Here is a 110,717-nt window from a genome sequence, read left to right as displayed (position 1 = left end):
GGCGGGGGAGTTGAAAGATCCAAAGGATGCCCCTAAATCAGGCACGTTGATGCTCATCGTATTAACCGTGGTGTATATGGCGGCTTTTTACTTCGTGGTTACGTTGACGTCGATTGAAAAAATAACGACCGATGAAAGTCCGTTTCTAACCGCTCTTACCGGCTATTCACTCCCCTTGGTACCGCATGTTTTCAACGCTGTCCTTATTATTGCCGGCTTTTCCACGATGGCAGCTTCTCTGTATGCGGTCACTACAATGATCATGGCTTTAAGTGAAGAAGGGGATGCACCTGGTATCTTCATCCAGAAGGAAGAAGGAAAGGTATCTAAACCAGCTTTCGTTCTTACAATTTTTGTTGTCGTCCTGTCCATTATTCTGGCTGTTCTATTACCGGACAGGCTGTTCGAATACGTGACGACAGCAGCGGGTTTGATGCTTTTATATAACTGGGCGTTTATCCTGCTTTCCTACCGTAAACTCATGGGAAAAGGGTTCAGGGATGGTTTGTTCGTGTGGACGGGACTGCTGTTTTTAGGTCTGGCCGTGAGTGGAACACTGATGGATTCTATGACAAGGATCGGTTTTTTTGTAAGCCTTGCTTTTTTAGCCGTCATTGCCCTTGCGACGTGGATCAAATTGAAGAAAGCCCCTGAATCAGGGGCGTAGGCTCCTGGTTTTAGCCAGGAAAGGACATTGGGGTAAAGAAGTATCATCATCACGTAGAAAATACTGTTCCCATTCATGGTTATCTTCCTGACCATACCATTTTAAGGCTGGATGGGCGGGAAGGTCGTCGTAGTCAACGAGTCGCTTCCGGATGACATTTTTAAGGCGTCGTCCGTAAGTGGTCGAATCATTGATATCTTCAAACACCCATCTTGGCTGAAAAGCAAGCAGCAAGGAAGGAAAACACCGGCTGTTTCTTTTTGTATGGGCGGGAGTGGCACAAAAGGCGAAATAAGGCTCTCCGTGAAAACAGAATTCCCAGGAAGGATCTTCGGGATCCTGCGAAATATCCTCGGGCCATTCTTTCTCGTCAAGAGCATGGGTTTGATTGAGCAGGGTCCAGAACACCTTCTCGTAATCCTTGATTTCAAGCTGATCTTTCAACAGCGCCCTTGTGTCACAGAAAACGACAAGGGATGTATAGCTGCCTGTCTGCCGGGAAACTTCGCCGTAGCTTTTCAGGAGTTTCCCCAGTTGCTCAGAAGCGGAAGAACTACGTGGGTCTTCTAGAAAACCAAAACGCAGCATCCCGTTGGTGTACCCCTGGATGCCCGGGACGCAGGGGTAGGCATGGTCCCTGCTTGTCAACATGTCACCAAACGCGGTAAAGGAACGCTCCTGCCAGGTTTCCAGTGCAGTCTTCGGGTTTTCTATCTCTTCTTTTGTGTAAAGCATCAAAATCTCCCTCCTGTAGTTACATCCATATCCTATGGAGGAGGGAGAGAATGGGTGACTGTCTATCCCATCAACATCTGTACAGCCTGAACACCGAAGTAAAGACCGAATCCTATTAAAATGATCCCTGAAAGGATTGAGATGGAAGAAAGAAGGCGGGTGGTCAGCCATTTTCGTGCTCCCGAAGCGGCCGAGGCCATCGTGATATCCCAGATCATGATACCGATAAAGATCCCTCCACTATAAATAAGGAGCTGGGTCTCCTCGTACTTGGAGGATATTTCTGCGAGGATGGAGCCGTAAATGCCAACCCAGAATAAAATGTTCAAGGGATTGGATAAAGCCATGAAAAAGCCTGTCCGGAATGATCTCCCCCGGGAGCCTTTTGAAGGGGCAGACCGTTGGGCAGCCGTATTCTTCGCTCCTGCGATACTTTCTACACCTGTATAAATAAGGACAAAAGCGCCGAACGACCACAAAAAGGTTTTGATGAGCGGAATCTGTACGTAATCAGTGAGACCAAAATAAATGAGCAGCATAAACAATCCGTCTGCAGCCATGGCTCCGACGCCGACGAGCCAGGCATGAAAGAATCCATAGCGGATACCTTTATCCAATTGAGCCGCATTGATAGGACCGACGGGGGCGGATAACGACAGGCCCAGCAGAATATAACTAAAAAACATAAATGCCTCCTTGTATGTAGAACTTGTCTCTATACTACATAAATATGAACATTGTGGAAGGACCTTGACTGAAAATCGATGATGGATAGAAAAACAGGCCGCCGGATCGGCCGCCTGTTTTTCTGTTAATGGGGCATGTTTCCGTCAGGCACCGTTGTGTAGCTTTGCAGCATCAGGTTCATATCCTGCTGCTGAAGCTGAGGTACCTGGTAATAGCCGTGTTTGTTTTGATAAAGGAAAACCTCATAGCTCATCTCAATAAAATTCGGTACACTGTCTGCGATGACGCGCCGGAGAACCGGGTTGGTCATTTCCAGGGCGGTCATAGCCAGAAGTGTGGCAAGTCCCTTTGTCTGTCCAAGCATATAGGCAGACAGACCTTTGTCCGCCAGCTCGCTGACGGACTGGTTCGGTTTTTTCGGCTGACCAGGCTTCACGCCGTAAACCACTTCATTGCTCTGCTGCATTTTATACTGCTGCGTCGCCTGTGCAGGGTCCTGGCCACTACTGAAACTCTGGACAATTGTATTATACATCTGGGTGACAAAAGCGTGCTGACGCTGTTGAATGGATTGGAGTTCCGGGTCCTGAATATGCTGACTGTACATTTGATACTGGTCGAGCAGGTTGATTAAGCCTGCAATGACCTCATGGGCATCAAAAAGTTCATGACCGCCGTGATTCGGGTTCATGTGAGTCGTCGGCATCTGCGCCCCCTGCTGCTGATTCATATTTTGTTGTTTCATCCTTATTCCTCCTCGTAGCTTCGTACATCTTAAGGTTGCCCGGATCTTCTCTCCTCATGTATTTCAAAAGATGGAATGTAACAAGGGATTTCCCCCCCTGACTGCCTTCATTACTATTTCATTACGGGGAGTGTGAGGTCGTGGATTTTGAAGGAAATCGTGATACAATAAAGACAGAATATAAACAAGGGAGACCGACAGAATGAAGCCACTTATGAGAAGGATATTTGTCGTACTTATTTCTGTATTAACACTCGGTCTGTACGTGCCGCCGGCCCATGTGGATACAGAAGCCGCTGAAAAGAAGGAGATCACGGACGCCGGTCACCTGAATGAACATTCCGTGGCGGAGGATGACCAGCAGATTCTGCCGGATGTTCTTACAGAAGACGAAGAAGATCCTTTCCGTTCAATAACGGAAGAGGCCTTTGCCCGGACAGAGGCCAAAATGGGACCGAGGATTATGGGAAAAGTGGACGATGAGTTGTCGGAAGTGATTTTTCCTGAAATGGAAAACGTCATGGTCGACCTCTTATCCAACACGGACGAAGCGCACGTTCCCTATATGAAAATCACAGAAGACCCTGCCCCTGGATATGGGGAGAGAATGTTCAATTTATATAATGGACACACGGATGAAGAAATTGCCCGCTTCCATGTGCGGAGAGATAAACGTCCCGGGGAAGGGTACTGGTTCAATTTCCATTACCATTTAAAAGAAGACGCGTATACGAAACACCATGAAATCGGCGAGATCTACTGGGAGAAGAACACTCCTCCAAAGTGGATGTCCTGAACAGAAGACAGTCATCTAAGACTGTCTTTTTTGTTGTCCGGTTTTACGTAGTTACTAAGAGGTAAGTAGGTTACTGAAAAGTACCTTCTTGTCACAGGAGAATTTACTAATTATCATAAGTGACAAAGACTTGGATAAAAAAGGAGAGGGAAATCATGAAAGCATTGCTTTTACATGAAAAGCGTGATTGGCAGGAAATGCAGGTAGAGGAAATCGAAAAACCAACAGCAGGAAAAGGCGGAATTGTCGTGGAGGTGCATGCGGCAGGATTGAATCCTGTGGATTACAAAACTGCAGGTAATGGGAATCCCAGCTGGGAGTACCCTCATATCCTTGGTCTTGATGTAGCCGGGGGCGTTACAGAAACCGCTTCGGATGTCTCTTCGTTTAAGTTAGGAGATCGTGTCGTTTACCACGGGGACTTAACTAAGAAAGGTGGATTTGCAGAATATGCAGTCATTCCGGCTCATACAGCATCAAAAATCCCTGACGAAGTAAGCTTTACCGAAGCGGCTGCTCTTCCTACGGCAGGATATACAGCTTATCAAGCCATTCACCGTAAGCTTCCACTGGATCAGGTTCAAACGATCCTCATCCACGCTGGTGCCGGCGGGGTAGGCGGATTTGGTATCCAGCTGGCTAAAGCGGCCGGAAAAACGGTCTTAACGACAGCTTCCTCTTCCAACCATGACTATGTATTATCCCTGGGGGCGGATTATGCCATCGACTACAGAAATGAAGATGTGTATGAGAAAGTCATGGAAATTACCGATGGCCGGGGGGTTGATGCTGTTGTCGATGCAGTGAGCAGCGAAAATGCAACAGCCTCTCTCGATTATATTGCGTTTATGGGACATCTTGTTTACATTGCAGGAGCTCCTGACTTTAAAAAGGTCCAACCATTCACAACGGTCGTCTCTTATCATGAAATTGCTCTGGCGGCCGCCCATAAGGCAGATTTCCAATCCCAGAAAGATCTTGCCGTAATCGGTGATGACCTGCTGAAACTGGTGAAAGAGGGGAAAGTTTCTCCACTTGTGGAGGAAACCATTTCGCTTGAAGAAGTACCGGAGGCCCTCGTCCGGCTTTCAGAACGGCATGTGAAAGGCAAGATAGTAGCTGTATTGAAATAAAAGAAAGCCTGCGCGGATACCGCGCAGGCTTTTCGTTATTCTTTATCTTCACCAATAATGCGGACCTCACGCTCGAGGTCTACACCAAACTTCTCTTTGACAGTTTTCTGTACATGCTCGATCAGTGAAATGTAGTCAGTAGTCGAGGCATTATCCTTGTTCACAATAAAGCCGGCGTGTTTGGTGGAAACTTCCGCTCCGCCGATACTCGTTCCCTGCAGGTTGCTGTCCTGAATCAATTTTCCTGCGAAATATCCAGGCGGTCGCTTGAATACACTGCCGCAGGAAGGGTACTCCAGCGGCTGTTTGGATTCTCTTTTGAAGGTCAGGTCATCCATAATTTCTTTAATTTCCTGACGGGTTCCCGGGGTCAGGCGGAAACAAGCCTCCACAACAATATCGCCGCGATCAGGGATATTACTGGTACGGTAATCAAGATCGAGATCGGAAGCCATACGCTTGACGAGTCTGCCTTCTTTGTCGACCACATAAGCGTGGTCAAGAACATCTTTGATTTCTCCGCCATAGGCACCAGCGTTCATATACAACGCGCCCCCTACAGTCCCGGGAATGCCACAGGCGAATTCCAGTCCGGCTAACTGTTTTTCAAGAGCAAAACGGGAAGCATCGATGATTCGTGCTCCACTTTGAGCCGTCACCATTTCCTCGTCTGCATTGATGGAGTTCAAGTGTTTTAAGTTGATGACGATCCCGCGGATTCCCCCGTCCTTAATGATAAGGTTGGATCCATTGCCAAGGAGTGTAAAGGGGATTTCATCCTCGTTGGACAGCTTGACGACATTTTGAATTTCCTTATAAGACGTCGGTGTGATAAAAAAGTCCGCTCGGCCGCCCAGTTTCGTGTAGAGGTGGTCTTTTAATGGTTCATCGACTTTGACGTTTTCCTCTTTGACAAGGTTTAACAGTTTATTATAAATCATGTGTTTTTTTTCCATAAACATCCGTCCTATTTTTTGGTTTCCTCTAAGCAGTTACGTACATCATGTAGATTCAGCCCGGCTTGTTTGTAACAGTTTATGATACGTGCGCCGGTAGAGTGCGTTTTCCATTTTTCACAATCACGTTTATTATTTTATCACAAAACAAAAGGAACATTGAGTAGGAATTTCTTCATGGAGACCATGGATACAGGATAAAGGACCGGCATTTGTAAAACCTAAGTCTATAGGAGGTGTAGGAAATGGCACTTGACGTCCGTTGTGAGGTTAAAAACTGTGTATATAATAAGAATGGCTCGGCTTGTGGTGCTGATGAAATTTTCGTCGTGAGCCATAAGGGAACAAAAGCTTCGAACAGTGAAGAAACCGACTGCAAAACGTTTAAACCGGCAAATGTGTAACTTCCTATAGAACCAGGCCTGTGATCCTGCAGGCCTTTTTTTCTTATTTTTCCCGTTAAGAAAACGCTTAAATTAAACGGAAGGTTCATTATATTCAGAAAAGTCATTGCCAAGAGCCCCTCTTGTTAGTATCATCATGATAAGTTGTTTCCCAACGACAGAATAGATAAAAAGCAATGAGAGGTGTAAGGGATGGACAAGACTAAAAAAGATTTGAGAATCAGAAGTAAAGTCATCAGTGAGGGTGTCAACCGGGTCCCGAACCGTTCGATGTTGAGAGCTGTTGGGTTTAAGGATGAGGATTTTAAAAAGCCGATGATCGGCATCGCCAGCACATGGAGTGAAGTAACCCCATGTAATGTACATATTGATAAACTGGCTGAGCAGGCCAAGGGTGGAGCTTCAGACAATGGCGGAGCCCCTATGATTTTTAATACCATTACAGTAGCTGACGGCATTGCAATGGGGCATGAAGGAATGTTTTATTCCCTTCCAAGCCGTGAAGTCATTGCGGATTCCATCGAAACCGTTACAAATGCGGAGCGTCTTGATGGCATTGTAGCGATCGGAGGCTGTGATAAAACAACACCTGGATGCCTGATCTCACTCGGCCGCCTGAACGTTCCATCGGTCTATGTTTATGGAGGTACCATCCAGCCGGGTAAACTGGATGGAGAAGATATTGACATTGTTTCCTCTTTTGAAGCGGTTGGTCAGTATCATGAAGGCAGTATTGATGAGGAACAGCTGCACAGAGTGGAATGCCACGCCTGTCCAGGCGCCGGTGCGTGTGGAGGAATGTACACAGCCAATACGATGGCATCTGCGGTAGAGGCTCTTGGAATGAGTATCCCTGGATCTTCCTCTACGCCTGCCGTTCATGACTATAAGGAAAACGAATGCCGCCAGGCAGGAGAGCTTGTTGTTGAACTGCTTGAGAAAGAAATCTATCCTCGTGATATCATGACAAAAGAAGCGTTCGAAAATGCGATTACGGTTGTCATGGCCCTTGGAGGTTCGACCAATGCGTTCCTCCACCTTCTGGCTATGGCACATTCAGCAGGTGTCGATCTTGATCTGGATGACTTTGAGCGCATCCGTCAGGAAGTTCCTCACATTGCCGACATGAAGCCGAGCGGGAAATATGTGATGCAGGACCTGTATGAAAGCGGCGGTGTGCCCGCAGTTATGAAGCTGCTATTGGAAGAAGGCCTGCTTCACGGAGACTGCTTGACGGTTACCGGGAAAACAGTAGCGGAAAACCTGGCAGAAGTTCCATCATTGAAAGAAGGCCAGAAAGTTATTGTTCCGTTTGATAAGCCGATCAAGCCGAAAGGTCCTCTTGTCGTTTTGAAAGGGAATTTGGCTCCGGAGGGCGCTGTAGCCAAAATGTCTGGTCAGAAGATCAGCCGTTTTGAAGGTCCTGCTAAAGTGTATAACAGTGAAGAAGAAGCAACGAATGCCATCGTTGGTGATGACGTACAGGAAGGCGATGTCGTTGTCATCCGTAATGTAGGTCCGAAAGGGGGACCTGGTATGCCGGAGATGCTTTCCATAACGGCTATGATTGTAGGGAAAGGCCTGGGAGGAAAAGTGGCCTTGATTACCGACGGTCGTTTCTCAGGGGGCTCCCACGGGTTCGTCATCGGCCACGTCGCTCCAGAAGCCTTTGTCGGTGGACCGATCGGCCTTCTGGAAACCGGAGATACCATCACTATAGATAGTGATACCCAGCAGATCAATTTTGATGTCAGTGATGAAGAATACGAACGACGTAAGCAGGCATGGGTAAAACCTGAACCGAAGCATAAAACAGGTGTCCTGGCTAAATATGCCCGGCTTGTATCTTCCTCTGCCAAAGGGGCTGTTACTGACCTGGATTTAGACAATTAACATCCCATCCCACTCTCTCAGAGAGTGGGATTCTTTGATCCATCAGGATAAGGAACTCGACATGTATAATGAGCAGAGCATCAAAATACATAAAGGTAAGGGGAGTGAAGGATGAAAATAGTATGGATCAGACATGGAAGTACAGCATGGAATAAAGAAAAACGGGCTCAGGGCGGCTCGGATATCCCGTTGGATGACGAAGGGAATGAGCAGGCAGCCCTTCTTTCCGCACGGCTTGGGAAAGAGAACTGGGATGTGTTGTACAGCAGCCCGTTGAAGAGAGCCGTCCAGACAGCCCGGGTCGCTGCACACGAGCTGGATGTTGCTGTTCATCTGGATGAACGTCTGCAGGAAGTCGGAGGCGGACAAATCGAAGGGACGACAGAAGCAGAAAGAATTGAAAAATGGGGGGAGGGGTGGCGTGACCTTGATCTGGGAAGAGAATCGGAAGAAGACGTGCTCAAGCGCTGTCGATCTTTCATCGCTGATCTGAGGGCAGAGCATCAAGGGAAACAGATATTAGTAGTAAGTCACGGCGGCATCATCAGCCAAATGCTGCACATGCTGGATCCGTCCCATGTAAACGAAGAAACAATGAAAAACACGTCCATATCAGAAGTGGTGCTTCGTGACAACCAATGGTCGTGTGAACGTTTCAACTGTACAAGGCACTTGGATATGTAACGAAAAGAGTATGTGTGGACACTCATGGTGAGAAGGGATTGAACCGGCTGACGAGATCGTACTCGTCAGCCGGTTTTTTATTTTTTCGTATAGTTCAAATCCCAAGTAATTCCGTAGTAGTCTCTCACTTTAGCGAACGTGGCCCCCCAGAACGTATCCTGCAGTTCCATGATGACCGTCCCTTTGTCTTTCAATCGGTTGTAAATCATGTCAATCTCTTCCGGACTGTCCATTTCCAAAGCCATCGATATGTTATTTCCCACTTCAACCTGTTGATCGAGAAAAGAGTCAGAGACCATGAAAAGAAGAGGCCCTTTTTTAAAACGGGCATGCATGAGACGGTCATCCATTTCAGGTGGCGTTTCAAAATCGGCCTCTCCAAACGTCTGCTTGTCTGTAATCTCACCTTCGAATATTTCTTTGTAATCATTCAATGCTTCTTCCGCCTGACCATTAAAAGTAAAATACGGGGTAGCCTGATGTTTCATTGTGAACACTCCTTTTCTATTTGAGTCTAGGAACAGTATAACGGTTCCCTTCTGACAAAACAAGAACATTTGTTCTTGTTTTAAACTGTAATAGTACAGGTCATTCAATAAGAAACGGATACCGCTTACAAAGGAAGTATAGCATGCTCCGTATTCCGACGCAGGAAGTAAATATATATTTTACAACCCTTTAAAATCTCGTATAATGGCGGTTTACATAGGCTGAGACACAAATATAAAAAATTTTCAAAAAACGGTTGCAATTTCCTGCCTGCCAAAGTAAACTGTACCATAACAGATAAACAAAATAATTTCTGTTATAACAAAGGAGGAGAAATAATGAATCATCCGAAAACTGTTTCCATCCCATGTCCGCAATGTGGTTCTGAAGTTGAAAATCATCATTACACGTATATGTTGGAATGTGATCACTGTCTATCTAAAAGAGAAGAATAATTTTTGCAGCATCTGTTATATATCAGATTGTTAATTTAGTTTTTATTATGCAACAGAAAGATGGTTGAAAGGGGATGGAGAAATGAACGAACGTGTTGAAAAACTGAAAAAAAGCTGGAAAGAGGATAAGCGGTGGAATGGCATTGAAAGACCTTACGAAGCGGAAGAAGTCATTCGATTAAGAGGTTCGATTGACATCACACATACGTTGGCAGAGAGCGGTGCCCGTAAACTTTGGAACCTTCTTCATGAGGAAGAGTATGTGCATGCGCTGGGAGCTTTAACGGGAAATCAAGCGATGCAGCAGGTGAAAGCCGGGTTGAAGGCTATATACTTAAGTGGATGGCAGGTCGCTGCCGATGCGAACCTTTCGGGGCAGATGTATCCGGATCAGAGCCTGTATCCTGCCAACAGCGTGCCCCAGGTCGTTAAGCGGATCAACCAGGCCCTCCAGAGAGCGGATCAGATTCATTATATGGAAGGCCGGGAGGAGATTGATTGGTTTGCGCCGATCGTTGCGGATGCGGAAGCAGGTTTTGGGGGAAAGCTGAATGTATTTGAGTTAATGAAAGGGATGATTGAGGCTGGAGCGGCCGGTGTCCATTTTGAGGATCAGCTGTCCTCAGAGAAAAAATGCGGGCACCTTGGTGGAAAGGTGCTGCTCCCGACGCAGACGGCTGTCCGTAATTTGATTTCCGCGAGGTTTGCCGCTGATGTGATGGGAGTGCCTGCCTTGATCATAGCCAGAACGGATGCCAACGCTGCTGATCTCATTACCAGTGATATTGATGATCAGGATGCGCCTTTCTTAACAGGGGAGAGGACTGCAGAAGGCTTTTATAAAACAACCGCCGGGCTGGATCAGGCCATTGCCAGAGGGCTTGCGTATGCTCCTTATGCTGATCTGGTCTGGTGTGAAACTTCCGAGCCGGATCTGGAAGAAGCGCGGCGTTTTGCTGAAGCCATTCATGAAAAGTTCCCTGGCAAACTGCTCGCCTACAATTGCTCTCCTTCGTTTAACTGGAAGAAGAAGCTGAACGATGAAACGATTGCCTCGTTCCAGAGGGAGCTCGCGGCTATGGGGTATAAATTCCAATTTGTCACTCTTGCCGGCTTCCATGCCTTGAATCACAGTATGTTTGAGCTGGCCCGCCAATACAAAACTCATGGAATGGCCGCCTATTCACAATTGCAGCAGGCAGAGTTTGCAAGTGAAACACATGGATACTCAGCTACGCGCCACCAGAGGGAAGTCGGGACAGGGTATTTTGATGAAGTGGCTCAAGTCATTACTGGAGGTACCTCCTCCACAACCGCTTTGAAAGGATCGACCGAGACGGAACAGTTTTCCCAGACGATCCGTTCTTAGTTAAGCGCCCGCCAATTTAATTGGCGGGTTTTTATGTGGGACGACGTACAAAATCCGTCCAATATAATAGGGTATGTTATCAAGCCTTTTCAGTGCTCTAAGAAACGGGAGTGATGACATGCCGGTAATTACAGGAAAAGAATACATTAAACGAGTAAATGCCCTGCAGTCCGAAGTATGGCTGCGCGGAAAACGGGTGGAAGGAAACATCTCCGAGCATGAAGCCTTTGAAGGAGTCATTAAAAGCCAGGCCGCCCTTTATGATTTACAGAATTCCCCATCCTTGGAAGAACAGATGGTGTATACGTCAGAAACGACGGGACACAAAATCGGTCTTTCCTATCTCATACCAAAAACACGGGCGGATTTAGAGAAACGAAGAACGATGATCCAGCATTGGGCCCGTTTCTCCGGAGGTGTGATGGGGAGAAGTCCTGATTACATGAATACGGTGCTCGCCTCCTTCGCCGCGTCCGTAGACGTGCTGGATAATGAGCCCGGATGTTTTCCTGACCGGCTGTTGTCTTTTTATGAATATGCGCGTGAGAATGATCTTTCCTTTACCCACACCTTCGTCAACCCCCAGACCAACCGCTCCAGTCTCGCCTTTCTGGAAAAAGATGTGACAAACGCAGCCGTTGTCGATCATACAGATGAGGGAATCATCATTGACGGGGCAAAGCTTCTGGCTACACAAGGAGGCATGACAGATGAACTTCTCGTGTTTTCAGCCCCCGGTGCACAGGACAGCTCACAGGCCTATGGTTTTTCCATTCCTAGTAATACGGCTGGTGTGTCTTTTGTCTGTCGGGAATCCTTTGCCCAAAATGGTTCGCGTTTTGATTATCCGCTGGCCTCTCAATTTGAAGAAATGGACACCATTGTCTTGTTTGACCATGTAGTTGTACCATGGGAGCGTGTCTTCCTCCATGAAAATCTCCGCGCTGCGACCAACCTTTATGTCCATGGTAAGTTTGTTCCTTTTACCCTTCATCAAATTACTTCCAGGCAGATTGTGAAGACAGAGTTCATCCTCGGTCTTGCTCAATCCATCGTAGAGATGATCAATATCAGTGATTATCAGCATGTACAGAGTAAAGTGGTGGAAATCATGAAAGGTCTGGAGACGATGAAGGCACTGGTGCTGAAGGCCGAGTTGGAAGGTGAAGTAGATGAAACGGGGGTTTTTGTTCCAAATAAAGTCCCTCTTTATATAGCGGTCAATCAATTTCAAGAGCTCTATCCGCGTTTCACAGAAATCATTCAGATTCTGGGCGCAAGTGGGATGATGACCATACCTGCAGAAGCAGATTTTCAAGGAGAACGGGGAGGGGATCTTGATCATTATCTCAGGGGAGCCGAAAAAGCAGGGAAGGAACGTGTCGCCTTATTCCGACTGGCGTGGGATATGACAATGAGCAGCTTTGGGGCTCGGCAGACATTGTATGAACGGTTCTTTTTCGGTGATCCTGTCCGCCTTTCCCAGACCATTTACCGGCTGTACGATGATACGGACATGGTAAGCTGGATCGAGCAGTGTATAAAAAAAGCTGACTAACAGTCAGCTTTTTTGGCTGTAGAAAAAGCCTGTGCTAACCAGTTATTGGTGTCCATTTGTCGTGGGAAGGGTCACGTTCCGCTTATCGGTGGATGAATGGGCACTCCCTCCGCTGACTTGGTCAGGAAGGTCGTCTGCCCAAGTGGATCTTCGGCCCGTGCTGTTCCCGCAGGCATCACCACCGAACGCCCCTCGTGCCGAAGTTAGAGTATAGAGGAGAGAGACTGTGCACGAAGCAGGTTCACAAATTTGCGCTATTGCCACATGCGTGGAAAAGAAAAAGGGCTGATGACGGCTTGCTGCCGGGATGTGAAAAAGATGGTCCTCCATCCAGCAAGGGTGAGCAGGGTGAAGGAGAGTCTTTTTCGATATTAAAGAGCTCCCAAGGAGCGGTGCCCCTTCCACTCCTGCTAAAAGCTCGGGCGCTCGTCCGCGGAAAGGGAAGGGGATTTGGCTCCTGGCGTAAGAAAGAAGAAAGCTTGTAAAGAGACCGGGGTTTCTCTACAAGCTGAGCTGACGAACAGCCGGATTTTACCTTTTAGCATTGCTTTTTTTGGCTTTCTGCTCGAGCTGGGAATCCGGCTGCTGATCAGCGGCATCCTCCGTTAACCCCTGCGGGTTGACGGAAGTTTTTCCTCTTCCTTTAAATGCATTGCTTTTTTTACTCATACTCTCCACCTCCTCTTCTGTAGGTTGTGACAGGTGGAGGTATTTCATCCTGAAAGGTTCTGGATGGAATGCTCCGTTCTGGATACGAGCATTCTAAAAGAGAAGGAGGGATGATGAATGAAAGGAAAACGTAAAACACCATCTTATGCTGAGGAGTTTTCTGCTGAGGGGTTAGCGGTAACGAGAGAGCAGGTGTCGGATACCCTTACAGAAGGTACGTACGATGCAAAAATCGATCAGCAGAACGATGAAGGCCATAGGATCACAGACGATGGCATTGAAATCAGGAAGCCGGGAAAAAAGAAGAAGTAGAGACTTGATAAACAGCAGAAAAGGGAAGCGTTTCATACGCTTCCCTTTATTATGCTTTCATAAATCCTGGATGCAGCTGTTTGAATCGGTCCAGAGCGCTTTTGCTCTCATGGAAGGAACCTTCGTCTTTGCTGACCAGGCTTTGATCTATTTTAAACTCGTAATAATTGATGGCCAGGTCCAGGTCCATTTCGGTGAAGAGCAGACCTTGGTCGTAACAGTCATCCATATAAGGGATAGATAGGGAAAAAGGAGCGTCTTCATTTTTTTGAACTTCAACGAACCATCCCATCTGATCGACGTAAAGGGGGAGACCTGTGACATGCAGGATGTCTCCATGGGCAAAGCTCTTCACGTCCGCTTGGGCATCTTCAGAGGTTTCAGGACGATATTCAAAAGGTTCGACAACATAAAAAAATTGTTCCATGATCATGCTCCTTTCAACTGAGTAAACTCAGTATAGTTGATAATGATTATCACAGTCAAATAACAAGAGTTATTTTTACTTTAATTTTTAAAAAATTTGATATAATTATAAAAACAAAGGTTTTCGCAAAGGAGAATCTTTCTATGAATGTCCAAACCCTTGTGAAGGAAGTTGTGTTCCATGACTCCCAGATTATCAACATCCCCCCATCCTTCGAGCTGATTGGAAAGGGAAGGAGTGCTTCTGTTTTCCGCATAAGAGAAACAGGAATCGCTGTGAAAGTGTTTTATCCCGGTTATGAGAAGCTCGCCGAAGTGGAGGCCGGAGTGTATGAGAAGCTGGACAATCATGAATTTTTCCCGGCCTTTTATGGAAAAGGCGACGATTTCATCGTTATGGAATATGTGGAAGGGATCACATTTTATGATTGCCTTGTGAAAGGAATTCCGATTACGGAAGACATGATCAACCGGGTGGATGCGGCTCTTGCTTTCGCCTTTCAAATCGGATTGAATCCTTCAGATACACATTTGAAAAATATTATGCTGACACCAGATGGGCAGGTCAAAGTTATAGATGTCGTAAGGTTCACACAGGATTTTGAATGCCCGCAGTGGCAGGATTTGAAAAAAGCCTACCGTACGCTGTACCGGCGGAAGTTTGTGCCGAAAAAGTATCCGGTTTTCTTCATTGAATTCATTATCCGTCTGTACCGGAGAAAACTGCTGCCGATTTAAGTGGAGGAAAGGGTTTTGTCCACCCAGGTTCTGGGAAACGCTCTATAAATACCAGGAAAGGTGGAATGAATCGTGACAGAATATCGATTAAGTGATGTGGAAGTAGGAAAAAACTACAAGGCGAAAGAACTGGACAGTTTTGTTTCAACAACAGACGTCGTTGTTCTATCCAATAACGAATCCCAGCTTTTCACAGAACCTGAGCGGGAATATAAGGTTGTGGATGCTTTTGAAGGCTTCTTTGAACATTCATCCAATGATGGGGAGAAGTATTTCCGTAATAAGAAAACATACATTGTAGAAAAAGTATAAACGAAAAGACTGTCGATTGATCGACAGTCTTTTTTTTGCGGTCAAGTGGCAGCGGCCATCCAATGTGAACGTGACACGCTGCATGCGGCAGAACTTCTTTAATAGCGGAGTTTCATTAATATGGAAGTAATGGCATCATCTTTTTTTAATGTTTCCTGGTGTTTTTTAGTAATTTCCAAAAGGGCGACATCGTGATAGAAGAATTCAGTGAAAAACTTTACGAGAGGTTTGGAAAACGTATGCACCCCCTGGAATTGATCCCTTTCCATTCCAGCGAACAGCACTTCCCTTCCATCGACGATCAGGAGTTTATGCCGTTCTAGTCCTTGATGTTTTTCATCCGGGACAAGGGTGTGGGGATCCAGTTCTCCGACAGGAATTTCCCCGACAGATAACAATTCCACATGAATACCTTCTGCCTGCTTTCTTTCAAGGAGGTCCACGAACGGAGTCAGTTCATCGTTCCAGCCTGTCAGCAGTATTTCATTGGCAGCCTTCTCCATCAAATTTTCCATAAGGACGTGAATGCTGTGGTTATTCTTCAAGGTCCAGACGCGTTCATCAGCGTCTGGAATCTCTGATTTGTGATTTCGCAGTTGTTCAATGTGATCATCAAATTCAGCCGTCAGTTTTTTTATCGTCATTTCAATAGGAAGGGCTGTGTACATCTTCTTTTTTTCATGAAAAGACGTTAGGATCAATCCTTTTTCTTCGAGCCGCTGCAGGACTTCATACACTTTGGATTTAGGAACATGGGAAAATTTAACGACCGTTGCGGCATCCAGCGCCTGATCACTGGAGGACAGGACTTCATAGACTTGACTTTCATACTGGGTAAAACCGAAATTCTGTAACATGGGCTTCCTCTTTTCTTCTTATTGTCCTCAGGATACACGATGACCCCTTCGCGCGTAAATATTCCCTCTTGTCTTTCTAAGCCTATGTAGTTACCATTGTAGTGGTAACCAAAAGAAGAGAGGGTTCATGAGATGAATAAAAAAGTATACCTGCTGGCGCTCGTCGCTTTTGTCGTCGGAACTGTTGAGTTGATTATTGGTGGGATTCTGGACCTGGTCGCGGAAGATCTGAATGTCTCCCTTGGAAAAGCGGGACTTCTCATTTCTGTTTTTTCCTTAGTCTTCGCTGTATCCTCCCCGGTCCTTTTAACAGTGACGGCCCGCGTAGAACGAAAAAAATTGATGATGACCACCTTAGTGATATTCTTTGTCGGCAATCTGCTTGCCTTTTGGAGTCCTACTTATTCCATCATCATGGCAGCAAGAGTCCTGACTGCAGCAACAGGGTCACTTCTTGTAGTGCTGGCTGTAACAATGGCATCTTCAGTCGTTGACAAGAAGTACAGAGGTCGAGCGATCGGCACCATTTTCATGGGCATCTCCGGGTCGCTCGTGCTCGGTGTCCCCATCGGTCTGACGATAGGAAATGCGTTTGGATGGCGCGCTCCATTTCTACTCATCAGCATCCTGACACTCTTATCCATGGCAGCGGTCATGCTTCTACTTGAGAGCGTAGCCCCTAAACCTGTCTTATCCGTGAGGAGACAGCTTCAGACGTTGAAAAATAAGAAAATATGGAGTGCTCAAATGACCTCCTTTTTATTTTTAACCGGGCATTTGACCCTCTATGCTTATTTAACGCCTTATTTGAAAACGGTCATGGGAATGAACGGTACATGGGTCAGTGTGATTTATTTCGTATTTGGAACGGCAGCGGTGATCGGCGGGGGAATCGGAGGTGTGCTCTCTGATAAATTCGGCTCGGAAAAGAGTATCATCGGAATTATCCTTGTGTTTGCAGCAGCTATTTTTACGATTCCCTTCACGACATCTGTACTGCCGGTCTTCCTTGTTGTCCTCGTCGTTTGGAGTGCGCTCAGCTGGGCTGTAACACCTGCGCAGCAGAATTATTTGATTTCTTCAGCACCAGAATCGGCAGACATACAGCAGAGTTTAAATAATTCAGCTCTTCATTTCGGAATCGCTTTTGGATCATTGATTGGCGGTTTCGTCATAGAACAGGGGACGGTTTCTCTTAACCCGACAGTAGGTGGATTCTTTATTCTTGCAGCACTGCTGACGGCTGGCTTCTCTATCACTCGTAAAACCGAATCGAAGGAAGAAAAAGCAGCCTGACAAAAAAACAGGACATCTGAATGCAGATGTCCTGTTTTTTCGATTCGTTGCTTGTTACTGCTGTCCTTTTTTCATCGTTTGAGCGATTTGAACCGTCCGGGCGGCCTGATGCTTGGCAGCAGCTTCTACATCCTCGACCATGTTCCCTTCCTGATCGACAGAAACACTCGTTCCATATGGGTTCCCACCGGCACCGAAAATTACCGGGTCCGTGTATCCGGGAGCCGCAATGATTGCTCCCCAATGCATCATGGAGGTGTAGAGGGAAAGAAGAGTCGCTTCCTGACCGCCATGAGGGTTCTGGGCAGAAGTCATGCCGCTGACCACTTTATTAATCGTTCTGCCGTTTGCCCAGAGCCCTCCCTGCATATCGATGAACTGCTTCATTTGAGAAGGAAGGTTTCCGAAGCGCGTCGGCATACTGAAGATGATGACATCAGCCCATTCAATATCTTCAGATGTGGCGGTCGGGATATCCTTGATTTTTTCTACGGTCGCTTTCCATCCTTCGTTCGCTTCAATCACGGATTGAGGTGCGAGTTCATCCACCTTCAGCAATTTAACTTCAGCTCCGGCTTCTTCTGCTCCTTTGGCCGCCCATTGAGCCATTGTATAGTTGGTTCCACCCATTGTATAAAAAATCACAGCTGCTTTTACGTTTGACATATGCTCCCTCTCCTTTGGTTGATTATTGAATAACTTTTTCATAAATCCCATTTTGTTCACCTTCCTGCTGAATGACTTGCGCATCTTTTTATCCATACTCTCGAATTCGAGATATATGGGTAAAAATGTGTGGTTATTTATCTTGAATTCGAGATTAATTATATATCGAGTCTTCCGGGGTGTCAACACAAAAAGAAATGATTTTGGAAAAAGGGAAAAATTTTGGCTGGCATCCTTAAGAATAGGTACCTTGGAGCGGCGCATAATAAGATTGTTCCACATGTGAGGAGGCGATTGAGATGGGCAGAGATGAACATCACAAAGGAAAAGGGAAGCAGAAACGAAAGCTTCCGCAGACTCCTAAAAGTCAAAAACATGCGAACATCGATGTTGAGTTTTCTGAAGAACTGGCTGACAGGGAAGATAAGATCGCTCAAGAACGAGCGAAAGCGGCCGACCGCAGAGCTCATAAACGTATGTAAGAAAAACAACAGTCTTCAGGTTTCATCCTGGAGACTGTTTTTGTATATATTTTTTATACAGAATAAATTGTTTGAACTTAATTATGTTTATGGTATAATTCGAAATTGTGAGTGAAACGCATAAGAAATGGATGAATGTTTTAAAGGAGGCGTTCGTATGAAACAGTGGAAAAGATGGCTGCCCGTTTTTCTGATGGCCGGTTTGATCGTATTGACGGCCTGTGGAGAATCCACAGAGGAAAGCAGCACAGACGCAGGCAGTGATGGTGATAAAGGCACGATACATATTGGAATGAACAACTGGGCTGAGAATGTGGCTGTATCGAACATGTGGAAGCTTATTCTTGAAGATCAAGGATATTCGGTGGAGCTGGAACAGGTTGAAAAAGGGTTTCTATATGAAGCACTAGCGAGTGGTGACCTCGATATCGGAACAGAAATCTGGCTTCCGAATACAGACCAGCCTTTTTATGAAAAATATAAAGATGAGATCGATTGGCGCGAGACATGGTATGAGGGAACAGAACTTGGTTTGGCCGTTCCGTCTTATATGGAAGATATCAATACGGTCGAGGACCTGAAAAATACAGATCAGTTTTCCGACAATCAAATTGTAGGGATTTCTGCCGGAGCAAGCATTATGAATTTGACAGAGGAAGCCATTAAAGAATACGACTTGGACTATTCCCTGCTTTCTTCTGGAGAGCCGACAATGATTACAGAACTTAAAAATGCCATGGCTGATGAAGAGCCGATTGTAGCGACACTTTGGAAGCCGCACTGGGTCTTTGCAGAAATGGATGTGAAGATTCTGGAAGATACGAAAAATGTTTATGGGGATTCTGAAAATATTTCCTATGCAGCAAGACTTGGATTGAAAGAGGATCACCCTGAAGTGGTGAAGTGGTGGGACAGCTTCAAGCTTGATGACAATCAGCTTGGGAGTCTCATGGCTTCCATAAATGAAGCGGATTCTGAGGAAGAAGGTGCCCGCCAATGGCTGGATGAGCATCAGGATCTTGTAGATGAATGGACAAAAGAATAACTTTGAAACGATCTGCCCCTGGTGGATCTCCGAGCTGCCGATGATCCTATCGGCAGCTTTTCTTATATCCGGCATGAAGATCGGATTATGCCGGATATAAGAAAAGGACAGTCAGACCGAGGGGAGAAACAGAAATCTTCTCTTTGGCAGGTCCGGTTTTCCGTTAAAAAATTCAGTGCAGTTCCGCCGATTCGAGAAGGAAGCAGAAAAGCTTGGGTTCCCCAGGCATACCTGTGAATCCGCAGGAGCGTGGTTCCGGAGGCTGGAGCTCTCCTATCCTGTCGTTGAGATCTATGAAAAAGCCCGTTACGGAGGAATAAACCTCACCGAGCAGGAGTCAAAACAGTTCGCAGACCAGCTGGATGGATTGAAGAAGCAGCTTGCCTGTAGAAAAGAAGTTTAAGCGATCATCTTTCAGGAAACATAGACAATATAGCTAGTTGAACTATTGAAAGGAGTCGCTGAATTATGGATTTAAACAAAGAATTAGAGAAACTAGAGCATATTCACTTAGAAAAGCCACAAAAAGTATTTACGATGTATTTGAATACAGATCCATCCGACCCTGATCAACAAGGCGGCGAATGGAAAATCCATTTGAAGAATGGGTTGAACAACTTTGAGTCCTACCTTCAGGAAGATGGGGACTCAGATGAGAAAAGAAACTACTGGGCAGTGAAAGAAAAAGTTGAAACTTTCATAGAAGAAAACGAGCAGCATTTTGCAAAAAGTGTCGTATTGTTTGCTACAGGTGATGATACGGTCTGGTTTGCTGAAAGATTCCAGATGCCGGTTAAGACTGAATTCTACTGGGAGGAAGCTCCAGTGTTGGATCAGCTGAAGGAAATGCAGCAGAAATTCCCGAAAACCGGTGTCGTCCTGACTCAGAAAAACCAAATTAAGCTGCTGGATGCTGAACTGGGAACGTTGAAGGATACACAATTGTTTGAGCTTGACTTGAATACAGAGGATTGGCGCATGCACCAGGGTCCAGACAGAGCCCAGGCGTCCATGGGTTCAGGCGGAGCGAAGAATTCGAAGCAGGATCAATTTGAAGAGCGCTTCGAAGCCAACCGTTACCGCTGGTATAAGAGCGTAGCTCCAAAGATTGACCGCGCCGCTAAACAATATGGCTGGGAGCGCTTCTACCTCGTTGGTGACAAGGAAGAATTGAAAGACCTTCAGGACCATATGAATAAGGAAGCGGAAGACATGATTAACAAAAACCTTCTGGACCATGAAGAGATGCATGTGCTCGATGAGGTTGTCCAATAATTTATTAGAAAAGCACCGGGGAACCGGTGCTTTTTCATGTGTCATTTTATACATACCATCCAAACTGGATATGGACCGGCACAGGCCCGTTTAATCTTTCCATTATACAGATTTTCAGAGGCTATGGTAAAATAGTATACAGCGAAAATAAATGAGATTGGGGAAATGGACATGTTTGTTGTAGACTCCACTGTAGTGGTCCCGGAACACAAAGCTGATGATCTCATACAGATTTATCGGAATCGCTCCCGCCTCGTAGATGAAGCAGAGGGATTCTTATCTTTTCAGCTTCTCCAGAACGATCGGAAGCGGGGAGAGTTGACGGTTCACTTGGAGTGGGAATCTAAACAAGCTTATTTGAATTGGGCAAGAAGTGAGCAGTTCAAGAAAATTCATGAGCTTGAAAAACATTACCCTGACGAAGAGTTGAAGGGAATTGTTCCAATAGTGAAGAAGTATGAGGTGGTGGCAACATGAATAACACGGAACAGGCCCACCTTGTCCGGATCGTAACAGAAGAAATCTATGAAGCCTATCCCTATCTTTGGGAGAAATTCGGCCAGAATGGGAGAGACCGGACCGAAGAAGACAATCATCATCATTTGGACCATCTGGCTGCGGCTTACGAGATGAGAAGTGTAGACTTTTTTATGGACTATACGGACTGGCTCAACAACGTATTGACGTCCAGAAACGTGCCGACCGGACTGATTATTGATAATTTTCAGCGGCTCGTCCGCCTGCTGGATGGACAGTCTCTTGTGGATGAGGACGAGAAGCAGATGTTCATCGTCTATTTAGACCAGGCTCTCAAACGACTTCATACTCTGAACGAGAGGTGACTATTTTGGATCTGGATCATGAACAACTTGCTCAAGTTTTTTTGAGTGGAGATGAAGAGAAAGCATTGAACTACACGTATCGTCTCCTGGAGAACCATCCAAGGGCCTACGTGTTTGAAAATCTGATCACCCCGGCAATGTACCATGTGGGAAAGCTGTGGGAGAACAATGAAATATCGGTTGCGGATGAGCATCTGGCTACAGCCATATGTGATTTTGTTCTTTCAAAAATCGAGTCTGACCACCGGGCTCCTAAACGCCGTCAGCAGCAAAGTTATAAAGTCCTTCTCTTCGGAGTGGAAGAGGAGCAGCATTATATCGGGCTGAAAATGGTCGCCGACACTTTCAAAGAGCATGGCTGGCGCGTCCGTTATTTAGGGCCGGATCTTCCAATGGAACATTCCATGTTACAAATTAAAAAATTCCAGCCTGATGTAATAGGAATATCAGCGGCTTTGTCCTATCGTATTCCTGCCATAAAGAAATCCATAGAGGCCTTCACCCAGCTGGATTGGAAGCCGACCATCATGATCGGCGGCCGTCTTGCTTATAAGTTTGACTTGTCGGAGTTTGAATCCGAGAAGGTTATGGTAATTAAAAATATCGGACATCTGACGCATTGGTTCAAAGAAGGAAGGGAAGAATCCATCAATGAAACGAGTTGACCATTCTTTTCCTCTGCCCGTTTTTACAATCAACAAAAACTTCATCCTGCAATCTTATTCCAAGGAAGCAGAAGACAGCTTTGTCATCACGCAGAATTTCCTGGACTTATTTGATGAAGGCAGTCTTTCCAAGCTGAAAAAGTGGATCAATCCGGAAGTGAAAAAGGTAACATTGGAAGTCCAGCTGAAGCCTTTTGGAAACGCAAGGAACCCTGTAACGTGTGATCTGCACGTCAAATGGAGTAATGACCTTCATGCAGAAGTTCTGCTCATATTGAAGGATGACCAGATGGAGCGTGTCACCACGATGATGAATCAACTGCGCGCCCGCCTGAATGATACGAATTTTCAACTTCTTGAGGAAAAAGAAAAACTGGAGGAAGCGTTGGAGTTGAACAACCGTCTTTCGGCTCCTTTTATTACTCTTACAGAGGAAACGGCGTTGATCCCTTTGTTTGGTGATTTATCCCTGGATAAAATGGATGTCGTCGAAGAACCGCTGCTCCAACGTGTCAATCAAGGTGGTATTGAACGGGTGCTGCTGGATTTCACTGCCGTTGGAGATATTCCGAAAGATGGGGCTCAGGCTTTGAAAAGTCTGACCGCTTCTTTATTTTATATGGGAGCCGCTGTGGTCATTACAGGAGTACGGCCTGAACAGGTTCCAAAACTCCAGCATATCCGTTTTCCTATTGAAGTTTCTTATCTTCATTCTCTTCAGCAAGCCATTTACAAATACTGTGTGCAGTAAAGCGCTGCTTTCTGCTGATTTTCGGTTTATTCCCCTCTTCCAATGTGGAATAGGTAAAGTAAACGAGAAAATAGAAAGGGTGTTTTGTAATGGAAATGACGCTTGAAGTGAACGGTATGACATGTGAGCACTGCCAGAAAACGGTTAAAGATACAGTAGAAAAACTTGAAGGTGTGCACGGAGCAGAGGTTCATCTCGACAGTGGTAAGGTCAATGTGGTGTACGACGAAGCCTATGTCGGTAAAAATCTAATTAAAGAATCCATCCATGCCCAAGGGTATGAGGTCGTTGGATAAGGATAAAGGGCCTGGCTTTCCAGGCCTGTTCAGGCTGTCGGGAAGGATCCCGACAGCTTTTTTAATGGGATGCAGAGCAGGATAGGGAACCGGGATGATGGACGCAAGCCACCTTAATCACATACTTAACAATAAGAAAAGCCCGGGGCCCCGGGCTTTTTTTACTGCACTGTATAAGGAAGCTGTGATTGATAACCGGAAAATTTCTGATAGGCCTGGTCAAGCTTTTGGTTCTCTTCCTGCTCCAGAGCATACCATCCGTGTTTGAACATGAGGTTATACAGGTTTCTCTGACAGTCTTGTGTTTCCTTGAAGATGGTTGCCAGATCCTGATAAATCGCTTGGTTACTCGCCTCATTCAATGCTGTACTGTACGACGATGTCATGTACTTCTCCGTAGCCAGTAGATCGTTGACGAAATCCCGCTCATTCATCTGCGGTGTCTGTGGTACAGTCGTTTCAGGATTTTGAATTTTTTGTGGTTGGTTCGGATTCATAACGGCCCTCCTCAATTCGGTTTACTGGCCTGTGTATTCAGGTGCTCCAGTATTCTATTGTAGTGACGCTGGTGCATTTGGCCGGCTTCGTCCAACGCCGCCTGGATTTCAGGGGTTTGACAATTTTGAGCGAAAAAATGAGCTTTTTTACAAGCGTTTAAATTCCAGGAAAGCATGTCCGCAAGATATAGTTGATCTTTTATGGTCACAACATCAGGGGCCTGAGCCATCGGCTGTGCGCCCTGCATGGACCCAGTTGCCGGGTTCTGCTGCATGGAACTCCCTCCTTTATGTTTTCCCTGTTAGTATGGCTGTTTAAGGATGAAGTATAAATGAAAGATGGGTTTTATTTGTCGAATATCAGATGAAAATATTCACCCTTTATTAAGAAAAATGATAAGATAGAATCACAAACGTTTACATTTCTGAAAATTATAAAAAACACACCCACCACCAGTCAGGGGGCTTCATGATGGAAAAGGTGATGCGCAATTTCTTTCTTTTTTTATCGAAAAACCGTTTCTTTACAAAGCTTGCGAAAAAATATGGACTCCGTTTTGGTGCCGGTAAGTTTGTCGCTGGTGTTTCTGTACCTGATGCTGTGAGAACCATCCGGCTTTTGAATGACCAGGGTATGGCAGTCACGATTGACCACCTTGGAGAGTTCATTGACAGTGAGGTAGAAGCCAGAGAAGCAGCGGAAGGATGTATCGCCGCGATTGAAGCCATAGCAGAACATCATCTCGATTCACAACTTTCCCTTAAACTGACGTCCATGGGGCTGGATATTTCCGAATCGCTTGTGATGGAGAACATGAGGAAGATCCTTGATGCGGCAGAAAAAAATGATGTGTTTGTGACCATTGATATGGAAGATTACGAACGCTGCGGCAGAACCCTGGAGATTTTCAAGCAGTTGAGGGAGGAATATGATCATATCGGAACCGTCCTCCAGTCGTATTTGTACCGGACGGTTGAAGATATAGAATCGCTTGATGAGTATTCCCCGAACCTGAGACTTGTGAAAGGAGCCTATAAGGAATCTGCCAAAGTGGCCTTCCCGGATAAGAAAGACGTGGATGACAACTTAAAGAAAATTATCCGGATCCACTTGATGAACGGCCATTATACAGCAGTAGCTACACATGATGATGAAATGATCGAGTATACAAAGAAATTGGTGGAGAGTGAAGGCCTATCAAAAGATCAGTTTGAATTTCAAATGCTGTACGGGATTCGAGTGGAACGTCAGAAAGAATTGGTGGAGGAAGGGTATAAAATGCGTGTGTACGTACCTTATGGGAATGATTGGTATGGATACTTCATGCGTCGTCTCGCAGAACGGCCGGCAAACGTCGCTTTCGTGCTAAAAGGAGTATTTGGAAGATGAGGAAGGGCTGTCCCGCATGGTCTTTCCTTTTTTTAATCAAAACCGGCCGGACGCTCATACACTAACATAACGAAATGGACTTGGAAGAATTTTTAAGATTTATGGAGAAAAGGATTGCGAAATGTCTGAATATATTTTATATTAGACGTAGATACCGGTTTAGCACTATATTTTTTTGACCGTAAAATGAATGAGTATTCATTCAAAGAGATAGGGGGAGAAATGATGAAACAAAAAATTAAACGGGCTGCAGTTTTAGGCTCAGGGGTGATGGGGGCCGGCATTGCTGCCCACCTGGCCAACACAGGAATCCCTGTGCTGATGATGGACATTGCACCCCGGGAATTATCCGAGCAGGAAAAGAGTAAAGGGTTGACGGTTGAACACCCAGCGGTGCGGAATCGTATAGCCGTTGAGAATAAGAAAGCTCTCCTAAAGCAGAAGCCGTCTCCACTGACAAGTAAAAAAAATCTTGATTTGATTGAAACGGGCAACTTTACCGACGATATGAGCCGTCTGGGCGAGGTCGACTGGATTATAGAAGTCGTCGTCGAAAACCTGGATATCAAAAAGAAAGTACTTGCCCAGGTGGATCAATACCGTAAGCCCGGTTCGATCGTTAGCTCCAATACATCCGGCATCTCCATTGAGGCCATGTCCGCCGACTGCAGCGATGATTTTAAGAAGCATTTTCTCGGAACGCATTTCTTCAACCCGCCGCGATACTTGAAGCTTCTGGAAGTGATTCCGACGGCTGCGACAGATCCGGAAGTCCTCTCGTTTATGAAAACATTTGGAGAGGATGTGCTTGGTAAAGGTGTGGTGGAAGCCAAGGATACACCGAACTTTATTGCCAACCGTATCGGTACGTACGGCCTCCTCATCACCGTGCAGAAGATGCTTGAAAAAGGATACTCCGTCGGTGAGGTGGATTCTGTAACCGGCCCGTTGATCGGCCGTCCGAAAAGCGCAACCTTCCGTACGCTTGATGTTGTAGGCCTGGATACCTTTATCCATGTCGCCAACAATGTCTATGAACAGGTGGAAGGAGACGAGAAGAAAGCTTTTGAAGTTCCAGGTTTTATGACGGCGATGCTTGAAAAAGGATGGCTCGGATCGAAAAGCGGTCAAGGGTTCTTCCTGAAAAATAAAACAGCAGAAGGCAGTGAGATTCTTCAGTTGAATCCTGAAACGCTTGATTATGAGCCGCGTGGAAAATTAAAAACAAAAGCAACAGAGGCGGCCAAACAAGAGAAAGGGCTGCACCGCAAGCTCAAAACCCTCGTTCAGGCAGAAGGAGATCGTGCCGGTGACTTGATCTGGTCCATCATCAAACCGGTTCTGCTGTATTCAGGAGAATTGGCAGGAGAAATCGCTGATGATATTTCTGCTATTGACGATGCCATGAAGTGGGGGTTCGGCTGGGAAGCAGGTCCATTCGAGATATGGGACGCTGTTGGTGTTGAATCTTCCGTTGAACGGATGAAGGCCGAAGGGGAAACGGTTCCTTCATGGGTGGAGCAGCTGGTCGATCATAAGAATCCATCCTTTTATAAACACGAAATTGGAAACGTTTACTACTACCACAATGGGGAGTACAAAGAGAAGGTCTTTAATAAAAAACAAATCAATCTGAAGCGTCTGAAAGAGAAAAGAGATGTGATTAAGAAAAATGCAGGTGCGAGCCTCATTGACTTAGGTGATGGAGTGGCTGCTCTCGAATTTCATTCCCGAAGTAATGCGATAGGGCTGGATATTGTACAGATGATGAACTTCGCTGTGGATTATGTAGATGAGAATGACTGGCACGGTCTCGTCGTCGGCAATCAGGCCAAGAACTTCTGTGTGGGTGCCAACCTCGGCATGATGCTGATGGAAGCTCAGGATTACAACTTCTTTGAAATTGAAATGGTCGTAAAGAACTTCCAGGACAGCATGATGAAATTGAAGTATTCCGATAAGCCGGTTGTTGCAGCACCATTCGGAATGACGCTTGGCGGAGGAGCGGAGGTCTGCCTTCCGTCTGCTGCGATTCAAGCTTCTCCAGAGACGTACATGGGTCTTGTCGAAACAGGAGTCGGGCTGATCCCCGGCGGTGGTGGAAACAAGGAGCTGTATATCAAACACCTGCGGAATATCCCTGAGGGTGTGGAGGTTGACCTTCAAAAGGCGGCCGTCAGTGTCTTTGAAAAGATTGCGATGGCGAAAGTATCTACTTCTGGAGAAGAAGCTCTTGAAAACGGATTTTTGGATCAAAGAGATGCAGTAAGTACAAACGGAGATCATCTGCTGCATGATGCCAAGCAGAAGGTTCTTGGTCTGGCCGGTTCCGGATACAAAGCACCAAAGCGGACGAAGGTCCCCGTCACAGGAGAACAAGGGCTGGCTACAATGATTCTTGGAGCGAAGTCTCTCGTTTTAAGCGGATACGCAAGTGAGCATGACATGAAAATTGCTGAAAAGCTGGCCTTTGTACTGGCTGGCGGACGACTGAAACAAGGGACACTCGTCGATGAGCAGTATTTGCTGGACTTGGAGAGAGAGGCATTCCTCAGCCTGATTGGTGAGCCGAAATCGCAGGCTCGTATGCAGCACATGCTTATGAAAGGAAAGCCGCTCCGTAACTAAAAGGAGAGGACATAGAGGAGGGGACATACATTGAAAGAAGCAGTTATTGTAGCGGGAGCAAGAACACCGGTGGGACGCGCTAAAAAAGGCGCACTCGCTCATACAAGACCGGATGATTTGGCCGCTTTAACGATAAAAGAAACTTTAAAAAGAGCCGGAGGTTATGAAGGGAATATTGATGATGTCATTATCGGATGCGCCATGCCTGAAGCTGAGCAGGGAATGAACATGGCCCGTAATATTTCCGGGCTGGCAGGACTGCATCATAAAGTTCCTGCGATTACGATAAACCGATACTGTTCTTCAGGTCTTCAGAGTATTGCCTACGCCGCTGAAAAAATCATGCTTGGACACAGTGACACCGCACTTGCGGGAGGAGCCGAATCAATGAGCCTGATCCCTATGGGTGGACACGTGATCAAGCCGAATATTGAATTGGTGGAGCAGGCCCCTGAGTATTACATGTCCATGGGTCATACAGCTGAAGAGGTTGCCGGGCGCTTCGGGATCTCGCGAGAAGACCAGGATGCTTTTGCTGTTCAGAGTCATGAACGTGCGGCACGTGCGATTCAGGAAGGGAAATTCGAGGACGAAATCGTACCGGTGGAAGTGACAAATCGAGAACTTGGTGCTGATCACAAAGTGAAGGAAACGAAAACGATGTTTACAGTCGATGAAGGAGTGCGTCCCGGCACAAGACAGGAAATACTTGCAAAGCTGAAGCCGGCATTTTCTACCAGAGGTTCCGTGACAGCAGGAAACTCTTCACAGATGAGCGACGGCGCTGCATCCGTTCTGGTGATGGATCATGAGAAAGCGAAGTCAGAGGGGCTCCAGCCACTCGTGAAATTCCGATCTTTTGCTGTCGCAGGTGTAGAACCAGAAATTATGGGGGTCGGCCCCATTGAAGCGGTGCCTAAAGCATTGAAAATAGCAGGGTTGTCCATTCAGGATATTGGTCTATTTGAACTGAATGAAGCGTTTGCTTCTCAGTCGCTGCGCGTCATACGTGAGCTGGGTCTTGATCCTGAGAAAGTCAATGTCAATGGAGGAGCGATTGCCCTTGGCCATCCGCTGGGCTGTACAGGGACGAAATTGACGCTGAGTCTTATCCATGAAATGAAGAGAAGAAACGAGCAATTTGGTGTCGTAACGATGTGTATCGGCGGCGGTATGGGTGCTGCCGGGGTATTTGAATTAATCTAATGGGGAGGCTCAACCAATGAGTGAATTAAAAGAGATGATTAAAGGTGGCGGATTTATTGTCGAGGATGTAACGGCCGATCAGGTCATTACCCCGGAGGACTTTACAGATGAACATTTGATGATTGCCAAGACGGCTGAAGACTTTGTTCTTGGTGAAGTTGTTCCAAAGATTGAGAACCTGGAAAACCATGAATTTGAACATTCTGTCGCTCTTTTGAAGAAAGCGGGCGATCTTGGACTGCTCGGTGCCGATGTACCTGAAGAATATGGCGGTCTCCAGCTGGATAAAATCAGTTCATCCTTAATTACGGAGAAGTTCTCCCGTGCCGGCGGGTTTTCCGTCACTCATGGTGCGCACGTGGGGATCGGGTCTCTTCCTATTGTGTTCTTCGGGAATCATGATCAGAAAAATAAATACCTCCCTGTACTCGCTACAGGTGAAAAGATTGCCGCTTATGCCCTGACAGAGCCGGGATCAGGGTCTGATGCACTTGGAGCTAAAACGACAGCGAAGCTTAATGAAGCGGGCACCCACTACATTTTGAACGGGGAAAAACAGTGGATTACCAACTCCGCCTTTGCTGATGTATTTGTTGTGTATGCCAAGATTGATGGAGAAAAATTCACAGCATTTATTGTAGAGAGAGAGTATCCAGGTGTATCTACAGGTCCGGAAGAGAAGAAAATGGGAATTAAGAGTTCTTCCACCCGTACATTGATTCTTGAAGATGCGGAAGTTCCGGTGGAAAACGTCCTTGGGGACATCGGAAAAGGCCACGTTATTGCCTTTAACATACTGAATGTTGGTCGCTACAAGCTGGCCATCGGTGGTGTTGGCGGAGCGAAACGGGCGATTGAACTGTCTGTAAAATACGCCAAAGAAAGAAAACAGTTTAAAACTCCGATTGCACAGTTCCCATTGATCCAGGAGAAAATTGGTTCGGTTGCCGCAAACACGTATGCCAATGAAAGTTCCGTTTACCGGACCGTCGGGCTGTTTGAACAGAGCATGGGCAAACTTACTGATGAAGAGCTGAAAGACGGGGCAGCTGTTGCGAAGGTTATTGCTGAATATGCGATTGAATGCTCCTTGAATAAAGTGTTCGGTACCGAACTGCTCGACTTTGCTTCCGATGAAGCCGTACAAATCCACGGGGGTTACGGTTTCATGGCGGAGTACGAAGTTGAAAGGATGTACCGCGATTCCCGGATCAACCGTATTTTTGAAGGAACGAATGAAATCAACCGGATGATCGTCCCGGGTACACTGCTTAAGAAAGCGATGAAAGGGGAACTTCCTCTCCTCCAAAAAGCCCAGACACTCCAGGAGGAAATCATGATGATGATGCCGGAAGAACCTGGTTTGGAGCCATTGGAGCAGGAGAAGTATTTAGTTAAAAATGCCAAGAAAATCGGACTTCTTGCCGCCGGCCTTGCCGCTCAGAAGTACGGAGAAAAGCTCGATAAAGAACAGGAAGTGCTCGTCAATATCGCTGATATGGTCGGTGAAATCTATAACATGGAATCAGCCCTGCTTCGTACGGAGAAAGCCATCCATCGTTCTGGTGAAGAAAAGAATAAGCAGAAGCTCCTCTACACGCAGGTGTATGTACAGGAAGCCTTTAACAGAATCGAGGCCCATGCGAAAGAAACGTTGATTGCGTCTCAAACCGGCGACTCCCTGCGTATGATGCTTGGTGCTCTTCGTAAACTGACACGTCATACACCGACGAACGTCATTCCGAAGAAGCGGGAAATTGCCCAGGGATTAATTGAGTCCGAAAGATATTACGTATAAATCAGTGACCAGCCCGCACTTGAAAGTGCGGGCTTTTGGCATGTAGAGAGGAAGGGATCCTCTCCTCACAGGGACATTCAATTTTCCCGGGAAAAAGTGTTTTTGGAGGCATTTGAATAAAGAGAAGGAAGGATGTAAAAGAATGAAAAAGGAATTGGAGGGAAAAGTAATTTTCAATGAAAAGATTGTCTCCATTGTGATAAAATAAGACGTAACAAGTTGGAAGGAGGAGGAGCATATGCCTGTTACCTTCTACTGGTACCCAAACTGCGGTACTTGTAAAAAAGCGAAAAAATGGCTGGATGATGAAGGGGTTCCTTACGAATCTGTACATATTGTTGAACATCCCCCTTCACAGGAAGAGTTGAAGGACCTCACGGCCAGGAGTGAACGACCGGTTAAGAAATTTTTCAACACCAGTGGGAAGAAGTATCGGGAGTTAAACCTGAAGGAAAAGCTGAAAGATGCAGATGAAGAAGAAATGCTGCGCCTGCTCGCTTCAGACGGGATGCTCATCAAACGGCCCATCGTCACTGATGGAACAAATGTCACTGTTGGTTTCAAAGCCGATGAATTTGAAAACGTCTGGGGCCGATGAGCAGAACATTGGAAATAAAAGCAGAAGGCTTTTATGTTTATAACTGTCATTAAACAAAAACAAGAACTGTGGAGGTAATCGAATATGAGCTTACCAAAAGATCTACGTTATTCTCAGGAACACGAATGGGTGAAAGAAGAAGGAGAAAAAGTCAGAGTCGGAATCACGGATTTTGCTCAATCTGAACTTGGCGACATCGTTTTTGTTGAGCTTCCTGAAGTGGGAGAAGAACTAAAAACAGACGAGCCTTTCGGAAGTGTGGAATCTGTAAAAACCGTTTCCGAATTATATGCACCGATCAGCGGTAAAGTTGTAGAAGTGAATGAAGATTTGGAAGACAGCCCTGAGTTTGTGAATGAGTCTCCTTATGATAAAGCCTGGATGGTTGTTGTTGAACCAAGCGATTCTTCAGAAGTTGAGCAGCTGATGTCTTCTGAAGAATATGAAGCGATGATTGATGAAGATTAATCAAAACAAGTAAGCCCGTTGTACAGGCAGGACTGATGATTCCTTGTCTGACATGATCGTGCTTGATCTTAATCATGTTCAGACCATGCCATATGGCATGGTCTGTTTCTATATAGTAGGTGATGAAGATGGATGGAGAACGGATTTTGATTGTTGAAGGGATTACAGATAAGAAGAAATTGAACAAAGTACTGGATGAGAAAATCGAAATCATCTGTACCCATGGGACGCTCGGTATTGAGCGAATGGAAGAAATGATCTTTGAACATAACCTGGATGAACGATCGGTCTATATCCTTGTGGATGAAGATGATTCCGGTTTTAAACTACGGAAGATGCTGACAGAGGAACTTCCGCACGCAGAGCATATTTATATTGATAAAGCCTTTAGAGAAGTGGCGGCTACTCCCGAGCCGGAACTCGCCCGTGCCCTGTTAAGCCGTCATTTCAGCGTGAAGTCGATGTATTTAATTTAGGAGGAAGCTTTGCAGAATTTAATACAAAATGAGGCAGCCTGGGTGCTGTCCTCGGATGAAAAAACGATGACATTTATTCACAGCCCTTTTTGCGGGACGTGCCACCTTGCCCGCAAGATGCTGATAACTTTGGAAGAGATGTATAAAAAAACACTATTCTCGGAAATGAACGCCTCTCTGCATCCTGCATTGATGGAACAATATCGAGTGGAAAGTGTTCCATGCCTCTTGATTACCCATAAAGGAGAAGTTCTTGAAAAGGTCTATGCTTTTCAATCCGTCCCACACATGTATGAAAAGATCATTCCCTATCTATAACCCGCCTTTATTCCCCGGGAAATGACAAGATAAAAACGGTAAAAAACCCGTCCTGCATAGGCAGGGCGGGTTTTATTCATCGGCCGTATGACCAGTGATAAGCGGGTGGTAGGCCTTCCGCTGTTTTGATGATTAAACAATTTCCCCCAGGGACTGGACGATATCGAGAAAGGAAGCTTTATCACCGAACGATTCGTGGACCCTGCCTTCCTGATCTATGATAATAGTGGAAGGGACGCCCTTGCAGCCGAACGTATCGTATAAGCTTCGCCAATCATCAATCAAGGTAGGCTGGTTAAGAAATTTTTCAGCATATTCCTTTCCGGCATCAGGGCTGCGTTCACGACCGGGAACGTTAATCGTAACCAGCTCCACTTTTTCTTTGTCCATCGTTTCAAAGAGCTGCTCTTTTTTAGGTAAGTCTCTCCCGCAGTCAGGACACCAGGATGCCCAGAAAGTCAGGACGATCACCTTTCCGAAATGGTCGCTCAGACGATAGGTGGAGGGCTGATTTATATAAGAAAGCTCAAATTGAGGAGCACGTTCCTTCATGATTTCATCTCCTTACTGTAAAAATATACCTGATTATTATCTTTGACGTCCGTATAGACTCCATGCTAACATAACATATAATTTCACAGCGACATCATAACTTATCCAGAGTGGTGGAGGGACTGGCCCTTTGAAACCCGGCAACCGGCAAAAGCACGGTGCTAAATCCTGCGGAGCGTAAAGCTTTGATAGATGAGATCCACTAAAGTCTCTTCTATTTTAGGAGAGACTTTTTTGCATATCCAGATGTTCTTCTTTTCTGAAAAGTAGCTCATTTATGTTGACACGCTGGTGGCAGAGTGCTAAAATCCACTTTGTAGTTATGAAATGAATTAAAGCAGTAATAATTTAATAAGCTAAAATCTCTTATCCAGAGTGGCGGAGGGACTGGCCCTACGATGCCCGGCAACCAGCAGGTGTAACCGACCTGTCAAGGTGCCAAATCCTGCAGAGCATAACAGCTCTGACAGATGAGAGAACAGAAGATACATTGTTATTGAAACGCCATTCTGTTCTCGAACAGAATGGCGTTTTTTGAATGGGAGGGAACACATCATGATTACAATCAAGGATCTTTCTAAAGTTTTTCAAACGAAGGATCGGGAAGTGAAAGCTGTTGATGGCTTAAGCCTTACAATAAATAAAGGGGAAATCTACGGTGTCATTGGTTATAGTGGAGCGGGTAAAAGTACTTTTATCCGGCTGTTGAACCGACTGGAGGATCCAACAGAGGGCAGCATCCACGTCGGTGATCAGGATTTAACGGGCCTCAGTAAGAATAAACTGCGTATCGCCCGCCAGGATATCGGAATGATTTTTCAGCACTTCAACCTGCTTTGGTCCAGAACGGTTTATGATAACATCGCTTTTCCGTTGGAAATTGCCGGTGTACCAAAGGAAGAACGGAGCAAAAGAGTGAACGAACTGATCGATCTGGTCGGTTTATCCGGCAGAGGAAACTCCTACCCATCCCAGTTGAGTGGTGGACAGAAACAGCGTGTAGGAATTGCCAGGGCGCTGGCCAACAACCCGAAAGTCCTCCTTTGTGATGAAGCGACATCCGCTCTGGATCCGGAAACGACAGACTCCATATTGGATCTTCTTGTAGACATCAATGAAAAACTCGGACTGACCATAGTTTTGATTACTCACGAAATGCATGTCATTCGTAAGATCTGTCATCAGGTGGCAGTCATGGAGCAGGGGAAAATCGTTGAAAAGGGAGATGTTCTGGACGTATTTCTTCATCCAGATCAGCCAGTGACGAAGAAATTCGTCGATCAGGTGATGGGTGATCAGGAAAAAGAGCACTCTCTGAAATTGATCAAAGATAAGTACCAGTCCGGAAAAATTGTCCGGCTGCATTTTGTAGGAGAGAGTACCAACCAAGCGCTGATCAGTGAGGTCTCCAGGAAGTTCGTCCTGGATGTGAATATTCTTCACGGGAAGATCACGCAGACGCAAAAAGGAGCTTACGGAACGATGTTTGTTCAGTTTGAAGGAGACGATGAGGAAGCAGCCCGGGCAATCGAATATATACGCTCGACTTCTGTGGAAGTGGAGGTGAACCCGGATGCTTAATGGATTACTGCCAAACGTACGCATGGAAGACATGATTACAGCAACAAATGAAACGTTGTATATGACTCTGATTTCCGTAGCCGGCACATTTATCCTCGGGATTCTGCTCGGCCTGCTGCTTTATTTATCTGGTCCGGGAGGGCTCTGGCAGAACAAAGTGGTCAATGCAGTGACAGCTTCTGTCGTAAACATTTTCCGTGCCATTCCTTTTATTATATTGATCCTGCTTCTGTTCCCGTTTACAGACTTCTTGATTGGAACGATCCGCGGTCCGAACGCAGCCCTTCCGGCGTTAATTATCGGAGGAGCTCCGTTTTACGCGAGACTTGTTGAGATTGCATTGAAGGAAGTGGAAAAAGGTGTCGTAGAGGCAGCGAAGGCGATGGGGGCTAAATCATCAACGATCATCTTCAAAGTCCTGCTGCCTGAATCCATGCCTGCCCTTATTTCAGGAATTACGGTGACCGCCATTGCACTGATTGGTTATACCGCCGTGGCGGGTGCGATTGGTGCCGGTGGTCTTGGAGACTTTGCTTATTTCTACGGTTTCCAGCGTAGTAATTTTGATGTGGTCTTCATTTGCACGGTGCTTATCATTATTATTGTGTTTATTTTCCAATTCATCGGTGATTATGCTTCCCGTAAATTGGACAAAAGATAAAAAACAAAAGGGAGAGATTATTCATGAAAAAAATCTGGACAACAGCGGTTGCGCTGTTATTCGTTCTTGTTCTTGCCGCCTGCGGTTCTTCTGAGGAAGATTCCTCCAGCGGTGAAGGAAATACGGAAATTACAGTAGGAGCAACAAGTGTTCCTCACGCTGAAGTTCTTGAAGAAGCAAAGCCGCTTCTTGAAGAAGAAGGGATCACGTTAAATATCGAGGAATACCAGGATTACATCCTTCCAAACCAGGATTTGGCCGAAGGACGTATTGATGCAAACTATTTCCAGACGATTCCTTATATGGAACTTCAAGAGCAGGATAATGATGATTACGATTTTGCCAATCTCGGCGGGATTCACATTGAGCCGATCGGTGTGTACTCCCAAAAGTATGACAACCTTGAAGACGTAGAAGAAGGTACCGAGTTCGTCATGAGCCGTTCTGTATCCACCCACGGCCGTGTATTGACACTTCTTGAAAAAGAAGGGTTGATCAAACTGGATGAGAGTGTAGAAAAAGTGGATGCCACGGTCAATGATATTGTCGAGAACCCTAAAAACCTTCAGTTTGATACCGGCGTGGACGCAGCCGGCCTTCCTGAAGTGTACAACAAAGAGGAAGAAGTCCTTGTAGCGATTAACACGAACTACGCGATTGAAGCGGACCTTGTACCAAAAGATGATGCGATCATCCTTGAAGGGACAAACTCCCCTTATGTGAACGTCATCGCTGCTCAAAGCAAAGACGAGGACAACGAGGCACTGAACACGCTAGTGGAAGTCCTTCGTTCTGAAGACATTCAAACTTTTATTGAAGAGGAATACGAAGGAGCAGTTATCCCTGTTTCCGACGATTCTGAATAACGGATAAAATAAGTGACTGCGGTTTATACTAACCGCAGTCACTTATTATTTATGGGAGGTTTTAACATGCAGGATCAGAATATGACGTGGACGCAGACATATTTACATGATTATAAAGAAGGAATGGGTGTCTTTGCGGAACACATGCCTGAAGTCGCCCACCAGTTCAGTCAATTTTCCCAGGAATGTTTTAAAGCCGGAGAGCTTTCACAAAAAGACAAGCAGCTGATGGCTCTCGGAATCAGTATCGTGGCCCAGGATGAATACTGTATGATCTACCACACCAAAGGCTGTGTCGATCAGGGAGCTTCGGAAAGAGAGATCATGGAAGCTTGTGGAGTCGCCGCAGCTTTTGGAGGCGGAGCAGCTCTCAGTCAAGCTGTTACCCTTGTCCAGGACGCCTACAGTGATTTAACGAACAACGTTAACTAATTGAATTATTAGAAAATTAAAGAAAAACAAATGTATTAAATGGAAATGCAATTATTAAACGCTTACATCGGTCCGCGGGTCCGCATATGAATGAAAATGCGGTTTCAGAAGATTTTATACAGGGTAAAGGTTTGTGGTAACCTAAATTGTGTAAATAATCTGAAAGGGTTGATTCGTTATTAATGACCATCTGCAGTTGAATTTCACCGCTGAAATGGAAAAGGCAATGCATCAGGCTCACAATACGAGTTATGCGGAGTACAGCCGTAGACTGGACACTCGGCTGGAAGTAGAACAAAAGCGTCAGCGTGAATTCGAACAAACTCAGAAAATGCATGCCCAGGTGGACCGTCAATTGCATAGATAATGTTTAGGAACGAATCAATCAGGTGGCTTTAGTCACCTGATTTTTTCATGTTATACTAATGTAGGAAAGTGAGAATGAACATGTATCAATGTCCAGGTTTCCCTCTCCTTTTACCAGTGGGAAAAAGTTGATTACAAATAAAAAATGATTTAAGATTATAATGAGAATAAATTGAGAATGAATGTTTGTTTTCAGTCTGACTGGACATTCGATAATAATAGATACTGGAGGTATACATTATGGCAGGATCAACATTAGAAATTAAAGATCTTCACGTAGAGATTGAAGGTCAGGAAATCCTTAAAGGTGTAAACTTAACAATCAACGGCGGTGAATTCCACGCAGTTATGGGACCAAACGGAACAGGTAAGTCCACGTTGTCCTCTGCAATCATGGGTCATCCGAAGTATGAAGTAACCAAAGGTGAAATCATCCTTGATGGTGAAAACGTACTGGAGATGGAAGTAGACGAGCGTGCGAAAGCCGGCTTGTTCCTGGCCATGCAGTACCCGAGTGAAATCAGCGGTGTAACCAACTCCGACTTCCTGCGTTCTTCCATTAACGCTCACCGTGAAGAAGGTGATGAAATCTCTCTTATGAAATTCATTAAAGAGATGGACAACACGATGGATACACTTGAAATGGATAAGAACATGGCTCAGCGTTACTTGAACGAAGGTTTCTCCGGTGGTGAGAAAAAACGTAACGAAATTCTGCAGCTGATGATGATTCAACCGGCGATTGCCATCCTGGATGAGATTGATTCCGGCCTGGATATTGATGCTCTTAAAGTCGTTTCCAAAGGGATCAACGAAATGCGCAACGACTCCTTCGGCTGCCTGATCATCACTCACTACCAGCGTCTATTGAACTACATCACTCCTGATAAAGTACACGTGATGATGCAGGGTCGTATTGTGAAGTCCGGTGGTCCGGAGCTTTCCCAGCGCCTTGAAGAAGAAGGATACGACTGGATCAAGCAGGAGCTTGGCATCGAAGACGAAACGGTCAACGCGTAATAAGATAGGAGGGTAACCATGACAGTAGAAGTCACACTACCATACGACAAAGAGTATGTTACAAACTTTTCCCAGGGTCTTCAGGAACCTGAATGGATGAAGAACCTTCGTCTAAGTGCTCTGGAGAAATCAGAATCTCTTCCATTACCAAAACCAGATAAAACCAATATATCCAAATGGAACTTCACGGAATTCGATCATCACGTAACGAGTGATAAGATTGAAAATCTTGACGATCTTCCAGTTGAAATCAAGGACTTTTTAGATCAGGAAAAAGAACAGCAGAACCTTGTAATTCAGCGTAACCATACCGTTGCCTATGCAGCGATTGAACAGCAGCTGAAGGACAAGGGTGTCATCTTTACAGACATGCTGACAGCTGTCCGTGAGCACAGCGATCTCGTTGAAAAGTATTTCATGAATGATGCGGTGCACGTGGACGAACACCGTTTGACTGCGCTGCATGCGGCTCTAGTGAACGGCGGGATTTTCCTTTATGTTCCAAAGAACGTTCAGATCGAAGAACCGATTCAGGCGATTTTCTGGCAGGAGGATCCTAAAGCCTCTCTCGTTAACCACATTCTTGTTGTGGCAGAGGAAAACAGTTCTGTTACGTATGTGGAGAACTATATTTCCCACAATAAAGAAGAAAAAACTTCTTCCAACATTGTGGCAGAAGTGATCGCTAAAGACGGAGCGAAGGTTTCCTTCGGTGCGGTGGATAACTTCGAAGCCGGAACGACAGTTTATGCGAACCGCCGCGGTGTAGCCTATCGTGATGCAGTGATCGAATGGGCTCTCGGCCAGATGAATGAAGGAGATACCGTCTCTGAAAACATCACGCATTTGATCGGTGACAACTCCCATTCCAATGCGAAAACAGTAGCCATCGGCCGTGGAGCGCAGAAGCAGAACTTTACAGCGAATATCACCCATTTCGGAAAAGGGTCGGATGGATATATCCTTCAGCACGGAGTTATGAAGGACAAAGCCTCTGCAATCTTTAACGGAATCGGAAAAATCGAACACGGCGCCAGTAAATCCAATGCCGAGCAGGAGTCCCGTGTACTGATGCTCAGCAAAGATGCACGTGGTGATGCGAACCCGATCCTTCTTATTGATGAAGATGACGTTACCGCTGGTCACGCTGCTTCTGTCGGCCGTGTGGATCCAATCCAGCTTTATTATCTAATGAGCCGTGGAATCTCTCGCTTTGAAGCGGAGCGTTTGATTATTCACGGATTCCTGGCACCTGTGGTAAATCAATTGCCTGTAGAGGCGGTAAAACGCCAGCTTAGACAGGTAATTGAAAGGAAAGTCTATTAATGGATGTAAAAGCTGTACGCGAACAGTTCCCAATCCTTCAACAGGAAGTGAATGGGCATCCGCTCGTGTACCTGGATTCCTCCGCGACTTCCCAAAAACCCCTTCAGGTGATTGAGAAGCTTGATGAATACTACCGCGGATACAATTCCAACGTTCACAGAGGTGTTCATACACTGGGAACGAAAGCAACAGACGAATATGAAGGTGCCCGCGAAAAAGTCCGCCGCTTCATAAATGCTTCCAGTACACAGGAAGTCATTTTCACACGTGGTACAACGACAGCGATCAATACGGTAGCATCAAGCTACGGCCGTGCGAACCTTTCTGAAGGTGACGAAGTCGTCATTACTCAGATGGAGCACCACAGCAACATCATCCCGTGGCAGCAGGTCGTCAAAGAAACAGGCGCTGTCCTCAAGTATATTCCGATGCAGCCCGATGGAACCGTTCGTTTGGAAGATGCAGAAGCAGCGATTACCGACAAAACGAAAATTGTAGCAATGATGCATGTATCCAACGTACTTGGTACGATCAACCCGGTGAAGGAAGTGGCTGAAATCGCCCACCGTAAAGGTGCAGTCATGCTCGTGGACGGAGCTCAGAGTGTCCCTCATATGAGCATCGACGTCCAGGACCTGGATGCTGACTTTTACGCCTTCAGCGGCCACAAAATGTGCGGTCCGACCGGCATTGGTGTTCTCTACGGTAAGAAAGCCTTGTTGAATGATATGGAGCCGGTTGAATTCGGTGGTGAGATGATCGATTTTGTTAACCTGTATGATTCCACGTGGAAAGAGCTTCCGTGGAAATTTGAAGGGGGTACGCCGATCATTGCAGGCGCTGTTGGTCTTGGCGCAGCGATCGACTTCCTTTCAGACATCGGACTGGATAACATTCGCAGGCATGAAGAAAAACTGGCTGCCTATGCGGTTCAGGAAATGAACAAGATGGACGATATGAAGATTTTCGGTCCTGAACATCGTGCCGGTCTTGTAACGTTCAATCTCGGCGATGTCCACCCTCACGATCTCGCAACCGTGCTTGACGCTGAAGGGGTGGCTGTACGTGCGGGACATCACTGTGCCCAGCCGCTGATGCGCTGGCTGAACGTTTCAGCTACGGCCAGAGCAAGTTTTTATCTCTACAACACAGAAGAAGATATAGACCGACTTGTCGCTGGATTACAAACAACAAAGGAGTATTTTGGCGATGTCTTTTAATAACCTAGATACCCTTTACCGTCAAGTCATTATGGATCATTATAAAAACCCGCGCAATCGTGGCTCCATTGAAGGAAATCCAATGGTCGTAGATATGAACAATCCGACCTGCGGGGACCGGATACAGGTTTACCTGCAAGTGGAGGACGGATTGGTCCAGGAAGCGAAGTTTGACGGAGAAGGCTGTTCCATCAGCCTTTCCTCCGCATCCATGATGACGCAGGCGATTAAAGGCAGACCCGTTGATGAAGCATTAAAAATGTCCGAGCTGTTTTCCGACCTTATGCAGGGGAAAGACATTGATGAAGACGGCCTTGACCTTGGCGACATTGAAGCCCTTCAGGGAGTAGCCAAGTTCCCGGCACGCATCAAATGTGCGACACTGGCATGGAAAGCCATGGAAAAAGGTGTCGGAGAAGAGAAGCAGGACTAAAGCTTTTGCCAATACCAAAAGGAGGTATGTACCATGGCCAAAAAAGCGCCAGAAGTGGGAGAGTACCAATATGGTTTCCACGAAAAAGACGTATCCATTTTCCGTACACAGAAAGGTTTGACGAAGGAAGTCGTTGAACAAATTTCTAATTATAAAGAAGAGCCGAAGTGGATGCTTGATTTCCGCCTGAAGTCTCTTGAGCAGTTTTATAAAATGCCGATGCCACAGTGGGGCGGCGACCTCCAGGAACTGAACTTTGATGATATTACGTATTACGTAAAACCATCCGAACGTTCCGAGCGTTCGTGGGATGAAGTTCCGGAAGAAATCAAGAATACGTTCGACCGTCTTGGAATTCCGGAAGCGGAGCAGAAATACCTTGCCGGTGTATCTGCCCAGTATGAATCCGAAGTGGTTTATCACAACATGGAGAAAGACCTGGAAGATATGGGTGTAATCTTTAAGGATACCGATTCAGCTCTTAAAGAAAACGAGGACCTTTTCAAAGAATATTTCGGTAAAGTCATTCCTCCATCCGACAACAAATTCTCAGCGTTGAACTCTGCGGTCTGGTCCGGTGGTTCCTTCATCTATGTTCCGAAAAATACGAAGGTGGAAACGCCGCTTCAAGCCTATTTCCGTATCAACTCTGAAAACATGGGACAGTTCGAGCGTACGCTGATCATTGCTGACGAAGGTTCTTCTGTCCACTATGTAGAAGGCTGTACAGCTCCAACGTATTCGTCCAGTTCCCTGCACAGTGCGGTCGTTGAAATTTTCGTTAAGGATAATGCGTACTGCCGTTATACAACGATCCAGAACTGGGCCAACAACGTCTACAACCTTGTTACGAAGCGTGCGGTTGCTGAGTCCAATGCAACGATGGAATGGGTCGACGGTAACCTCGGTTCCAAGTTGACGATGAAATATCCAGCTGTCCTTCTTAAAGGAGAAGGAGCCCGCGGTATGACGTTGTCCATCGCTCTTGCTGGTAAAGGCCAGCACCAGGATGCCGGTGCGAAAATGCACCACCTGGCGCCGAATACGTCATCGACCATCGTTTCCAAATCCATCTCCAAGCATGGTGGTAAAGTAACCTACCGCGGAATCGTGCAGTTCGGCCGTAAAGCCGAAGGCGCTCGTTCCAACGTTGAGTGTGATACGCTCATTATGGATAACGAATCTACGTCAGATACGATTCCATACAACGAAATCATGAACGAGAACATCTCTCTTGAGCACGAAGCGAAAGTTTCCAAAGTTTCTGAAGAGCAGCTGTTCTACTTGATGAGCCGTGGTGTTTCTGAAGAGGAAGCAACAGAAATGATCGTGATGGGCTTCATCGAGCCATTCACGAAAGAACTTCCAATGGAATATGCCGTTGAGATGAACCGCCTGATCAAATTTGAAATGGAAGGTTCCATCGGTTAATCGAATACAGAAGCCGCACAGATCCCGATCTGTGCGGCTTTTTTTTGTGGGCAGACACAGAATGGAGAAGCAGAAGCGGGCAGGATGTTTTATGAATAGAAAACATGATACTATAATATTATCTATAATGAGTTGAGGAAGGTCCCTTATGTTTCTTTTAATGTTTTTGATTGGTGTTGTGACGGCTTTAGTGGGGAGCATCGCCGGCCTCGGCGGCGGTGTTATTTTAGTGCCTGTGCTCCTCTTTTTGGCCGATCATCTTCCAGCCTTTGACTGGGTGAGCCCCCAGTCCATCGTTGGAGTTTCACTGGTCGTTATGATTTTCACCGGTATGTCGTCGACGATTTCGTATATCCGGCATAACCGGGTGGATAAAAAAATCGGCTTTATCTTTTTATATGGAAGTATTCCTGGAGGCATCTTCGGTTCCTGGCTGAATCAATTTTTTAAAACAGACGGGTTCTCTTTGTTTTTTGGGATTGTAATGATACTCGTTTCTCTCTTGTTTTTTATTCCGAGGAGACCACCGGGCACACCGTTGTTCACAAGCGGGATTAAAAGAGAGAGAACAATAAATGGACAAACGTACACTTATCAAATGCCTGTATGGCTCGGGCTGTCCTTGTCTTTTGCTGTTGGCATGCTCTCGGGTCTGCTCGGCATCGGCGGCGGTTCTTTGATGGTGCCTGCGATGATTCTGCTGTTGAATATTCCCCCGCATATCGCGACGGCTACATCGATGTTTATGATTTTCTTTGCCAGCATCACGAGTTCAGCCACCCACGTTGCAATGGGGCATGTGGACTGGGGCGTCACGCTCTGGTTTATTCCAGGGGCCTATGCAGGAGGGATGCTTGGAGCTGAAATCAACCGTCACCTGAACGGGAAAGCAGTGGAATGGTTCTTAAGGATTCTGCTGATTATGATAGGGATACGCTTAATCTGGCAAGGGTTAGGAGACTGATGATGAAGGAAAAACTGCACGTATACTATACAAGTGATCTTCATAGTCACTTTGAGAATTGGCCCCAGATTGTCGGCTATTTTCGAAAGAAGAAAAAAATCCATGATCAAAAAGGGGAAGACTACTGGCTGTTGGATAACGGCGATCACGTCGACCGTTTTCATCCTATAACCGAAGGATTGATGGGCAAGGGAAACGTTGACCTATTGAATCAGGCTGGTTATTCCGTAGCGACCCTTGGAAATAACGAAGGGATTACACTTGCCAAAGAGGACCTTCATAAACTCTATGACGAAGCGGACTTTCACGTGGTCTGTGCCAACCTGGAGTGTTTGGAATCTCCTGCACCGGAATGGCTCAAACCGTATCATATCCTCCACTCCAGCCGAGGCACGAAGGTAGCCGTCATTGGTTTGACGGCCCCTTTCCAAGCCTTTTATCAGAAACTTGGCTGGGACGTCCATTCACCATATGACTGGCTGGATAAGCTGCTGCCGGAAGTGAAGGAAAAAGCAGACATCGTCGTTCTATTATCCCACCTCGGGATCAATGAAGATGAAGAGATCGCACGAAGGTACAATGGAATTGATCTCATTATCGGAGGCCACACGCATCACCTTTTTCAAAACGGCGAGCATGTAGACGGTACGCTGTTGACAGCCGCTGGGAAGCACGGCACCCATCTCGGGGAGGTGCTGTTGGAATGGGACTGCGAGGCCGGTGAAATCACCAGGAAAGAAGCTTATGCGGTCCCTACAGAGCAGATGAGAAAAGACGATCAGGTGACCGAATACTTAAGGTGGATCCGCGGGGAGGCTGTACGCCGTCTGGAAACCCCTGTAGCCTATTTGAAAGAGCCGATGCATATTGCCTGGTTCCAGGACAGTCCGCTTATGTCCAGACTTACGGAGCAGCTCCGCACATGGACTTCATCTGATATAGCCATGTTGAATGCTGGCGTTCTTCTTGACCATCTGCCGGCCGGGGATATTACGTATGAGGACGTTCACCGGATCTGTCCGCATCCGATGAATCCATGCAGGGTGGAGTTAAGAGGAGATGAACTTCTTGAAGTCATCCGGGCGGCTCATACGAAGAAGCTGACGGAAATCCGTCTGAAAGGGTTCGGTTTCAGAGGAGAAGTTATAGGCAGAATGGTTTTTGCCGGCGTTGATATTGAACGAAGGCTGGATGAGGACGGAGAAGAGCGTGTCGTTCAAGTGCTGTACAAAGGCAAGCCTGTGGAATACGATCAGACGTACAGCTTTGCTACAGCAGACACATTTACGTTCGGTCGTTTCTTCCCGGAAATTGCTTATGCAGAAACGAAGCAGTATTTTATGCCGGAACTCTTAAGGGATTTACTGAAAAAAGAACTGAAAAAATAAAATGATCCCCCTGCCGGGAAAGAAAGCGGCAGGGGGATTATTTTATTGTCTTCCTGTGCTGTATGAGATGTATAAAGATATCCTGTATTTCTGCGAAAGGGACTATCTTTGGTGATTAGAGAAAGGGCGCTCCTCATATATATAGAGGGGGAGGGTGCCTGTATGCCTAAAAACCGAGTGACTAAACGATCCACCATAGGCAGGCGGATTGTCATCAGCCTGTTGTTTTTCGCCCTTTTCACGGTGCTGAGTCTCTGGTATATCAACAGAGGGGTGACGCCGGCGCTGGTCGAGATTGCTGAAACAAAAGCCCAGCAGCTGGCAAGAGATGCCATTAATGAAGCTGTAAGCAAACAGATTGCAGAAGACCTGCAATTTAATGACTTGGTTAAGATGGAAAAAGATGATCAGGGAAATGTCGTTTATATGGGATGGAACTCTGTGCTTGTCAACCGAGCTCTCCGGGATACAACCATCAGGGTCCAAAATTTCCTGAAGCGGATGGAGCTTGGTGAACTGCCGATGGAAGATACGACACTGGAACCGGACCTCGACCCGGATCGGACTCCGGAAGAGCAGGGGGAACAGCCCGCAACACTCATTGAACTTCCGATTGGGATGGCTACCAACAACAGTCTGCTTGCCAACCTTGGACCCAAGGTGCCTGTACAGCTGCGTGTCATTGGAGATGTTCAGTCTGAAGTAGATATTGAAATGACGGAATACGGAATCAATGCCGCCTTGTTTGAATTGACCATCCACTTTGAGGTAAATGTTCGAATCGTCATCCCTTTTTCCACAGAAACGACGGTCGTCACCAACAATATTCCAATCGACCAGGCTACGATTCTCGGGGAAGTACCGGAATATTTCGGAGGCATGTCCGGAGGTGACGGCGGGAACCCTTCGTTCTCCCTTCCTATGGAGCCCTTGCAATAATGGCCGGTCACTGATACAATACCAAAGAACTGAATATGCGTGACCTTATCAGATCGGTGAGGTAGAGGCGCAGGCATCATGAGTAGCTGATGGGAGTTTGACAAGCCGGGATCATTAGTGAAAGGGAAGGCCTGCCGAAGTGTGGCTGAACACGTCAAGTTTTGACACGCTGGTGTATACCTGAAGAAGGCATACACTGTCATGCATGCTTTTGGGTGCATGGGGCGCTACTGATCGAAATGGAGGATAATCAAGTTGTCTGCAGACAGTGATGGATTATTTTCTGTCATTGTTTTTTTATTTTATTCCTCATTTTATACCCACCAGTAGCCTTCCATTCCCGTAACATCAAGATATACGGAGGGGAAACACATGGAAGGAACCATCTTTTCTTTAGTTCCAGCAATACTTATGCTTATCCTTGTCTTAGTCACAAGGCGCGTCATCTTGTCCCTTGGGATAGGGATTATCGTCGGAGCATTCATGCTCACACAAATGGATATTGGAGCAGGTCTGGGCTTGATCTGGTCTATATTTGCCGGTATTTTCGTCAGCGAAGGGGCGTTAAACACAGGGAATCTGTATCTCTTGTCCTTTTTATTTCTGCTCGGAGTCGCCACAGCCTTTATGACGGCCTCCGGAGGCAGCCGCGCTTTCGGTAAATGGGCTGTTGAAAGGATCCGGACGAGAAAAGGGGCCAAGCTCGTTCCGTCCATTCTAGGTATCATCATTTTTATTGATGACTACTTTAATGCTCTTGCAGTCGGACAGGTCGCACGTCCTGTAACAGACCGCTATAAAGTATCCAGAGCCAAACTGGCCTACTATATAGACTCCACTTCAGCGCCGATTACGGTCATATCACCGATATCCAGCTGGGGAGCTTATATTATCGGAACGATTGGAAGCATTCTTGCAGCCAATGAGATTTCGAACTATCAGGCTTTTGAAGCTTTTGTTCTTATGATCCCGGCAAACTTCTATGTATTTGCAGCACTGCTTCTTGTATTTTTGACGATTTATCTGCGTCTGGATATTGGTCCGATGAAAACGCACGAAAACAGAGCCAAGGATACAGGCGAGCTTCACAACCCGGATAGAGGGGATGTGCCCGGCGACTTGAACAATGAATTCAAGGAGCATGACAACGGGAAGATTTCCCACTTAATCTGGCCGATTGTAACGTTGATCATCGGTACAGTAGGAATGATGGTTTATACAGGAATTCAAAGTTCAGAAGGAACCGCGGATATCCTTTCCATCTTTGCTAACACAAACGTAAACATTTCCTTGTTTGCCGGAGGGATCATTTCCGTAGTCACAGCCCTGCTTTTATATGTCGGGCAGCCGTCACCGAAATCCGGTTTGCTGCACGTATTTCTACAAGGGTTTAAAGCGATGCTGCCGGCGATCTACATTCTGATTGCTGCCTGGATGATCGGCGACATTATCAGCCGCCTGCAGACAGGGGAATATCTCGCCCAGCAGTTCAGTCAGGCGGATGTGAACATCGCCTATCTTCCGCTGATCATCTTCCTGTTATCCGGTTTTATGGCCTTATCTACAGGAACGTCCTGGGGAACTTTCGGAATTATGCTTCCGATCGCTGGAGAAATTGCTGCTGTCACCGATCCAGCATTCCTTCTTCCAGCCCTTTCAGCCGTTCTTGCTGGTTCTGTGTTCGGTGATCACTGTTCACCGATTTCCGATACGACGATCCTTTCGTCCACAGGAGCGGGAGCCAACCACATTGATCACGTATTGACCCAGCTGCCATATGCCATCATTGCAGCTGTGGCTGCCTCGGTCGGTTATGTTGTGCTGGGCCTTACAGGACAGGTGTGGGTGCCGCTGCTGCTGTCCCTTATCATTGTTCTCATCACAGCTCTGGTCATTCACAAACTGAATCCCGAAAAAAGATAGAAAAAATGATGAGTTGAAAAGAGGGGGAACTTCTGTTAAACAGGAGTTCCTCCTCTTTATTTATTATCTCTTTACAAGCTGAAAGGCAGAGAAAGCATGCCTCTGTCTATTTCATTCCTAAGTCCTAAGACTTCCTGATCTGGTATTTTCTGAAAATTTTAAAAATATTTTGACAAGCCTATGCGCTGCCGTTATAATTTAAAACAGAATAATCAGAAAAATAAAAAATGAGGGACATTTATCACCGTTCCTCTCAGGGAGGTCTTTCACATGGAAAATCGCGCACAATGGGGTACACGTGCCGGATTTATCCTGGCAGCCGTAGGTTCTGCCATTGGTTTGGGGAACATTTGGCGTTTTCCAGCTGTTGCTTATGAAAATGGAGGAGGAGCATTTTTTATTCCTTACTTGTTCGCTCTTCTAACCGCAGGTATTCCTCTATTGATCATGGAGTTTACCATCGGTCATAAGTACCGTGGATCTGCACCGTTGTCCTTTTTCCGGATGAGCAGAAAAGCAGAGTGGATCGGCTGGTGGGGTGTGCTGGTCGCGTTTGTTATTTCCACTTATTATGCGGTCATTATCGGCTGGGCCATTTCATACAGTGTGTTTTCGTTCAATTTATCATGGGGTGATGATACCGAAGGCTTTTTGTTCAGTGACTACCTTCAGTTATCTGTGAATCCCGGCGAGACCGGAAGCCTCGTCCCCGGTGTACTGATTCCTCTGCTTATTGTGTGGGCGATTACACTTGGAGTTCTATTCAAGGGAGTTAAAAAGGGAATTGAGACTGCGAACAAAATCTTCATTCCTACACTTGTCGTCCTTTTCATGATCATTGTTATACGAGCCCTTACACTTCCGGGAGCAGCACAGGGGCTGCAGGCTTTCTTCGAGCCGAATTTCTCAGCGATTATGGACAGTTCGGTATGGGTCGCCGCCTATGGACAGATTTTCTTCAGTCTTTCTATTGCTTTTGCTATTATGATTACTTATTCCAGTTACCTTCCGAAAAAATCGGATATTACAAATAACGCGTTTATTGCCGGTTTCAGTAATTCAGGTTTTGAACTGCTTGCTGGTATCGGAGTATTCGCTGCCCTCGGCTTCATGGCTTCCCAGAGTGGAGTGCCTGTAAACGAAGTCGTTAGCGGCGGGGTGGGACTTGCCTTTGTTGTCTTCCCACAGATCATTAATGAATTTCCAGCATTGAATGGATTGTTCGGATTTTTGTTCTTCCTTTCACTCGTGCTGGCCGGATTGTCTTCCTTGATTTCCATTTCGGAGACATACGTAGCCGGGATCAGCGAGAAATTTGGAATTTCCAGAACGAAGGCAGTCGCTTTCGGCGGCGGAACAGCAGCCGTTATCTCTCTGTTGTTTGCTACGCAGGGCGGATTGTTCTTCCTGGATGCTGCTGACTATTTCATCAACCAGTTTGGTGTCGCTTTCGTCGGGCTTGTCGAAGTCGTAGTCATTGCCTGGTTCCTTCGTAAGCTCAATGATTTTCAGTCGCACGCTAATGAAATATCCGATATCCGTCTCGGAACATGGTGGAAAGTGTCCCTTGGACTTATTACACCACTCGTACTTGGATATATGATGTTCGACCTGTTTAAAACGAACCTGGCGAAAGAATTCGACACAGAAACAGGAAACTACGAAGGATACGCAGATGGGTTCATTCTTTTCGGTGGCTGGTTTGTGGCAGCGTTCGCCCTCATTGTCGGAGTGTTGATGATGTTTAAACGCTGGAACGCCAAAGCTTTCGAAGAGGAAAAAAAGGAGGTAAGCTGACATGACAGCAGGTGCAGTAATTACCATGGTTATCGGAATGGTTGTCATCTGGGGAGGTCTGGCAGCGAGCATTACGAACGCTGTGAAAAAAGCTAAATAATCAAAGGCGCCGCATCTGCGGCGCCTTTTAGTTTTTGCCATGATCGAGCGTTTCACTTGCCCTTTCAAGAAGTGTGATCATTCCCTTTCCGCAGATAAAGGTATCCAAGTTTTTTTTCGTTATGCTGCCTGGCTCCCTATTAACTAATGTTTGCGCTTTTCTGATTTTTCTTTTAAAATAATATCGCATTTGATTATAACTTTTGTAGGGGGGTCATATTGAATAAGATTGAGCGAATAATGAAGCCCATTCATATAGGGTTCACAACACTATGTTTAATTTATTTACTTTTAGTATTTATCACTGATATAGTTTTATCTCCACCAATTCTTTTTGCCTTTTTCATTGTCATTCCGTTGGGTAGGGCAAGTTTCCGACAAAGTGAAGGCCATAAAATTGATGCTATTGCCTCTCTTGGTTTGAGTTTGTTTTTCTTGGCAGCACTCGTTATTTATTTAATTTGAAAAGAACGCCCTTCCATTGAATGAAGGACGTTCTTCTTTTCAGCTCATCATTTGATCAGATGAAGTGGAGTGTTCGGTGGTGACGCCTGCGGGAAAAGCACGAGACGAAGATCCACTTGGACAGATGGTTTTCCTGTCCAAGTTAGCTGAGGCTGTGCCCGCGGCAAGCATCCACCGATAAACGGAACATGGTCATCCACAAGATGGGCTTTTTTTATTCTGCCATCCGTTCCCATCGTCTTAAGAACGGATAGGGGTCGAAGGACCATTCATTCTTCCCATTATCCTGGTACATCCCGTAGTGCAGATGCGGTGGAAACTTACCGGACGTGCCCGGCGGCCCGTAACCCGAAGCACCAACGGCTCCGATAACATCGCCAGGCTGAACGACGTCGCCGACTTTAATCTCTTTGGAAAAGTTCTGCAGGTGGGCGTAATAGTGATAAATGTTGTAAATATCACGAATTCCAATGCGCCAGCCTCCATACGTATTCCATCCCTTCATTTCGACGACGCCGTACGTCGTGGATTTGACAGGAACTCCGTAGCCGGCAAAGATATCGGTTCCTTCATGAATCCTCCGTCCACCAAATCCCCGCGCATCTCCCCATGTGCTCCGGTAACTGTAGTTGTACTGTTTAGGAAGAGGGAAATCACGGTTCGTTAAATGCACCGTTTTGAACGTGCGGAATACTTCGGCGGAATGCATAATCGTCTGAACGGTTAAATCCCGCTTGTAGTATTGAAATAATGCAATCTTGATATCATCTTCTGAGGTTCCGAACGATTTTATATACCGGCCGAGCGACCATAGTACGTCCTCATCGTTATGGATGTCTGCTTTTTCATCTCCATTGCCGTCTGACCCCCATCCATCAGGGGAGACGGCAGAAGGGAAAGCGTCAGCGGAGCCTGACCAGAACATGGGATCAAATTCGATAGCTGTAACCCGGCCTTCATCAGGATCATCGTGTACCTGACGTTCATACTGGTCGACAGCCGCGAGATATTCCCACGGGATATCGGTAACGGCTGAAGTTTTTTTATAAAGGGCCATCCGCTCCTGGCTTTCTTTTTCATCTGGTTCTGCATGGACAGCTCCAGTTGAAAAAGAGAGAACGGCCATCAAGATTCCTGTCACGAGTGCTGTACCTTTCATATTCTCACCTACAACAAATTGATACTCTTAGGATGAACAAAGAATCTTCAGGTATGAATGGTAAATTCGGGAGGCTAATTTTCCATCCCGGTCTCTGCTTCTGTATTCGTATTTGGCCCTACATTCGGCTGATTTGGATTGGTTTCATCCACTTTTCCTTGAGGGGACTGCTTCATTTTTTTAATGATACTGCTGATGGTACTGTTATATCCTTCATCATAGACGGTGGAGTTGCTCAGACTTTGGACATCTCCAAAGGAAGCTGGATTATCGGACACATAAACGTGGTAAAAACTCGGGACAAGGGAATAGGCGGTTTTCTGAACCATGTCGGCGGCTGTTTGTCTATCGGTGTCATCCGCACGCTTATAGGCAACAAGCACTTCGTTGTCCGTTACAGCTGTGGCTACGTCATCAAACTGCTCGTATCGTAAAATCATGCGGGAAATCATATCCGCCATTTGTTCTCTGTTCACTTTAATCTGACGGTTTCTTTCCTCGTCCTGGTCCAGCTGGTTTTTCTCGAAGCGTACATAGCCGACCTGGCCGTCTTTCGGTTCGGTATTGTATCCGTCCATAGCATTTCCGCTGAGCGTATCACCGTCCATCAACTGTTGAGCTTCTTCTTCCTTCGTCTCCTGGCATCCGGCTAGAAGACCGCAGAGGAGAAGAGTGGCAGCCATTTGTTTAAGCTTCATCATAGATCCTCCTTGCCATATGGGTGTATTTTTATAGTGGGCACTTTTGTTGGAAACATACCTGTTCATTTTTTCAGGACGTTTCCTTCCTGTTGGAAAAATGTGATACACTAATGGGTAGATAGAGGTGATGGATGTGATTGAAATTTCAGGTAAAACGTTTGATATCCTGGAGAATCACCAGGAGGGCTTTCAGCAGGAAGAAGTGGAAGGCCGCTTCAGCGACATATTGAATAAATATGATTTTATCGTAGGGGACTGGGGATATGGTCAGCTCCGTCTGAAGGGATTTTACGACGATCAGAATTCCAAGGCGACCTTCGATACGAAAATCAGCACTTTGGAAGATTACTTATATGAATACTGCAATTTTGGCTGTGCTTATTTTGTTCTTAAGCGGATCCGACAGTAAAACCGGCGTGTTTACAAAACACACGCCGGTTTTTTTAATGATCTTCCTGGGAGGGTTTAATATCAGCGTTTGATTCATCGTGCAGGGGATGGGCTCCATCCTCCTGACGGGGCAGATCTTCATGCAGGGACTTGTACTCGTAATTAAACGCACTGTAATACCTCTGCTTATTTGTCCATGGGGAACTTTTCTCATTGGAAACAGGCTCATGCTTATTCCGGGGGGATCCATAAGCTCCTTCCGGAAGCTGTTCCGGGACCAGATAGTTCCGCTGGGCTTCCACGTTGGCAAAATCGGAATAATCTTTCTTTTTCTTGTCATTCATCCTATTCGACCTCCTTAGGCTTAGAGTGAGCGTAAGGAACGGATTTATGCTACAGGAGATATGGAAGATAGTTTCTGAGCTCTTCGGCTTCCATCGCACTCAGCTGGAATAAATGCTCCAGGTATCCGTCCCTGTTGATGTTCTCTTCATCCAGAAGTCCCTGCCTGTTTTTAGGCAGGTTGATGACGAGAGATTGGTCTTGGAAATACTCTGCCTTCATAATAGCAAGCTCGAATCGATGACTGCCTGCGGTAAATGAAACGAATCGTGTGCTTGTATCCTGGGTAACATCTTCTAATAGTGGACGTTGGTACATCTTTTACACTCCTTTTGTTCGTGCTCTTCTGCATAGTTATCAGGTAGTATATCCATTACGCTGGAATTTATCGACCGAAAATAGTTGTGGTATGATAACGGTAGCATGGACTTTAACAGTCAGGAGGATTTTACATGTATTTTGTGGATCGGGAGAAAATTGAAAAGATCTTATCTTATATGGAAACGATACAAGCAGAAGTGAGAAAGCAGGGGTTTTCCTCATTCCGGGAGAAGCTTGTACTGGAGCGTTTGACACACCTTACTGTCGAGGCTGTACTAGATGTCGGCAATATGATGATTGATGGTTTTATTATGCGTGATCCGGGCAGTTATGATGATATTATCGACATTTTGCTGGATGAAAAGGTTCTTCCTGCTGAACATGAGGAAGCATTTAAACAGTTCATTCAGTTAAGGAAGATGATCGTCCACGAGTATACAGAGGTGGATCATGAGGCTGTCGAACGTGCGTGGGCGTCGCATCAACATGCACTGGAAGCTTTCCCGGAGCGGATCCGCATGTACCTCGATCACGAACTGGGTCCTGTATCCGCTTTTTCAAAAAACACTACGAAAGGGGAAGCCTGATGAAACATTATCAGGGATACCTGGTGGATTTGGATGGGACGATGTATAAAGGGGAAGCGGCCGTGGACGGGGCTTCGCACTTTATTGACCATCTGATCGGTCTTCAGGTCCCTTTTTTATTTTTGACTAATAATTCCTCCCGTACGCAGGATCAGATTGCAGCGAAATTAAACAAGCTTGGTGTGAAAGCCCGGCCTGATCAAGTGTATACAAGCAGTTTAGCAACGGCTGACTTCATCAAGGAGAAGAAGGAGCAGGCACGAGTGTATGTAATCGGGGAGGAAGGTCTTCATAAGGCTCTTACAGACCGGGGCCATATCCTTGTGGAGGAGGAGGCAGATTTTGTAGTCATCGGCATCGACCGGGAAATTTCCTATTCCAAGCTTGCCAGGGCCTGCCTCGAAGTGAGGAAGGGAGCCGGTTTTGTGAGTACGAACAGCGACACAGCCATTCCGACGGATAAGGGGATGCTGCCTGGAAACGGAGCCATGACAAGTGTTGTTGCTGTTAGTACAGGTGTGGATCCCGTCTTTGTCGGTAAGCCGGAGCCGATCATTATGGAGCGGGCTTTAAAGGAGCTGCAGCTTCAGGCGGATCACGTATTGATGGTGGGCGACAACTATTACACCGATATCCTCGCCGGGATGAAAGCAGGGGTGGACACGTTGATGGTGGAAACCGGACTGAGCTCATTCCATGAGATAGAAGCTCATACCCATCAGCCTACCTATAAAAAGCTGAACTTACACGAGTGGTTAGTTGAACTTAAAGAATAAATAAAAATCACCACCTGCCTCATGGGGCAGGTGGTGATTTTTTATAAGGCTCTGTATATTGCTTGGTGTTGTTATTTAACATGTGAGCTCCTATCACCCCTTTCTCTCATGGGGTTTGTATGAGGCGGCCTTGGGAATGACTCCCTTTCCGTGGGGTACCGTGAGCCTCCTCAGGCTGCGCCTTCCGGGGTCACACGATGTACCTTCATCCCACAGGAGTCTCGCCATTCCCAAGGCCGCCTCTTCAAAGAAGGGTAGTTAGAAAGGACATAACCGAAGTCCGTTACACCACTACGAAAGGGATGGCAGGGAAAACAGGTAGACTCCTGCGGGAAAAGGAACAAGGGGAGACCCCGGAGAACGAAGTTCGAGGAGGCTCATCGTTCCCCGCGGAAAGCGGACGGTTTTCCCTGCCATCCCATGCTCTGAGTAAACAACGGACTGGACCCCTGATTCCAGACGGAAACGATTTAGTAATCGTTTAAAATATCAACAACAGTCTTTAACAGAGCTTTTTATAAAACGTAAGGGCCGAAGAAAATAGTGATCAATGCGACGTGAACACTGATGAAGTAGGTGATCTGAACAGGGATTGACCAATCTCTCTGTTTCGCACCGGTTTTCAGAATTCCAAAGGCGATCAGGGCAAAACCAAGGATGAAAAGGATAGGACTGCCGGGGAAGCTTAAATAATCAGGGGCTCTGGCAAGGAGCTTTTCTGAGAATAAGGGACTGCGCACAAGAATGGCGGCTGCCAGGTAAATGGCGATACCCGTGAGCAGAATCCATGTACGGTCCTGGTCCAGCGCGTCTCTTTTAACAAACATAAGAATGACAAGGAACAAAAGCGGCCATATATACCAGAAGGTCATAATGAGGAGTCCGAAAAAGCTGTAGGAAAGCATCCCCATTGTTTTTCCCAGTGCTCCTAAAAGGACACGGGAGTTCCATGTGTCAGCTTTCTCGATGATTTCAGGGTTCTGGGAAGATAAGAGAAGCTTGTGACTGTCCCCGCCTTTATCGACCCAGACTACACTGTCCTCTTGAATTTGGACCGGGTGGGTGGACAGATCCGGTGTGTTGCTGATCCGTGTGATTTCTTCAACCCCGGAAGTACCGAGCGGGGCTTTATAAATGTTAAACTGGCTGTTTTCACCGAATCTTGTATTGGTGGCCCCGACCGCTTTAAACAGCAGGGAGGTTCCCTCTTTCTGAGGATGCAGACTCATATCCGATATTTCTTTGAGAGGCTTCGAAGAGACGGGATCAATAAAAGAAAGGCTGGTGGTCTTTAAAGGTTCTTGAAAGGAAGTGGTTTCGTAATAATAATGGTTTTCCATCTGACCGGAAGCGGACTGTTTCTGAACGGTCGATATAAGAACAGTGGCTTCCTTGTTCTGTATTGTAAACTGGATGTCCTTAATACTTTCAGAACCAGACGGTAGAAAAGCGGCTTCTCCGATCTTTTTCACCTCATTGTCCACGTGTTCAAAGAAGTGCAGGTGACGGCCTTCCTCGTCTGTGTACTCTTCCATAAGGTAAGTGCCTTCATCCGTCTCTGACGTTTTCACCTTGGAATCACTGGAGGTGAGTGTCATCAGTTGCCTGCTTTCATAATTGGCTGGATCTATGGTGTAAAGGGCGTTCTCCTTTTGGTAAAGCGCAGCCGAGGATGTGGGGATAAAGCCGTCAATATCCGTTAGTTTTTCTTCTGTATCCCCGCGGTATAAGCTGTAGTAATCAGAATAGAGGAGTTTGTCATTTTCTATGTAAAAGCTTGTGAACTTATCCACGGGAATCGTGTACTGCTGCTCATCCATTTCAGTGTAGTTGTCATCATAGGTATGCCGGGTAATACCGCTTTCCGTGAGATAAGAGATTTGTATGCCATCGTCTGTCTTCTGGATATGGGGCTGCTTAACAGCGGTTGTTTCTCCAATCTCCCAATCTCTGCTCCAGTCCTGATCGGCAGGCTCCGTAACTTCCTGATAGTTTTCAAAGAATAAAAGCACAACTCCTGCTGCAATGATGATCAACGGCAGGATCCATACAAGTTTTAAACGCAGCGTCTTCACGTTATCCGCCTCCTTTTCCTATGTATACGTGATGGAGGGCAGAGAAGTTTCATTGGATTAAAAAAACACCAGGCAGCTGCCTGGTGTGGGTACGTTCTATTCGTCATCTTCGTTGTCGCCTACGATGCTGTGGGCCAGCCGGCTGGAAGCAGCTGCTGCAATGGCTCCTACAATATCATCGAGGAATGTATGGCATTCGCCGGAAGATTTATCATTCAGTTTCTGGAGAATTCCAGGTTTCTGCTTATCAATATAGCCGTAGTTGGTAAATCCGATCGATCCGTATACATTGACGATGGAAAAAGCAATGATTTCATCGATTCCATACAGGCTTTCGTCCACTTCGATGGTGGATTGAAGCGGCTCTGTAAGCATTTTCTTTTCAGCCAGGCGGTCCATCTCGATCCCTGTGATCACAGCGTTCTGGACTTCCCGTTTGGTGAGGACTTTGTTTACATTGAACCGGCATTCATCCATCGATAGGTCATCATGGTATTTCGACTGCAGATAATAGACAAGATCGGCGATATCGTCGATGGTGACGCCTCTTTCTGTCAGCCATTCCCGTGCTGTTTTTTCAAGACTGGATACTTTCTTCTCATTTGCCATAGCGAACTACCTCCCTGCTCTCTCTTTGGTCGCGATGTTACTATACCCGCGTTTATTGTTTCACAAACGACTGGTGTTATGTTCATTATATCAAAAGTCCGGGTTCTCCGTGAAAAAACGTGCCCTTTTTCTTATGTGTTACACTGGAAGAAAAAGGAGTGGAGGTGCTGTTATGGGGAAACCGTCAATTTTTATTACCCGCCGTCTGCCGGCAGAAGTTGTTGAACCTTATCAGGAGCAGTTGGATATTGAGATGTGGCCGGAGGAGGATGAAGCTGTCGACAGGGAGACGCTTTTAGCTGAGGCGGGTCGCGTGGACGGGCTCGTAACGATGCTGACCGACCAGGTGGACGAGGAGCTTCTGGGCGCTGGAAATTCTCTTGGGATTGTTGCCAATATGGCGGTTGGCTACGATAATGTGGATGTGAAAGCTGCAGAGAACATGGGGACGGCCATCACGAACACCCCGGATGTTTTGACAGAAACGACGGCCGATCTTACGTTCAGTCTGCTCATGGCCGCTGCCCGACGGATTGTGGAGGCAGGGAACTATATTAAGGAGGACGCTTGGAACCACTGGTCTCCTTTACTGCTTGCCGGAACGGATGTGCATCATAAAACAATCGGAATCGTAGGGATGGGACGTATAGGAGAAGCCGTGGCACGGAGAGCCAGAGGTTTTCAAATGGACATTCTTTATCACAACCGCTCCAGAAAAAAGGATGTGGAAAGTGAAATCGGCGCAAGGTATACATCGTTTGATGAGCTCTTGGAGAATGCGGATTATGTGGTCAGCCTGGCTCCGCTGACGGATGAAACCCGGCATATGTTCAATGCGGAGGCTTTTCAAAAGATGAAGGATACCGCAATCTTTATCAATGCATCCCGGGGGGCACTGATGGATGAAAAAGCACTCGAAAAAGCGCTCAGAGAAGAGCAGATCGCCGGTGCCGGTCTTGATGTGTTTGAACAAGAGCCGATCAGAGCCGATCACCCGCTCGTTTCCATGCCCGGTGTTGTCTGTCTTCCTCATATCGGCTCGGCAACGAAAGAGACCCGTTATAAGATGATGCGTCTCTGTCTGGAGAATGTTGTCCGTTACTTCGAGGAGAAGCCGCTGCTCAGTCCGGTTTCCAGATAAAAGAAGCCCGTACACGACAACGTGTACGGGCTTCTGATTATCTGTTTTAGAAAACCTGCTCCACTTCATAAATGCCAGGGATCTCCTGAGAAAGCGCACGCTCAATACCTGCTTTCAAAGTGATGGTTGAACTTGGGCAGTTCCCGCAGGCACCCATAAGACGCAGACGTACAATACCATCCTCTACATCCACCAGCTCAACGTCTCCACCGTCACGAAGTAAAAATGGGCGAAGTTTGTTCAGTACTTCTTGAACCTGTTCATGCATGTTCAATCTTCCCCTTTCTTATAGTATCATTATAAAACGAAGTGACGAAAAAATCTATGGTCTCTGCTTATGTTCCTTTGGATTGAGAACTATTATCATTTTATCTTTTTCCACTTCTTTTGTAAAATGAAAGTACGTATAAAAAAGGGGAGAGGGCCTCATGAATCAACCGGTTGTTCGCGTTTATGTATACGGGGCGGAAGTGAAATGTGCAAGCTGTGTGAACGCTCCCGGCTCAAAAGAGACCTATGAGTGGCTGGAGGCCGCTTTAACAAGAAAATATGGGGAGAAGAGCCTGCAGTTTCACTATTTTGATATCCATACAGAAAACCAGGAAGGTGTGGATATGGAAATCGTCCAACAGCTGTTGAATGATGACTTGTTTTACCCGCTGGTGCTGGTGGAAGACCGAATCGTGGCGGAAGGAAATCCAAAGTTGAAGACGATTTGCAAATCTCTGGAAGAACATGGTCTTCAACAGGTCAGTAATTCCTAACGCAGAACCACCAGCGTATGATAAAATCGTAAGGCACAGGGTTCTTCCGAAAAAGAGGTGACGTGGATGAATCCATTGATCGAATTTTGTATCAATAATTTAGCCGAAGGCTCCCAGAAAGCTAAGGATGAACTGGAAAAAGATCCGGATCTTGATGTGATGGATTACGGCTGTTTGAGAAACTGCGGTCTTTGTTCGCAGAGCAATTATGCCCTTGTTGAAGGAGAACGTGTCATTGCCGATTCGCCTGAAGAATTAGTCGATAAAATTTATCAACACTTGGACGAAACCCTGTAACAAGTGAAAAGGCATGACTATTTCAATACAATGAGAGGCACCCGGTAAAGGGTGTCTTTTTACTTGGATGAGCAGGTGCTGCTGTTTGATAAAAAGCAGGCCGGTTTAGTATACTGAAAAGAAGAAGAGAAAGGAGAGGCTTGGTATGATTCTGAACATTACAGAAGCTGCGGGTCATCAGATCAAAGAGATGATGAAGGAAGAGGGTGGAGATGTCCGTCTCCGCTTCGGTGTAAAAGGCGGCGGCTGCAGTGGATTGTCATATGCGATGGGCTTCGAGGATGAGATTAATGAAGAACTTGATCTTCTTGAAGATTCCAGCGGTATTCCTGTTGTCATCAACCGTCAGGATGCGGCGATTGTAGAAGGTACGACCATTGATTATAAACAAAATATGATGGGCGGAGGCTTCACGATCGATAATCCGAATGCCATCGTTTCCTGTGGCTGCGGGTCTTCCTTTAAAACGGCGGCGAACGCTGGAACACCAGACCCGAACTGCTGATAGATTCCAACCTTCCGGCTCACGGAAGGTTTTTTTATGGGAACAACCACTCTCAATCACAACCGGAAGTGGGAGGGCATCAGAACTTTTTTCAGTTTTGACTGGATGAAAAAAAGGCTGCAGAAAAACACAGGGTTTCTCTGCAGCTTTTGTTCTTTAGGAAAACATGCTCGTCGAATGTTTCGGCTGCACACGCGCTCCTGGATCGATATAGGCTTTCGCATTGTTGACAGCTGTCGGTCCTTCACCAAAACCGGATGCAATCAGTTTTACTTTACCCGGATAGGTGCAGATATCGCCGGCTGCATAGATGCCTTTGATGTTCGTTTCCATTTTGGAGTTTACAACGATGCTGTTTTTGTCGATTTCAAGCTCCCAGTCCTTGATGGGGCCAAGGGAGGAAATGAACCCGTAGTTGACGATGACATCATCAACGTCAATGGTCTCTGTACGTTCGCCTTTAACTTCTTGAAGCTCGACTTTTTCAATGCGCTCCTCCCCGATAAACTGCTCAGGAGTGAAGGGGGTCATGACGTTGACGTTGGATTCGTTCAACTGGGACACACTGTGTTCGTGAGCTCTGAATTTATCTCTTCTATGGACAAGAGTGACCTGTTTGGCAATCGGCTCCAGCATGAGTGCCCAGTCGACAGCAGAATCACCGCCGCCGGCAATCATTACGTTCTTGTCACGGAAGTTGTCCATGTTACTGACGTGATAATGCAGGTTGGTATCTTCAAACCGTTCGGAATCGTCCACTTTAAGTTTCCGTGGCTGGAATGCTCCGTTACCAGCTGTGACAATCACGGTTTTCGTGTAGTGGACATCTTTGTTCGTGGTCAGTTTTAAAGACTCGTCTTCCATCCGTTCTATATGGATGACTTCCTCCTCAAGCGCAATGGTCGGATTGAAAGCCATGGCCTGCTCTTCCAGGTTGTCAATCAGCTCCTGTGCACGGACTTTAGGAAAGCCGGCCACGTCAAAAATGTATTTTTCCGGATAAAGGGCGGTCAGCTGCCCTCCAAGGTGCGGGAGGCTTTCGATGATTTTGACACTCGCTTCACGCATTCCACCGTAAAAAGCTGTGAACAGACCGACGGGGCCGCCGCCGATGACTGTAATATCGTATATTTTATCGCTCATAATAAACCTCCTGAAAAAAATTTCACTAAAATTTATTCTATCATAAAAAAATTTGCAATGGGAACACTGAACATATGTAAACCTTTCCAAAGGCGGCAATTGTTCAATAATTTTGATAACTTGATTTTGGGTTGAAAATAAGGGGAAAAAGGTCTAAGATGATGATAGACCATATAGTTATGATTTGTGACACTTTTCGCCTGATTTCAACAGGTTTTTTTAATGTCTTTTTGTGTGAAACAGGTCACAATGATATAGGTGACGGATGGAAAAAAATACGAGATGGAAGTGATTATTCATGAAGAATCCGAACATTGTCATTATCGGTGCCGGTTACGGGGGCATCATGACAGCTGTCAAACTTCAGAAGAGCCTTGGGGCGAACGATGCCAACATCACACTTGTGAACAAGCACAGCTACCACTATCAAACAACTTGGCTGCATGAAAACGCGGCAGGTACGCTTCACCATGACCGCACACGTATCGCAATCAAAGATGTTGTGGATACAAGCAAAGTCAACTTCATTCAGGATACAGTGACAGATATTAAAGCGGCCGATAAAAAGGTGATCCTTGAAGACGGCGAACTTTCTTATGACTACCTTGTCATTGGTCTTGGATTCGAAGCGGCTACGTTCGGTATCCCTGGACTTAAAGAGCATGCATACACAATCAACAGCATCAACAGCTCTCGTCTGATCCGCCAGCATATCGAATACAACTTTGCGAAGTACAACAACGAACCTGAAAAACAGCAGAAGCGCTTGAACATTGTTGTCGGTGGTGCAGGGTTTACAGGAATTGAATTTGTTGGTGAACTGGCGAACCGTATCCCTGAACTATGCAAGGAATACGATGTTCCACGTGACAAAGTGCGTATTGTCAACGTAGAAGCTGCCCCGACAGCTCTTCCAGGTTTCGATCCTGAACTTGTTGAATATGCGATGAACTCTTTGGAAGCGCGCGGTGTCGAGTTCAAAATCGGTGCGATGATCAAAGAAGTAACCGAAAATAAATTGGTTTTCGAAAAAGATGAACAGCGTGAAGAAATCGATACGAACACCGTCGTATGGGCGGCCGGTGTACGCGGAAACTCACTGGTTGAAGAAGCCGGTTTCGAAGCGAACCGCGGACGTATCCCGGTTCGTGATGATCTTCGTCCAGAAGGATATGATGATGTATTCATCGTAGGGGACTGTGCTCTCATTATGAATGAGGAAACGGAGCGCCCTTATCCTCCGACAGCGCAGATTGCCATTCAGGAAGCGGAGCATACAGCGAAAAACCTTACCCGTCTCGTGAAAGGTGACGATCACCTTGAGCCATTCAAGCCTAACATTCAAGGTACGGTTGCTTCCCTTGGGCACAATGATGCCATCGGTGTTGTCTTTGATGATAAGAAACTCTTCGGCTGGTCAGCGACTGCCATGAAGAAAGTCATCGACAACCGCTATCTTCTAAAATTAGGCGGCCTTCCGCTCGTTCTGAAGAAAGGGAAGTTGAACTTCTTTAACTTCTAAAAGATATAGGAAACGCGAAAGCAGTTCATGCTTTCGCGTTTTTCGTACATCCGGATATGCTTGCGCTTTCATAGGAAGCGGTTTAGAATGAATAATGGATTTGCACGTCCCTTTTAAGGGGAGTAGGGGGAAGCGACGTTGAATATTGTCCAATTTGCTGTATCCATTCTTTTGTTTTTTGTACTGTTTTTCGGGATATCCTTTCTATTAAATATGATTCTGCGCTCATCCTGGATCATGTCCATCGTGTATCCTGTCATCGTGTTGTTTATCGTGGATAACTTTCCGTGGACGGAGTATTTCTCACAGCCTGGCACAGCTTTTCCAACTGTGTTTAAACAGCTCGGCCGTCTAGGTGTCGTGGACGTTGTGATCCTGACCAGCGGTTTTGCCGGGACCATTGCAGCCGGCATTGTCATAAAGAAATTGAGGAAGAGCGGGTATCAAATGTTTTAATAAGAGAAGAAGGGGCCTCGATCCAAGGATCGAGGCCCCTTCTTCTGGTTCAATTATATGAATAAAATGATCGGTCTTGGACATGCTTACATCTAGAGGTGATGACATGTTTTCAGGACGTACGAAAAGACTGTTTCTTCCTTTCTTATTCGCAGGGGCTGTGGTGAGTACGGCTTCCTATGTAACAAATCTATCTTTAGTTGATTTGGGGGAATGGATGACAGCTGAAATAAAAGACGGGAATACGATTGCAGATCCAGATCCACAGGTGAAAAGCGCGGTTGTTGAGGCGGTCCAGACGCTGGAGCAGTCGATTGATTTGTCCCAGTATCAAAGCCGTCAGGTTACCGCTACGGGCTATACAGCCGGGTTTGAATCGACGGGGAAAACGCCTGAACATCCGGCCTATGGCATTACGTTCTCCGGGGTGAATGTAACGAGGGACCTGTATTCTACGATTGCTGCTGATTTGAACGTGTTTCCTTTAGGGACCATTCTTTTTATTCCCGGGTACGGGTATGGAGTGGTGGCTGATATTGGAGGGGCTATTAAAGGGGAGGAACTGGATCTTTATTTCTCAAGCGTGGAGGATGTGTATGACCAATGGGGAAAGAAAACATTGGACGTGTACGTGATCAAAGAAGGAGAAGGTCAGCTGACGGAAGAAGAACTGGCCACTTTGAATGAAAATGAAGCTCAGCAGGTATTCCGGTCTGCAATCAAACCATAATAAAACACTTCCGTTTAGATGGCGGAAGTGTTTTTGTTATTTAATAGATCAGAGAATGAAGCAGGAATGTAAGCAGGATACCGGTCAGGCCCCCGAAGAACACTTCAATGGGCTGGTGTCCGAGCAGCTCTTTCAATTCTTCTTTTTTCTGATACCCTTCTTTCTGCTGCCAGCTTTTCGCTTCACTGACGAAGCGGTTAAAATCATTCAATAAGATGTTTAACATGATGGCCTGCTCCCCTGTCTGCCGTCGGACACCTGTACTGTCGAACATGACGATGATGGAGAAAACGCAGGCGACAGCGAAAATGGATGAACCGAAGCCCTGCTCAATCCCTACGCCCGTAGCCAGAGCTGTTACAGCGGCAGAATGGCTGCTCGGCATACCTCCTGTACTGAAGGCAAGGGTGGCATTGAACTGTCTGGAAGCAATAAATTGTATGGGGACTTTTACCGCCTGGGCAAAAACGATTGCAGCGATGGAGGCCCAGAGGGGGAAGTTCTGCAGTAAATCTAACAGCATTGTAACATCCTTTCTCATCCGGCAGGGTATCGAGATGATTGATCTTTATGTAAGTCATTTGTTGCTTATAAACAAAAACATTATATCATACATTCTGATAGAACGTCCCTTCATAAGGAAGGACGGATGCAGATCTTGTATACTGGAGAAGGAGGTGGCGTTATGTTGACAATAACACAGAAGTGGAAACCCGTAGACCCCCTTGTCGTCGGGGTGTTCGCGGATGAGGATCAAAGCATTCTGGCAGAGAAGATAAAAGATGCAGCAGGATTACATACAGCGGATTATTTAAAAAGTGGTCTCGTTCAACCCCCGCCGGGCCGAGTGGAACATTTGATTGTTCCCTATGAGAATCAAATGGTCCGGGTCTTATGTATCGGTCTTGGGTCCAGGAAGATGATGACAAAAGCCGACAGGAGAAACTTGTGGGGGCAGGCTTTTCAGCAGATTGAGGCGCAAGGGGTGGAGCAGTGCTCCCTTTTGCTGGAGACCCTAATTCCTGATCGTCAGAAATATAAAGAGTGGACGGCGTTGTTAGCAGAAGCGATCGGCTTATCAACTTATAAGCAGGAAAATTATAAAACCGGATCGGAGGAAGTCAAACGGCTGAAGAGCCTGTCTGTTTTTTCTGCTCTGTTTGATCAAAATACGATGGAAGCAGCGATTGTGGAAGGGATGGCTTATGCAGAAGGGGCCAATACAGCAAGAAAGCTGGTTCATCTTCCCTCCAACATTCTTACAGCATCCGAACTCGCCGCACAAGCCTTGAAAATGGCAGAGCGGTTTGGTTTCGATGCCCAAATCCTAGAGAAAGAGGATATGGAAAATCTGGGGATGGGAGCGCTCCTCGCTGTAAACCAGGGTTCCGTAGAGCCGCCAAAGCTGATTGTTCTAAAGTATCAAGGATTGGAGGAGTGGAAGGATGTGACCGCTCTTGTAGGAAAAGGCATAACGTATGATACAGGAGGCTATTCCATTAAATCGAAAACAGGCATGCCTGGTATGAAAGGGGATATGGGAGGCGCTGCTGCTGTTCTCGGAGCTTTGGAAACCATAGGGCGCATCAAGCCTGAGAAGAACGTCATGGCCGTGATTCCATCTACCGATAACATGATATCCGGTGGAGCATTTAAACCTGATGATGTGATTACTTCCATGAGTGGTCAAACCATTGAAGTACTGAATACAGATGCCGAAGGGCGTCTGGCCCTGGGCGATGCTGTAACGTATGCCCGCTCAGAAGGGGCAGACAGGGTTATTGATGTGGCTACGCTTACCGGAGGAGTAGTCACGGCCCTCGGATCATGGATGACAGGGGCAATGACGAATAACGAGTTCTTTTATAAACAAATCGAAAAGGCGGGTCAGGAGACGGGAGAATGGATCTGGCTTCTGCCGTATAACGAAGATTATAAAGCTCAGGTAAGGAAAAGCAGGATTGCTGACTTGAATAATTCTCCAACACGCAAAGCTCACGCGATCATGGGAGGTGCGTTCGTCGGAGCATTTGCAGAGGGGATTCCGTGGGTGCATCTCGATATTGCCGGAACGTCTGTAGCAGAATCCGGACACGCCCTTGGGCCTGAAGGACCTACAGGAGTCATGGCAAGGACACTGGCTTATTATGTGAATCATTAAAAAAGGGGCCTGTTCATGTTAGCTGAGGCCGTTCCCGCGGCAGGCACTATCGATAAGCGCAGCGGGATCGTGTGAACGAAATACGGGCAGCAACTCTAGATCAAAGGTTGAAGTCTGGGCTGAAGCCCAGACTTTTTTTGTGCGGATGGATATTGTATAGGAAGCGGTTTTTCAAGGAGGGCTTCCTATCTCTATTGCTGTATCAATAAGAAACAAGACCCGGCAGCTGATGCAGATCGTCCGAACGCCTCTGCTGCTGTCCAAAGTGGATAAGCATATAGGTACGATGCTGCTGCTTTATACAGCCTCCCATGTATACTACGGGAAGGTGGACAGGGTGCAGGGGCGGGAAATCTATATGACCATCGGTGACCGTGTCCTGATCATCGACGGCCGAACCCTTGTTCATGTTTGTTCCACGTGAAGAATTTCTCGTCCACATCTCAACTGTGGATATAAAAAAAGCACATACGCTTGGAAGCGCATGTGCTTTTTTTATTAATCCTGGATGGCTGCTTCAAGAGCCACTTCAATCATTTCGTTAAAGGTGGTCTGACGTTCCTCGGCCGTCGTTTCTTCTCCGGTAAGGATATGATCACTGACAGTAAGAACGGACAGCGCCTGACGGTTGTATTTCGCGGCAAGCGTATAAAGAGCGGTGGTTTCCATTTCTACAGCAAGCACGTTGTACTCAGCGAGCAGATTGAATAGATCCATCGCATTGTCACGGTAGAAACTGTCACTTGTAAAGACGTTTCCGACTTTCAAGTCCAACCCTTTTGCTGTTCCTGCATCATAGGCATTCTTCAACAAATTGAAGTCCGCTGTCGGTGCATAATCAATGCCGCCGAATACCATACGGTTCATCTGGGAGTCCGTTGTCGATGTGGAAGCAAGAATCACGTCACGCACGTTTACATCGTTCTGCAGTGCTCCGCATGAGCCGACGCGGATCAATTTCTGCACGCCGTAGCTATCCATCAGTTCATTGACGTAGATGGAGATGGAAGGTACCCCCATCCCTGTTCCCTGAACAGAAATGCGCTCTCCTTTATATGTACCTGTGTATCCGTACATGCCACGTACTTCGTTATAGCAGACGGCATCCTCCAGAAAGTTTTCAGCAATATATTTGGCGCGGAGCGGGTCTCCTGGCAGCAGGATCTTATCCGCGATATCTCCCTGTTGTGCTCCAATATGTGTTGTCATGGGTTTTTCCTCCTTCATTTCTTTCAACATTTTAAAATTACCACACCCCGAAAGCGAATACAAATGTGGCTGATTTTACCCGAAATACTGTTTTTCGAGATCACTCAGTTGATCTGCGGCATGGCTGTTAAAATCGGTATCCCGCCGATTTAACTTTTGTTTCAGCTTTTCAACGGATTGTTTGAGAGAATCATTATAATCCGGTATTTCTGTCTCTTCATAAGGGTGGACCGCTTCTTTCTGAACGTTGGCTTTTTCAAGATAACTCAACGCTTTCCGCTGATGGAAAAAAACATTTTCTGTTTGACCAGGATTGTGAAGATCCCCCTGCATCGGGTGTTTGTCAACGGCGAGCATTTGAACCAGATAAAAATTCCCCCGGTCCTCTTTCACTTCTCCGATGTATATGCCTGTTTTATAATGCGCTTTCACTATAGAGCCAATCTGGATCTCAGACATTCTATTCCCTCCTAAATTCATCTCTCGTTTCATTGTAACAAAAAATATGTAGATCTAATGAAAACGGATGCGGATTTCCAAATGTTTGATATACTTAGGGGAGAAGGGTGGGGTTCACCATGATGGAATTTCTGTACTTCCCAGAAGATAAGTCTGAATATATTCCTGCTGTCCTGATGCTTCTGCTGTTCATTGTGGCTGCAGCGGTTACTATGATCTGGATTATTAAAGCCTCTCAAAAAGAAGAGCATACATTTGATCAGAATTACTCTATAAATGAAAAGGAAGATCGCGAATCGAAAGAGCCGCATTAGGTGCCTGCCTGATGCGGCTTTATTATATTTTCAGCAGCATGGGGGACACTAGAAAAAGCAGATTTCATCAAATGGAGGTTTTGGACCCATGAAGCGTGCCTTTATGTGTGCCGGGACGATCGCTGTTGTTTTGACGGCGTGTTCCGGAGAGGAACGATCGCCGCTGGAAACATCAATCTATAACAAAGATAATGACAAAATCGGGACAGCTGTATTGACCGAACAGCCTGAAGGCGTACAAGTGAAATTGAAAGTAGAAGGGATTGAACCAGGGATGCACGGGATAGCTGTTCATGAATTTCCAAAATGTGATGCGCCTGAGTTCAAGAGTGCCGGGAATCATTTCAATCCCTTGTCCAAGGAGCATGGTCTCATGAATCCAAAAGGGGCGCATGTGGGGGATATGCCGAATGTGGAGGCTGACCAGAGCGGTATGATTGATGTTGAGGTCATGCTGCCGGAGGCGAAGCTGAAAGAAGATCAGAAGTCGCTTCTGAGGGATGAAGGGACCTCCTTGATCATCCAGAGCGGACCAGATGATGGGATGACCCAGCCGGCAGGAGATGCCGGGGAACGTGTGGCCTGTGGTGTGATTACCATAGACGCAGACAAAGATGAAACGAGTGATCCTGCCGAACCGGATAAACAGCAGGAATAACCGAACCTTCGATAACGGGACGGGACGGCCATCCTGGTGTTTTCAGATACCTCTATGCAGACAGAAGGAATGATGGAATAAAAAAAGGCTGCCGTTTTTTAAGGCAGCCTTAGTTTTCATTCGATTTAAGATTGTTCAAAGGTCTGGACAGCTTTGATGATGCGTGTGACACCTTCTTCAAGTGTAGACATCGGAGCAGCCAGGTTGAGGCGCATAAAGCCGCGGCCTTCTTCTCCGAAGGACGCACCGTCGTTTAAGCCGACACGGGCCTCTTTCTGCATGAACTTCTTCAATTCCGTCTGGGAAAGTCCCATTCGTGTACAGTCCAGCCATAACAAATACGTTCCTTCGATCGGAAGCGCACGCACCGATTTTGTTTCGTTCTCCAGCCGCTGAATCACATAGTCGCGATGGTCCTTCAGCACTTCTGTCAATGTGTCAACCCAGTCGGATCCATGGTTATACGCAGCTTCCATCGCTGTAATACCAAGGGTGTTCAACATCATCATGCCTTGATTTTTAAAATGTTTATCCAGCTTTTTCTTGTCTTCCTTGTTTGCAGTAATAACATAGGAAGCCTGCAGACCGGCAAGATTGAATGTTTTCGTAGGGGAAAGGCATGTGACCGTCTGCTGGTTCGTTTCTTCAGAAAGAGAAGCCATGGGTATATGCTTGTTCGGTGGCAGAATCAAATCGGCATGAATTTCATCCGCTGCGATTTTCACACCGTGCTTCCGGCAGATCCGGCTCATTTCTTCCAGTTCCTGCTTCGTCCATACCCTCCCGACAGGATTGTGAGGGTTGCATAGGATAAACATGGTTACCTGATTGTCTTTGATTTTGTTCTCGAAATCTTCAAAGTCTATTTCGTACCTGTCCTCTTTATGAAGGAGTGGGTTTTTTACGATATGTCTGCCATGGTCTTTGACAACACTGTAGAACGGAGGATAAACCGGTGTCTGGATAAGAACGTTGTCGCCAATTTCCGTCAACGATTGAATAATCATGTGCAGAGATGGAATGACACCCGGGCTGAACGTGATCCAGTCCGTTTCTGTTTCCCATCCGTGACGATTACGAAGCCATCCTGTAATGGACTCCTTCACATCCTGATCCGGGATGGTGTATCCGAAGATGCCGTGTTCGACCCTTGAGGTCAGTGCGTCTGTGACAGCCTGTGGTGTCTTGAAATCCATATCGGCCACCCACATCGGCAGGACATCTTTATCTTGATAAAAGTCTTCAATGAGATCCCATTTGACCGAGCGTGTTCCGGTTCTTGGGGTGTATTTTTGAAATTCTTCCAAAGTACTCGCCTCCATCAGCCATTTTTCCTTATCATAACCGAAACCGGGTCCTTCATGAAACTAACTTGTTCGGGAAGGAATTTTGGCTGAAAAAAAAGCAAAGCGAACGTTCGCTTTGCTTACACAGGGGGAATACGAGAAAGTCTTACGTTATTTAATATAACCCTGTTTCATAGTTTATAAACCTCTTTTTTAATTTTTCTGCTGATTCAGGTCATAAAGCAGATTCATAGCCCGAAGTACGTCCTGTTCTGAAAAGTCACGGGCTTTCCTTAAGATCAGTTTAGAGCTTTTGACGCCGATGTCCTGAACCAGCTGTGTAAGTTCTTCGTCAAAAGGAGATTCATCTTCATCGTGGAATTCCATCAGTTCGGAAGCGGGAATATCCAGAACCGTCGAAATTTTCAAGACGGTATCAAGTTCTGGTGTGCGCTCATTAGATTCATAACTTTCCAGTGTGTGAACGCCCATCCGGGCTTTGAGAGCCAGTTCCTCTTTCGTGAATTTCTTCATTTCCCTGTACTTTCGGATATTGTTTCCTACGGACATACGCTGAACCCTCCTTTATTCTTTTTTCTAGTATATCACGCTGCGGACAAATGATGTCTGAACGATTCGTGAACATAGACGGGATATTGCTTATTTCGCGTCTTTGTGGTAAAATCATTTATTGCGTGAAAAGAAGCGAATATTTAATGAATCAGGAGTTGTATAGCATGTCAGAGAAGTTCCAAGAAGGTCAAGTATTAGAAGGTAAAGTCACAGGCATTCAGCCTTACGGCGCGTTTGTAGCATTGGATGAGCAGGTTCAAGGTCTTGTACACATTTCCGAAGTTACTCACGGTTATGTGAAAGATATTAATGAGCACCTTTCTGAAGGAGATGAAGTTCAGGTTAAAATTCTGAACATTGATGAGAAGAGCAACAAATATTCTCTATCCATCCGTGCGACTCAGGAAGCACCTAAACAGCAGGAGCGTCGTCCACGTAAACAGGCGGCTCCAAAACAGCAGGAAGAAGCTGCAGGCTTCAACACGCTGAAAGACAAGCTTGAAGACTGGATCAAACAGTCTGATGACCGCGAAAAATTCCGCAAATAAGGAATGAAGAAGAGACCAGGGCCTTCCCTGGTCTCTTTTTTTATTCCTGTTCAACAGCTGTGTCAGCCGGTACATCACTGTTTTGTGCTGCGGGGATGAAATAAAGGGAAATGGCAATAAGTCCGCTGATCCCTACAGCCGTATAAATGAGACGCGCAAGGAATGCACGCTGCTCACCACCGCCAAACAGCCCGGCAACGAGATCATACTGGAAAAGTCCGATGAGTCCCCAGTTGATGGCGCCGATGATGATCAGCAGGAGAGCCGTCCGTTGTATCCAGCTCATATACAGACCTCCTTTTCTTCTATTGGAATTAGTATGGATCTCAAAGCCGATGTTCATTCCAGACAGCATTTCTTTTGAGATTCTTCAAATTATCGGGGATAATAGGAAAGCACGTTAAGAACAGAAAGGAGCTTCCAATCCATGGATACATTTACATTTCATAACCCAACCAAACTGATCTTTGGTAAAGATCAAATTGAACAACTGCCCGGCCAGCTGCCGGAAGGGACGAAAAAAGTCCTTGTTGTTTATGGTGGGGGCAGTATCAAGAAAAACGGCGTTTATGACCAGGTCATGGACCAGCTGAAAAAAGCTGAGGTTGAAGTTCTTGAGCTTTCCGGAGTTGAACCCAACCCTAAACTGACAACGGTCGAAAAAGGGGTAGAGATTTCCAAACAGGAAAATGTTGATTTTCTTCTTGCTGTCGGTGGCGGTAGTGTGATTGATGCTACGAAAACCATCGCTGCAGGTGCTAAATATGAAGGTGCCCCTTGGGATCTCGTCACCCGCCAGGCGACACCTGAAGATGCTCTTCCATTCGGTACAGTGCTGACGCTTGCAGCGACAGGCTCTGAAATGAATGCGGGCGCTGTTATTACCAACTGGGAAACGAATGAGAAATACGGATGGGGTGCGGCTCCATTGACCAACCCGGCCTTCTCTATTCTTGATCCGGCCTACACAGCAACGGTTCCTGAAGATCAGACGGTATATGGCATTGTCGATATGATGACACACTTGTTCGAACAGTATTTCCACAATCCGACACCGTCTCCTGTGCAGGATGAGATGATTGAAGGTGTCCTTCGCTCTGTCATTGAAACAGGTCCGAAGCTGCTTCAAAACCTTGAATCCCTGGAGCATCGTGAAACGATCCTTTATGCAGGTACGCTTGCACTGAACGGGATGATGCAGATGGGTTACCGCGGAGACTGGGCAAGCCATAACATCGAGCACGCGGTATCAGCGGTTTATGACATTCCGCATGCCGGTGGACTGGCGATTCTGTTCCCGAACTGGATGAAGCATAACCTTGAGGTTAATGTTTCCCGTTTTGCCCGTCTTGGTGAAAAAGTCTTTGGTGTAGAAACAGAAGGGAAATCAGAGCGTGAAGTGGCTGAAGAAGGTATTCAGGAACTTCGTAAGTTCTGGACATCTCTTGGTGCCCCCCAAACGCTTGCTGACTATGACATCGGCGATGATAAGTTTGACGTAATCGTTGACCGTGCGATGAAACGCGGACCATTTGGTAACTTTAACAAGCTTCACGAAAAAGATGTTCAAGAGATCCTTGAAATGTCTAAATAATGGGTAAAGAAAGAAGGCGCGGAGATCCGTGCCTTTTTCTTTTCCAAAACATTTTCCTTATGTATCCGTTTACAAATGGAGCTTTGCTTGATTTGCTATGGAGGTTTCGATAAAGTGAAATTGGTCAGGTATTAAATTGACAATCTGGAGGCTATCATATGACACATATTCGTTTTGATTATGAAAAAGCGCTGCCATTCTTTGGCGAACATGAATTGGAATATATGCAGGGAGCTGTATCGACAGCACACCAGGCACTCCATGAAAAAACTGGCGCAGGTAACGATTTTCTAGGGTGGGTCGATCTTCCCGAGGACTATGACAAGGAAGAGTTCGCCCGCATTAAAAAATCCGCAGAAAAGATTAAATCCGATTCAGACGTGCTTCTTGTCATCGGTATCGGCGGTTCATACTTAGGGGCGAGAGCAGCTCTTGAAATGCTCAACCACAGCTTCTACAACACGTTGGCGAAGGAAGACCGTGACACCCCTCAGGTCTTCTTCGTAGGAAACAGCATCAGTGCTCCATACATGAATGAGCTGTTTGACGTTCTTAAAAATAAAGATGTTTCCATTAACGTCATTTCTAAAAGCGGAACGACGACAGAGCCGGCGATTGCGTTCCGTATCTTCCGTAAGTTCCTGGAGGACAAATATGGGCAGGAAGAAGCTCAGAAACGCATTTATGCTACGACAGATGCCAACAAAGGGGCATTGAAGACGCTTGCTGATGAGCAGGGATACGAATCCTTTGTCGTCCCTGATGATGTGGGCGGTCGTTATTCTGTCCTTACTGCTGTTGGACTGCTTCCAATCGCAGCGAGCGGCATTGATATTGATGCCATGATGGAAGGGGCGCAGAAGGCCCGCCAGGAGCTGAGTGCCGAAAAGCTTTCCGAGAACCCGGCCTATCAATATGCGGCGGTGCGTAACGTCCTTTACAACAAAGGCAAAACGATTGAAATGCTGATCAACTATGAGCCATCCCTTCAGTACTTCTCTGAATGGTGGAAGCAGCTGTTTGGTGAAAGTGAAGGAAAAGACCAGAAGGGGATCTTCCCGGCTTCTGCCAACTTCTCTACAGATCTTCACTCTCTTGGACAATATGTTCAGGAAGGACGCAGAGACTTGTTTGAGACGGTTCTTCACGTGGAGACGCCAAGCTCTGACATGACCATTGAAGAAGATGATCAGAACCTTGACGGGTTGAACTACCTGGCTGGAAGCACCGTGGACAAGGTCAATGAAAAAGCCTACCTTGGTACAATGCTGGCGCATACAGATGGGGACGTTCCGAACTTGATTGTCCACCTTCCGAAGCGTGATGCCTACACGTTTGGTTATCTCGTTTACTTCTTCGAGAAAGCCTGTGCCATCAGCGGCTATCTTCTCGGTGTCAATCCGTTTGACCAGCCTGGAGTGGAAGCATATAAGAAGAATATGTTCGCCCTTCTTGGCAAGCCGGGATTTGAAGAAGAAAAAGAAAAACTCGAAAAACGCCTGTAAAGCAAAAAAAGCGCGGTTCATCCATGAATTGGATGAGCCGCGCTTTTTTTATTGGGCATAGTAAAACGTAAAGGAGGAATGACAATGATACCTTTAACCTCTTCATTGACGGGACAGGTCTTTTCTTTTCAGGATGCAGAAGCAGCTTTGAAAACAATCGGATTTAAACTGGCGGACAACTGGGATTATGAACACGGCTATTTTGATTATAAAATTGACGACCGCGTCGGCTATCAATTTATCCGCCTGCCTTTTGTAGTGACGTCCGGATCCCTTGATGCCCCTTCCGATTACGCCATGATCGAAATGACGGAACCGTTTCTGCTTTCTCATAAATACAATCCCGGCCTTGACGACAATGTAAAAGAAGGAAACATACGGGCCATTTTTGACCAGTTCCAGGAGCCCGTGGATAAAGATGCCTCTTTTCCAGAAGAACACATCCAATCAGGTCAAGAACTTCTTCAGGCCGCGGAAGAGGTGCTACTTTCTCAGAGGTGAGAACAATATGAGCTCATCTCCCTTTTCCAATTCGATGCTTTCGTCAAGGTGAAACGACAGCTCTCCATTTTTTCGGATGCCGATAATCTGGCATCCTTTTTTCAAGAAAAACTCGTATGCCGTTAATATCGGATGGCCTGCGAGTGTTTCGGGAACTTTCTCTTCGTGAAATTGACGCTCGGTCAACAGGGAAAGGAGGAGCTCAAATGGTTTGACTGGATCATTGCGGTAAAGCTCCTGGTAAAACAGGCTGCTCATAAAGTCATTGGAGCGGATGATCGTACTGGCGCCGGCCCGCTGCGCGTTAATTTTCTGGCGGTCCGTCAGTACTTCCGCAATGATGAACAATTCCGGGTGATGCCCTTTCAAGGCGACGATCTGATGGATCACGGCCTGGTCCGACTGCTGTTCTTCCATGGATGGGTCGGCCGTAATGATGGCCATCCGGGCTTCTTTAATATTGGCATGCTCCAGCGTGTCTTCATTTGTCGCACTGCCGCTGATAAAGTGGACGCTCGGCAGGCGCTGATAAAACTGGTTCATAGTCTGGTCAATCATAACGATCCGTTCGTGAAGGTTCTGGTCCTGCAGCATATCAATCAAATGGCGGGTCCGCTCGTTCCAGCCGATCAGGACAATGTGATCGGCTCCCTTATACGCAACACGACCTTCGGACAAACTCGTTTCATGCTTCACCGTAGAAGCGGACAATGTGGCCATATAAAAGGTGACGAGCCCTCCTCCTGAGAGGATTAATAGAATAGCCACAGCTTTCCCGGCAGGACTTAAAGGCACATAGTCCCCGTACCCAACAGTGGCACCTGTTACGAATGCCCACCATAATCCGTCAAAAAAGGTGGGGAAGTTCTCAGGTTCTATGATATGGATAATGATGCCGAATAACGTCATCGTGAAGAAAACCGTACTTAACAGGCGGACAAATAAAGGCAGTTGAAAGTAAAGGCGGATGAGGTGCTGCATAACCCGGCCCCCTTTTTTACCTACAGTATGGCTTTAATCCGGGCAAAACAAACGTAAAAAGAACATGCTTCAAGGAGAAAGCAGGTTTTGCTTTATCGGGATTTGATGGTCTGTTTCATATCTTCATAGACGTACTGCCACAGCTCCTGGTTATCGCGGAAGGCTTTTGTAACGAAAAGCAGGACTTCCCTGCGCTTTTCTTCATAATCCGGTGCTTCTTTATCGGGGAGGCTTGTCAGAGAATCGGCTACGTACTGTTCCAGCTCCGGTGCCCGAGGACCCCAGACGGCTGATTCTTTCCCTTCTGGATCGATCAGAATAATTTTTGGAATGGATCGGGATGTGCCATTTGTTAAATAGCGGTCCATCAGCTCCGGGTTATCATCCCGGAGGAAGAAGCGCGTATCGATCTGACCGGCTTCTGCAATCCTGAGGAAAATAGGCAGGTTCAGCATTGCATCGCCGCACCAGTCTTCGGTCAGTATCAAAGCTCTCCACTGTTTGTTCTGTACGTTTTCAAAAAAGGGTACATCCTCCACTTGTGTAGAGAAGTGTTCATATATGTACAAAAAATCATTTTGGTGGGACTGCATCTGATCCACATATTCCTGAGGATGCATGCCTTCGTAAAACTGCTGGTTCAAGTCCATAAGAAATTCTCCTTTCTATTGCCTACCCATTCCTTTTCCCTAAAAAGAACAGAAGTATGCATCCGTATGAAGTCCGTCTGGTTTTTTGTTAAGATAATTACGAAGGAGGGTGTTTACCTGTGGAAAAAGAACGTCTGGACTTTCTATTGGAATTGTTAAATACCCCGTCTCCGTCGAGTATGGAGATGGAAATACAAAAACGCTGGATCGCAGAAATGCGTCCTTATGCAGATGAGATTCAAACCGATCATGCCGGCAATGCGATTGCTGTGCTCAACCCGGAAGCGGATTTCAAAATCATGCTGGCCGGTCACTGTGATGAAATTGCTCTTGTCGTCAATCGGATCGATGAGGACGGGTATGTGTATGTCGATAAGATGGGCGGCATTAACCCTAAAGCAGCCGTTGGGATGAAAGTGAGTATTCAAGGTCATGGCGGGACGTTAACAGGCGTCATTGGAGTCAATGCCCAGCACCATGGTGGACTGAAGGGAGACTTCGGACTTGAAGAACTGTTTATCGACTGCGGAGCCAAGTCCAAGGAGGAAGCCGAAAAGTTCGTACAGATTGGCGATCTGGCCGTTTATAAAAGGGAACCGGAAGTCCTGATGGACCGTTACATAGCCGGCCGTGGTCTTGATAACCGGACCGGCCAGTTCGTTGTCGGAGAAGTGCTGCGCCGCTTATCTGAGAAAACATTGAATGTCGGTGTATATGCAGCGAGCACGGTAAATGAAGAAACGAATATGGGCGGCGCTTATTTTGCCGCAGCCGGCGTAGAACCTACGATGGCCATTGCCTGTGACGTGACGTTCGCTACTGATTATCCGGGTGTAGACAAGCGGAAACACGGGGACGTCCGTCTTGAAAAGGGTCCGGTACTTGCTAAAGGAGCTCCGATTAACCGCAAGATTAATCAACTGCTGGAAAAGACAGCTGCCTCTCTCGATATGGATGTTCAATATGAACTGACTCCCAGAGCGACAGGTACGGATGCTGACAAGATGCGGTTGACAGGGAAAGGGGTGCCGGTCAGTCTTGTCTCGCTCCCGCTTCGGTATATGCATTCCCCTGTAGAAACAGCGAGCATTCAAGATATGGAAGAGGAAATCACCCTTCTTGTCGAAATGATTGCCGGCATGACGGGAAAAGAAAGCTTAAATCCACTGGATGAATAAAGAGATTGAAACCTGTTTTTCCTTCAATAAGTCAGGGATTTTGTGAACCGCTTATCGGTGGATGCTTACTGCGGGCACGGACTCAGCGGTTCCTGCAGGCGCTGCCACCGGGCACTCATCGTGCATTCACCTGAAGTAATAGGGAAGAGAGAAATTGGCACCTGTTTGACAATCCTCTTTTTGTCCAAACCATCGTGTCCAGTGCTCATAGATCCATCCAGCTGTTGAGCTCCATGTTTAACAGCTGAATGGATCTTACATGAAAAACAATGGCTCTCACAAAGTCCGATATCACCAACCATCTGTCTGTAAAGTGTTTTATACGAGCCACTCCCTTAATGTCCTATAGTATGTTGTTTATTTTTATGCATATTTGGAGACACTAGCCGATATAATCTTCTATAGTGTTAAGGAGTGATCGGCATGGACCGTGAAGCACTGCATCAGCAGATTGTAATGTTGAAAGGAAGAATCAATGCCGGCCAAATTCACGTTCAGGGGTATGATGACTACATTATGCTTCAGTTAGGAAAAGTAAAAGACAGTGAAGACGGCCTCGTAGACGTCTCAACGGTGTCTGCAACACTGAGGCTGCTGTTGGACGCGACGGATAAAGTGGATGGTCCTGCTCATTAGGAGCGGGATTTTTTTATGCATTTTTTTGCATGATCCCGGTTCATTTTCAAGACTGTTCAGGAACCGCCTCTGTTATACTGAAATCAAGACGATTGGATTTAAAAACTTTGCAATTTCTGGAGGCGGAGGAATTTGGATTGGGATGTCGTAGAAAAAGAAACGACCCATGTCGAATTGTTTAAAGCGGTGGAAGATCATCTGGCCCTCATATTTTTTGGGAAGGACCGCAGGGTATCCTATGCGAACGATATTTTTGCACAGACGATGAACTATCGGAAGAGCCGTGATTTGATAGGCAGGCACCATAAGGAGTTCTGCTTCAGTGATTTCACGGAAAGCAACGCCTATGAACAATTCTGGTGTGCGTTGTGGAATGGGAAAAGCTTTCAGGATAAGATCAAGCGCAAAGATGCATCAGGTCATGAAGTGTGGCTGGAAGCTACTTATATGCCTGTATATAAGAATGGGAGCATAACAGGGATAATGAAGGTGGCTTCTGACATCACAGCGAGGCAGAATGAATTAAATGGGACGGTGGAAAAGCTTCAGAGTGTATCCTTGGACTTGAACACCAGGGCTGAGGAAGGGATGGAGGAGCATGAGGCTTTGAACAGTCAGATTGCTCTCATCAATGAGACTTCCAAAGAGAACACGAAAACACTGGAAGGTTTGAAAATACAGGCGCAGAACATCCAGGGGGTCGTGAAGACCATTAAGGATATTGCCTCCCAGACGAATCTTTTGTCATTGAATGCTGCTATAGAAGCCGCAAGGGCCGGGGAGCACGGTCGAGGATTTGATGTGGTTGCGAAGGAAGTCCGGAAGCTCTCCAACAAAGTGGAGCATTCCATTGGAGAAGTCCGGGAAAATGTGGACCAGATTACGCAGGAGATTTCTCGTATCAATCAAGGAACCGAGATGATTCAGAAGGAACTGATGAAAGCACTGAATAACCTTGATGGTGCATCCCGTGGCTACCAGCAGGTTGTCGAAGCAGGAGAAGCCGTTAACAAAGAAGCGCAGTCCTTGAAGGAAATGATATAGCATGTCAGAAAAATAAGGGGGCCTATCACCTGATAGGCCCCCTTATTAATTATAGGATCCCTGTATCATCTGGAGCTGGGAAGGTGAAGGATGGAGGTGTCATGCTGTTTTGGCACCGGTCCTTGTTTAAGTCGCAAACATTGCCGTGGGCATCCCGGATAACCGGGCGGGTGACGGTAATGGTTGTTTTAAGGATGATTTTCACAAGGATTCCATCGACAAGACTCAATCCAGCTAAATCTACTACAGGAACTCCTTCCTGAGTGAAGATTCCTTCAACTTCAAGCGGTGATTCCTGCAGGGTGTCCTGCGGGCATGCACCAGGGAAATCTGTGTGTTCCTGGAACGGAATGGTTGTCGAAAGGGTAACTAATTCCAACCCTAGAATGTTTGTACGGATGTTGATTGTAGCGGGGATCAGTCCGATGTTAACGACTTTATTTTTGATGATTCTTGCATTCATTGTGATGTTATTCAAGTCAGGAACGACTTCAATTGATAAGATTCCGGCAATAGTAATTGCACCAAAAAGGGATAGAGGAAGCGTTGTTTCAGCAACCTTCTGCACTTCTTTTGTACCAACCAGAGCATTTTCTACAAAGCAGTCGCTGTTTAGTTTAGCCGGCTTCATTTCAGGTTTTTTGAAGCTGCACTTACATCCGGACGGACAATACTGTTTTTTCTCGCCTTTCTCTTTTTTCTTAGGAAACTTCATCGGCAGTTTCCCGGGCACGGAAATTTTCCTGCAGTGCGCCATATTTCTTCCACCTTTATCAATAAATTTGTGTTGTACATAGGTATACTATTCCTGAAGAGATGGACGGTGTAGGCCGGTGTGATAGATTTACTGGAATAGGCTGTAAGATTCGTTTAGATGCTGCTGAAAGAACTTCCTGATCACGGACGCGGCTGTCTGCAGCAAACCGGTTTAACGGTCATGGACTCCGCACAGAAGGGCATTTGTTTTAAGGAATGATAGGTAATGGAATGATAAAAGAGAGCTTATCGATAAGCTCTCTTTCCTTCCAAATGAAAAATTTAGTCGTCTTCGGATCCGGAGAAAGTGAAGGATGAAGTTTCTGTGTCCTGCTTGCAGCGGTTGGGGTTCAAATCACAAACGTTGCCGTGCGCGTCACGAATGACAGGTCTTGTAACAGTAATGGTGGTTTGAAGAATGATTTTCACAATGATCCCATCTACCAGCCCTAATCCAGCCAGATCGACAACGGGAACTCCCTCCTGCGTAAAAATCCCTTCGACTTCGAGTGGTGTTTCTGTCAGGGTATCTTCCGGACATGCCCCGGGGAAATCCGTGTGGGCTTGGAATGGGATGGAAGTATTCAATACACCAGTTCCCAAGGCACCATCGTTATCAAGGAAACTGACAGTCACTACAGCCGGAATTAAGCCAATGTTGACGACTTTGTTTTTAATGATCCGGGCGCTCATAGTGATATTCTCCAGATTAGGGACGACTTCTACAGACACCAGGCTGCCAATTGTAATTCCAGTAGCTGCGAATAAACCGAGTGGCAGGGTGGATTCAGCTACTTTTTGTACCTGTTTTGTCCCAACCAGAGCATTTTCTACAAAGCAGTCACTGTTTAGTTTGGCGGGCTTACGTTCAGGCTTTTTAAAATGACACTTACATCCGGATGGACAGTCATGTTTTGTCTCGCCTTTCTCTTTTTTCTTAGGAAACTTTATCGGCAGTTTCCCTGGAACGGAAACTTTCCTGCAATTCGCCATGTTTTTCCACCTTTATCCATAATATTGTGTGGTACATTGGTATCGTATTCATCCCCGGATAGCCGGTGTAGGCCAATGATAGATTTAACAGATCTGCTTTTTGATCAAAACAGAGGAGGGAAACGGCCGTCAGAACTTCCTGCTTGCACAGAGTACAGGTTTTGTATAAAATAAAGATACAAAATTATATTGATTCCATCTTCGGGGCAGGGTGAAATTCCCGACCGACGGTAAGAAGGCATAGTGACCTTTAAGTCCGTGACCCGTGCAGTTCTTCTGCATGGCTGACCTGGTGAGAGTCCGGGACCGACAGTTACAGTCTGGATGGGAGAAGATGTCGAGCGGAACAGGCAGCGCATGCTAGATATGCTGCCTCTATTTAGCCGTGGACCAAGACCATCCCTAAGCCCAATGCTTCAGGGGTTTTTTTATTGGTCAGGCTCAGCCGCTCACCTTCATCTGGGATGTGAATCAATGTGTAAAGATGAAGGGGGAGATCGATGATGAACCGTTATCCGGCTCAGTCATCAAGAAAATTATTTACATTGATTACGATTGCTTTGTTTGGGACCATTTCCATGGTTCTGATGCTGCTGAACTTTCCGCTGCCGCTGCTTCCGCAGTACTTGAAAGTGGATTTCAGTGATGTTCCTGCCCTGCTTGCAGGCATCATGTTTACACCCGCAGCAGGCATCCTTGTTGAAGCGTTAAAAAATGGTCTTTATTTTATATATACCGGTGCAGGAGATCCGGTGGGAGTGGTCGCAAACTTTGCCGCAGGCCTCTTGTTTATCCTTCCGGTTACGATGATCTATCATAAATTCAAGAGTGTTAAATCGCTTGTATCAGGACTTGTGACGAGTTCTCTGATTATGGCGTTCGGCATGGGTGTACTGAACTACTTTGTCATCCTTCCGGCTTACAGCTGGTTCATGGGATGGGAAACGATGAGTGCACAAGTGAAATGGATAACAGTAGTAGCAGGGATTCTGCCATTCAATGCTCTTAAAGGAATCATTGTGAGTGCACTGTTCACCCTGCTCTTTGTACGGATGAAACCTTGGATCGAACAGAAAAGTCCGCGGTCCTCATCCGCAGCGTAAAGGGAGAGCCGGCAAGTTATGAACTCGCCGGCTCTTTTTATATCGAAAAGGAAAATGATATAGAGGAAAGAATATCCTTCACTTATAGAAAAACATAAGGTTTTTTTCAAGATGCTGGCTGGGGTGTCAGGGGCTTTATCTATGAGCTGGAAAACCAGTGCGTTCTCCTATGTGTAAAAGCATCGTAAAAGGAGAAAGTAAACATGCTCTTACTATTTTGAAAGAGGTGTTTATGAATGAAAAAAATCATGGGAGCTGCTTTGCTGGTGATGGTTACATTAAGTGGCTGCGGAATGAACGGGAACGAGGATGGGCCGGAGGATATCAATTATGAGCCTGCCCGTTATGAACGTACAGATAGGAATGAAATGCCGGAGGAACAGCGTTTCCGCAACAACCGGGAGCATCAGGACATTGATGAAATGAGACGTGATTATGAAAGGGATATGCGTCAGAACGGGGAACGGGATACGCCGTTCAATATGGACGAAGAAGAGCCGGATTTAGATGAAGAACCTTCCGAACAGCTTCGGGAGATGGATTGACAAAAAAGGATGCCGTTTTGATGACGGCATCCTTTTTATCAGGCATCCTTTTCTATTTCCCGTTCTTCTTCAACGGTGTAGCGGGCGGTTGGAAGAGCTTCAAGTCTTTCGACAGGGATTGGGTCCCCTGATTTCTCACTGACGCCGTAACGGCCTTCCTCGATTCGTTTCAGGGCATCTTCCGCTGCCATGTGCTTCTCCCTTGCCTGTTCATAAAACGTCTGGCGTTTTTCCCGTTCGTGCTGATCTGTACCAAGGTTTCCCGGGTGGTCCGCGACGCTGGAAATTTCCCCTGTCCGGTCATTCGGATAAAGCTCCTTGGCATCATCCTCTTTGTACTTTTCCATTTCCTGTTCAGCTTCTTCTTTCATTTCTATGATCTGTTGTTTGAATTGTTGAATCTGCTTGTCTGATAACATGCTTCATGTCTCCTTCCTTTTTATAAGGATGGCTTACTTTTTTAAAGGAACAACCCCGAGGGTGCATCTGGAAATACAGAGCAGCGTGCCGGATTCATGGACGATACGGATTTCCCACACCATTGTCGTTTTACCGATATGGGAAGGGACGGCTGTTGCTGTCACCCAGCCTTCTCTTGCGCTCTTTATATGGTTGGCGTTGATTTCAATACCGAAGACCTGCTGCTCGTTGGTATCGATGTTTAAAAATCCGCCGATACTTGCGGCGCTTTCAGCCAGGGCAACGTTCGCACCCCCGTGGAGGAACCCCATCGGCTGATGAGTACGGGCATCCACTGGCATGCGCATTTCCACTTCATCCGGTTCTGCTTTCATGACTTCCATCCCCAGGGCTTCCATCAATGTATTCTTCATCATCATCTCATTCATAGTCATCCCATCCTTTATGTAATATTCCCATTGAACCAATGGTCAAACCTATAGAAAAGAAGGATGGTTCTCCATCCTTCTTTCAGACAATGGTGTAATGTGTTTACGCCGTTTCCCTTTTATATCAAAGAGGGAAGTACAGTTGTATAAGCAGCGACAATCCGAGTAGGAATCCATACAGGGTATTCGTCTGCGCTGTTGCTTTCATAGCCGGCATCATTTCCAGGGGTTCTTTTTTTCCTATAAATCCCTGAATGGCCTTTCTGGCTTTTCCTAAACTAATGAGAGTCACCAGCGACCACCATGGCAGGAGGCCGATCATCATAAGGACAGCCGTCCAAAGATAAGCGATGGCGAAGAGAGCTGTCAAAAAGCGGATGGATCCTTTATGGCCGAAAAGGATCGCTAACGTTTTCCTGCCGTTTTCAGCGTCGTTTTCCCTGTCGCGGATATTGTTCGCTAACAGGATGCAGCCGACGAAGATGGCGACGGGAACAGAAACGATCAGCACATCTGCGGTTAGCGTCATCGTTTGGATATAGTAGCTGATCGCTATTATGATGGTGCCCATAAAGAAGCCTGCTGTCAGTTCACCGAGCGGTGTATAGGCGATGGGAAACGGTCCGCCGGTGTAAAGATAACCGAACAACATGGATACCAGTCCGACAGCAGCCACCCACCAGCTGGAGGAGGCACATATATAGACACCGAGCAGTCCGGCAGCAGCGAAAAAGCTGAGAGCCAGCAGCAATACCATCTGCGGACGGATCCCGTCACGGACAATGGTCCCTCCAATGCCGACGGAGTTCTCATTATCCAGCCCCCTGACATAATCGTAGTATTCGTTAAACATGTTCGTAGCCGCTTGAATGAGAATGGAAGCCAGCAGCATGGCTGCGAACAACCAGAAATTAAAGGACTGTTCGATGGCGGCCAGCATCGTCCCGACGAAAACGGGGACAAAAGCAGCCGTCAAGGTGTGGGGGCGCAGCAGTCTCCACCACACCTGAAAACCTTCACGTTCATTCAAGGAAGCTTTTATATTTTGGTTTTGTATGGAACTCATGGATGTTCTCTCCCTTGTCATTCTACAATTTTTATGATAACAATTTAAGTTTAGGGAAAGAGTCCCGGGGTGTCAATCATTCGGTGAAAATGCTCCTGGAAGGTAAGATTTCTTGAGTCAATAGAAAAAAGAGAATAAAATAGAGAGTGGTGCATGCAGTTCCATTTAACTGTGTAGTAAATATGGATTACTCAACGTCCCTTAAGGAATGGGAGGAATGAATATGCTTCATACGAAGGCCCCTCATATAGAAGAAATAGCAGGGGAAGCCCTTCAGAGAGCGCATCTTCTTGGGGAACCTCAATGTATAAGTATCGTTGAACATATAGATGATATGGATGCTTTTCAGTTTTTTCATACCGGTGAGGCGGTTGATCTTCACCGGACGTTCTGGCAGAGTGCGGATAATGACTTGACGATGGTCGGCATCGGACGGGCCAGCCAGCTTTACGCCGAACGTGCTGATCGTTTTCAGGAAGTGCAGAGATTGTGGCAGAAGCTTATGGACAATGCTGTTGTCTATGACGATTATCAGAAAAAGGGTACAGGATTAACCGCCTTGGGGGGATTCAGCTTTGATCCGGGAGAAGCGGAGGAACGTCTGTGGGAAAGCTTCCCCGACAGTCAGATGACAATTCCGGCTTTTCTGCTCACGAAAGTGGACGGGGCTTCTTACTTAACAATGAATGTTCTCATTTTCCCCGAAGACCATTTGAAGCAGATGGTCCATCAGCTTTTGGAGCAGCGCGGAATGCTGCTTCAATCCGAAACTTTTGAACCATTATTTCCCGTAGTGACTGGCAGGGAGGAAATAGCGCCTGCCCAATGGAAAGAAACGGTGAAGAAAGCAACAGAAGATATCAGACAGGGAAAAATCAGCAAAGTTGTCCTGGCCAGGGAACTGCGTCTGAAGTTTCAGGATGCTGTTCAGGCCGCTTCTGTGATTAAGGAGCTCGCTGATTCACAGCCGAACAGCTATATTTTCGCCTTTGAGAGCCAGGGGGATTACTTTGTCGGCGCTACTCCTGAGCGGCTTGCCAAGCTTGAAAGCCGCACGCTTGTATCTACCTGTCTGGCAGGAACAATACCGCGGGGAGCTACGTCTGAAGAGGACGAGGCACTCGGGCTGGAGCTGTTGAACGATTCAAAAAACCGCCAGGAACATCAATTTGTCGTAGATATGATTAAAGAGGCGGTGGAAGCCTGTTCCAGCGCAGTCTCGATTCCGGAAGCTCCTGTGCTGTACCCGTTGAAAAATCTTCAGCACTTGTATACGCCTGTAACGGCCGTACTGGATGAAGGGTATACGCTTCTGGATGTTGTTGAAAAACTTCACCCGACACCAGCCTTAGGCGGGATGCCGCAGAAGGAAGCCGTTTCCTATATCCGTCAGTATGAGCGTTTGAACAGAGGGTGGTATGCCGGTCCTGTAGGCTGGTTTGATGCAAAGAATAACGGCGAGTTCGCGGTTGCCATCCGCTCCGCGCTTATTCAACAGGATAAGGCGTCCTTATTTGCGGGATGTGGTGTGGTGGAAGATTCCGACCCACAGGCGGAATATGAGGAAACGGCTGTTAAACTTAAGCCGATGCTGACAGTTTTAGGAGGCTTGTAATGGGACATGTGGAAGCTTTAACGAAGTATGTGACACATTTTGTCGACCAGCTTGCATTTTCAGGAGTGAGACAGGTTGTTATTTCTCCGGGGTCCCGGTCTACGCCGCTGGCCCTGACATTTGCTGAGCATTCAGAGGTGAAACACTGGGTTCACCTTGATGAACGCTCAGCTGCTTTTTTTGCCTTGGGGATAGCCAGGCAGACCAATGAGCCGGTGGCTCTTGTCTGTACGTCCGGGACAGCCGCCGCCAACTATTATCCCGCTGTCGTGGAAGCGTACTACAGCCGTGTTCCACTCGTAGTTCTGACAGCGGACAGGCCGCACGAGCTGCGTGAAACCGGTGCTCCTCAGGCCATCAATCAGCTCCAGATGTATGGCAGTTACGCAAAATTCCATGTGGATTTAGCGCTTCCCGAGGAAAATAACTTCATGTATGCACGAAGACAGGCGGCAAGAGCTGTAGGGGAGGCCGTCACTGGACAGCAGGGTCCGGTTCACTTAAACCTTCCTTTCAGGGAGCCGCTCATCCCTGACTTTTCCCTGGAAGGGGCCTGGCGCGGGGACACGCCTCCCGTTCCGGTTCCTTCAGCAGGGAAAAAACAGCTCGATTCACAGGCGCTCAGTCATCTGTTGGAGCAGCTTGGACGTTTGGATAAAGGACTGATCGTCGTAGGTCCTCAAATTGATGAGGAGCTCGCGGAAGCTGTCACGGACCTGGCTGCCCGCCTCGGCATTCCGGTTTTTGCTGATCCTTTATCCCAGCTCAGGGCCGGGGATCACGATAAACGGCATGTTATTGAAAGTTACGGGGCCCTGCTGAAATCCTCCTGGGTAAAAGAGAACATGAAGCCGGACTACATTCTCCGTTTTGGAGCCATGCCTGTATCCAAAACGTACTTGAAGTGGGTTCAGCACCATAAGGAGGCCGTCGAACATTTTGTTGTCGATGATGAACCCGGATACCGGGAGCCGGCAGGGCTTGCTGTCCAGTATATCTGGGCAGAATCCGTGGAACTCTGCCGCCGGTTAGCTGCTGAACTTCCGGAGGGGAATGTTCAGACACCGTGGCTTGCAGAGTGGCAGCAGATGAACACGATTTCCAAAACTGAAATGATGAAAGACCCGGGTAAAGCGTTGAACGAAGGGCATGCGGTGGCTTACCTCGCTGAGGCTCTTCCGGATCAGTCCACCTTTTTTATTGGAAACAGTATGCCGATCCGGGATGTTGACAGTTTCTTCATGTCGACGCCGAAGCGGGTGACCATGATGGCCAACCGGGGAGCCAACGGGATTGACGGTGTCATTAGTACAGCGCTCGGTACGGCGGCGGCCGGACAGAAAACAACACTGCTTCTTGGGGATATTTCCTTCTTCCATGATATGAACGGTCTTTGGATGGCGAAAAGTCAGGGGCTTCCTTTGACCATTGTCGTCATCAATAATGATGGGGGAGGCATTTTTTCTTACCTGCCTCAGTCTAAGGATCCGAAGCATTTTGAGGAACTATTTGGGACGCCGCTTGGACTCGACTTGAAGCCGGCGGTTGAAATGTATGGAGGCCGCCACTTACGCGTGCAGACGTGGGAGGAGTACCGGCAGTCGGTGTCCGAAAGCGCCTCGTCCCAACAGCTGACGGTGATTGAAGCAATGGTCAGCCGTGATGATCATGTCGACTTTCATAATACACGTTGGAATGATGTGCATGATGCAGTGATACGGTGGAGGGAAAACGATGAACAGTAATATAAACGGCCGCGAATACGGAGTGGAGCGGACAGGAAGAGGAGAGCCTCTCCTCCTTCTTCACGGATTTACCGGTACGTCCGGGACCTTTGACGAAGTATTGTCGTATGTAACAGGATCTTATGATATTGTTAAAGTCGACCTGCCCGGCCATGGGAGCACAGGTCCGATGGGGGCGATTTCCATGGAGCGCTTCTGCAGGGATCTTCATGAACTACTTGATCGTTTGGAGATCGAACAGGTTCATCTGCTTGGATATTCACTGGGCGGCAGGGCTGCGCTTTCCTTCGCTATGCTTTACCCACATAAAGTGAAAAGTATCCTGCTGGAAAGTGCTTCTCCGGGTCTTGCTTCAACGGAAGAACAGCTGGCGAGACAGGCAAAGGATAAAGCGCTGGCTGATATGCTTCTGCGGGAAGGTCTGAATGCTTTCGTTGATTACTGGGAGCAGATGCCTCTCTTCCGTACGCAGGACCGCCTTCCGGAAGAGAGGAAGCAGCAGATCCGGAGTGAGCGCCTCAGCCAGCAGGGCCGGGGTCTTGCGGAATCACTTTCGGGAATGGGGACGGGCCATCAACCGTCGTGGTGGGAACAGTTAACCACTTTAACCGTTCCTGTCTGTCTTATTACAGGGGCAGAGGATGAGAAGTTCCAAAACATCAATAAACAGATGTCTGAACTTCTGCCTGAAGTCCATTGGAAAGAGGTGGAAGGGGCCGGACATGCCGTACACCTTGAGAAACCGCGAATTTTTGCTAAAATTGTAGATAGCTTCATGTTAAAATAGTCAATGAAAGCGTTTTTCATGAGGGTATATAGATGAAACATAATGAAGGAGGAAATGATATGTCTTTTGATTGGATTCAAGATCGCGAGTACGAAGATATTATGTACGAGCGTTTCGAAGGGATTGCTAAAATTACGATAAATCGTCCGGAGGTCCGCAACGCGTTCCGTCCACAGACGGTTTCCGAACTGATCGACGCATTTGCCTATGCCCGTGACGATTCCAGAATTGGTGTGATTGTTCTTGCCGGAGCCGGTGATGATGCATTTTGTGCCGGAGGTGACCAGAAAGTACGTGGGCACGGTGGATATGTCGGCAACGACCAGATCCCACGCTTGAACGTCCTGGATCTTCAACGTTTGATCCGTGTTATTCCTAAACCGGTCGTAGCTATGGTTTCCGGTTATGCTATTGGTGGAGGTCACGTCCTACATATTGTCTGTGACCTGACGATTGCTGCTGATAATGCGATCTTCGGCCAGACTGGACCGAAAGTCGGCAGCTTTGACGCCGGTTACGGCGCTGGTCTTCTTGCGCGTATCGTCGGCCATAAGAAAGCCCGTGAAATCTGGTACCTGTGCCGTCAATACAGTGCAAAAGAAGCGGAAGACATGGGACTTGTCAACACGGTCGTTCCTTTGGAGGAGCTTGAAGCAGAAACGGTTCAATGGTGCCGAGAAATGCTGGATAAATCCCCGACAGCTCTGCGTTTTTTGAAGGCTTCCTTCAACGCAGATACAGATGGTCTTGCCGGTCTGCAGCAAATGGGTGGAGACGCAACACTTCTTTACTACACAACCGATGAAGCAAAAGAAGGCCGCGACGCCTTTAAGGAAAAGAGAAAACCTGATTTCGATCAGTTCCCTCGTTTCCCTTAATACGTGGACATCATAAACGAAGGGGCATTCCAAAGAAGGGAATGCCCCTTTTCCAATGAACGAAAGGAGAGAACGATATGGGGGAAAAGATTCCTCACTGGCTGGATAAACAAGCCTTTTTAAATCCGGAAAAAACAGCACTGGAAACACCAGAAGGAGACGTTTGGACATTTTCTGAACTTCAGGAAAGAAGCCGGCAGACGGCCCATTACTTGAAACGTATGGGAGTGGAGGAAGGTGATCATATTGCTTTTCTTTCAGGAAACGATATTCATTTTCCTGTGTTCATCCATGCGGTCAGTTATATAGGAGCTGTCGTCGTCTTGTTGAATACAAGGCTGACAGCCCCTGAAATCTCTTATCAGCTTCAGGATGCCGATGTCTCCCGAATGTTTTTTGCAGCCTCTTTAAGAGAGAAAGCACACCAAGCTGTTGAACAAACAGGGGTGAAGGCTGTGGAGTGCAGGAATGAACCTTCCGGGAGCAGGGAGGAAGGGGAATTGAAAAAAGAGATTGATTTTGATGCTCCCTATACGATGATGTACACATCCGGAACGACAGGAAATCCAAAAGCCGTGATTCACACCTATGGCAACCATTGGTATAGTGCGGCTGCTTCCGCTTTCAACCTTGGTTTGACGCCTGATGATAAGTGGCTCACCTGCCTGCCGCTTTTTCACGTCGGCGGTTTTTCTGTATTGATCAAGAGTGTGGTTTACGGAATGTCCGTGTACCTTATGGCTAAATTCGATCAAGAGCAGGTCCATGAAGCTGTGATGAATAAGGGCGTGACCCATGCGTCTGTCGTTACGGTGATGCTCCAGCATCTTGTGAAACGGGCGGGTTCATCCGGCTATCCGGATACGTTCCGCTGCATGCTGCTCGGAGGCGGCCCCGTTCCGAACGTGCTGTTAAAGAACTGCTCTCAAAAGGGAATCCCTGTTTTCCAGACCTATGGGATGACGGAAACCTCCTCACAAATTGCGACATTGAGCCCTGCTTCCGCTTTTGATAAAGCGGGATCTGCAGGAAAAGCATTGAGCCTTGCCGAGCTGTGGATCGACAGTCCGGTTCCCGGGGAGATTGGAGAAATCATTGTCCAAGGTCCGATGGTTTCGAAAGGCTATTATAACCGCCCTGCACGGCAGGAACCTTATATTCATACCGGGGATCTTGGGTATCAGGATGAGGACGGCTTTTTATATGTCGTCGACCGTGTGAAGGATATGATTATTTCCGGCGGTGAAAACGTGTACCCTGCTGAAATAGAAAGCGTGCTTACAGAAATCCCTGGTATTAAAGAGGCCGGCGTTACGGGGCGTCCGGACGATCGCTGGGGGGAAGTGCCGGCAGCTTTCCTTGTGGCGGAGGATGAGACGATCAGGGATGAGGACATCTACCGTTATGTCCATGAAAGGCTGGCGAAATATAAGCAGCCGGCTGATATATACTGGGTTCAGGAGCTGCCGCGAAACGCCTCCAACAAGTTACTGAGAAGGGAATTGTTTTCCCTGACAGAGGGCGGGGACCGATGAAAATCGAGAAAATCATCCTCAAAAAAATTGAGCTGAAGATGAAACATCCCTTCCGTACGAAAAGGGGAAGTCTAACGTCACGTCCGCTTATTATCGTTGAAGCTCACGATCGCTCAGGCTTGACCGGATATGGAGAGGTGACGGCATTTCCAGAGCCTTTTTATACGTATGAAACGACAGCCACGGCATGGCATGTCCTCGAGGGTTTTCTTATCCCTTTGTTGGCGGGAAACGCCCTTTCCCACCCAGCGCAGTTTCAGGAAATCGCAGCTTCCGTGCAGGGCCACCCGATGGCCAAAGCAGGATTGGAAGGCGCTGTCTGGGATCTTTATGCCAAACAGAAGGAAACAAGCCTTGCCTCTTTGATCGGTGGAACGAGGAAGATGGTACAGGCGGGAGCTGTCCTTAGTCTGAGTGACCACCTTGAGCAGGATATTGCTGAACTGCAGATGGAGGGCTATGAAAGGTATAAGCTTAAAATCATCAAAGGGAAGGAACGGGAAATGATTGAATCGGTCCGGGCTGCTTCTCCGGATCTGCCCATTATGATCGACGGGAACGGGCAGTATGATGAAGCGGATATGGAGAATTTGACCGCTTTGGATCGTTATGGCCTGCTGATGATAGAGCAGCCTTTCCGTTCCGGCGATTTTTATCTGCACCAGCAGCTACAGAAACAGATGCAGACACCGATCTGCCTGGATGAATCGGTGACCTCATTTCAAGATGCTGTACAGGCGGTTGAATTGGGAAGCTGCCGGATTATCAATGTGAAAATCAGCCGTGTAGGAGGATTGGCGGCCGCCAAAGAAATCCATGATTTCTGTGCCGCATCCGGAGTACCGGTGTGGTGCGGGGGTATGGTGGAATCAGGGATATCCAAAGCCCATAACCTTGCCCTTGCCTCTCTGCCTAATTTCACCATACCGGGAGACTTGTCCGGGTCGACGCGTTATTTTGAAGCTGATATTGTAAAGCCTCCCTTGAAAGTGCAGAAAGGCGCCTTACCTGTGCCTCAAGGTCATGGGATCGGCATAGAAGTCGATGAGGAAAAGCTGGCAGAGGCAACACAGCTGTCTTCCACCCATCTCCTTTCCTAAATGGACTCATAACCTTTCCCTTCATGGTTCACACTAAGGGAAAGGAGGGTGAAGATGGAACGAGATCAGTATTACATTAACATCGGTACGCGGGAGATTTCAGTAAATCATGATGCTAATAATGATGATTTTATTATCTACGCCACCCCTGAAGAAGTGACGGCTCTGCGTGAAGTGTTTGATGAGATTGCCCAGGCAGACGGCCGGTCCTTTTACAGGGCTCATATTCCATTTATGCCTTACCATCAGGATCAGGATAACGATGATACCGATGAGGATATGCATAAGGCTTTCCAGCAGATCTATGATCTGGGTGATGAAATGACGAAGAAGCATATTGAGGAAATGGGCGTATTGAAAAATTGAGAGAAGGGCCGCTTCCCCTTTTGAAGCGGTTCTTTCGTACATAATCGGGGGATTTTGTGTCGGTACGGACCGGAAATCCTACAAGTAGAGAGGGACTGGTTTGTATTTGCGGCTGCTTATGGTACGATTTAAACAGGAAAGCGAACGTATAACAAGGATTAAAGGCAGTTGAAGAGACATGAAAACTTTTTATGATTTTTATCAAAATCCTGTCCGGTTATCCTTCGAGGATCACCCTTTTTCTGAAGAGCCGAAACATGTGTGGATCATCTGCCGCTTTCGTGATCAGTGGCTGTTAACCCGGCACAAAGACAGAGGGCTCGAATTCCCTGGTGGGAAAGTAGAAGAAGGGGAGACGGCGGAACAGGCAGCAGTAAGAGAAGTGAAAGAAGAAACAGGAGCCGATATTGATGATCTGACTTATCTTGGGCAGTATCATGTCGATGGAAAAGGCGGAACTGTCATCAAGAATGTCTATTTTGCTACAATATCTGAGCTGGCTGATCAGGATCATTATTTTGAAACGCATGGTCCTGTCCTTTTCCGGCATCTGCCGGGAAACTTGAAAAATAACGACCGGTTCAGCTTCATGATGAAGGATGAGGTTCTGCCGGAATGTTTAAAGCGTCTGGAACACCGCTGAACAGAAAAAATCCGCCGTTTGGATAACGGCGGATTTTTTTCTGTTTAGTTTGTGTGGTGGGTCGGGCCGGCCTGTTTGATTTTATCACTGGCATACGTGAACTTTTTGAAGTTGGCATGAAACTTTTCAGCAAGTTCTTTGGCACTTTCATCATAAGCGGCAGGATTGTTCCACGTTTTTCTCGGGAATAAGACTTCGTCCGGTACTCCCGGGCAGTGGGTCGGGATGTGAAGGCCGAACACAGGGTCTTTATAAGTTTCGGCAGAACTCAGTTCACCTTCCAGAGCGGCATGGATCATGGAACGCGTGTAACTCAGTTTGATACGCTCGCCTTCTCCGTAGGCTCCCCCTGACCAGCCTGTATTGACAAGGAAGACGTCCGTATTGAACTGGTCTATTTTCTCTCCGAGCATTTCAGCATATGCTGATGGAGCAAGCGGAAGGAAAGGGGAGCCGAAGCAGGCGGAGAAAGTCGCTTCCGGCTTGGTAATCCCTCTCTCTGTTCCAGCCAGTTTACTCGTATAGCCGCTTAGAAAATGGTACATCGCCTGTTCTTTTGTTAAACGGCTGATTGGTGGGAGGACTCCCGTGGCATCAGCTGTCAAGAAAATGATGGCATTTGGGTGGCCGGCAATACTTGGCTGGACTGTATTATCAATGTGATCCAGTGGGTAGGCGGCCCGTGTATTTTCCGTCAGGCTCGTATCGTCATAATCCGGCGCGTGCGAATCCGGCTGAAGGACGACGTTTTCCAAAACCGAGCCGAAATGAATGGCATCATAGATCTGCGGTTCTTTTTCTTTGGACAGGTTGATGCACTTCGCATAGCATCCCCCTTCAATGTTAAAGACACCGTAGGGGGACCAGGCGTGCTCATCGTCCCCGATCAGGCGGCGCTGAGGATCAGCGGACAGAGTCGTTTTTCCTGTGCCCGACAGACCGAAGAACAGAGCAACGTCGCCTTCTTTGCCGATGTTGGCCGAGCAGTGCATCGGAAGGACGTTCTTTTCCGGAAGCAGGTAGTTCATGACGGAGAAGATGGACTTCTTGATTTCCCCTGCGTATTCTGTTCCTCCGATGAGGACAACGCGGTGTTTAAACGAAACCATGATGAACGCTTCGGAATTCGTACCATCCACGTCAGGATCTGCTTTGAAGGTTGGAGCAGATATGACAGTGAACTCTGTGTCATGCTCCTCCAATTCGGATGCCTCCGGCCGGATGAACATTTGGCGGGCGAATAAGTTGTGCCAGGCGAATTCTGTAAGAACCTGCATAGGAAGGCGGTAGCGCTCATCCGCTCCTGCAAAACCTTTGAAGACGAATAACTCCCTGCGGTCTTTCAAATAATCGAGCACTTTATGGTATAATTTCACAAACGTATCATCGTCAATAGGCTGGTTCACAGCACCCCATTCGACTTTATCTTCGGTTACGTCGTCACGGACAATGAATTTGTCCTTTGGTGAGCGTCCCGTATAGGTACCTGTCGTAGCCTGAACGGCCCCTTTTTCCGTTAGTGTACCTTCATTGCGGTATAAAATCTTTTCCACTAAATGTGGAACAGATAATTGGTGGTGGACATGGTCCTGGGAAAGTAGAAGATTAAGTTCTGACAGTTGGTTTATTGTACTCATATGCATCGTCCCGCCTTTGCAGTTTAATAATGTGAGATTAGTATAACACATTTATTTTAATCGTCCATACTATTCAGTGGATTGTGGGAAAGTTTTCAACACTGCCATATTTCATGGCTGTTATTATCCTATGATGGTTTGAACAGAACGTTTATCCAGGTTGAATCTGGATGGAAGGGGTGCGTCGAAACCCGATGAATCCAATTGACATTAAACACGCTTTTCGATACGATAGCTGAGAACGGAAACTCTCTTATCCAGAGTTGGTGGAGGGACAGGCCCTTTGAAACCCAGCAACCGTCCGCAGGGACATGGTGCTAACCTGAAGCAAGGAGTCAGCTCCTTGGACGATAAGAGCGAAAGGAAGCAGCCCCTTTCCTCGGTATAGGAAGGGTTTTTTCTTTTTATAAGAAGGAAATGTCCATGACCAGGCCTTGCCGCCTGTTTATTATTTCTGACTGAGAACGTGCACGAAAACGTTTTCGGATCCAGGATGACACTATGAAATGAACTTATGTTTTTCTACACATACTGGTAAAGAGTTCCGTCTAATACTTTGTACTTACAGAAGGAGGAGTTTTTAGAATGCCAGCGAACCGCCGGTTATTCACATCAGAATCCGTGACAGAAGGTCATCCGGACAAAATCTGTGACGCTATTTCTGATGCTATTTTAGATGAAATTTTAAAAAACGACCCGAATGCAAGGGTGGCATGTGAGACAACAGTAACTACGGGACTTGTCCTGGTTTCCGGTGAAATCAGTACGAATACCTATGTTGATATTCCATCGATCGTGCGCCAGACGATTAAAGATATTGGATATACACGAGCAAAATACGGCTTTGATGCAGATACATGTGCCGTTTTGACGGCTATTGATGAGCAGTCCCCGGATATCGCAGGGGGAGTGGATGTTGCGCTTGAATCCCGTGAAGGGAAAATGAGCGATGATGAAATAGAAGCCATCGGTGCCGGTGACCAGGGACTGATGTTCGGCTTTGCCAACAATGAAACGCCCGAATTGATGCCGCTGCCTATTTCTCTTGCCCACAAACTTTCCAAGCGTCTTTCTGATGTCCGCAAAGACGGAACACTCGATTACCTTCGTCCTGACGGCAAGACGCAGGTAACGATTGAATATGATGAAAATGATCAGCCGGTCCGCGTGGATACGATTGTTATTTCGACGCAGCACGCTGAAGAAGTCACGCTCGAACAGATCCAGAAGGATTTGAAAGAGCAGGTGATCGGGCCCGTTGTACCGGAAGGCTATATTGATGATGAAACCAAATACTTTATCAATCCGACCGGGCGTTTTGTAATCGGAGGTCCTCAAGGGGACGCCGGTTTAACAGGACGTAAGATCATCGTAGATACGTACGGTGGATATGCGCGTCACGGTGGTGGTGCCTTCAGTGGGAAGGATGCGACCAAAGTGGACCGTTCTGCTGCATACGCGGCTCGTTATGTTGCGAAAAACATCGTAGCTGCAGGTCTTGCGGATACAGTGGAAGTCCAGCTCGCCTATGCAATCGGGGTGGCCCAGCCGGTTTCCATTTCCATCAATACCAGCGGGTCCGGCAAAGTGTCGGAAGAAAAGCTGGTGGACGCTGTGCGTGACTTGTTTGACCTCCGTCCTGCTGGAATCATTAAAATGCTCGATCTTCGTAAACCTATTTACCGTGATACGTCTGCCTACGGCCATTTTGGACGGACAGATGTTGAGTTTCCATGGGAACGTACGGATAAAGCGGAAGAGCTCAGCGGTCGTTTTCAATAAAAAAAAGCTGTTTCCTTGTTGGAGGAAACAGCTTTTTTTATTTTCACGAGTTGCACTAACGGCAGAGTACGCATTGATTTGATACGGCTATCCACTTCCCTCTGTATGTCTTCTGATCATGCAGGCATCGAGCTGAAAAGCATTTCAGCCCCGAAGGTTCTTATAGTACTGCCCTTTTGCGACATACGATTTCCGGATCCGGTCCATTTCCTTGTAATCCTCTTCTGTTAAGGAACGGATCACCTTGGCCGGCCGTCCGAAGGCCAGTGTATCCGGAGGGATTTCTTTTCCGGGCGGAACAAGGCTTCCTGCTCCGATAAAGGCCCGCTCCCCTATGACAGCGCCATCCAGAATCATGGATCCCATGCCGATCAAAGCGTCCTGTTTAATGTGTGCAGAATGCAGGGTAACCTGGTGCCCGACCGTAACGCCGTCTTCCAGTATGAGAGGCTGGTCAGGGCTTTGGTGCAGCATGCTCAGATCCTGGACATTTGTGTTCTTACCGATATGTACCGATGAGACATCGCCGCGGATGACCGTCTTAAACCAGATGCTTGCGTTCTCTTCTATGACAACATCCCCGGTAATGACGGCATCTTCTGCTGTAAAAGCTGATGGGTGGATGAGAGGTCGTTTTCCTTTATATTCGCAAATCATACGAAGCCCCCTTATAATATGAGTAACATCAGTATATCAAATGAAAAGAGGGATCGGCTGTGGAAAAACTGGAATCGGCCCGTGATCGTGCAACCATCATTCTCGTCCATGGCGCTTTTGAGCATATGGGAAGGTATAAGGAACTTGCTGATCGTTTCCGTCAGGACGGTTTTTCGGTGATTTATGGAGACCTGCCGGGGCAGGGGTTGTCTGATGGGAAGAAAGGTCATATCCGTTCGTTTGGTGATTACGTTGAAACCATTCAAAGCTGGTATGAGCAGGCGGATCCGGATAAAAAAATTTTCCTTCTCGGCCACAGCATGGGGGGGTTGGCTGTGATTCGTTTTATGGAGGAAAAGCAGCCGCAGCTGGATGGTGTGATTTTATCTTCTCCTGCTGTACAGATCCGGAATAAAACGGCCCGCCCGCTGGAGGCTTTTTCCTATCTATTGAATGTTTTTACCCCTTCGCTGCGTATGAAAGCGGGACAGAATCCCGAAAATGTAACTAGAAACCAAATCAAGGTTGAAGAATTCCGTCAGGATCCGCTTGTCATTGATAAAGTATCGGTGCGGTGGTACCGTGAGTTTCAAAAGGCGGGAATCCGGGCGTTTCAACAAGTCAGCCGTTTTCCTGATGTGCCTCTTTTAGTGATGCAGGCAGAGGAAGACCTTTTAGTGGATCCGGCACGCACAAAAGAATGGTTCAATCATGTCGATACCAGTGAAAAAAGTTATAAGCTGTGGCCGGGTCTTTACCATGAGATTTTTAATGAACCGGAAAATGACCAGGTCTATCACCATACACGATCTTTTTTGAGCAACATAATAAATGAACGTTAGGAGTGTCCACCCTTGAAGGAGTCCGTTCCAAGCAATGCTGTCCATCTGCTTTACGAAGTGTATCGGAATGTGTTTCCGCGAGTACATAAAGAACTAGCCTATTGGAAAGATGCTGCCTCCCGAATCCCTGATGAAGAATTAAGAACGCAGGCCCAGGCCAGTATCAAGGATAAAACGTTCCATTGCGAAGGTGGGGCGGTTTATTCCGTGCTTTCCGGTGACCGCCCGGATCTTGCTGTCCGCTTTATTGTCGCTTATCAGACGATCAGTGATTATCTCGATAATTTATGTGATCGGAGCACCTCCATGGATCCTGATGATTTTGAAAGGCTCCACTTGTCGATGGCCGATGCATTAACCCCTGGGAATCCGTGCCGCGACTATTATAAATACAGGGAAGAGAAGGATGACGGCGGGTACCTTCATGAGCTTGTGAAAACCTGCCAGGATGTGCTGAGTCAGGCTGACAATTATCAGATTGTCCATGAGCGGGCACTGAAGCTTGGGCGTTTGTACTGCGACCTTCAAGTACATAAGCACGTGATCGAAGAGGAAAGGATTCCGAGACTGCAGCAGTGGTTCGAACATCACCAGACCGACTGGCCGGAATTGAAATGGTATGAATTTTCCGCCTGCACCGGATCCACCTTGGGCATATTCTGCCTCGTTTCCTATGCGCTGGGGAACAAAATGGATGAGGACCTGGCCCGTAATGTGGAGGACAGTTATTTTCCGTTTATGCAGGGGCTTCATATTCTTCTTGACTATTATATTGATCAGGAAGAGGATGAACGGGAAGGAGATCTCAACTTCTGTTCCTATTATGACCATCAGGAACAGATGAAAGGGAGATTTGAATACTTTGTGCGCAGGACAGATGAAGAGGTTCAGAAGCTTCCGGACCGGTCCTTTCATCAAATGATCCACAAAGGCCTCGTTGGGATGTATCTGGCCGACAGGAAAGTCAGGCGGTTGTCCAATGCAAGAAGCTTTGTGAAGGATATGCTGAAAATCAGCGGCCGGAAAACGGCGTTCTTTTATTTCAATACGAAAATGTACCATAAATTAAAGCCTGGCAGAAGTTAAAACTGCCAGGCTTGTTTTATACGTTTTTCTCGATGGCGATAATAAAGGGAGGGGTCCGATCCTTGTTAATGAAGCTGTAGTTAAGAACTTCATAGTCCTTATGATCCAGTGAGGAGACATAACGGAGGACGGCTTCCTTTTCCTCTTTTCCTCCCGGGTGTCCGTGATAGACAACAAGGACGACAAGGCCGCCTTTCTTTAACGATTTCAAAACGTTTTCGATGGATGTAATGGTGTCATTCGGTTTTGTGATGATGCGTTTATCACTGCCAGGCAGGTATCCTAGATTATAGATAGCCGCCTGGATCATGCCTTTATGCTCCTCCTGCAGGTGCTCCTCAATGTGGGTATGAGAGTCATGAATGACCGTGGCCCTTTCCAGTACTTCGTGCTCTTTCAAACGTGCCCTGGTGTTTTCGACGGCCTGTTCCTGGATGTCAAAAGCGTAGACGTGACCATCGTTGCCGACGAGGTTGGATAAGAATAAGGTGTCGTGACCGTTGCCGCACGTCCCGTCAATGACAGCGCCGCCTTCATGGACGGCCTTTTTCATAAGAGCGTGAGCCTGGTCCAGTATTTTATTTAAAATCATGCTGTGCCTCCAAACAATAGATTCCATTCTATTGTAGCATGAATGGCAGGGGTGAACAGAGAAGCGCTTGACAAAGGTCTGCCCTTTCATTAAGATACGAATATATATGATGACGTGGAAAAGGAGTAGTAAGGTTCTGATTAAGTACCAGAGAGGCAGCGGCTGGTGAAAGCTGTCCTTAATTGTCCTGAACTCGCCTTGGATGTCGCAGAAGTGAACGTAAAGTAGTTTCTGCCGGTTTCATCGCCGTTACAGATGTCGAGTTGAACACATAAGTTGTGTTAATTTGGGTGGTACCGCGGGAATCAAGCCTCTCGTCCCATTTGGGATGAGGGGCTTTTTTATATTTTTTTCGAGAGAGATAAAGGAGGAAATGAAGTGGCTTTTGATCATAAAACGATAGAGAAAAAGTGGCAGAATCACTGGTTGAACGAAAAAACGTTCAAAACAGACAGTCAATCAGACAAACAGAAATTTTACGCATTGGATATGTTCCCGTATCCGTCCGGAGCAGGTCTGCACGTGGGACACCCGGAAGGTTACACAGCAACAGATATCCTTTCCCGTATGAAGCGGATGCAGGGATATGAAGTTCTTCATCCGATCGGCTGGGATGCCTTTGGTCTTCCGGCAGAACAGTATGCACTGGATACAGGAAATGATCCGGAAGAATTCACAAAGCAGAATATTGATAACTTCCGTCGTCAAATCCAGGAGCTGGGTTTTTCCTATGACTGGGACCGTGAAGTCAATACGACGGACCCGGATTACTACAAGTGGACACAGTGGATCTTCCTGAAGCTTTATGAAAAAGGGCTCGCGTATATCGATGAAGTCGCTGTAAACTGGTGCCCTGCGCTGGGTACGGTTCTGGCCAATGAAGAAGTCATTGATGGAAAGAGTGAGCGCGGAGGTCACCCTGTTGAGCGCCGGCCGATGAAACAATGGATGCTCAAAATCACGGCATATGCGGATCGTCTTCTGGATGATCTGGAAGAGCTGGACTGGCCGGAAAGTATTAAAGATATGCAGCGCAACTGGATCGGTAAATCCGAAGGGGCGGAAGTCACCTTTGCCCTGGACGGTACAGAGCTTACCTTTGATGTATTTACAACGCGTCCGGACACATTGTTCGGGGCTACTTACGCTGTTCTTGCCCCTGAGCACCCATTAGTCGATGAAATCGTGACAGGGGAACAAAAAGAAGCGGCAGCCGCTTATATTGAAAAAGCGAAAAACAAGAGCGACCTTGAGCGGACAGATCTAGCGAAGGATAAAACCGGAGTATTTACCGGAGCCTATGCCGTCAACCCGATCAATGGTGAAAAACTTCCGGTATGGGTGGCTGACTACGTACTTATGAGCTATGGAAGCGGAGCAATCATGGCGGTACCGGCTCATGATGAGCGGGATTATGAATTCGCCCAGGCTTTCGGTCTTCCTATCATCCCCGTCGTTGAAGGCGGGAATGTAGAGGAAGCGGCTTATACAGAAGATGGACCTCACATCAATTCCGACTTCCTTGATGGCCTTCAAAAAGAAGAAGCCATTCAAAAAGCCATTCAATGGCTTGAGGAAAACGGCCGTGGTAAGAAGCAGACGACATACCGCCTGCGTGACTGGTTGTTCAGCCGCCAGCGTTACTGGGGTGAGCCGATCCCTGTCATCCACTGGGAAGACGGATCCATCACACCGGTAAAAGAAGCGGATCTTCCTATTGAACTGCCGAAAACAACAGAAATCAAACCGTCGGGGACCGGGGAATCCCCGCTGGCTAATATTGATGACTGGGTAAACGTTGTGGATCCTGAAACAGGGATGAAGGGCCGCAGAGAAACAAATACTATGCCGCAGTGGGCAGGAAGCTGCTGGTATTACCTTCGTTATATTGATCCGACCAATTCAGAAACATTTGCAGATTATGAAGCCTTGAAGAAGTGGCTTCCTGTCGACGTATACATCGGTGGGGCTGAACATGCCGTTCTTCACCTTCTTTATGCTCGTTTCTGGCACAAGGTTCTATATGATGCAGGTGTCGTCCCAACAAAAGAACCGTTCCAAAAACTGTTCAACCAGGGGATGATTCTTGGAGAGAATAACGAGAAAATGAGTAAATCCAAAGGGAACGTTGTGAACCCTGATGATATCGTCTATTCACACGGGGCGGATACACTGCGCCTTTATGAAATGTTCATGGGACCATTGGAAGCATCTATTGCCTGGTCGACAAACGGTCTTGACGGTGCCCGTCGCTTCCTTGATCGTGTATGGAGATTGTTCATGCCGGACGGTGAGCTGACAAGTTCTATTCAACCGGAACAATCCGGCCATTCTTTAGAGAAGGTCTACCATGAGACAGTGAAAAAAGTGACGGAAAACTTTGAGGAACTGCGTTTCAATACAGGCATTTCACAGATGATGGTGTTCATTAATGAAGCCTATAAGGCCGATACGATTCCTAAAGCCTATGCTGAAGGATTCGTCCAGCTGCTTTCCCCTGTTGCTCCTCACATTGCAGAAGAACTATGGGAAAAGCTTGGACATGAGGAAACCATTACTTATCAGCCCTGGCCTTCTTTCGATGAATCCAAACTTGTCGAAGATGAAGTAGAGATTGTCGTTCAGGTCATGGGTAAAGTAAGAGCGAAAATGATGGTACCTGCGGAGGCCTCCAAAGAGGATCTTGAAAAGCAGGCGCTGGAAAATGAGGACGTTCAGGAGTGGTTGAACGGAAAAACAGTGCGTAAAGTCATTGCAGTGCCTGGGAAACTTGTGAATATTGTAGCCAACTGATTGTTTTAGAAAGAGTGCCGCTGGGTAAAATGCCTGTGGCGCTCTTTTTATGTAGGAAACCACCTCTTGAACAGATGTCTTGACTTTGAAATATGATGGATTAAAATGAACATGGATCAATACAATTGGAGGGGTTATCGTGAACCAAATTAAAGAAATAACACCACAAGAAGTCGAAAACAAACTGAACAATAATGAAGATATTAAAGTCATAGATGTCAGGGAAGATGATGAAGTGGCTCAAGGTATGATTCCTGGGGCCAGACACATTAAACTAAGCGACATCCCGCAGTCCGTAGATCAGCTTCCAAAAGATGAATCCTATGTGATGGTCTGCCGCTCCGGCCGCAGAAGCATGAACGCATCAGAATTTATGAAGGAAAAAGGCTTCTCCAATGTATCGAATATGGAAGGCGGCATGTTGAAATGGGACGGAGAACTCGTCTTTTAATCCTGAAAGGGTTGTGAGAACAATGGAATTCGTATATGGATCGGCCATAATAATATTCCTGACCACCCTGTTCTACTATAAACGGAGATCATCTCTGAAGTCTTATTTCGAACAGTCTTATTCAGAGGATAACGTCTGTGTGATTGATATCAGGGATTACATCATCGCCCACCGTTCCCCTTATCCTGGAGCTGAGAACATTCCGTTAAATTATTTGTCCCGGGCTTTAAAGGAACGATTTGACTGCACAAAAGATATCCTGGTCATTTCCGACAATAAACGGGCCGCACGGATGGCCGCACGTATGATCAGAAAGAAAAAAGGAAAGGCCGTCTATTACTTGCAGCCTGAATGAGTCTCTTCGACACTAGAAGAGACTCATTTTTTTAACTGTCGGGATCATATCCATACAGGAAAACCATGATAATAGTTGAATATAAAAAGTTGATAAAGATATCTATCATTCTATTGACGTAACGGTGTATAACATGTAATATAGTAAACGTTGCTTCAGAGAAACCAGCAGCAACGTAAAAAAATCAACAAAATCTAGTAAATGCTATTGACGAAATAAGAGTAGTTATGCTAGAATTTGATTACTGTCGGATGGGCAGTATTTGATCTTTGAAAACTGAACGAACCAACCAGTACGTCAAAACGTTTCTTCTTTAATGAAGAAATTTGAAAGAAGCACATTCGGTGTGCAGATGAGCAAGTCAAACTACTTTTATGGAGAGTTTGATCCTGGCTCAGGACGAACGCTGGCGGCGTGCCTAATACATGCAAGTCGAGCGCGGGAAGTGAGCAGATCCCTTCGGGGTGAAGCTCGTGGAACGAGCGGCGGACGGGTGAGTAACACGTGGGCAACCTGCCTGTAAGATCGGAATAACCCCGGGAAACCGGGGCTAATGCCGGGTAATACTTTTCTTCGCATGAAGATAAGTTGAAAGATGGCTTCTCGCTATCACTTACAGATGGGCCCGCGGCGCATTAGCTAGTTGGTGAGGTAACGGCTCACCAAGGCAACGATGCGTAGCCGACCTGAGAGGGTGATCGGCCACACTGGGACTGAGACACGGCCCAGACTCCTACGGGAGGCAGCAGTAGGGAATCTTCCGCAATGGACGAAAGTCTGACGGAGCAACGCCGCGTGAACGATGAAGGTCTTCGGATCGTAAAGTTCTGTTGTCAGGGAAGAACAAGTGCCGTGCGAATAGAGCGGTACCTTGACGGTACCTGACGAGGAAGCCCCGGCTAACTACGTGCCAGCAGCCGCGGTAATACGTAGGGGGCAAGCGTTGTCCGGAATTATTGGGCGTAAAGCGCGCGCAGGCGGTTCCTTAAGTCTGATGTGAAAGCCCACGGCTCAACCGTGGAGGGTCATTGGAAACTGGGGAACTTGAGGACAGAAGAGGAGAGTGGAATTCCACGTGTAGCGGTGAAATGCGTAGATATGTGGAGGAACACCAGTGGCGAAGGCGACTCTCTGGTCTGTTTCTGACGCTGAGGTGCGAAAGCGTGGGTAGCAAACAGGATTAGATACCCTGGTAGTCCACGCCGTAAACGATGAGTGCTAGGTGTTAGGGGGCTTCCACCCCTTAGTGCTGAAGTTAACGCATTAAGCACTCCGCCTGGGGAGTACGGCCGCAAGGCTGAAACTCAAAGGAATTGACGGGGGCCCGCACAAGCGGTGGAGCATGTGGTTTAATTCGAAGCAACGCGAAGAACCTTACCAGGTCTTGACATCCTTGGACCTCCCTAGAGATAGGGATTTCCCTTCGGGGACCAAGTGACAGGTGGTGCATGGTTGTCGTCAGCTCGTGTCGTGAGATGTTGGGTTAAGTCCCGCAACGAGCGCAACCCCTAATCTTAGTTGCCAGCATTCAGTTGGGCACTCTAAGGTGACTGCCGGTGACAAACCGGAGGAAGGCGGGGATGACGTCAAATCATCATGCCCCTTATGACCTGGGCTACACACGTGCTACAATGGATGGTACAAAGGGCAGCGAAGCCGCGAGGTGTAGCAAATCCCATAAAACCATTCTCAGTTCGGATTGCAGGCTGCAACTCGCCTGCATGAAGCCGGAATCGCTAGTAATCGCGGATCAGCATGCCGCGGTGAATACGTTCCCGGGCCTTGTACACACCGCCCGTCACACCACGAGAGTTGGCAACACCCGAAGTCGGTGAGGTAACCTTTTTGGAGCCAGCCGCCGAAGGTGGGGCCAATGATTGGGGTGAAGTCGTAACAAGGTAGCCGTATCGGAAGGTGCGGCTGGATCACCTCCTTTCTAAGGATATTACGGAAACGTACTGTGTTGGTTGTTCAGTTTTGAGAGATCAAAGCATCTTTCAAATTTGTGAACCTTGAAAACTGGATAAGGAATTATGACTCATCTAGCGATGAGATCATGATGACAAGACATCTAATTGATTTATATAAACGTCTTTTCACGAAGATAGTTAAGTGAATAAGGGCGCACGGTGGATGCCTTGGTACTAGGAGCCGATGAAGGACGGGACTAACACCGATATGCTCCGGCGAGCCGTAAGCAGGCTTTGACCCGGAGATTTCCGAATGGGGAAACCCACTGTTCGTAATGGGACAGTATCCTATACTGAATACATAGGTATAGGAAGGCAGACCCGGGGAACTGAAACATCTAAGTACCCGGAGGAAGAGAAAGCAAACGCGATTTCCCAAGTAGCGGCGAGCGAAACGGAATCAGCCCAAACCAGAAAGCTTGCTTTCTGGGGTTGTAGGACACTCCTTTGGAGTTATCAAGGAGGAAGATAGACGAATCGATCTGGAAAGATCAGCCGAAGAGGGTAACAGCCCTGTAGTCGAAATCTTCCTCTCTCCGGAGTGGATCCTGAGTACGGCGGAACACGAGGAATTCCGTCGGAATCCGGGAGGACCATCTCCCAAGGCTAAATACTCCCTAGTAACCGATAGTGAACCAGTACCGTGAGGGAAAGGTGAAAAGCACCCCGGAAGGGGAGTGAAATAGAACCTGAAACCGTGTGCCTACAAGTAGTCGGAGCCCGTTAATGGGTGACGGCGTGCCTTTTGTAGAATGAACCGGCGAGTTACGACCGTATGCGAGGTTAAGCAGCAGAAGCGGAGCCGCAGCGAAAGCGAGTCTGAACAGGGCGAGTGAGTATGCGGTCGTAGACCCGAAACCGTGTGATCTACCCATGTCCAGGGTGAAGGTCAGGTAACACTGACTGGAGGCCCGAACCCACGTAAGTTGAAAATTACGGGGATGAGGTGTGGGTAGGGGTGAAATGCCAATCGAACACGGAGATAGCTGGTTCTCTCCGAAATAGCTTTAGGGCTAGCCTCAGAATAGAAAGTCATGGAGGTAGAGCACTGATTGGACGAGGGGCCCCTATCGGGTTACCGAATTCAGTCAAACTCCGAATGCCATAGACTTTGTTCTGGGAGTCAGACCGTGGGTGATAAGGTTCATGGTCGAGAGGGAAACAGCCCAGACCGCCAGCTAAGGTCCCAAAGTGTGTGTTAAGTGGAAAAGGATGTGGAGTTGCTTAGACAACCAGGATGTTGGCTTAGAAGCAGCCATCATTCAAAGAGTGCGTAATAGCTCACTGGTCGAGTGACTCTGCGCCGAAAATGTACCGGGGCTAAACACACCACCGAAGCTGCGGATTGATCTTATGATCAGTGGTAGGAGAGCGTTCTAAGTGCTGCGAAGTCAGACCGTAAGGACTGGTGGAGCGCTTAGAAGTGAGAATGCCGGTATGAGTAGCGAAAAAAGAGTGAGAATCTCTTTCACCGAATGCCTAAGGTTTCCTGAGGAAGGCTCGTCCTCTCAGGGTTAGTCGGGACCTAAGCCGAGGCCGAAAGGCGTAGGCGATGGACAACAGGTTGATATTCCTGTACCACCTCCTTTCCGTTTGAATGACGGGGGGACGCAGGAGGATAAGGAGAGCGTGCCATTGGATGTGCACGTCCAAGCAGTGAGACGGTCGGAATAGGCAAATCCGTCCGGCAACGTCAAGCTGTGATGGGGAGGGAACTATAGTACCGAAGCTCCTGATTTCACACTGCCAAGAAAAGCCTCTAATGAGGAAAGAGGTGCCCGTACCGCAAACCGACACAGGTAGGCGAGGAGAGTATCCTAAGGTGAGCGGGAGAACTCTCGTTAAGGAACTCGGCAAAATGACCCCGTAACTTCGGGAGAAGGGGTGCTCCTCTGCCGAGGAGCCGCAGTGAAAAGGCCCAAGCGACTGTTTACCAAAAACACAGGTCTCTGCGAAGCCGTAAGGCGAAGTATAGGGGCTGACACCTGCCCGGTGCTGGAAGGTTAAGGGGATGCGTTAGCTTATGCGAAGCGTTGAACCGAAGCCCCAGTAAACGGCGGCCGTAACTATAACGGTCCTAAGGTAGCGAAATTCCTTGTCGGGTAAGTTCCGACCCGCACGAAAGGTGCAACGACTTGGGCACTGTCTCAACGAGAGACCCGGTGAAATTATACTATGTGTGAAGATGCACATTACCCGCGACAGGACGGAAAGACCCCGTGGAGCTTTACTGCAGCCTGATATTGAATGTTGGTACAGCTTGTACAGGATAGGTAGGAGCCTTGGAAACCGGAGCGCCAGCTTCGGTGGAGGCGCTGGTGGGATACTACCCTTGCTGTACGGACATTCTAACCCAGGACCGTAATCCGGTCCGGAGACAGTGTCAGGTGGGCAGTTTGACTGGGGCGGTCGCCTCCTAAAGAGTAACGGAGGCGCCCAAAGGTTCCCTCAGAATGGTTGGAAATCATTCGCAGAGTGTAAAGGCACAAGGGAGCTTGACTGCGAGACCTACAAGTCGAGCAGGGACGAAAGTCGGGCTTAGTGATCCGGCGGTACCGTATGGAAGGGCCGTCGCTCAACGGATAAAAGCTACCCCGGGGATAACAGGCTTATCTCCCCCAAGAGTCCACATCGACGGGGAGGTTTGGCACCTCGATGTCGGCTCATCGCATCCTGGGGCTGTAGTCGGTCCCAAGGGTTGGGCTGTTCGCCCATTAAAGCGGTACGCGAGCTGGGTTCAGAACGTCGTGAGACAGTTCGGTCCCTATCCGTCGTGGGCGTTGGAAATTTGAAAGGAGCTGTCCTTAGTACGAGAGGACCGGGATGGACACACCGCTGGTGTACCAGTTGTTCCGCCAGGAGCATCGCTGGGTAGCTACGTGTGGTCGGGATAAGTGCTGAAAGCATCTAAGCATGAAGCCCCCCTTGAGATGAGATTTCCCTCTGCTTCGAGCAGATAAGATCCCTCAGAGACGATGAGGTTGATAGGTCCGAGGTGGAAGCGTGGTGACACGTGGAGCTGACGGATACTAATGGATCGATGACTTATCTATATGAAGAAGGCGAAAGCGACTGGTCAAATCCGACTGGCTAAGCACACCTTCTTCAAGACTGTGTTTTTCAGTCTTGAAGAAGGTGTGCTTAGAACAGCGAGGATTTAGGAGCTGTAGCCGGACTAAACTTCGTGAATCGTGTTTTAATCAATAGTTGTTTCCTTATCTGGTTTTGAGGGTTTACCTCAAACTTTATATTGATGTGGTGGTGAAGGCGGAGAGGTCACACCTGTTCCCATGCCGAACACAGTAGTTAAGCTCTTCAGCGCCGATGGTAGTCGGGTTTACCCCCGTGAGAGTAGGACGCTGCCACGTCACACGAACCCTTCAGGATTATCCTGAAGGGTTTTTTATGTTTTCTAATGATGATTTATAGTTTGCTCTTCTCTTATGAAGAAATAAAGAAGCGTGTCTAAAGGACTGGTTTTACAGTGGGGAAAACCAGTCTTTGGTCACGAATTTGTTCCATAAGCCTGCTGCTGTGTTTAACATAGCAGGTAAACGGTTATGTTCCCTCTGTGAGTTCAAATCTAGTTTGGAGGTATTGAACATGAATCGATTTACAATTCCACGCGATATATACTTTGGTGAAAATGCTCTTGAAATCCTTCAGGAGATCAAAGGTAAGCGGGCACTCCTTGTTATTGGCGGAGGCTCAGTAAAAGAAAATGGAAATCTGGATACGATTAAACAACATTTGTCTAAAGCGGATATAGAAACGAAAGTCATTGAAGGTATTACAGAAGAGCCGTCTACGGACTTAGTTAGCAATCATCTGGAAGAAGTGAAAAACTATGAGCCGGACTGGATCATTGGTATCGGAGGCGGGTCCCCAATGGATGCTGCCAAAGCCTTCTGGATTTTCTATGAACACCCGGAACTCAGCTTCCAGGACGCAATGGAGCCATTTAATCTGCCGGCTCTAAGAGGGAAAGCGAAATTCATCGGAATCCCGACAACAAGTGGTACAGCGTCAGAGATTTCCAACCTCTCTGTCATTACAGAATCAGAAACAGGGGTGAAATATCCGCTGGCTGATTTTGACCTGACACCAGACCTTGCTGTCATTGACCCGGTTATGGTTGAATCGATGCCGAAGCACGTGACCGCCTATAGTGGTATGGATGCTGTAACACACAGCATTGAAGCTTATGTGGCGAAACCGAGGACGACCTTCACTGACGCTTTGTCCATTGAGGCGTTGGAGACATTGGATCAGCATCTCCTGGCTTCTTACAAAGACAACCAGGATTCCCGTGAAAAAGTTCATTACGCTCAAGCGATGGCAGGCATGGCTTTTGCGAATGCTGTTCTCGGGAACGTTCACAGCCTGGCGCATAAGAGTGGACCGACCTTTGGTGTTCCACACGGCTGTGCGAACGCGATTTATCTTCCATATGTCATTCAATTCAACCGCAGTGTAGTGGAAGACCGCTATGCAGCTCTTGCCCGCCGGATCGGCCTTTCCGGACAGACAGATGAAGAACTCGTAGATCGTCTGATTGAATGGGTACGCAATCTGAATAAAGAGATGGATGTACCAAATACACTGAAAGACTTTGGTGTAGAAGAAGAGTTGTTTAAAGAACATGTCGATCAAATGGCTGCCAATGCTGTAGAAGATCCATGTACTGGAACGAACCCTCGTGAAACTTCTGTAGAGCAGATGAAACAATTGTTCATCGCTGCTTACTATGGTAAAGATGTAGACTTTTAATTCATGAAAAACACCCGGTTCCTGACCGGGTGTTTTTTATTGAATAGCTCTGTTAAAGTCGGTTGTTGATATTTTAAACGATTACTAAATCGTTTCCGTCTGGAATTAGGGGTCCGTTGTTTACTCAGAGCATGGGATGGCAGGGAAAACCGTCCGCTTTCCGCGGCTCACGGTACCCCACGGAAAGGGAGTCATTCCCGGTCGCCTCCTACAAATCCCATGACAGAAAGGGGGGATAGGAGCTCACATGTTAAATAACAACACCAAGCAATAACAGAGACTATTGGATAGGGATATGATCCATCCATGAATCTATTAAAGTGTGGTAAAATATAGGCGGGAAGATGTATACATAAGGAATGAAGGAGCGTTTGAAATGGTTCAATTTGAAAGAAAACGCAATACATTTTGGAATTGGAAGTATGCCGTTCTTCTGCTGCTTCTCCCCCTTGGGTTTTATCTTGTTTCTCTGAAAGAAGATATTGGAGAAATCCAGCATATGATTTTTGTGGCTATGATCGTATGGCTGGCTATTGCAGGTGTTTTCGGTTTGACGAACAGGTGGGACCGGCTGCAGGCCTATGGATATCTTTACCTCTTCAGCAGTCTCTTATTCTCGTTTTTAGGACTGGTTTTTATTTGGTAATTCCGGTTGAATTTTCATAGATTCCTCGTTATACTGATGATGAGAATATATGTTCGGGGTGATCATCATACAACTGACGAGATGGAGTTATTCACGTAGGAAAATGGTCCGCGGATATTTCGATACGTTTCCACATTCAACCGTATATTTCAGAAGGATACGGCGTTTCTATATTATTTATATGGTCGATTGGCATGAGGAGGATCCGGTTATCATGCCGGAGAACCGTGAGGAAATGCAGCTGTTGATCAACCGTGAGCTTGGCCGGGAAACAGAATATAAACAAAGAAAGTCGA

Annotated in this window: 122 protein-coding genes, 3 rRNA genes, 5 riboswitches and 1 other annotated feature (2 of these 131 cut by a window edge); of the genes, 89 read left to right on the top strand and 36 right to left on the bottom strand. The window is 47.0% G+C overall.

The genetic code is table 11. The annotated features are described in order from the left end of the window. Positions 1–667, top strand: the 3' portion of a protein-coding gene (locus tag ACXAD6_RS13820; RefSeq protein WP_474969347.1) for an amino acid permease. Its footprint begins 653 nt before the window's first position; the window shows 667 of its 1,320 coding nt (coding positions 654–1,320); the start codon falls outside the window, past its left edge; its stop codon occupies positions 665–667. Here the strand turns inward: ACXAD6_RS13820 and ACXAD6_RS13815 are convergent. The 3 genes from ACXAD6_RS13815 to ACXAD6_RS13805 all read right to left on the bottom strand — a co-directional run bounded on the left by ACXAD6_RS13815 (position 656) and on the right by ACXAD6_RS13805 (position 2,834). Then, positions 656–1,402 (bottom strand): YqcI/YcgG family protein, encoded by a 747-nt coding sequence (locus ACXAD6_RS13815; protein WP_474969346.1) that lies wholly within the window; start codon positions 1,400–1,402, stop codon positions 656–658. The genes ACXAD6_RS13820 and ACXAD6_RS13815 overlap by 12 nt on opposite strands. A gap of 62 nt (positions 1,403–1,464) precedes the next feature. Beyond that, positions 1,465–2,088: a LysE family transporter gene (locus ACXAD6_RS13810; protein WP_474969345.1), complete on the bottom strand. Its 624-nt coding sequence runs from the start codon at positions 2,086–2,088 to the stop codon at positions 1,465–1,467. Positions 2,089–2,213: 125 nt separating this feature from the next. Further along, positions 2,214–2,834: a spore coat protein gene (locus ACXAD6_RS13805; RefSeq protein WP_474969344.1), complete on the bottom strand. Its 621-nt coding sequence runs from the start codon at positions 2,832–2,834 to the stop codon at positions 2,214–2,216. A gap of 202 nt (positions 2,835–3,036) precedes the next feature. Between ACXAD6_RS13805 and ACXAD6_RS13800 the strand changes: the two genes are divergently transcribed. Then, positions 3,037–3,630 (top strand): YpjP family protein, encoded by a 594-nt coding sequence (locus ACXAD6_RS13800; protein ID WP_474969343.1) that lies wholly within the window; start codon positions 3,037–3,039, stop codon positions 3,628–3,630. 155 nt (positions 3,631–3,785) lie between these two features. Next, on the top strand, positions 3,786–4,763 hold the full coding sequence (locus ACXAD6_RS13795; RefSeq protein ID WP_474969342.1) for a zinc-binding dehydrogenase: 978 nt from the start codon (positions 3,786–3,788) through the stop codon (positions 4,761–4,763). Between the two features lie 35 nt (positions 4,764–4,798). Here ACXAD6_RS13795 and murB read toward each other — a convergent pair whose 3' ends face one another. Beyond that, a complete protein-coding gene (gene murB, locus ACXAD6_RS13790) occupies positions 4,799–5,719 on the bottom strand; it encodes a UDP-N-acetylmuramate dehydrogenase (RefSeq protein ID WP_474969341.1) in 921 nt (306 codons plus the stop codon). A gap of 245 nt (positions 5,720–5,964) precedes the next feature. Between murB and ACXAD6_RS13785 the strand changes: the two genes are divergently transcribed. From ACXAD6_RS13785 to ACXAD6_RS13775, 3 genes are all read left to right on the top strand, one after another. Beyond that, entirely contained in the window at positions 5,965–6,123 is a 159-nt protein-coding gene (locus ACXAD6_RS13785) for a DUF1540 domain-containing protein (RefSeq protein WP_160838406.1), read from the top strand. Between the two features lie 192 nt (positions 6,124–6,315). Then, entirely contained in the window at positions 6,316–8,016 is a 1,701-nt protein-coding gene (gene ilvD, locus ACXAD6_RS13780; RefSeq protein WP_474969340.1) for a dihydroxy-acid dehydratase, read from the top strand. A 111-nt stretch (positions 8,017–8,127) separates the two neighbouring features. After that, a complete protein-coding gene (locus ACXAD6_RS13775) occupies positions 8,128–8,700 on the top strand; it encodes a histidine phosphatase family protein (protein ID WP_474969339.1) in 573 nt (190 codons plus the stop codon). A gap of 77 nt (positions 8,701–8,777) precedes the next feature. Here ACXAD6_RS13775 and ACXAD6_RS13770 read toward each other — a convergent pair whose 3' ends face one another. Further along, positions 8,778–9,188 carry a VOC family protein gene (locus tag ACXAD6_RS13770; protein WP_474969338.1) on the bottom strand — a complete coding sequence of 137 codons (411 nt, stop codon included), beginning with the start codon at positions 9,186–9,188 and terminating at the stop codon, positions 8,778–8,780. 538 nt (positions 9,189–9,726) lie between these two features. Here ACXAD6_RS13770 and aceA point away from each other — a divergent pair. Both aceA and hpaB read left to right on the top strand, forming a co-directional pair. Continuing rightward, positions 9,727–11,013 (top strand): isocitrate lyase, encoded by a 1,287-nt coding sequence (aceA, locus tag ACXAD6_RS13765; RefSeq protein WP_474969337.1) that lies wholly within the window; start codon positions 9,727–9,729, stop codon positions 11,011–11,013. Positions 11,014–11,131: 118 nt separating this feature from the next. Then, the gene (gene hpaB, locus ACXAD6_RS13760; protein WP_474969336.1) at positions 11,132–12,571 is read left to right on the top strand and encodes a 4-hydroxyphenylacetate 3-monooxygenase, oxygenase component; all 1,440 of its coding nucleotides are present in this window, start codon (positions 11,132–11,134) and stop codon (positions 12,569–12,571) included. Positions 12,572–13,102: 531 nt separating this feature from the next. Here hpaB and ACXAD6_RS13755 read toward each other — a convergent pair. After that, complete coding sequence (locus ACXAD6_RS13755; RefSeq protein ID WP_474969334.1) at positions 13,103–13,240, bottom strand: hypothetical protein; 138 nt, start codon at positions 13,238–13,240, stop codon at positions 13,103–13,105. 117 nt (positions 13,241–13,357) lie between these two features. Here ACXAD6_RS13755 and ACXAD6_RS13750 point away from each other — a divergent pair, with 117 nt between their 5' ends. Next, positions 13,358–13,552, top strand: a complete 195-nt coding sequence (locus tag ACXAD6_RS13750; protein ID WP_474969333.1) for a YozQ family protein — start codon at positions 13,358–13,360, stop codon at positions 13,550–13,552. Positions 13,553–13,601: 49 nt separating this feature from the next. Here ACXAD6_RS13750 and ACXAD6_RS13745 read toward each other — a convergent pair whose 3' ends face one another. Continuing rightward, a complete protein-coding gene (locus ACXAD6_RS13745; RefSeq protein WP_474969332.1) occupies positions 13,602–13,979 on the bottom strand; it encodes a hypothetical protein in 378 nt (125 codons plus the stop codon). A gap of 143 nt (positions 13,980–14,122) precedes the next feature. On the opposite strand from ACXAD6_RS13745, the gene ACXAD6_RS13740 reads away from it, so the two are divergent. Further along, on the top strand, positions 14,123–14,716 hold the full coding sequence (locus tag ACXAD6_RS13740; RefSeq protein WP_474969331.1) for a serine/threonine protein kinase: 594 nt from the start codon (positions 14,123–14,125) through the stop codon (positions 14,714–14,716). 72 nt (positions 14,717–14,788) lie between these two features. Next, on the top strand, positions 14,789–15,028 hold the full coding sequence (locus tag ACXAD6_RS13735) for a hypothetical protein (protein ID WP_206933550.1): 240 nt from the start codon (positions 14,789–14,791) through the stop codon (positions 15,026–15,028). A 98-nt stretch (positions 15,029–15,126) separates the two neighbouring features. Here the strand turns inward: ACXAD6_RS13735 and ACXAD6_RS13730 are convergent, their stop codons facing one another. After that, positions 15,127–15,885: a TrmB family transcriptional regulator gene (locus ACXAD6_RS13730; protein ID WP_474969330.1), complete on the bottom strand. Its 759-nt coding sequence runs from the start codon at positions 15,883–15,885 to the stop codon at positions 15,127–15,129. A 132-nt stretch (positions 15,886–16,017) separates the two neighbouring features. Here ACXAD6_RS13730 and ACXAD6_RS13725 point away from each other — a divergent pair, with 132 nt between their 5' ends. Then, positions 16,018–17,181, top strand: a complete 1,164-nt coding sequence (locus tag ACXAD6_RS13725) for an MFS transporter (protein WP_474969329.1) — start codon at positions 16,018–16,020, stop codon at positions 17,179–17,181. A gap of 54 nt (positions 17,182–17,235) precedes the next feature. Here the strand turns inward: ACXAD6_RS13725 and wrbA are convergent, their stop codons facing one another. Next, positions 17,236–17,847, bottom strand: coding sequence for an NAD(P)H:quinone oxidoreductase (wrbA, locus tag ACXAD6_RS13720; protein WP_474969328.1), 612 nt, complete (start codon positions 17,845–17,847; stop codon positions 17,236–17,238). Between the two features lie 299 nt (positions 17,848–18,146). On the opposite strand from wrbA, the gene ACXAD6_RS13715 reads away from it, so the two are divergent. From ACXAD6_RS13715 to ACXAD6_RS13675, 9 genes are all read left to right on the top strand, one after another. Beyond that, complete coding sequence (locus tag ACXAD6_RS13715) at positions 18,147–18,329, top strand: YfhD family protein (RefSeq protein ID WP_027956393.1); 183 nt, start codon at positions 18,147–18,149, stop codon at positions 18,327–18,329. Positions 18,330–18,486: 157 nt separating this feature from the next. After that, positions 18,487–19,374 carry a glycine betaine ABC transporter substrate-binding protein gene (locus ACXAD6_RS13710; RefSeq protein ID WP_474969327.1) on the top strand — a complete coding sequence of 296 codons (888 nt, stop codon included), beginning with the start codon at positions 18,487–18,489 and terminating at the stop codon, positions 19,372–19,374. Positions 19,375–19,549: 175 nt separating this feature from the next. Further along, the gene (locus tag ACXAD6_RS13705; protein WP_474969326.1) at positions 19,550–19,777 is read left to right on the top strand and encodes a DUF4129 domain-containing protein; all 228 of its coding nucleotides are present in this window, start codon (positions 19,550–19,552) and stop codon (positions 19,775–19,777) included. 65 nt (positions 19,778–19,842) lie between these two features. Beyond that, positions 19,843–20,649 carry a VLRF1 family aeRF1-type release factor gene (locus ACXAD6_RS13700; RefSeq protein WP_027956395.1) on the top strand — a complete coding sequence of 269 codons (807 nt, stop codon included), beginning with the start codon at positions 19,843–19,845 and terminating at the stop codon, positions 20,647–20,649. A gap of 171 nt (positions 20,650–20,820) precedes the next feature. Continuing rightward, entirely contained in the window at positions 20,821–21,126 is a 306-nt protein-coding gene (locus ACXAD6_RS13695; RefSeq protein ID WP_474969325.1) for an antibiotic biosynthesis monooxygenase family protein, read from the top strand. After that, positions 21,123–21,491 (top strand): hypothetical protein, encoded by a 369-nt coding sequence (locus ACXAD6_RS13690; protein ID WP_474969324.1) that lies wholly within the window; start codon positions 21,123–21,125, stop codon positions 21,489–21,491. Before ACXAD6_RS13695 ends, ACXAD6_RS13690 begins: the two co-directional genes overlap by 4 nt. A gap of 5 nt (positions 21,492–21,496) precedes the next feature. Next, positions 21,497–22,156 (top strand): cobalamin B12-binding domain-containing protein, encoded by a 660-nt coding sequence (locus ACXAD6_RS13685; protein ID WP_474969323.1) that lies wholly within the window; start codon positions 21,497–21,499, stop codon positions 22,154–22,156. Beyond that, positions 22,143–22,907: an STAS domain-containing protein gene (locus tag ACXAD6_RS13680; RefSeq protein WP_474969322.1), complete on the top strand. Its 765-nt coding sequence runs from the start codon at positions 22,143–22,145 to the stop codon at positions 22,905–22,907. Before ACXAD6_RS13685 ends, ACXAD6_RS13680 begins: the two co-directional genes overlap by 14 nt. An 89-nt stretch (positions 22,908–22,996) precedes the next feature. Then, positions 22,997–23,203: a copper ion binding protein gene (locus ACXAD6_RS13675; RefSeq protein WP_474969321.1), complete on the top strand. Its 207-nt coding sequence runs from the start codon at positions 22,997–22,999 to the stop codon at positions 23,201–23,203. Positions 23,204–23,364: 161 nt separating this feature from the next. Here ACXAD6_RS13675 and ACXAD6_RS13670 read toward each other — a convergent pair whose 3' ends face one another. Together ACXAD6_RS13670 and ACXAD6_RS13665 are read right to left on the bottom strand one after the other, a co-directional pair. After that, positions 23,365–23,700, bottom strand: coding sequence for a spore coat protein (locus ACXAD6_RS13670; protein ID WP_474969320.1), 336 nt, complete (start codon positions 23,698–23,700; stop codon positions 23,365–23,367). A gap of 11 nt (positions 23,701–23,711) precedes the next feature. Then, entirely contained in the window at positions 23,712–23,975 is a 264-nt protein-coding gene (locus ACXAD6_RS13665) for a hypothetical protein (RefSeq protein WP_474969319.1), read from the bottom strand. Positions 23,976–24,172: 197 nt separating this feature from the next. Here ACXAD6_RS13665 and ACXAD6_RS13660 point away from each other — a divergent pair, with 197 nt between their 5' ends. The 8 genes from ACXAD6_RS13660 to ACXAD6_RS13625 all read left to right on the top strand — a co-directional run bounded on the left by ACXAD6_RS13660 (position 24,173) and on the right by ACXAD6_RS13625 (position 32,582). Further along, positions 24,173–25,090, top strand: coding sequence for a proline dehydrogenase family protein (locus ACXAD6_RS13660; RefSeq protein ID WP_474969318.1), 918 nt, complete (start codon positions 24,173–24,175; stop codon positions 25,088–25,090). 225 nt (positions 25,091–25,315) lie between these two features. Further along, positions 25,316–27,718 carry a 3-hydroxyacyl-CoA dehydrogenase/enoyl-CoA hydratase family protein gene (locus tag ACXAD6_RS13655; protein WP_474969317.1) on the top strand — a complete coding sequence of 801 codons (2,403 nt, stop codon included), beginning with the start codon at positions 25,316–25,318 and terminating at the stop codon, positions 27,716–27,718. Between the two features lie 30 nt (positions 27,719–27,748). After that, entirely contained in the window at positions 27,749–28,924 is a 1,176-nt protein-coding gene (locus ACXAD6_RS13650; RefSeq protein WP_474969316.1) for an acetyl-CoA C-acetyltransferase, read from the top strand. Positions 28,925–28,940: 16 nt separating this feature from the next. After that, a complete protein-coding gene (locus ACXAD6_RS13645) occupies positions 28,941–30,722 on the top strand; it encodes an acyl-CoA dehydrogenase family protein (protein ID WP_474969315.1) in 1,782 nt (593 codons plus the stop codon). Positions 30,723–30,960: 238 nt separating this feature from the next. Next, positions 30,961–31,320 (top strand): arsenate reductase family protein, encoded by a 360-nt coding sequence (locus ACXAD6_RS13640; RefSeq protein WP_474969314.1) that lies wholly within the window; start codon positions 30,961–30,963, stop codon positions 31,318–31,320. Positions 31,321–31,404: 84 nt separating this feature from the next. Continuing rightward, the gene (gcvH, locus tag ACXAD6_RS13635; protein WP_027956409.1) at positions 31,405–31,788 is read left to right on the top strand and encodes a glycine cleavage system protein GcvH; all 384 of its coding nucleotides are present in this window, start codon (positions 31,405–31,407) and stop codon (positions 31,786–31,788) included. Between the two features lie 128 nt (positions 31,789–31,916). Further along, positions 31,917–32,264 carry a toprim domain-containing protein gene (locus ACXAD6_RS13630; RefSeq protein WP_027956410.1) on the top strand — a complete coding sequence of 116 codons (348 nt, stop codon included), beginning with the start codon at positions 31,917–31,919 and terminating at the stop codon, positions 32,262–32,264. Positions 32,265–32,273: 9 nt separating this feature from the next. After that, on the top strand, positions 32,274–32,582 hold the full coding sequence (locus ACXAD6_RS13625) for a thioredoxin family protein (protein WP_474969313.1): 309 nt from the start codon (positions 32,274–32,276) through the stop codon (positions 32,580–32,582). Between the two features lie 132 nt (positions 32,583–32,714). On the opposite strand, the gene ACXAD6_RS13620 is transcribed toward ACXAD6_RS13625, so the two are convergent. Continuing rightward, complete coding sequence (locus ACXAD6_RS13620; RefSeq protein WP_474969312.1) at positions 32,715–33,134, bottom strand: TlpA family protein disulfide reductase; 420 nt, start codon at positions 33,132–33,134, stop codon at positions 32,715–32,717. Between the two features lie 98 nt (positions 33,135–33,232). After that, positions 33,233–33,333, top strand: a riboswitch (SAM riboswitch). A 164-nt stretch (positions 33,334–33,497) separates the two neighbouring features. Beyond that, positions 33,498–33,611, top strand: a riboswitch (SAM riboswitch). Between the two features lie 78 nt (positions 33,612–33,689). Here ACXAD6_RS13620 and ACXAD6_RS13615 point away from each other — a divergent pair. The 17 genes from ACXAD6_RS13615 (at position 33,690) to ACXAD6_RS13535 (ending at position 50,045) form a co-directional block, all read left to right on the top strand. After that, a complete protein-coding gene (locus tag ACXAD6_RS13615) occupies positions 33,690–34,715 on the top strand; it encodes a methionine ABC transporter ATP-binding protein (RefSeq protein WP_474969311.1) in 1,026 nt (341 codons plus the stop codon). Continuing rightward, on the top strand, positions 34,708–35,376 hold the full coding sequence (locus ACXAD6_RS13610) for a methionine ABC transporter permease (RefSeq protein ID WP_160838465.1): 669 nt from the start codon (positions 34,708–34,710) through the stop codon (positions 35,374–35,376). The genes ACXAD6_RS13615 and ACXAD6_RS13610 overlap by 8 nt, the downstream gene beginning before the upstream one ends. Positions 35,377–35,399: 23 nt before the next feature. Beyond that, the gene (locus ACXAD6_RS13605) at positions 35,400–36,242 is read left to right on the top strand and encodes a MetQ/NlpA family ABC transporter substrate-binding protein (RefSeq protein ID WP_474969310.1); all 843 of its coding nucleotides are present in this window, start codon (positions 35,400–35,402) and stop codon (positions 36,240–36,242) included. Between the two features lie 66 nt (positions 36,243–36,308). After that, positions 36,309–36,674: a carboxymuconolactone decarboxylase family protein gene (locus tag ACXAD6_RS13600; RefSeq protein ID WP_474969309.1), complete on the top strand. Its 366-nt coding sequence runs from the start codon at positions 36,309–36,311 to the stop codon at positions 36,672–36,674. 214 nt (positions 36,675–36,888) lie between these two features. Continuing rightward, a complete protein-coding gene (locus ACXAD6_RS13595) occupies positions 36,889–37,041 on the top strand; it encodes a YuzK family famiily protein (protein ID WP_474969308.1) in 153 nt (50 codons plus the stop codon). Between the two features lie 239 nt (positions 37,042–37,280). Further along, a complete protein-coding gene (sufC, locus tag ACXAD6_RS13590; RefSeq protein ID WP_027956417.1) occupies positions 37,281–38,060 on the top strand; it encodes a Fe-S cluster assembly ATPase SufC in 780 nt (259 codons plus the stop codon). Positions 38,061–38,078: 18 nt separating this feature from the next. Beyond that, the gene (gene sufD / locus ACXAD6_RS13585; RefSeq protein ID WP_474969307.1) at positions 38,079–39,386 is read left to right on the top strand and encodes a Fe-S cluster assembly protein SufD; all 1,308 of its coding nucleotides are present in this window, start codon (positions 38,079–38,081) and stop codon (positions 39,384–39,386) included. Continuing rightward, the gene (locus ACXAD6_RS13580; protein ID WP_474969306.1) at positions 39,386–40,606 is read left to right on the top strand and encodes a cysteine desulfurase; all 1,221 of its coding nucleotides are present in this window, start codon (positions 39,386–39,388) and stop codon (positions 40,604–40,606) included. Before sufD ends, ACXAD6_RS13580 begins: the two co-directional genes overlap by 1 nt. After that, entirely contained in the window at positions 40,596–41,039 is a 444-nt protein-coding gene (sufU, locus tag ACXAD6_RS13575) for a Fe-S cluster assembly sulfur transfer protein SufU (protein WP_206933576.1), read from the top strand. Before ACXAD6_RS13580 ends, sufU begins: the two co-directional genes overlap by 11 nt. 33 nt (positions 41,040–41,072) lie before the next feature. Then, the gene (gene sufB, locus ACXAD6_RS13570; protein ID WP_474969305.1) at positions 41,073–42,470 is read left to right on the top strand and encodes a Fe-S cluster assembly protein SufB; all 1,398 of its coding nucleotides are present in this window, start codon (positions 41,073–41,075) and stop codon (positions 42,468–42,470) included. A gap of 148 nt (positions 42,471–42,618) precedes the next feature. Beyond that, on the top strand, positions 42,619–43,434 hold the full coding sequence (locus ACXAD6_RS13565) for a sulfite exporter TauE/SafE family protein (RefSeq protein WP_474969304.1): 816 nt from the start codon (positions 42,619–42,621) through the stop codon (positions 43,432–43,434). A gap of 2 nt (positions 43,435–43,436) precedes the next feature. Continuing rightward, complete coding sequence (locus ACXAD6_RS13560) at positions 43,437–44,822, top strand: bifunctional metallophosphatase/5'-nucleotidase (protein WP_474969303.1); 1,386 nt, start codon at positions 43,437–43,439, stop codon at positions 44,820–44,822. Between the two features lie 162 nt (positions 44,823–44,984). Further along, on the top strand, positions 44,985–45,761 hold the full coding sequence (gene yunB / locus ACXAD6_RS13555; RefSeq protein WP_027956424.1) for a sporulation protein YunB: 777 nt from the start codon (positions 44,985–44,987) through the stop codon (positions 45,759–45,761). A 54-nt stretch (positions 45,762–45,815) separates the two neighbouring features. Beyond that, positions 45,816–45,999, top strand: a riboswitch (Lysine riboswitch). A 134-nt stretch (positions 46,000–46,133) separates the two neighbouring features. Continuing rightward, positions 46,134–47,684, top strand: coding sequence for a Na+/H+ antiporter NhaC family protein (locus ACXAD6_RS13550; protein ID WP_474969302.1), 1,551 nt, complete (start codon positions 46,134–46,136; stop codon positions 47,682–47,684). Positions 47,685–47,954: 270 nt separating this feature from the next. After that, a complete protein-coding gene (locus tag ACXAD6_RS13545; RefSeq protein WP_474969301.1) occupies positions 47,955–49,481 on the top strand; it encodes a sodium-dependent transporter in 1,527 nt (508 codons plus the stop codon). Position 49,482: 1 nt separating this feature from the next. Continuing rightward, entirely contained in the window at positions 49,483–49,581 is a 99-nt protein-coding gene (locus ACXAD6_RS13540) for a MetS family NSS transporter small subunit (protein WP_156896525.1), read from the top strand. A 218-nt stretch (positions 49,582–49,799) separates the two neighbouring features. Further along, a complete protein-coding gene (locus ACXAD6_RS13535) occupies positions 49,800–50,045 on the top strand; it encodes a hypothetical protein (RefSeq protein ID WP_474969300.1) in 246 nt (81 codons plus the stop codon). A gap of 214 nt (positions 50,046–50,259) precedes the next feature. On the opposite strand, the gene ACXAD6_RS13530 is transcribed toward ACXAD6_RS13535, so the two are convergent. Both ACXAD6_RS13530 and ACXAD6_RS13525 read right to left on the bottom strand, forming a co-directional pair. After that, complete coding sequence (locus tag ACXAD6_RS13530; RefSeq protein ID WP_474970431.1) at positions 50,260–51,171, bottom strand: M23 family metallopeptidase; 912 nt, start codon at positions 51,169–51,171, stop codon at positions 50,260–50,262. A gap of 107 nt (positions 51,172–51,278) precedes the next feature. After that, a complete protein-coding gene (locus tag ACXAD6_RS13525) occupies positions 51,279–51,902 on the bottom strand; it encodes a YhcN/YlaJ family sporulation lipoprotein (RefSeq protein ID WP_474969299.1) in 624 nt (207 codons plus the stop codon). 136 nt (positions 51,903–52,038) lie between these two features. On the opposite strand from ACXAD6_RS13525, the gene ACXAD6_RS13520 reads away from it, so the two are divergent. Beyond that, on the top strand, positions 52,039–52,314 hold the full coding sequence (locus tag ACXAD6_RS13520) for a YutD family protein (RefSeq protein WP_027956430.1): 276 nt from the start codon (positions 52,039–52,041) through the stop codon (positions 52,312–52,314). Between the two features lie 34 nt (positions 52,315–52,348). Here ACXAD6_RS13520 and ACXAD6_RS13515 read toward each other — a convergent pair whose 3' ends face one another. Next, the gene (locus ACXAD6_RS13515) at positions 52,349–52,639 is read right to left on the bottom strand and encodes a cytosolic protein (protein WP_474969298.1); all 291 of its coding nucleotides are present in this window, start codon (positions 52,637–52,639) and stop codon (positions 52,349–52,351) included. Positions 52,640–52,688: 49 nt separating this feature from the next. Then, positions 52,689–52,955 (bottom strand): DUF3055 domain-containing protein, encoded by a 267-nt coding sequence (locus tag ACXAD6_RS13510; protein WP_474969297.1) that lies wholly within the window; start codon positions 52,953–52,955, stop codon positions 52,689–52,691. A 134-nt stretch (positions 52,956–53,089) separates the two neighbouring features. Here ACXAD6_RS13510 and hepT point away from each other — a divergent pair, with 134 nt between their 5' ends. Further along, positions 53,090–53,545 (top strand): type VII toxin-antitoxin system HepT family RNase toxin, encoded by a 456-nt coding sequence (hepT, locus tag ACXAD6_RS13505; protein WP_474969296.1) that lies wholly within the window; start codon positions 53,090–53,092, stop codon positions 53,543–53,545. Further along, complete coding sequence (locus ACXAD6_RS13500; RefSeq protein WP_474969295.1) at positions 53,545–54,321, top strand: TIGR01457 family HAD-type hydrolase; 777 nt, start codon at positions 53,545–53,547, stop codon at positions 54,319–54,321. The genes hepT and ACXAD6_RS13500 overlap by 1 nt, the downstream gene beginning before the upstream one ends. A gap of 515 nt (positions 54,322–54,836) precedes the next feature. Here the strand turns inward: ACXAD6_RS13500 and ACXAD6_RS13495 are convergent. After that, positions 54,837–56,396: a hypothetical protein gene (locus ACXAD6_RS13495; protein WP_474969294.1), complete on the bottom strand. Its 1,560-nt coding sequence runs from the start codon at positions 56,394–56,396 to the stop codon at positions 54,837–54,839. Positions 56,397–56,492: 96 nt separating this feature from the next. Beyond that, the gene (locus tag ACXAD6_RS13490) at positions 56,493–57,005 is read right to left on the bottom strand and encodes a phosphatidylglycerophosphatase A family protein (RefSeq protein ID WP_474969293.1); all 513 of its coding nucleotides are present in this window, start codon (positions 57,003–57,005) and stop codon (positions 56,493–56,495) included. Positions 57,006–57,177: 172 nt separating this feature from the next. Here ACXAD6_RS13490 and ACXAD6_RS13485 point away from each other — a divergent pair, with 172 nt between their 5' ends. After that, complete coding sequence (locus ACXAD6_RS13485) at positions 57,178–58,146, top strand: 2-hydroxyacid dehydrogenase (protein WP_474969292.1); 969 nt, start codon at positions 57,178–57,180, stop codon at positions 58,144–58,146. 46 nt (positions 58,147–58,192) lie between these two features. Here ACXAD6_RS13485 and ACXAD6_RS13480 read toward each other — a convergent pair whose 3' ends face one another. Further along, positions 58,193–58,414 (bottom strand): NifU family protein, encoded by a 222-nt coding sequence (locus ACXAD6_RS13480; protein WP_027956438.1) that lies wholly within the window; start codon positions 58,412–58,414, stop codon positions 58,193–58,195. A 160-nt stretch (positions 58,415–58,574) separates the two neighbouring features. Between ACXAD6_RS13480 and ACXAD6_RS13475 the strand changes: the two genes are divergently transcribed. The 3 genes from ACXAD6_RS13475 (at position 58,575) to ACXAD6_RS13465 (ending at position 59,712) form a co-directional block, all read left to right on the top strand. Further along, positions 58,575–58,910, top strand: coding sequence for a YuzD family protein (locus ACXAD6_RS13475; RefSeq protein WP_474969291.1), 336 nt, complete (start codon positions 58,575–58,577; stop codon positions 58,908–58,910). A gap of 66 nt (positions 58,911–58,976) precedes the next feature. Next, a complete protein-coding gene (locus ACXAD6_RS13470; RefSeq protein WP_027956440.1) occupies positions 58,977–59,207 on the top strand; it encodes a YuzB family protein in 231 nt (76 codons plus the stop codon). Positions 59,208–59,352: 145 nt separating this feature from the next. Then, entirely contained in the window at positions 59,353–59,712 is a 360-nt protein-coding gene (locus ACXAD6_RS13465) for a HesB/IscA family protein (protein WP_474969290.1), read from the top strand. A gap of 156 nt (positions 59,713–59,868) precedes the next feature. On the opposite strand, the gene ACXAD6_RS13460 is transcribed toward ACXAD6_RS13465, so the two are convergent. After that, positions 59,869–60,855: an NAD(P)/FAD-dependent oxidoreductase gene (locus ACXAD6_RS13460; protein ID WP_474969289.1), complete on the bottom strand. Its 987-nt coding sequence runs from the start codon at positions 60,853–60,855 to the stop codon at positions 59,869–59,871. Positions 60,856–61,153: 298 nt separating this feature from the next. Here ACXAD6_RS13460 and ACXAD6_RS13455 point away from each other — a divergent pair, with 298 nt between their 5' ends. The 3 genes from ACXAD6_RS13455 (at position 61,154) to ACXAD6_RS13445 (ending at position 63,563) form a co-directional block, all read left to right on the top strand. Beyond that, the gene (locus ACXAD6_RS13455) at positions 61,154–62,377 is read left to right on the top strand and encodes an NAD(P)/FAD-dependent oxidoreductase (RefSeq protein WP_474969288.1); all 1,224 of its coding nucleotides are present in this window, start codon (positions 61,154–61,156) and stop codon (positions 62,375–62,377) included. Positions 62,378–62,515: 138 nt separating this feature from the next. Continuing rightward, the gene (locus ACXAD6_RS13450) at positions 62,516–62,833 is read left to right on the top strand and encodes a YuiB family protein (protein WP_474969287.1); all 318 of its coding nucleotides are present in this window, start codon (positions 62,516–62,518) and stop codon (positions 62,831–62,833) included. 82 nt (positions 62,834–62,915) lie between these two features. Then, positions 62,916–63,563: a 3D domain-containing protein gene (locus tag ACXAD6_RS13445; protein ID WP_474969286.1), complete on the top strand. Its 648-nt coding sequence runs from the start codon at positions 62,916–62,918 to the stop codon at positions 63,561–63,563. A gap of 40 nt (positions 63,564–63,603) precedes the next feature. On the opposite strand, the gene ACXAD6_RS13440 is transcribed toward ACXAD6_RS13445, so the two are convergent. Beyond that, positions 63,604–64,086 (bottom strand): divergent PAP2 family protein, encoded by a 483-nt coding sequence (locus ACXAD6_RS13440; protein ID WP_027956446.1) that lies wholly within the window; start codon positions 64,084–64,086, stop codon positions 63,604–63,606. 162 nt (positions 64,087–64,248) lie between these two features. On the opposite strand from ACXAD6_RS13440, the gene ACXAD6_RS13435 reads away from it, so the two are divergent. Beyond that, the gene (locus ACXAD6_RS13435; RefSeq protein ID WP_474969285.1) at positions 64,249–65,724 is read left to right on the top strand and encodes a leucyl aminopeptidase; all 1,476 of its coding nucleotides are present in this window, start codon (positions 64,249–64,251) and stop codon (positions 65,722–65,724) included. Positions 65,725–65,953: 229 nt separating this feature from the next. Continuing rightward, positions 65,954–66,148 carry a hypothetical protein gene (locus ACXAD6_RS13430; protein ID WP_474969284.1) on the top strand — a complete coding sequence of 65 codons (195 nt, stop codon included), beginning with the start codon at positions 65,954–65,956 and terminating at the stop codon, positions 66,146–66,148. Positions 66,149–66,222: 74 nt separating this feature from the next. On the opposite strand, the gene deoD is transcribed toward ACXAD6_RS13430, so the two are convergent. After that, positions 66,223–66,933 (bottom strand): purine-nucleoside phosphorylase, encoded by a 711-nt coding sequence (gene deoD, locus ACXAD6_RS13425; RefSeq protein ID WP_027956449.1) that lies wholly within the window; start codon positions 66,931–66,933, stop codon positions 66,223–66,225. Positions 66,934–67,008: 75 nt separating this feature from the next. After that, entirely contained in the window at positions 67,009–67,392 is a 384-nt protein-coding gene (gene kapB / locus ACXAD6_RS13420; RefSeq protein ID WP_474969283.1) for a kinase-associated lipoprotein KapB, read from the bottom strand. Positions 67,393–67,511: 119 nt separating this feature from the next. On the opposite strand from kapB, the gene ACXAD6_RS13415 reads away from it, so the two are divergent. Then, complete coding sequence (locus tag ACXAD6_RS13415; protein ID WP_474969282.1) at positions 67,512–67,706, top strand: hypothetical protein; 195 nt, start codon at positions 67,512–67,514, stop codon at positions 67,704–67,706. Positions 67,707–67,794: 88 nt separating this feature from the next. Continuing rightward, a complete protein-coding gene (locus ACXAD6_RS13410) occupies positions 67,795–68,364 on the top strand; it encodes a superoxide dismutase family protein (RefSeq protein ID WP_474969281.1) in 570 nt (189 codons plus the stop codon). 125 nt (positions 68,365–68,489) lie between these two features. Here the strand turns inward: ACXAD6_RS13410 and ACXAD6_RS13405 are convergent, their stop codons facing one another. Both ACXAD6_RS13405 and ACXAD6_RS13400 read right to left on the bottom strand, forming a co-directional pair. After that, positions 68,490–69,671, bottom strand: coding sequence for a MalY/PatB family protein (locus tag ACXAD6_RS13405; protein ID WP_474969280.1), 1,182 nt, complete (start codon positions 69,669–69,671; stop codon positions 68,490–68,492). A 192-nt stretch (positions 69,672–69,863) separates the two neighbouring features. Next, a complete protein-coding gene (locus ACXAD6_RS13400) occupies positions 69,864–70,220 on the bottom strand; it encodes a helix-turn-helix domain-containing protein (RefSeq protein ID WP_027956454.1) in 357 nt (118 codons plus the stop codon). Between the two features lie 167 nt (positions 70,221–70,387). Between ACXAD6_RS13400 and yugI the strand changes: the two genes are divergently transcribed. Further along, positions 70,388–70,771, top strand: a complete 384-nt coding sequence (yugI, locus tag ACXAD6_RS13395) for a S1 domain-containing post-transcriptional regulator GSP13 (RefSeq protein ID WP_027956455.1) — start codon at positions 70,388–70,390, stop codon at positions 70,769–70,771. 40 nt (positions 70,772–70,811) lie between these two features. Here yugI and ACXAD6_RS13390 read toward each other — a convergent pair whose 3' ends face one another. Then, on the bottom strand, positions 70,812–71,057 hold the full coding sequence (locus tag ACXAD6_RS13390; protein WP_474969279.1) for a DUF378 domain-containing protein: 246 nt from the start codon (positions 71,055–71,057) through the stop codon (positions 70,812–70,814). 141 nt (positions 71,058–71,198) lie between these two features. Here ACXAD6_RS13390 and ACXAD6_RS13385 point away from each other — a divergent pair, with 141 nt between their 5' ends. From ACXAD6_RS13385 to ACXAD6_RS13375, 3 genes are all read left to right on the top strand, one after another. After that, complete coding sequence (locus tag ACXAD6_RS13385; protein ID WP_474969278.1) at positions 71,199–72,365, top strand: iron-containing alcohol dehydrogenase; 1,167 nt, start codon at positions 71,199–71,201, stop codon at positions 72,363–72,365. 158 nt (positions 72,366–72,523) lie between these two features. Then, entirely contained in the window at positions 72,524–73,870 is a 1,347-nt protein-coding gene (locus ACXAD6_RS13380; protein WP_474969277.1) for a glucose-6-phosphate isomerase, read from the top strand. 84 nt (positions 73,871–73,954) lie between these two features. Next, on the top strand, positions 73,955–74,371 hold the full coding sequence (locus ACXAD6_RS13375; RefSeq protein WP_474969276.1) for a YugN-like family protein: 417 nt from the start codon (positions 73,955–73,957) through the stop codon (positions 74,369–74,371). Here the strand turns inward: ACXAD6_RS13375 and ACXAD6_RS13370 are convergent. Both ACXAD6_RS13370 and ACXAD6_RS13365 read right to left on the bottom strand, forming a co-directional pair. Continuing rightward, the gene (locus ACXAD6_RS13370) at positions 74,354–75,352 is read right to left on the bottom strand and encodes a potassium channel family protein (RefSeq protein WP_474969275.1); all 999 of its coding nucleotides are present in this window, start codon (positions 75,350–75,352) and stop codon (positions 74,354–74,356) included. The genes ACXAD6_RS13375 and ACXAD6_RS13370 overlap by 18 nt on opposite strands. A gap of 92 nt (positions 75,353–75,444) precedes the next feature. Beyond that, complete coding sequence (locus ACXAD6_RS13365; RefSeq protein WP_474969274.1) at positions 75,445–76,002, bottom strand: thioredoxin family protein; 558 nt, start codon at positions 76,000–76,002, stop codon at positions 75,445–75,447. A 119-nt stretch (positions 76,003–76,121) separates the two neighbouring features. Between ACXAD6_RS13365 and ACXAD6_RS13360 the strand changes: the two genes are divergently transcribed. The 3 genes from ACXAD6_RS13360 to ACXAD6_RS13350 all read left to right on the top strand — a co-directional run bounded on the left by ACXAD6_RS13360 (position 76,122) and on the right by ACXAD6_RS13350 (position 78,860). After that, positions 76,122–77,180 (top strand): M20/M25/M40 family metallo-hydrolase, encoded by a 1,059-nt coding sequence (locus tag ACXAD6_RS13360; RefSeq protein ID WP_474969273.1) that lies wholly within the window; start codon positions 76,122–76,124, stop codon positions 77,178–77,180. 423 nt (positions 77,181–77,603) lie between these two features. After that, entirely contained in the window at positions 77,604–77,816 is a 213-nt protein-coding gene (locus tag ACXAD6_RS13355; RefSeq protein ID WP_474969272.1) for a hypothetical protein, read from the top strand. 132 nt (positions 77,817–77,948) lie between these two features. Further along, a complete protein-coding gene (locus tag ACXAD6_RS13350) occupies positions 77,949–78,860 on the top strand; it encodes a methyl-accepting chemotaxis protein (protein WP_474969271.1) in 912 nt (303 codons plus the stop codon). Between the two features lie 49 nt (positions 78,861–78,909). On the opposite strand, the gene ACXAD6_RS13345 is transcribed toward ACXAD6_RS13350, so the two are convergent. Together ACXAD6_RS13345 and ACXAD6_RS13340 are read right to left on the bottom strand one after the other, a co-directional pair. Beyond that, entirely contained in the window at positions 78,910–79,617 is a 708-nt protein-coding gene (locus ACXAD6_RS13345; RefSeq protein ID WP_474969270.1) for a hypothetical protein, read from the bottom strand. Between the two features lie 281 nt (positions 79,618–79,898). Further along, a complete protein-coding gene (locus ACXAD6_RS13340; RefSeq protein ID WP_474969269.1) occupies positions 79,899–80,609 on the bottom strand; it encodes a hypothetical protein in 711 nt (236 codons plus the stop codon). 193 nt (positions 80,610–80,802) lie between these two features. After that, a riboswitch (FMN riboswitch) is annotated at positions 80,803–80,949 on the top strand. 160 nt (positions 80,950–81,109) lie between these two features. Between ACXAD6_RS13340 and ACXAD6_RS13335 the strand changes: the two genes are divergently transcribed. Both ACXAD6_RS13335 and ACXAD6_RS13330 read left to right on the top strand, forming a co-directional pair. Continuing rightward, positions 81,110–81,712, top strand: a complete 603-nt coding sequence (locus ACXAD6_RS13335) for an ECF transporter S component (RefSeq protein ID WP_027956467.1) — start codon at positions 81,110–81,112, stop codon at positions 81,710–81,712. A gap of 236 nt (positions 81,713–81,948) precedes the next feature. After that, positions 81,949–82,257 carry a hypothetical protein gene (locus ACXAD6_RS13330; RefSeq protein WP_474969268.1) on the top strand — a complete coding sequence of 103 codons (309 nt, stop codon included), beginning with the start codon at positions 81,949–81,951 and terminating at the stop codon, positions 82,255–82,257. Between the two features lie 38 nt (positions 82,258–82,295). Here the strand turns inward: ACXAD6_RS13330 and ACXAD6_RS13325 are convergent, their stop codons facing one another. From ACXAD6_RS13325 to ACXAD6_RS13315, 3 genes are all read right to left on the bottom strand, one after another. Beyond that, entirely contained in the window at positions 82,296–82,676 is a 381-nt protein-coding gene (locus ACXAD6_RS13325) for a TraR/DksA C4-type zinc finger protein (RefSeq protein WP_474969267.1), read from the bottom strand. 33 nt (positions 82,677–82,709) lie between these two features. Then, a complete protein-coding gene (locus tag ACXAD6_RS13320; RefSeq protein ID WP_474970430.1) occupies positions 82,710–83,096 on the bottom strand; it encodes a hotdog fold thioesterase in 387 nt (128 codons plus the stop codon). A gap of 133 nt (positions 83,097–83,229) precedes the next feature. Beyond that, positions 83,230–84,171: a 1,4-dihydroxy-2-naphthoate polyprenyltransferase gene (locus ACXAD6_RS13315; protein WP_474969266.1), complete on the bottom strand. Its 942-nt coding sequence runs from the start codon at positions 84,169–84,171 to the stop codon at positions 83,230–83,232. Positions 84,172–84,394: 223 nt separating this feature from the next. On the opposite strand from ACXAD6_RS13315, the gene ACXAD6_RS13310 reads away from it, so the two are divergent. The 8 genes from ACXAD6_RS13310 to ytkD all read left to right on the top strand — a co-directional run bounded on the left by ACXAD6_RS13310 (position 84,395) and on the right by ytkD (position 92,840). Beyond that, a complete protein-coding gene (locus ACXAD6_RS13310; protein ID WP_474969265.1) occupies positions 84,395–85,786 on the top strand; it encodes an isochorismate synthase in 1,392 nt (463 codons plus the stop codon). Continuing rightward, entirely contained in the window at positions 85,786–87,531 is a 1,746-nt protein-coding gene (gene menD / locus ACXAD6_RS13305; protein WP_474969264.1) for a 2-succinyl-5-enolpyruvyl-6-hydroxy-3-cyclohexene-1-carboxylic-acid synthase, read from the top strand. The genes ACXAD6_RS13310 and menD overlap by 1 nt, the downstream gene beginning before the upstream one ends. Continuing rightward, positions 87,521–88,318, top strand: a complete 798-nt coding sequence (menH, locus tag ACXAD6_RS13300) for a 2-succinyl-6-hydroxy-2,4-cyclohexadiene-1-carboxylate synthase (protein WP_474969263.1) — start codon at positions 87,521–87,523, stop codon at positions 88,316–88,318. Before menD ends, menH begins: the two co-directional genes overlap by 11 nt. Positions 88,319–88,377: 59 nt before the next feature. Continuing rightward, positions 88,378–89,196, top strand: a complete 819-nt coding sequence (gene menB / locus ACXAD6_RS13295) for a 1,4-dihydroxy-2-naphthoyl-CoA synthase (protein ID WP_206933628.1) — start codon at positions 88,378–88,380, stop codon at positions 89,194–89,196. A 77-nt stretch (positions 89,197–89,273) separates the two neighbouring features. Beyond that, positions 89,274–90,731, top strand: coding sequence for an o-succinylbenzoate--CoA ligase (locus ACXAD6_RS13290; RefSeq protein ID WP_474969262.1), 1,458 nt, complete (start codon positions 89,274–89,276; stop codon positions 90,729–90,731). Next, positions 90,728–91,831 (top strand): o-succinylbenzoate synthase, encoded by a 1,104-nt coding sequence (menC, locus tag ACXAD6_RS13285; protein ID WP_474969261.1) that lies wholly within the window; start codon positions 90,728–90,730, stop codon positions 91,829–91,831. The genes ACXAD6_RS13290 and menC overlap by 4 nt, the downstream gene beginning before the upstream one ends. 54 nt (positions 91,832–91,885) lie before the next feature. After that, a complete protein-coding gene (locus ACXAD6_RS13280) occupies positions 91,886–92,197 on the top strand; it encodes a hydrolase (RefSeq protein ID WP_474969260.1) in 312 nt (103 codons plus the stop codon). 178 nt (positions 92,198–92,375) lie between these two features. Beyond that, entirely contained in the window at positions 92,376–92,840 is a 465-nt protein-coding gene (ytkD, locus tag ACXAD6_RS13275; RefSeq protein WP_027956479.1) for an RNA deprotection pyrophosphohydrolase, read from the top strand. Positions 92,841–92,884: 44 nt separating this feature from the next. Here ytkD and pckA read toward each other — a convergent pair whose 3' ends face one another. Then, positions 92,885–94,477, bottom strand: a complete 1,593-nt coding sequence (gene pckA, locus ACXAD6_RS13270; RefSeq protein WP_281658393.1) for a phosphoenolpyruvate carboxykinase (ATP) — start codon at positions 94,475–94,477, stop codon at positions 92,885–92,887. A 250-nt stretch (positions 94,478–94,727) separates the two neighbouring features. Beyond that, a riboswitch (SAM riboswitch) is annotated at positions 94,728–94,834 on the top strand. A 228-nt stretch (positions 94,835–95,062) separates the two neighbouring features. Between pckA and metK the strand changes: the two genes are divergently transcribed. Beyond that, a complete protein-coding gene (gene metK, locus ACXAD6_RS13265) occupies positions 95,063–96,259 on the top strand; it encodes a methionine adenosyltransferase (RefSeq protein ID WP_474969258.1) in 1,197 nt (398 codons plus the stop codon). A 144-nt stretch (positions 96,260–96,403) separates the two neighbouring features. Here metK and ACXAD6_RS13260 read toward each other — a convergent pair whose 3' ends face one another. Next, positions 96,404–96,916 (bottom strand): gamma carbonic anhydrase, encoded by a 513-nt coding sequence (locus ACXAD6_RS13260; protein ID WP_474969257.1) that lies wholly within the window; start codon positions 96,914–96,916, stop codon positions 96,404–96,406. 59 nt (positions 96,917–96,975) lie between these two features. On the opposite strand from ACXAD6_RS13260, the gene ACXAD6_RS13255 reads away from it, so the two are divergent. Together ACXAD6_RS13255 and ACXAD6_RS13250 are read left to right on the top strand one after the other, a co-directional pair. After that, the gene (locus tag ACXAD6_RS13255) at positions 96,976–97,758 is read left to right on the top strand and encodes a lysophospholipase (RefSeq protein WP_474969256.1); all 783 of its coding nucleotides are present in this window, start codon (positions 96,976–96,978) and stop codon (positions 97,756–97,758) included. A 12-nt stretch (positions 97,759–97,770) separates the two neighbouring features. Next, on the top strand, positions 97,771–98,844 hold the full coding sequence (locus ACXAD6_RS13250; RefSeq protein ID WP_474969255.1) for a tetraprenyl-beta-curcumene synthase family protein: 1,074 nt from the start codon (positions 97,771–97,773) through the stop codon (positions 98,842–98,844). Between the two features lie 16 nt (positions 98,845–98,860). Here ACXAD6_RS13250 and mnmM read toward each other — a convergent pair whose 3' ends face one another. Next, complete coding sequence (gene mnmM, locus ACXAD6_RS13245) at positions 98,861–99,463, bottom strand: tRNA 5-(aminomethyl)-2-thiouridylate-methyltransferase MnmM (protein WP_474969254.1); 603 nt, start codon at positions 99,461–99,463, stop codon at positions 98,861–98,863. A 79-nt stretch (positions 99,464–99,542) separates the two neighbouring features. After that, positions 99,543–99,761 (top strand) — a binding site (T-box leader). A gap of 53 nt (positions 99,762–99,814) precedes the next feature. Here mnmM and leuS point away from each other — a divergent pair. The 9 genes from leuS to ACXAD6_RS13200 form a co-directional block, all read left to right on the top strand. Further along, the gene (leuS, locus tag ACXAD6_RS13240) at positions 99,815–102,229 is read left to right on the top strand and encodes a leucine--tRNA ligase (RefSeq protein ID WP_474969253.1); all 2,415 of its coding nucleotides are present in this window, start codon (positions 99,815–99,817) and stop codon (positions 102,227–102,229) included. Positions 102,230–102,368: 139 nt separating this feature from the next. Then, complete coding sequence (locus ACXAD6_RS13235) at positions 102,369–102,680, top strand: rhodanese-like domain-containing protein (protein WP_474969252.1); 312 nt, start codon at positions 102,369–102,371, stop codon at positions 102,678–102,680. Between the two features lie 22 nt (positions 102,681–102,702). Continuing rightward, complete coding sequence (locus tag ACXAD6_RS13230) at positions 102,703–103,035, top strand: rhodanese-like domain-containing protein (RefSeq protein ID WP_474969251.1); 333 nt, start codon at positions 102,703–102,705, stop codon at positions 103,033–103,035. Between the two features lie 371 nt (positions 103,036–103,406). After that, positions 103,407–104,971: ribosomal RNA gene (locus ACXAD6_RS13225) — 16S ribosomal RNA — on the top strand. A 170-nt stretch (positions 104,972–105,141) separates the two neighbouring features. Then, positions 105,142–108,058, top strand: a 23S ribosomal RNA gene (locus ACXAD6_RS13220). A gap of 201 nt (positions 108,059–108,259) precedes the next feature. After that, positions 108,260–108,373, top strand: a 5S ribosomal RNA gene (gene rrf / locus ACXAD6_RS13215). Together the 16S, 23S and 5S rRNA genes form the textbook arrangement of a ribosomal RNA operon. 235 nt (positions 108,374–108,608) lie before the next feature. Further along, a complete protein-coding gene (locus tag ACXAD6_RS13210; protein ID WP_474969250.1) occupies positions 108,609–109,775 on the top strand; it encodes an iron-containing alcohol dehydrogenase in 1,167 nt (388 codons plus the stop codon). 376 nt (positions 109,776–110,151) lie between these two features. After that, positions 110,152–110,421 (top strand): hypothetical protein, encoded by a 270-nt coding sequence (locus tag ACXAD6_RS13205; protein WP_474969249.1) that lies wholly within the window; start codon positions 110,152–110,154, stop codon positions 110,419–110,421. A gap of 181 nt (positions 110,422–110,602) precedes the next feature. Continuing rightward, on the top strand, positions 110,603–110,717 hold the 5' portion of the coding sequence (locus ACXAD6_RS13200; RefSeq protein ID WP_474969248.1) for a hypothetical protein. It continues 11 nt past the right edge of the window; the window shows 115 of its 126 coding nt (coding positions 1–115); its start codon is at positions 110,603–110,605; its stop codon lies beyond the right edge, outside the window.

This window comes from Halobacillus sp. ABH2_015, assembly GCF_056158945.1.
Note: the sequence above shows the minus strand (reverse complement) of the source record. Positions and strands in the feature narration are given on the sequence as shown.

Bases quoted from the DNA above. Each gene is read 5' to 3' on its own strand.
- ACXAD6_RS13815 (WP_474969346.1), bottom strand. From the start codon at position 1,402: ATGCTTTACACAAAAGAAGAGATAGAAAACCCGAAGACTGCACTGGAA.
- ACXAD6_RS13810 (WP_474969345.1), bottom strand. From the start codon at position 2,088: ATGTTTTTTAGTTATATTCTGCTGGGCCTGTCGTTATCCGCCCCCGTC.
- ACXAD6_RS13805 (WP_474969344.1), bottom strand. From the start codon at position 2,834: ATGAAACAACAAAATATGAATCAGCAGCAGGGGGCGCAGATGCCGACG.
- ACXAD6_RS13800 (WP_474969343.1), top strand. From the start codon at position 3,037: ATGAAGCCACTTATGAGAAGGATATTTGTCGTACTTATTTCTGTATTA.
- ACXAD6_RS13795 (WP_474969342.1), top strand. From the start codon at position 3,786: ATGAAAGCATTGCTTTTACATGAAAAGCGTGATTGGCAGGAAATGCAG.
- murB (WP_474969341.1), bottom strand. From the start codon at position 5,719: ATGGAAAAAAAACACATGATTTATAATAAACTGTTAAACCTTGTCAAA.
- ACXAD6_RS13785 (WP_160838406.1), top strand. From the start codon at position 5,965: ATGGCACTTGACGTCCGTTGTGAGGTTAAAAACTGTGTATATAATAAG.
- ilvD (WP_474969340.1), top strand. From the start codon at position 6,316: ATGGACAAGACTAAAAAAGATTTGAGAATCAGAAGTAAAGTCATCAGT.
- ACXAD6_RS13775 (WP_474969339.1), top strand. From the start codon at position 8,128: ATGAAAATAGTATGGATCAGACATGGAAGTACAGCATGGAATAAAGAA.
- ACXAD6_RS13770 (WP_474969338.1), bottom strand. From the start codon at position 9,188: ATGAAACATCAGGCTACCCCGTATTTTACTTTTAATGGTCAGGCGGAA.
- aceA (WP_474969337.1), top strand. From the start codon at position 9,727: ATGAACGAACGTGTTGAAAAACTGAAAAAAAGCTGGAAAGAGGATAAG.
- hpaB (WP_474969336.1), top strand. From the start codon at position 11,132: ATGCCGGTAATTACAGGAAAAGAATACATTAAACGAGTAAATGCCCTG.
- ACXAD6_RS13755 (WP_474969334.1), bottom strand. From the start codon at position 13,240: ATGAGTAAAAAAAGCAATGCATTTAAAGGAAGAGGAAAAACTTCCGTC.
- ACXAD6_RS13750 (WP_474969333.1), top strand. From the start codon at position 13,358: ATGAAAGGAAAACGTAAAACACCATCTTATGCTGAGGAGTTTTCTGCT.
- ACXAD6_RS13745 (WP_474969332.1), bottom strand. From the start codon at position 13,979: ATGGAACAATTTTTTTATGTTGTCGAACCTTTTGAATATCGTCCTGAA.
- ACXAD6_RS13740 (WP_474969331.1), top strand. From the start codon at position 14,123: ATGAATGTCCAAACCCTTGTGAAGGAAGTTGTGTTCCATGACTCCCAG.
- ACXAD6_RS13730 (WP_474969330.1), bottom strand. From the start codon at position 15,885: ATGTTACAGAATTTCGGTTTTACCCAGTATGAAAGTCAAGTCTATGAA.
- ACXAD6_RS13725 (WP_474969329.1), top strand. From the start codon at position 16,018: ATGAATAAAAAAGTATACCTGCTGGCGCTCGTCGCTTTTGTCGTCGGA.
- wrbA (WP_474969328.1), bottom strand. From the start codon at position 17,847: ATGTCAAACGTAAAAGCAGCTGTGATTTTTTATACAATGGGTGGAACC.
- ACXAD6_RS13715 (WP_027956393.1), top strand. From the start codon at position 18,147: ATGGGCAGAGATGAACATCACAAAGGAAAAGGGAAGCAGAAACGAAAG.
- ACXAD6_RS13710 (WP_474969327.1), top strand. From the start codon at position 18,487: ATGAAACAGTGGAAAAGATGGCTGCCCGTTTTTCTGATGGCCGGTTTG.
- ACXAD6_RS13700 (WP_027956395.1), top strand. From the start codon at position 19,843: ATGGATTTAAACAAAGAATTAGAGAAACTAGAGCATATTCACTTAGAA.
- ACXAD6_RS13695 (WP_474969325.1), top strand. From the start codon at position 20,821: ATGTTTGTTGTAGACTCCACTGTAGTGGTCCCGGAACACAAAGCTGAT.
- ACXAD6_RS13690 (WP_474969324.1), top strand. From the start codon at position 21,123: ATGAATAACACGGAACAGGCCCACCTTGTCCGGATCGTAACAGAAGAA.
- ACXAD6_RS13680 (WP_474969322.1), top strand. From the start codon at position 22,143: ATGAAACGAGTTGACCATTCTTTTCCTCTGCCCGTTTTTACAATCAAC.
- ACXAD6_RS13675 (WP_474969321.1), top strand. From the start codon at position 22,997: ATGGAAATGACGCTTGAAGTGAACGGTATGACATGTGAGCACTGCCAG.
- ACXAD6_RS13670 (WP_474969320.1), bottom strand. From the start codon at position 23,700: ATGAATCCGAACCAACCACAAAAAATTCAAAATCCTGAAACGACTGTA.
- ACXAD6_RS13665 (WP_474969319.1), bottom strand. From the start codon at position 23,975: ATGCAGCAGAACCCGGCAACTGGGTCCATGCAGGGCGCACAGCCGATG.
- ACXAD6_RS13660 (WP_474969318.1), top strand. From the start codon at position 24,173: ATGGAAAAGGTGATGCGCAATTTCTTTCTTTTTTTATCGAAAAACCGT.
- ACXAD6_RS13655 (WP_474969317.1), top strand. From the start codon at position 25,316: ATGAAACAAAAAATTAAACGGGCTGCAGTTTTAGGCTCAGGGGTGATG.
- ACXAD6_RS13645 (WP_474969315.1), top strand. From the start codon at position 28,941: ATGAGTGAATTAAAAGAGATGATTAAAGGTGGCGGATTTATTGTCGAG.
- ACXAD6_RS13640 (WP_474969314.1), top strand. From the start codon at position 30,961: ATGCCTGTTACCTTCTACTGGTACCCAAACTGCGGTACTTGTAAAAAA.
- gcvH (WP_027956409.1), top strand. From the start codon at position 31,405: ATGAGCTTACCAAAAGATCTACGTTATTCTCAGGAACACGAATGGGTG.
- ACXAD6_RS13630 (WP_027956410.1), top strand. From the start codon at position 31,917: ATGGATGGAGAACGGATTTTGATTGTTGAAGGGATTACAGATAAGAAG.
- ACXAD6_RS13620 (WP_474969312.1), bottom strand. From the start codon at position 33,134: ATGAAGGAACGTGCTCCTCAATTTGAGCTTTCTTATATAAATCAGCCC.
- ACXAD6_RS13615 (WP_474969311.1), top strand. From the start codon at position 33,690: ATGATTACAATCAAGGATCTTTCTAAAGTTTTTCAAACGAAGGATCGG.
- ACXAD6_RS13610 (WP_160838465.1), top strand. From the start codon at position 34,708: ATGCTTAATGGATTACTGCCAAACGTACGCATGGAAGACATGATTACA.
- ACXAD6_RS13605 (WP_474969310.1), top strand. From the start codon at position 35,400: ATGAAAAAAATCTGGACAACAGCGGTTGCGCTGTTATTCGTTCTTGTT.
- ACXAD6_RS13600 (WP_474969309.1), top strand. From the start codon at position 36,309: ATGCAGGATCAGAATATGACGTGGACGCAGACATATTTACATGATTAT.
- ACXAD6_RS13595 (WP_474969308.1), top strand. From the start codon at position 36,889: ATGGAAAAGGCAATGCATCAGGCTCACAATACGAGTTATGCGGAGTAC.
- sufC (WP_027956417.1), top strand. From the start codon at position 37,281: ATGGCAGGATCAACATTAGAAATTAAAGATCTTCACGTAGAGATTGAA.
- sufD (WP_474969307.1), top strand. From the start codon at position 38,079: ATGACAGTAGAAGTCACACTACCATACGACAAAGAGTATGTTACAAAC.
- ACXAD6_RS13580 (WP_474969306.1), top strand. From the start codon at position 39,386: ATGGATGTAAAAGCTGTACGCGAACAGTTCCCAATCCTTCAACAGGAA.
- sufU (WP_206933576.1), top strand. From the start codon at position 40,596: ATGTCTTTTAATAACCTAGATACCCTTTACCGTCAAGTCATTATGGAT.
- sufB (WP_474969305.1), top strand. From the start codon at position 41,073: ATGGCCAAAAAAGCGCCAGAAGTGGGAGAGTACCAATATGGTTTCCAC.
- ACXAD6_RS13565 (WP_474969304.1), top strand. From the start codon at position 42,619: ATGTTTCTTTTAATGTTTTTGATTGGTGTTGTGACGGCTTTAGTGGGG.
- ACXAD6_RS13560 (WP_474969303.1), top strand. From the start codon at position 43,437: ATGAAGGAAAAACTGCACGTATACTATACAAGTGATCTTCATAGTCAC.
- yunB (WP_027956424.1), top strand. From the start codon at position 44,985: ATGCCTAAAAACCGAGTGACTAAACGATCCACCATAGGCAGGCGGATT.
- ACXAD6_RS13550 (WP_474969302.1), top strand. From the start codon at position 46,134: ATGGAAGGAACCATCTTTTCTTTAGTTCCAGCAATACTTATGCTTATC.
- ACXAD6_RS13545 (WP_474969301.1), top strand. From the start codon at position 47,955: ATGGAAAATCGCGCACAATGGGGTACACGTGCCGGATTTATCCTGGCA.
- ACXAD6_RS13540 (WP_156896525.1), top strand. From the start codon at position 49,483: ATGACAGCAGGTGCAGTAATTACCATGGTTATCGGAATGGTTGTCATC.
- ACXAD6_RS13530 (WP_474970431.1), bottom strand. From the start codon at position 51,171: ATGGCCGTTCTCTCTTTTTCAACTGGAGCTGTCCATGCAGAACCAGAT.
- ACXAD6_RS13525 (WP_474969299.1), bottom strand. From the start codon at position 51,902: ATGAAGCTTAAACAAATGGCTGCCACTCTTCTCCTCTGCGGTCTTCTA.
- ACXAD6_RS13515 (WP_474969298.1), bottom strand. From the start codon at position 52,639: ATGAATGACAAGAAAAAGAAAGATTATTCCGATTTTGCCAACGTGGAA.
- ACXAD6_RS13510 (WP_474969297.1), bottom strand. From the start codon at position 52,955: ATGTACCAACGTCCACTATTAGAAGATGTTACCCAGGATACAAGCACA.
- hepT (WP_474969296.1), top strand. From the start codon at position 53,090: ATGTATTTTGTGGATCGGGAGAAAATTGAAAAGATCTTATCTTATATG.
- ACXAD6_RS13500 (WP_474969295.1), top strand. From the start codon at position 53,545: ATGAAACATTATCAGGGATACCTGGTGGATTTGGATGGGACGATGTAT.
- ACXAD6_RS13490 (WP_474969293.1), bottom strand. From the start codon at position 57,005: ATGGCAAATGAGAAGAAAGTATCCAGTCTTGAAAAAACAGCACGGGAA.
- ACXAD6_RS13485 (WP_474969292.1), top strand. From the start codon at position 57,178: ATGGGGAAACCGTCAATTTTTATTACCCGCCGTCTGCCGGCAGAAGTT.
- ACXAD6_RS13480 (WP_027956438.1), bottom strand. From the start codon at position 58,414: ATGCATGAACAGGTTCAAGAAGTACTGAACAAACTTCGCCCATTTTTA.
- ACXAD6_RS13475 (WP_474969291.1), top strand. From the start codon at position 58,575: ATGAATCAACCGGTTGTTCGCGTTTATGTATACGGGGCGGAAGTGAAA.
- ACXAD6_RS13470 (WP_027956440.1), top strand. From the start codon at position 58,977: ATGAATCCATTGATCGAATTTTGTATCAATAATTTAGCCGAAGGCTCC.
- ACXAD6_RS13465 (WP_474969290.1), top strand. From the start codon at position 59,353: ATGATTCTGAACATTACAGAAGCTGCGGGTCATCAGATCAAAGAGATG.
- ACXAD6_RS13460 (WP_474969289.1), bottom strand. From the start codon at position 60,855: ATGAGCGATAAAATATACGATATTACAGTCATCGGCGGCGGCCCCGTC.
- ACXAD6_RS13455 (WP_474969288.1), top strand. From the start codon at position 61,154: ATGAAGAATCCGAACATTGTCATTATCGGTGCCGGTTACGGGGGCATC.
- ACXAD6_RS13445 (WP_474969286.1), top strand. From the start codon at position 62,916: ATGCTTACATCTAGAGGTGATGACATGTTTTCAGGACGTACGAAAAGA.
- ACXAD6_RS13440 (WP_027956446.1), bottom strand. From the start codon at position 64,086: ATGCTGTTAGATTTACTGCAGAACTTCCCCCTCTGGGCCTCCATCGCT.
- ACXAD6_RS13435 (WP_474969285.1), top strand. From the start codon at position 64,249: ATGTTGACAATAACACAGAAGTGGAAACCCGTAGACCCCCTTGTCGTC.
- ACXAD6_RS13430 (WP_474969284.1), top strand. From the start codon at position 65,954: ATGCAGATCGTCCGAACGCCTCTGCTGCTGTCCAAAGTGGATAAGCAT.
- deoD (WP_027956449.1), bottom strand. From the start codon at position 66,933: ATGACAACACATATTGGAGCACAACAGGGAGATATCGCGGATAAGATC.
- kapB (WP_474969283.1), bottom strand. From the start codon at position 67,392: ATGTCTGAGATCCAGATTGGCTCTATAGTGAAAGCGCATTATAAAACA.
- ACXAD6_RS13415 (WP_474969282.1), top strand. From the start codon at position 67,512: ATGATGGAATTTCTGTACTTCCCAGAAGATAAGTCTGAATATATTCCT.
- ACXAD6_RS13410 (WP_474969281.1), top strand. From the start codon at position 67,795: ATGAAGCGTGCCTTTATGTGTGCCGGGACGATCGCTGTTGTTTTGACG.
- ACXAD6_RS13400 (WP_027956454.1), bottom strand. From the start codon at position 70,220: ATGTCCGTAGGAAACAATATCCGAAAGTACAGGGAAATGAAGAAATTC.
- yugI (WP_027956455.1), top strand. From the start codon at position 70,388: ATGTCAGAGAAGTTCCAAGAAGGTCAAGTATTAGAAGGTAAAGTCACA.
- ACXAD6_RS13390 (WP_474969279.1), bottom strand. From the start codon at position 71,057: ATGAGCTGGATACAACGGACGGCTCTCCTGCTGATCATCATCGGCGCC.
- ACXAD6_RS13385 (WP_474969278.1), top strand. From the start codon at position 71,199: ATGGATACATTTACATTTCATAACCCAACCAAACTGATCTTTGGTAAA.
- ACXAD6_RS13380 (WP_474969277.1), top strand. From the start codon at position 72,524: ATGACACATATTCGTTTTGATTATGAAAAAGCGCTGCCATTCTTTGGC.
- ACXAD6_RS13375 (WP_474969276.1), top strand. From the start codon at position 73,955: ATGATACCTTTAACCTCTTCATTGACGGGACAGGTCTTTTCTTTTCAG.
- ACXAD6_RS13370 (WP_474969275.1), bottom strand. From the start codon at position 75,352: ATGCAGCACCTCATCCGCCTTTACTTTCAACTGCCTTTATTTGTCCGC.
- ACXAD6_RS13365 (WP_474969274.1), bottom strand. From the start codon at position 76,002: ATGGACTTGAACCAGCAGTTTTACGAAGGCATGCATCCTCAGGAATAT.
- ACXAD6_RS13355 (WP_474969272.1), top strand. From the start codon at position 77,604: ATGGACCGTGAAGCACTGCATCAGCAGATTGTAATGTTGAAAGGAAGA.
- ACXAD6_RS13345 (WP_474969270.1), bottom strand. From the start codon at position 79,617: ATGGCGCACTGCAGGAAAATTTCCGTGCCCGGGAAACTGCCGATGAAG.
- ACXAD6_RS13340 (WP_474969269.1), bottom strand. From the start codon at position 80,609: ATGGCGAATTGCAGGAAAGTTTCCGTTCCAGGGAAACTGCCGATAAAG.
- ACXAD6_RS13335 (WP_027956467.1), top strand. From the start codon at position 81,110: ATGATGAACCGTTATCCGGCTCAGTCATCAAGAAAATTATTTACATTG.
- ACXAD6_RS13330 (WP_474969268.1), top strand. From the start codon at position 81,949: ATGAAAAAAATCATGGGAGCTGCTTTGCTGGTGATGGTTACATTAAGT.
- ACXAD6_RS13325 (WP_474969267.1), bottom strand. From the start codon at position 82,676: ATGTTATCAGACAAGCAGATTCAACAATTCAAACAACAGATCATAGAA.
- ACXAD6_RS13320 (WP_474970430.1), bottom strand. From the start codon at position 83,096: ATGATGATGAAGAATACATTGATGGAAGCCCTGGGGATGGAAGTCATG.
- ACXAD6_RS13315 (WP_474969266.1), bottom strand. From the start codon at position 84,171: ATGAGTTCCATACAAAACCAAAATATAAAAGCTTCCTTGAATGAACGT.
- ACXAD6_RS13310 (WP_474969265.1), top strand. From the start codon at position 84,395: ATGCTTCATACGAAGGCCCCTCATATAGAAGAAATAGCAGGGGAAGCC.
- menD (WP_474969264.1), top strand. From the start codon at position 85,786: ATGGGACATGTGGAAGCTTTAACGAAGTATGTGACACATTTTGTCGAC.
- menH (WP_474969263.1), top strand. From the start codon at position 87,521: ATGAACAGTAATATAAACGGCCGCGAATACGGAGTGGAGCGGACAGGA.
- menB (WP_206933628.1), top strand. From the start codon at position 88,378: ATGTCTTTTGATTGGATTCAAGATCGCGAGTACGAAGATATTATGTAC.
- ACXAD6_RS13290 (WP_474969262.1), top strand. From the start codon at position 89,274: ATGGGGGAAAAGATTCCTCACTGGCTGGATAAACAAGCCTTTTTAAAT.
- menC (WP_474969261.1), top strand. From the start codon at position 90,728: ATGAAAATCGAGAAAATCATCCTCAAAAAAATTGAGCTGAAGATGAAA.
- ACXAD6_RS13280 (WP_474969260.1), top strand. From the start codon at position 91,886: ATGGAACGAGATCAGTATTACATTAACATCGGTACGCGGGAGATTTCA.
- ytkD (WP_027956479.1), top strand. From the start codon at position 92,376: ATGAAAACTTTTTATGATTTTTATCAAAATCCTGTCCGGTTATCCTTC.
- pckA (WP_281658393.1), bottom strand. From the start codon at position 94,477: ATGAGTACAATAAACCAACTGTCAGAACTTAATCTTCTACTTTCCCAG.
- metK (WP_474969258.1), top strand. From the start codon at position 95,063: ATGCCAGCGAACCGCCGGTTATTCACATCAGAATCCGTGACAGAAGGT.
- ACXAD6_RS13260 (WP_474969257.1), bottom strand. From the start codon at position 96,916: ATGATTTGCGAATATAAAGGAAAACGACCTCTCATCCACCCATCAGCT.
- mnmM (WP_474969254.1), bottom strand. From the start codon at position 99,463: ATGGAATCTATTGTTTGGAGGCACAGCATGATTTTAAATAAAATACTG.
- ACXAD6_RS13230 (WP_474969251.1), top strand. From the start codon at position 102,703: ATGGAATTCGTATATGGATCGGCCATAATAATATTCCTGACCACCCTG.
- ACXAD6_RS13210 (WP_474969250.1), top strand. From the start codon at position 108,609: ATGAATCGATTTACAATTCCACGCGATATATACTTTGGTGAAAATGCT.
- ACXAD6_RS13205 (WP_474969249.1), top strand. From the start codon at position 110,152: ATGGTTCAATTTGAAAGAAAACGCAATACATTTTGGAATTGGAAGTAT.